Raw genomic sequence first — 113,953 nt, forward strand, 5'->3', positions numbered from 1 at the left:
GGATCAGCTGACGCTCGAATGGGCTGGCGTCAGCGCCCACTACCATGCCGCCATGATGCGCACGGTGGTGATCGGCGAACAGGATTTCCGCCAGAAGGAGCTTTACAGCGCCTGCTTGCAAAACCTCACCGCCATCGAAGAAGTACTCCATCCCGGCAAGACTTTTGGCGATGTCTTCGACGTCCATGCCCGCGTCATGGACGAACGAGGATTGACCCGCCACCGGCTGAACTCCTGCGGTTATTCGCTGGGTGCGCGTTTCTCGCCCTCCTGGATGGAGCATCAGATGTTCCACGCCGGCAATCCGCAGGAAATCACCGCCGACATGACGCTGTTCGTGCATATGATCGTGATGGATTCCGATTCCGGCACGGCCATGACACTTGGCCAGACCTATCTGACCACCGACGGCGCGCCGGAGCCACTCTCGCGACACAACCTCGATCTTCTCACAGCTTAAATCGCCACCGGGTTTGACAGAGCGGGAAAACCGCCCTTACATTGCGCCACCTTGGGCAAGAAGGAGCGGAACATGAGAGGGAAAATCGCATGAGCCGGACGGGGTACACCCCCCTTTGTCTGGCCGTCATTGTTCCAGCGCTTGTCCTGGCCCTGTCAGGCTGCAACACGACGGAAGCGCTGACACCGCAGGTGGATGTCGGCCATAACGCCTCGCAATCGACGCCGGTAACGCAGGGCGATCTCGACCAGATGGCGGCCGCCGCCGACCGCGCCCCCACGGGCGCCCCGGCAACCGCGACATCCGTTCCCGCCTATGCACCGCAAAACTCGCTGCAGGCGCAGGCACAGGCGCTGTCCAATGGCAGCCAGTATGGCGAACCGCTTCGCCAGAACCAGACCGCAGCCCAGCCCGCCGCAACCGCGCAATCCGCCCCCTCGCAGCAGACGGCGTCACTTGCGCCCGCCTCCTCGGCAAACTCGATCCGCTTCCTGCCCATCATCGGCGCACCCGTTCAGGCGGTGACCCCGCTATCGCGTCAGCTCGGGGCCGAAGCGCGGGCGAAGGGGTTGACCATCCGCGCCTCAAACGACAATTCGGCCGAAAATATCCTGAAAGGATATTTCTCCGCCTTTGCCGATGGCGGCAAGGTCAATATCGTTTACGTCTGGGACATTCTCGACGCCAATGGCGTGCGGCTGCATCGCCTGCAGGGACAGGAGGCGGTGGCGGCAAAAGGCAGCGATCCATGGGCCGCCGTGACCGACAGGGTCATGCAGGATATCGCTGCAAAAACACTCAACGATTATTCGTCATGGAAGCAATCTCAACGCGGATGAGGTGAATCGACGGGAGAAGTCACAGAGATTTCACGAAAATCATTGCGAAAGCGCGGAGTCCTCTTGCAATCGGAAGCAACAGCGCTATTAAGGCGCGCATGGCAACAAGGCGTATCCGGCAAAGGCTTTTCAGCCGGATGTTCCTCCCCTTGAACGACGCTTGGTTACGGTGGATTGAGCCCCGTGGCGCAAGGCGATGGCATGGAAACAGGCGGCCGCAATGAAGGTTTTCGCAGGCAATTCGAACCGGCACCTTGCCGAAGCGATCTGCAAGTATCTTAATGTTCCTCTCGGAAATGCCACTGTAAAGCGGTTTGCTGACCAGGAAATATTCGTAGAAATCAGCGAAAATGTGCGTGGTGAGGACGTTTTTATCGTCCAGTCCACCTCTTTCCCGGCAAATGATCACCTGATGGAACTTCTCATCATGATCGATGCCATGCGTCGCTCCTCGGCCAAGCGCATCACGGCGGTGCTGCCCTATTTCGGTTACGCCCGCCAGGACCGCAAGGCCGGCCCCCGCACCCCGATTTCCGCCAAGCTCGTTGCCAATCTGATTACCGAAGCCGGCGCCGACCGCGTTCTCACCCTCGATCTTCATGCCGGCCAGATCCAGGGCTTCTTCGATATCCCCACCGACAATCTCTTCGCAGCACCAATTCTCGCCCGCGACGTGAAGGACCATTACGACACCAACAATGTCATGGTCGTTTCGCCTGATGTCGGCGGCGTGGTCCGCGCCCGCGCACTCGCCAAACGTCTCGACTGTCTTCTGGCCATCGTTGACAAGCGCCGTGACCGTCCGGGCGAATCCGAAGTCATGAACGTCATCGGCGATGTCTCCGGCAAGGATTGCATCCTCATCGACGATATCGTCGATTCCGGCGGCACGCTCTGCAACGCCGCTGAAGCGCTGCTGAAAAAGGGCGCGACGAGCGTCACCGCCTATATCACCCACGGCGTGCTTTCCGGCGGCGCGGTTGCCCGTGTGGCTTCCTCGAAGCTGCGCGAACTCGTCATCACCGATAGCATCCAGCCGACCACCGGTGTCCAGTCCGCGCATAATATCCGCGTGGTCAGCACCGCAGGCCTGCTCGGCGAGGCAATCAACCGCACCGCACAGGAACAGTCGGTTTCCGGCCTGTTCGACTAAAGAACTTCGCCAATCGCCCTTAGCGCTGCCAACTGCTGTCCGGTTTAATTTCCGGGCAGGCTGCCGATCGGGCTAACATTCTCTCGGCGTCATCCTCAGCCCTGTGCCGAGGTTTCAGTCACGTTGAATAAAATCATTAGGTTGCAAATCCTCGGGACAAGCCCGAGGGTGACGCAGGAGCGTCTGGCGTTCTTCGCCATTCATCGCATGGATGCAGCGCCCGACCTTCCGCTTAAGACGAGGCCGCACCCGCATCCGGCGGCCGCTGCAGACGGGAGGCGGCGGCCTTGATTTTCGGCCACCAGCGCCGAACCCGGGTCAGGACGGCATGGCGACCATTGCGCCAGATGCTGACCGTATCGGCCGAGACGGCATTACCCGTGAACAGGTGACGGTGGCGGTTTACCGCCAGCACCCGGTAGAGAAACAGGGTCGTCAGGGCGGAAAACAGGATGGACATCACCACATCGCTGAGGAAATGCCCACCGGCCGCGATGCGCAAGCCGGACATGAGGATGATCATGCCGGCGGCAGTGCTTCCCATCACGAACCGTCCGCGCCATTGCAGCCGGGGCCAGACGAGCACGCAGAGCGGCAGAAAGAAACTGGCGATCAGGGCGGTTTCACCTGAGGAAAACGAGCAGTTTGAATAACATTGCGTGCTGAACTGGAAAGGCGGCGTGAAAAGTTGCTGCCCGCCGAATTCGGTAATGCTGAACGGGCGCGCACGACCGATGGTCGCCTTCAGCACGCCATTGACGAGAAGACCGGCGCAGAGGATCACGGGTCCGCACAGGAAGGCCCAGACGCGCCATCCGGTTCTCTGCAGCGGACCCAGCCGCAGATTGCCGACAAGGATCACGAAGACCAGAAGAGTGGCAAGCTCCGTACCTTCGCGCAGCGTATCTCGCAGCCATTCGGGAAACGGTTCACGGCCGGACCATGGCTGCTCGACGGGAGAGAAAAACAGCGCGGAGAACCTGAGATCGATGGAGGGGAAAGTCGCAAACAGGATGACGAGCGCCAATGTGGCGAGTGTCAGCCAGATCGTGATCCGCATATGCGAAAGATCATTATCCATTGCTGCCCTCCGGCATGCATTGCGGTAGCAGGCGCCAGAGGCCGATTTCCCTGCCCTCGAGGAAACCCGGCCCGGCGGTCCAGCGCGCAACCGGCGCTTCGCCGACAAGGCAGGCCGGCAGACCATCCGCGCTTGCCAGGAACAGGGGATTTTTCGCCTCGCCAGCTTTCAGCGGATAAAGAAGAGCATAGTGACTGGAGGGCACGCCTGTTTCGGGCAATGCCCGCGCCAGCACCTGTTTTTCGTCCCGCAATTGATAAAAAAGCTCGGCCAGTATCGAACGATCATTGGCGACGATGGCATCCGCCCCCGCCTCGCGCGCCCGTGACAGGCCGGTCGACACCAGCTCGGCGCGCCCGAGATACCGCGCCATCGCCAGTTCACCTTTCGGCAGGCGCAATTGCGTTCCGGCAATGGTCATCAGCGGCAGCACGACGGCCACGATGCCACCAAGCACCAGGGTGGACACGGTGAACCAGCGCCGCGACGCCAGCACCGGCACCGCCAGAAGCACGCCGGCCGCATAGGCTCCGACCGCCCAGTTGGCGAGCGCCCGCGACATCAAACCCTGCGCGGTGATCAGCAGAACGATCGGCACCGAAAGCGCGACCAGCGCCCGGGCTTCACCGGTCCTGGCGCGGATTGTCGCGACGATCATGCCAGCGAAAACGAATGGTCCGACCACGCCCGCCTGCGAGAAGAAGAACTCCAGCGCGGAGCCGATCTTCAACTGGACGCCATGCCAGTTCGCATTGTCGGCCGTGTGGCGTGCGGTCATGAAATCATGCGCAGCGTTCCACCACAGATTGGGCGCGATGACGGCAACGCAGACCAGTGCCGCAATCGCCGCGTCACGCAGCCGGATGCGCCATGCCTCGCAAAGCCAACCGGCTGCAATGAAGCAGGGCAGAAAATAGATCATCGCATATTTCGACATCAGCCCGAGGCCGAAGCAGAGACCGAGAGCGATGCTCCAGCCAAACGCCGCCCTGCCCTCGCTACGGGCGAGCGCAAGCTTCCGCACCGAGATCATCGACAGCACGATGAACAGCATCATCGGCGTATCGGTCGAGATCAGCAGGCTGCCGAGCGTCACGGCCGGCAAGGTCAGATAGATCACCGCAGCCAGCGAGCCCAGCCTGACATCGTAGATCATACGGCCCAGCACAAGGATCGCCGCCGCCGCCACGCCATGCACCACGGGTGCGGCCAGCCGCACCTGAAAAGTGCCCTCGCCGCCGCCCAGAATGGTTGCCGCGCGAATGAGCCAGCCGATCAGCGGCGGCTTGGAATAGGCGCCGAGCGCCATCTCGCGGCCCCAGAGCCAATATTGCGCCTCATCGACAAAAAGGTCGGTGCGGTTGAAGGCCAGACCAAGGACGCGCAGGGCGGTTACGAGGACAATCGCTGAAAACGCAAATGTCAGCCATCGGCGCTCATCGCCTGCCTGCGCATAAGGCATCGTCGCCGCCTCATGCATGCTGGCGGCGTTCTGCATGAATCAACCAGAGATTTCGGGCATAGATGAAGAGGCCGGAGGCCTGCCCGATGATAAAGACCGGATCGCGCCGCCAGATGGCGTAGGACAAAAGCACCAGACCGCCGATAACGGAAAAATACCAGAAGGCCACGGGAATGACCGAGCGGTTGGCCCGTTCCGAAGAAATCCATTGAACAAGAAAACGCATGGTAAACAGCATCTGGCCCATGAAGCCGGTGCAGACCCACAGAAATTCCTTCCAGCTGTTCACATGCAGCATGGACCATAAAGCCGGTGCATTCACGGCAATGTCTCCGTTTTGAAAGTTTCAGCCCAGCTTGACCGCTTGCGCCGGCGCAAAAGCCAGGCGACACCGATCAGATCGTGGATGCCGACAAGCGCGCGGCCGATATTGGTGTAATGGGAATTTCCATGCAGCCGCGCCCGGTGCGTGACGTCGACATGGGCAACCTGCCAGCCGTCACGACTGAACAGCGCCGGAAAATAGCGGTGGTGATGATCGAAATAGGGCAAGGCGAGATAGGCGTCGCGGCGGAAGGCCTTGAGACCGCAGCCTGTATCGCGCGTGCCATCCTTCAATATCCGCGCCCGAAGCCCGTTGGCGAAGCGGGAGGAAAGGCGTTTTCCAAGCGTATCACGCCGGCCGACACGCTGGCCGGCGACGAGGCCGAGCCGGCTCGGGGCGCTGGCGGACAGAAGCGGCGCGAGAAGTGCCGGCAGATTGTCCGGCGGGTTTTGCCCGTCTCCATCAAGCATACAGATAACAGGCGCACGCGCCGCCTGCACACCGCTATGGATCGCCGCCGATTGCCCGCCCTGGCGGTCATGCCGCACGAGCCGCAACATCGGATAACGGTCACCGAGCGCAAGCACCGCCTGGACCGTGCCGTCGGCAGATGCGTCGTCCACCACCACGATCTCGAAGTCGCCAACCGGCTGGCAGGCAGCAACGATCTCCGCCACGAGCGTTTCGACGCTCGCTTCCTCATTGTGCATCGGCACGACAACGGCGAAATCCGGCCTCGGTCTCACGCTGGCTCCGTCATATCCGTCTGCATTCAGTCCGCAGACATCATTGATAGTGGCGAGAGAAGGAGCGCGAAAAGCTTGCATGAACATGAACAGCCGTTGAACTTCACCCGATATGCGCCCGTTCTATTGCAGTTTTATTACGGGAAACGCCTCAGTGGCGGCCGGTTATTTTTTCACGGTATGCGGGAAATAATCGTACAATTCGCAGTGCTTTTAACGCGGCCGTAAGCAATTTTTGTCACCGTGCGCTCACGTTTTTTTGGGGGAGGAAACAGGATGCCGGGTGGGAATCCGACTGCTGTAAAAGCTAAATCATTGTCGATAAAAGCCAAATTTGCTGCGCTCGTCACGGGTGCAACGCTGGTTTCATGCCTGTCCGTGGGGTTGTTGTCCTACGAGATGGGCAAGTCGGGCCTGATCGACGCCAGCGAAATCAGGCTCGAGACGGTTGCAAGCAACCAGTCCAAACAGCTTGACGCCTATACTTTGCGCGTCGAACAGAGCATTTCCGAACTGTCGCAAAACGCCGCGGTCGCGCAGGCACTGGAGACGATGACCACAGTTGTGCCGACGGAAAGGGATGCGATCCTCCAGGCTTTCCGCCGCGACGGCGTCTCCGAGGAGGAGCGCGCCTCCTTCAACGGCGAAGGGTTGCGACTGCTTTATGCCATTCGCCATGCCACGATCAATTCCACCATCGCCAGCGTCTGGCGCAACACCCGCGTCAGCGACATCTATGTCATCGATAAGAGCGGCCTCATTATATACACCGTGACCAAGGGGAAAAACTTCCTGACCAGCGTGACGGAACCGCAGAACGCCGCGATCAAGGAGCTGTTCGACCGCATCGAGGCCGGCAAGGACGGTGTCGTCAGCACCACCGGCTTCAGCGGTGGGGAAAATGATTCGGCCATGATCGGCATGCCGCTCGCCGTTTCCAACTGGGGCCAGCTGCAGCGCAAGGGCGCCGTCATCATGCGCATCGCCGCCGATCGCATCGGCGCAGTCGTGACGCCCGAGGAAACCGGCAAGACCATCGATGACGCCGTTCTTCTGAACGCCGACGGCAAACGCCGGGCTGGCGTTCTTTCGGGCGGCGCGGATGCCGCCGTTTCCGAAAGCCTCGCGGCTCTTTCCAACGCAAACGAGGCCGGAACGGTGATGGCGCAGACGCCTGCGGGCAACATCTTCTATGCCTATCGCCCGGTCTCCGTCTTCGGACAGAAACATCTTCTGGCCATTGGTCAGCAGGAGAGCAAGGTTCTCGCCGCCGCCAACGATCTCGCCTTCTGGGCGACGCTTGCGACACTGGCCGTGCTTGCGATCATGACGCTGATCGGCATTTTCGTTTCCGCTGGTCTCACAAAACCGCTGACCGGCCTTGCCGGGCTGATGGAGCGCCTGAACGGCGGCGAGAACAATATCGAGATCAAGGCCGTTTCGCGCGGCGATGAGATAGGCACCATGGCGCGCGCGCTGGAATCCTTCCGGCAGGGCATTCTGGACAAGCAGCGCATGGAAACGGAAGCCCATCGCAAAGGCGAGGAACTGGACGAGGAACGCGCCCAGCGGGAGATGGAAAAGGCAAGAAGCGCCAGGGAACTGGAAGAAGCCGTCGATGCCCTTGCCACCGGTCTTGCCAATCTTGCGGCCGGCAGGCTCGATCTTCGCATCGAGAAATCCTTCGTGCCTTCGCTCGATCACCTGCGCGTCGACTTCAACAACTCCATGGCGGGCCTGGAAGCGACGATCTCCAATATTGGCGAAAGCGCAAACGCCATCCGCTCGGGCTCCGGCGAACTGAAAAGCGCATCGGAAGACCTGTCGCGGCGCACGGAACGCCAGGCCGCAGCCCTTGAGGAAGCGGCCGCTGCTCTCGGAGACATGACGCAGGCTGTCAATCTGTCCTTGTCGCGCTGCAATGTCGCCGTCGAGGCGACGGCGGGCACGATGCAGGACGCCCATAAATCCACGGCGGTCGTCAAAGAGGCGATCGTTGCGATGGAACGCATCGAGACCTCGTCGGCCAAGATCCGCCAGATCATCGACGTCATCGACCAGATCGCCTTCCAGACCAATCTGCTGGCGCTGAATGCCGGCGTGGAAGCCGCGCGCGCCGGAGAAGCCGGAAAGGGCTTTGCCGTTGTGGCGCAGGAAGTGCGCGAACTCGCCCAGAAATCGGCAGCCGCCGCCCGTGACATCACGACGCTCATCGCCACCTCTGCGGGTGATGTGGAAAGTGGCGTGGCGTTGGTGCTGAAGACCGGGGAAAGCCTGGAGCAGATCCAGAAGCGCATCCAGTCGGTCAACGACCAGATCGGTGAAATCGCCACCGCATCGCGCGAACAGTCCGGCCGCCTCAGCGAAATCAATGCCTCCGTCAACGAACTCGACCATGTGACGCAACAGAACGCGGCCATGGTGGAGGAAACGACAGCCGCAGCCTTCTCGCTATCCAGCGAGGCGGACGGTCTGACCGAACAGGTGGGGCAATTCTCCGTCGCCGCCGTAAGGCAGCGGGATCAGCGTTACGCGGCATAAGTCGCAACGAAAAAGGCCGGAGGCAAAACCTCCGGCCTTTTATTTTGCCTGAAAACCCGATCCGGGCTCCCAGGGGCCGGAGCCCCTGGGAACACGCCGGCTTGATCGTGATGATCCGTCGCCGGCTTCCGGGGAGGAACTCAGAAGAAGCCGACCTTGTTCGGGCTATAGGACACGAGCAGGTTCTTGGTCTGCTGATAATGATCGAGCATCATCTTGTGGGTCTCGCGACCGATGCCCGACTGCTTGTAACCGCCGAAGGCGGCACCTGCCGGATAGACGTGATAGCAGTTCGTCCACACACGGCCCGCCTCGATGCCCCGGCCGGCCCGGTAGGCAATGTTCGTATCGCGGCTCCACACGCCCGCGCCCAGACCGTAAACCGTGTCATTGGCGATTTCGAGCGCTTCTTCCACCGTCTTGAAGGTGGTAACGGAGACAACGGGACCGAAGATTTCCTCCTGGAAAATCCGCATCTTGTTGTTGCCTTCAAAGACGGTTGGCTGAATGTAATAGCCATCCTTCAGATCACCCGTGAGCGTCTTGCGGTCACCGCCGGTCAGAACCTTGGCGCCTTCCTTCTTGCCGATCTCCAGATAGCTCATGATCTTGTCGAACTGTTCCTGCGACGCCTGCGCGCCCAGCATGGTCGACGGATTGAGCGGATCGTCCTGGCTGATGGCCTGAACGCGCTTGATCGCCTTTTCCATGAAGCGGTCATAGATCGATTCATGAACCAGCGCGCGTGAGGGGCATGTGCAGACCTCACCCTGGTTAAGCGCGAAGAAAGCGAAACCTTCGAGCGCCTTGTCGAGGAAGGCATCGTCCTCGTTCATCACATCGGCAAAGAAGATGTTCGGCGACTTGCCGCCCAGCTCCAGCGTGATGTTGGTGACGTTATCGGCCGCATAACGCATGATTTCCTTACCGACCGAGGTGGAGCCGGTGAACGCGATCTTGGCGATGCGGTTGCTTTGCGCCAGCGGCTTGCCGGCTTCCAGGCCCGTGCCGTTGACGATGTTGAGGACGCCGGGCGGCAACAGATCTTCGATCAGTTCCATCACGACAAGAATGGAGGCCGGCGTCTGTTCGGCCGGCTTCAGCACCACGCAATTGCCGGCGGCAAGCGCCGGCGCAAGTTTCCACGCGGCCATCAGGATCGGGAAGTTCCACGGAATGATCTGGCCGACGACACCGAGTGGTTCATGGAAGTGATAGGCGACTGTGTCATTGTCGATTTCGCCGATCGTGCCTTCCTGTGCACGGATGCAGCCCGCGAAATAACGGAAATGGTCGATCGTCAGCGGAATATCCGCATTGGTCGTCTCGCGCAGCGGCTTGCCATTATCCCAGGTTTCGGCCCGTGCGATGAGATCGAGATTGTCCTCGATACGCTGGGCGATCCTGAGCAGGATGTTGGAGCGTTCGGTTACGCTGGTCTTGCCCCACTTCTCTCTTGCCTTGTGGGCGGCATCCAGTGCGAACTCGATATCAGCCGCATCCGAGCGGGGAACTTCGCAGATCTTGTGGCCGGTGACCGGCGAAAGATTATCCATGTAGCGGCCGGATTTCGGCTCCACCCATTTGCCGCCGATGTAATTGCCATATTTCAGCTTGAAGGGCGCTTCGCCCGCTTTCTGCTGAACCTGAATATTCATGATTTCATCCTCCCTGATGAAAACGATCCGCGACGGACCGCATGGGAGAAAGGTGAGCCTAGATGGCGCGGTTCGGTAGAGGGGCGGCGCTGTTCCGCAGCGCACATTGTCTCACATCTGCGACAAAGGCGCTCCGATCCGGCATGATTGGCCGGATCGCAACCGCCTGGACCTCAATGCACGTCGAATTTCTTCATCTTGCGATGAAGCGTGGCGCGGCTGATGCCGAGCAGCGAAGCCGCTTGCGTGACGTTGCCGTTGGTGCGAGACAACACACGCCGAAGCGCCGAGCGTTCCGCTTCCGCAAGGTCGGAACCGCTGTCGTGGCGCTGCTCCTGCAGAATATCCGCAGCGGGCAGGCCCTGCGCGATAAGGGTATCATCAAGCTTCAGCGCAAGGCGTGCGGCGCGGGTTGCACCCAGCACAAGATCGTCCTGATCAACCGCAAGCAAAGAAATCGCAGCGCCAAAACCACTCGGCACGACAACGATGCGCGCGCCCGGAAAGGCGCGACGGAAAAGATTGCCCTCGATGCGCTGCGCCGCATCCTTCACCGCCTGGGTGACGAAAGAGAAGGTCATCTCGTTGATGTCATCGCGGCAGGTGGAAATATCGAGTGCGCCCGTCACCCGGCCGGTATGGTCACGAATGGGCGCCGTGGTGCAGCAGAGTTCGGTATTCGACGTGAAGAAATGCTGGTCGCGATAAACCACCACCGAACGCTCATCGACGAGCGCCGTGCCGATGCCGTTGGTGCCCACGCTCGCCTCGCTCCAGACAGCGCCGGACCAGAGACCAAGCGCTCGGAACTCTCGGTCATCGCCGGCCGCACCGCGTCTTTCCAGGGCAACACCCTGCGCATCGGTCAAAAGCAGGCAGCAGCCGGATTTGCCGACACTTTGGAAAATGCGGTCAAGTTCATCCGTGCTTTCGGCAATCAGGCCGGCCGCACTTTCACGGGCGCGGCGGAATTCATACTCGCTGAGAAAGATCGGCTTGCGGTTTTCCTCCGGTGCAAGATGATGTTTGACCATGCAGCGACGCCAGGAGGCGACAATCGGAGAACTTGCGGCGGCGGAACGGTGGCGCGCGGTTTCATACACGCGTTCCGCATGGGCGATGTCTGTCGGCATACGCTCCTCCCAAAGCTTTTCGGCGATGGTGCGCTGGAAGCGTTCACGTTTCAACAAAAAATTTCGCGACCACCATTGCCGGGCGCAACCGCGGGCTGCGCCAGACTATCGGACCGCCTTGAAATAACGCCGGCCGGCGCTCGCTTCCGTTTCATCTTCGGCCGAGAGAAACGTATCGTCCACGAGATTGGCGATGGAGGTCAACGGTCCGGGCTTTCCGAAAAAGAAGCCCTGCACCTGCAGGCAGCCTTCACGCCGCAGGAACTCGATATGGGCCTTGGTCTCGACCCCTTCCGCAAGCACCGGAATGTTGAGGCTGTGCGCCAGAATGAGCGTCGAGCGAACGATCGCCTCCGACTGCACGTTGGTCGACAGGCCATCAATGAAGGCGCGGTCGATCTTGATCTTGTCGAAGGGGAAACTCTGCAGGGTCGAAAGCGAGGAATAACCCGTGCCGTAGTCGTCCATCGCGATCTTGACGCCGAGCGACTTGAGTTTGCGAATGGTAAGGAGCGCGTGGCGATGGTCGGCGATAATGCTGCCTTCGGTGATTTCCAGCTCGAGCCTTTCCGGCGCAAGCCCCGTCTCGGCAATAATTTTCTCAACCTTGTCAGGGAAATCATTATCCGCAAGCTGCTGCGGCGCGACGTTTACGGCGATGGCAAGCGATTTTTTCCACTGAGCGGCCTGCACGCAGGCTTCTCGCAGAACCCATTCGCCCAGTTCGACGATAAAGCCGGTCTGTTCCGCGATCGGAATGAATTCGGTCGGGGAGACCATGCCGCGTTCCGGATGGTTCCAGCGCAAAAGCGCTTCGAAACCAACAATGCTGCCGCTTTTGGTGTCGTTCTGCTGCTGGTAATAAAGCTCGAACTCGTTATTGGCGAGGCCGCTGCGCATGGCGACGGCAAGCACGTTACGCTCACGCGCGGCCTCGTCCATGGATTTGTCGTAAAAGCAGATCGTATCGGAAGTACCGCTTTTTGCCCGGTACATGGCGACGTCAGCCTGGGCCATCAGCGTATCGGCATCGATGGAGCCGGTATTGCGAACCGATATGCCGACACTTGCGCCGACCGAAAATGTCTGCCCGTTCCATTCCACCGGCTTGCTGATCTGCTCGATCAATCGCTGGGCGAACTCCGCACCGTCGGCGCGGGTATAATAGGAATGGGTCATCGCCACGAATTCATCGCCGCCCATGCGGGCCAGGAACTCCCCGGCTTTCAGCACGGAACTCGCACGGTCGGCGATGGCGCGCAGCACCGCGTCGCCCGCCGCATGGCCATGCACGTCATTGATTTCCTTGAAACGGTCGAGATCGATGGACAGAAGCGCGGTATGCGCGCCCAGCGAGACATGGCGCGTGCGACGATTGAGATGCTCGATGAATGCCGCCCGGTTGGGAATGCCCGTCAGCGGATCGTGCAGCGAAAGATGACGATAGCGGGCAACCGCCTGCTGGGTGGACTGGGCGTCGATGACATAGGTGGAAAGCCCGAGCGCCAGAAGCAGCAGCGTCACCGCAATGGCGCCTCCGCCCATGATGGCCGGCGGCAGCAGATTTTCCGGAATGATGATGCGCGGGTCAAACGCGAAGGACATCGAGGCCATGCCGGTATAATGCATCGAGGCAATGGCGAGGATGAGAAACGCCACCGCGCTATATTGGCAGAAACGGTTGAGAGGCCGGGCAATGCGATTGACCGCAATGGCGCCGAACACCGCCCCTAGCACCAGCGAGGCGATGACATAGGCCTGATCCCAGAAAATCATGCCCTGAACATTATAGGCCGCCATGCCGGTGTAATGCATGGCCGCAATGCCGAGGCCGAGGATCATGCCGCCAGCTTCCACCAGCACGCTGCGCCCGCCATAGGCGGAAATGCCGAAGCCGGCAGTCGTTGTGGTAATGGCGATCAGAAGCGATAGCCCGGTCAAATAGGGATCGTATCCCACGTCACCCGCGGCGACATAGCCCAGCATCGCCACGAAATGGGTGGTCCATATCGCCGCCCCGCCATTGACGCCCGCCAGAAACAGCCAGTTGACCTTCTGCACCCCCGTTGCCAAGCGTGCTTTTGAAAAAAGGCGCATCGAAACGAAACTACCCAGCATGCAGACGAAGACCGCTGCGACGGTGTATCGATAGTCGTGATCGATGGTGAGGCACTGGAGAACTTTGAGCATTGTCATCTACGCAATTGGAATTCTGCGCAGCCATATCATTCGCCAAGTTTTCACCCGGTTTATGTGCATGGATAAGCGTATATTAAAAGTTGCAACACACGGATGAATTAGTGAATACTAATAAAATTATAAAGCGGCACCCGTGAAAACGGGGCCACTCTTGTCTTTGGCTTCCGTTTGTATTATAGCGCCCGCACCCGTGTAGACACCCTTGGAGGCAACGCGGGCGGGATGGCCTTTGGCCTCTCCGGTTCAGGTCGCTTCGTTCGGCATGAACTCTCCATATAACCTCGAAAGGAATTGCCATGAGCAAAGAATCGTATGAGCTCAAGGCCGAGGCGCGCGAACGAGTTGGTAAGGGGTCCTCTCGTGAACTTCGCCGCAACGGTTTGATTCCCGCTGTCATCTATGGTGACAAGCAGGCCCCCATTTCCATCGCCCTGTCGACCAACGAAGTCACCAAGCGTATCCACGCTGGCGGTTTCATGACGACGGTTGCGATCATCGACGTCGACGGCAAGAAGATCAAGGTTCTCCCGAAGGATTACCAGCTTGATCCGGTCCGCGACTTCACCATGCACGTCGACTTCCTGCGCGTTTCGGGCAACACGCTCGTCAACGTCGAAGTTCCGGTTCACTTCGTCAACGAAGAAAAGTCGGACATCAAGATCGGCGGCGTTCTGAACATCGTTCGCCACACGGTGGAATTCCACTGCCCGGCCAACGACATTCCGGAATTCATCACCGTTGATCTCGCTGGTCTGAAGATCGGCGACAACGTTCACATTTCGAATGTGAAGCTGCCGAAGAACATCACGCCGGTTATTGCCGACCGTGACTTCACGATCGCAACGATCGTTGCTCCGGCTGGCGGCGTTGCAGAAGAAACGACTGAAGAAGCTTCCGAGGAATAATCGGCGACCGCAAGGCCCGATAGCTTTGAAGAATGAGGCCCGTTCCGTTTTCGGAACGGGCCTTTTAGTTTTTATGAACTTTAAAACCAGAAAGCTTGCCACCCACGCATGATACGGAACCCGTTTCAGCGTCGATTAACACTTCCATGAAACGATACCCTTGCGCTGTCGTGGAACACCGGCCGGGCTGAGGAAATGGGATGGGAAAACAGGCTCTTGCCGAAAACCTTCGCAAAACCTCTCCGGACAGACGAAACGGGCGCAGCAAGTCTGGGGCAAAGGGTAGCTGCAATCGAACATGGCTCATTCCGTCGAAAGTCGCTTTATCGCGATTGTTTCCGGCGCACTTCTTACAGTGGTCGCCCCGCTCTTCACGCTTTTGCTGACGCTTTCCTACCACGAAGCCATTCGCAGCCAGCGTAACCACCTTGAAATTCTGCTGTCGACCAATGCACAGGCGCTTGCCCGCCCCCTGTGGGACCTTGATGACGACACCATAAACCAGATTACCGGCACCCTCGTTTCCGACCCCGTGATCCGCATGGTCGAGGTCAAGGACACATCCGGCCAGCTCGATATCGTCCAGACCGCCGGCAGCGACATCATTCAGGATGCCGCCTCGACGACGCGTGAGGTGACCTACAAGACCACGAAAGGCTCCGTCACGGTCGGGCAACTCACGGTCTATTATGACGATATCAGCCTTCTGACCTCTCTCAGCCGCAACGAACTGGCCTTCATCACGATTTTCATCCTCGCCGTCCTCGCCATCGTTCTTGCCGCCATCGCCGGCAACCGCTTCATGGTCATCCGCCCGCTGATGCGGCTGGCGGCCGCGATAGAGGCAACGCGGCGTCTCGGTTCGCGCCATCACGTCGACTGGCGCTCGAAGGACGAAATCGGCCGGCTGGCGAAAAGCTTCAACGAAATGCAGACACAGCTCGAAAAGGAAGAGCTGGAGATCAAGAACGCGCATGAGCGAAAGACGGAAATCTACAACCGCACGCCCGCCATGCTGTTCTCACTCGACAGGCACGACCGCATCGCCGCCGTCAGTGACTATTGGGTGCAGGCGACGGGCTACGACCGTACCCGGATACTCGGGCTGAATTTTGCCGATCTCATCCACCCCGATGACCGGCTTCTGTTTCAGCAGCGCAAGACAGCGCACCCCTTGCCCGATACCTCGCATAGCGGCATCACCGTGCGTTTCCATTGCATGGATGGCAGCGTCATGGACGCACTCATCCTCGAAAAGGCCCTTGATTCCAGCGATGCGGCGCATCAGAGCACATGCCTCTGCGTCATGACCGACGTGACCGAATTGCGCCAGTCGGAAAAGCGCAATCGCCAGCAGGCCATTTCCGACCATCTGACCGGCCTCTTCAACCGTCAGGGCTTCGAGGCCATTCTCGATCTGCAGATCCGCGATGCGGACCGCAACGGCAGCGAACTCGCCTGCCTCTTCATCGACCTCGACCGGTTCAAGGCGATCAATGACAATCTTGGCCATGCCGCAGGCGACGCTGTTCTCAAACAATTCACGCTGAAGCTCGAGCCGCTGCTGACGCCGCTGGACAGCGCATCGCGTCTTGGCGGCGACGAATTTGCCATTCTTCTGGCCGGCGACAAGGTGGAAGAGCGCGCCCTGCAATTCTGCGAGCGTATCTGCACCATGTTGGATACGCCCTTCGAGATCGAGAACAACAGCATACGTCTCAGCGCCAGCATCGGCATGGCGGTCTATCCCCTGCACGCCTCCAGTGCGTCAGAGCTTTTGCAGAATGCCGACATGGCGATGTATACCCGCAAGCGGACGGGCAAGAACGGCTCGCAGGTCTTCGACAGCTCGATCATGGACCGGGCCCGGGAACATGCAGAACTGGAGCGGGATATCGCACAGGCGCTTTCCGAGGACTGGTTCGAGGCCTATTTCCAGCCGATTCAAGATCTCTCAACCGGCCAGACGGCTGGTTTCGAGGCGCTGCTGCGCCTCAACCACCCGGATAAGGGCCTGCTTTCTCCGGCCGCCATTGTCAGCCTCGCGGAAGAAAACGGCACCATCCAGCGCATCGGCAATGTCATTCTCGATCAGTCGATCGCCAATCTCGCCAGACTGTCGCGCCTGCCGGGCATGGAACAGACCTATGTAGCCGTGAATTTTTCGCCGCTGCAGTTCGAGCCGGGATTGCCGACGCGCATCGCCGGTGTTCTGCACCGCCACGGCATTCTTCCCAGACGGCTGGTGGTCGAGATCACCGAAGCCGTCATCATGAAGGACGATCCGCAAATCCGGGCGATCCTTAATGCCATCCACCAGCTCGGTTGCCGCATCGCGCTGGATGATTTCGGCACGGGTTATTCCTCGCTCAGCTATCTCAGCCGTTTCCCGGTCGATATCGTCAAGATCGACCAGTCCTTCACCCGCTCGATCTGTGATGACACGATGGAAATCAGGCAGCGCAACCGCATGCTGGTCGAAGGCATCGCGGCCATCTCGCACAAGATGAATTGCGTCGTCATTGCAGAGGGCGTCGAGACAGAGGAGCAGAAGGAACTTCTGACCGATATAGGCGCGGATTTCGGGCAGGGTTATTTCTTCGCACGCCCGCAGCCGGTCGAAAGGCTGATCACCTCCCTCGACATCGCGTCCGGGAAAAGCCGCATTGCGGCGCGGCAAGCGTGAACCGGCAGGGGGCCGCAATGGGATTGATCCGCTTTTGCCTGATCTTTCTTGCTCTCGCCGCTCCGGCCAGCGCGGCCAAGCTCTTCCTGACGACCGAGGTCTACCCACCCTATAATCTGCAGGCGAGCGACGGCAGCGTGCGCGGCGTCTATTTCGACCAGCTCAAGATCGTGCTCGAGGATACCGGCACCAGTTACGAGGTCGCCGTCATGCCCTGGGCGCGAGCCATTGCGTTGGCCAGCACACAGGCCATGCATTGCGTCTTTGCCGCTGCGAGAACACCGGAGCGGGAAAAGCAGTTCAAATGGGTCACGCCGATCCATATCGACCGCAATATCCTCGTGGCGCGCCGCAAGGCGAATGTCGAAGCCTCCAGTCTTGATGAGGCCAGGAAATATCGGGTGGGAACCCAGCGTGGCGACTACACTGAAGCGCTGCTGCAAAAGCTCGGTTTCCCGCAGGTGGATGTCGGTGCGGATTTCGAGATCACGCTTCACAAGCTGGAAGCCGGCCGCATCGACCTGATGCCCATGTCTGAAAGCACTTTCAAAAGCCTGCCCGCCGATACGTTCAGGGAGGTGATAACGTTTACGCGGCAACAGCTTGGGCTTGCCTGCAACAAAAGCGTGCCCGACGAGGTCATCGCAAAATTACAGGCCCGGCTGGATCGGCTGATCGCCGATGGAACGCAGCAGCGGATATTCGACCGCTACAATCTCGTCAGCCCCTGACCCATCCAAACTGCATAAAAAGCCCTAAATCCATAAAAAGATTGACAGCCGGCGGATTTCGGGGTGGTGACAACAGCATCATCTGGCAACATGCGGACATGCCCCATGAAGATCATCGCAGGACTCGGCAATCCCGGCGCGCAATATGCGGGAAACCGCCACAATATCGGCTTCATGGCCGTTGATGCGCTGCAGCGCTTGCCCTCCTTTGCGCCCTGGTCGAAGAAATTCAAGGCGGAGATTTCCGAAGGCGAGATCGGCGGCGAAAAGGTCCTGTTGATGAAGCCGCTGACCTACATGAACCTTTCGGGTGAATCCGTCGGCGAAGCCATGCGCTTTTTCAAGCTTGCACCCGCAGACATCATCGCCATTCATGACGAGCTGGATTTGCCGGCCGGCCGCGCCCGCATCAAGACCGGCGGCGGTCATGGCGGCCACAACGGCCTGAAATCGCTCGACGCCCATTGCGGCAAGGAATACCGCCGCCTGCGCCTCGGCGTCGGCCATCCCGGCGACAAGGAGCGGGTGCACGGTCACGTCCTCGGGGACTTCGCCAAGGCCGACCGCGTCTGGCTCGATCCGCTTCTGGACGCCATTACCGACAATGCCGCCATGCTGGTGAAAGCAGAGGATTCACAGCTGATGAACAAGCTGGCGCTGGCCACGGGCAGCAAGCCGGAAGCCGAGAAGCCGGCCAAGGCAGCCAAACCCGCCGCGCAATCCCATATCCATCAGGCACGCAACAGCGCCCAGCCGAAAAAACTGCCGGAAACCGGCCCGATGGCCGAAATGTTGAAGCGTATGTTCGGCAAGAAGGACTAGATCACCAATGTCTTCGGAGACCATCGTCCTGCGCGAAGCCCAAGCCGGCGATCTGGCTGGACTGCTTGAACTTTACCGGGCGCTCAATCCGTCCGATCCGGAAATGACGACAGAAGAAGCAGATACCGCTTTCGCGACCATGCTCGCCCAGCCGGGCCTGACCGTGTTTCTTGCGACCGAAGGCGGAGAAGCGGTCGCCACCGCCACGCTGCAGATTGTTCCGAACCTGACGCGCGCCGCACGTCCCTATGCCCTTATCGAAAACGTGGTGACGCTGGAAACCCGTCGCGGCCTCGGATATGGCCGGGCGGTCGTGCGCCATGCCGTCGAGGTCGCTTTTGCGGCGAATTGCTACAAGGTGATGCTGCTGACCGGCCGGCAGCGCCCGGAGGTCCATGCATTTTACGAAAGCTGCGGCTTCGTGCAGAACAAGACGGGTTTCCAGATAAGGCAGGATTAACGCTCACTCCTCGGGCTCGGTGGTGAACATCAGCGGAAATCCCGCTTCCTTGCCGAGATCGGTCGCTTCCTTGGCCTTGGTCTCGGCAATATCGCGTTCGCAGACGACGACAACCGCGCTGCCGAAGCGATGCGCCGTCATCATCACCCGGTGGCCGGTCTCCTCGCTCATACGGAAGATGGCCTTCAGGACCACGGTTACGAAATCGCGCGGCGTATAGTCGTCATTCAGCAGAATGACCTTGTAGAGCTTCGGCCGCTCCAGCTTTGGTTTGACTTTCGGTTTTGGCTTGAGATCGACAGGACTGTCACTCATCACGGCCGCTCGTGCCTGTCGCTCATCGCGGTTGTTCATGGGAAACCCCGTTGATGACGAAAGATCGATCGCTTGACCCGCTTATATTGCGCCGCAACCACGCCATCGGCAAGCCTGCCCGAAATTCCTCACCATTAAAGGAGCTTTGCCCACCCAAATCGGCCCGCGGGCTTGACCTTGCCCTGCCCTTTCCGCAAAAGGCTCCTCAACGAATTCTTTCAAACGGACAGGTTTCAAGCCATGGGCTTCAAATGCGGTATCGTTGGATTGCCAAATGTCGGCAAGTCCACTCTCTTCAACGCGCTGACGAAAACGGCAGCGGCACAAGCCGCCAACTATCCCTTCTGCACCATCGAGCCGAATACCGGCGAAGTGGCGGTTCCGGATGCGCGCATGAAAATCCTCGCCGACATTGCCGGCTCGAAGGAAATCATCCCTACCCGCATCTCCTTCGTCGACATCGCCGGTCTGGTGCGTGGTGCATCGAAGGGCGAAGGCCTCGGCAACCAGTTCCTCGCCAATATCCGTGAAGTGGACGCCGTGGTTCACGTTCTGCGCTGCTTCGAGGATGATGACATCACCCACGTCGAAGGCCGCATCAACCCCGTGGCCGATGCCGAAACCATCGAGACCGAGCTGATGCTCTCCGATCTCGAAAGCCTTGAGCGCCGCACGGAACAGACCCGCAAGCGCGCCACCGGCAAGGACAAGGAATCGCTGGCGCAGCTGCCGCTGATGGAAGCTTCGCTGAAGCTTCTGAACGAAGGCAAGCCGGTCCGCACCCTGCTCTCCACGCTCGATGCCGAAGAACTGCGCATCCTTCAGGGCCTCAACCTCCTGACTGCGCACCCGGTTCTCTACGTCTGTAACGTCGCGGAAAGCGACGCCGTCGACGGCAACGAACACACCAAGGCCGTTGCCGAAATGGCGAAAGCCCAGGGCGCAGAATCCGTCGTCATCTCCGCGGCGATCGAATCCGAAGTCGCACAGCTTCCCGATGAAGAGTCGAAGGAATTCCTCTCCGCCCTCGGCCTCGAAGAAGCGGGCCTCGACCGCCTGATCCGCGCCGGCTACAAGCTGCTCGACCTCATTACCTATTTCACCGTTGGCCCGAAGGAATGCCGCGCCTGGACCATCGAGCGCGGCACCAAGGCCCCGCAGGCCGCCGGCGTCATCCACTCCGATTTCGAACGCGGCTTCATCCGCGCCAACACCATCGCTTACAACGACTATGTCGCCTTCAAGGGCGAAGTCGGCGCGAAGGAAGCCGGCAAGGCCCGCGATGAAGGCAAGGAATATGTGGTTCAGGATGGCGACGTCATCCACTTCCGCTTTAATACCTGATCTGGGTTGAAATGGGGGACGGTCGGGGCGTAGTCGCCCGGACATCGCGGCTTGTTTCTTCTTCCCGCCGGGGAGAAGGTGGCCCGGAGGGTCCGATGAGGGGGCTAGCTCTCCTGATTATCACGACCCTTGCCCCCTCATCCCGCTGCCGCGACCTTCTCCCCCTCGGGGAGAAGGCGAAAGGCGCACCCGCTCGCCCAAACGCCTCTTCACGAATATGACCGCACCCTAGATTTGACCTTTACGTAAAAGGAAAAATCATCTTAGATGCGCCGACCTTCACTGTGCGAAGGGAGGACGCCATGACGCCGGTCGCGACTTATGCCTATGAGGATTTTCCCGTAGGGCAGGAATTTCCCCTTGGACCGCAATCGATTTCCGCAGAGCAGATCGTTGCTTTCGCCAGTGAATTCGATCCCCAACCCATGCACCTGTCCGAAGAGGCCGGGCGCCAGAGCATTCTCGGCGGGCTCGCCGCTTCCGGCTGGCACACCTGCAGCCTGCTGATGCGGATGATGGCCGACAGCTATATCTCGGACTCGACCTCACAGGGCAGCCCCGGCATCGACTACGTCGACTGGAAGAAACCGGTTCTGGCTGGTGATACGCTTTCGGGAAAATCCATCGTGCTGGAGCAGCGCCCTTCCGCTTCGCGCCCCGGCATCGGCCTCGTGAAATTACGCCACGAGCTTTATAACCAGCGCGGCGTTCTGGTGTCGCACGGGGAAAACACCGTCATGTTCCTGATGCGCGGTAATGGAGGCGTTACGGCATGAAACTGGCAGAACTTTCCCCGATCGGCGAACGCGTCACCCTCGATACGCTGCATTTTTCCGCCGAAGACATTATTCGCTTCGCCCGCGATTTCGATCCGCAGCCTTTTCACCTCGATGCCGAAGCAGCCAAGAACAGCGTTTTCGGTGGGCTTTGTGCTTCCGGCTGGCACACCGGTGCAGGCTGGATGAAATGTTTTCTCTCTCACTGGATGAAAGAGGTAAAAAGGTTGAAGCAACAGGGCCTGGAGCCGCCAAAACTCGGCCCCTCCCCCGGCTTTCGCGAACTCAAATGGAAAAAACCGGTCTTCGCCGGAGACGATGTCACCTACTTCGTCACCCTGCTCGACACCCGCCCATTGGAATCAAGGGCCGGCATCTGGTTGAACACGACCTTCAATGAGGGCGTGAACCAGTCTGGAGACACGGTGCTGACCTTCCGCAGCGGCGTGCTGGAGTTCGAATAGGGGCTGGCCCATATCACCCCGCCGCGATAGCTTCAAAGCAGGCATCACGGCGGGCAGGTCAATATGGATGATATTCTCAAGGGTTATGCCGAGGCGGCAACGCCGGAGCTGATTTCCAGATTCGATAATCTCGACTGCCGGGAGATTTACACGCCCGTCATCGACCTGCTGCCGTCGACACCGTGCCGGATCGCAGATATCGGCAGCGGCACCGGCCGCGACGCCGCATGGTTCGCAGCGCAGGGTCACGATGTTCTGGCAGTCGAGCCGGTCAGCGAGCTTCGCGAACCCGGCATGCAATTACATCCATCGGATAAGATTACGTGGCTGGACGACAGTTTACCCGGCCTCGCGAAAGCCCGTCTGCACGGCGTCTTCGATCTGGTCGTCCTGTGCGGCGTCTGGCACCACGTCGACTACGAGGCAAGGCAAGCCGCGATGGAGAGCCTTGCGGAAATGACGGCGACGGGCGGCTCGCTGATCATGTCGCTGCGCCACGGCCCCGCCCCCGAAGGTCGCCGCGCCTTTGCCATTTCACCGGCGGAAACGACAGGCGAAGCCACCCGTCTCGGTTTCACGCTGATCCGCCAGGCAGAAGTCGCCTCCATTCAGGCAGGAAACCGCGCTCTGGGCGTCCGCTGGACTTGGATTGCCTTACGGAAGACGGGATGAAAAGAGCGGGCTGCCGCAGCAGCCCTGATCAGTCTTTCACCTTAATGGCCGGAAAATTCCACCAGCGTCCGGACCTCGACACCCAGGTCTTCCAGCTTCTTGCGGCCTCCGAGATCAGGCAGATCAATGACGAAGCAGGCGGAAACGATCTCCGCACCCATCTGCCGCAAAAGCTTGACCGCGCCTTCAGCGGTGCCGCCGGTGGCAATCAGGTCGTCAACCAGAATGACCTTTTCGCCCGGCTGTACCGCGTCCACATGCATTTCCATTTCGTCGACGCCGTATTCAAGGCTGTAGGCGACACGGACGGTGGTGTGCGGCAGCTTGCCCTTCTTGCGGATCGGCACGAAACCGGCCGACAGCTGATGCGCCACCGCCCCGCCCAGAATGAAGCCGCGTGCTTCCATGCCGGCAATCTTGTCGATCTTCGTTCCCGCATAGGGCTGCACGAGTTCGTCCACCGCGCGGCGGAAAGCCCGTGGATTGCCGAGCAGTGTCGTGATGTCCCTGAAGATGATGCCCGGCTTCGGATAGTCGGGAATGGAACGGATGGCAGCGGAAAGCTCCGAAGCGATAACGGTCATGGTATTTCCAGTTAAGACAAGGGAAGTGGATCAGAAGGTTCGGATTACCCTATCAACTTGACGGCTGCGGACCAACTAAAAAGGACCGGCGCTCACTCCGCCGGTGACATTCCCTTGATCCGCGCCCAGGCCGGGCAGACATCCTCGAAGGAATGCGACAGGGGCCGCAACGCCTCATCATCTCTGTCATCGAAGCTTCCCGAGACCAGCGCGACGGTCGGTGCGTCATCAATGGCGCCGAGCGTGCTGCCGCAGACCGGGCAGAAAGCCCGGCTGGAATAATCGGAGGATCGGAAAGTCGAGGGCGCGCCGCCCTCTCCCGTCCATGTCACCGCATCCCTCTCGAACTCCACCCAGGCAAGGCTGGGGGCGCCGGAATGCCGCTGGCAGATATCGCAGGAGCAGGTGTGCGGATTGCCGGGCTCGCCCGTGACTTCAAAACGGATGGAGCCACACAGGCAACCGCCGCTGCGAATTTTCGTCATTTCCACCATCTCCCCTGAACACATGAAAAGGCCCCCGCGGAAGACCGCAGGGGCCGATGATTGGCAGGCATCTGAATGCCGATCAATGTTCCTTGTTGGCGTAGACCGATTTCTTGGTGAGATAGATCAGCGCCGTGAAGATGAACAGGAACACCATGACCATGAAACCGGTGCGCTTGCGCTGTTCCAGATGCGGCTCTGCGGCCCACATCAGGAAGGCGGAGACATCCTTGGAATATTGGTCCACGGTCTGCGGCGCGCCATCGTCATAGGTCACCTGATCGGCACTGATCGGTGGCGCCATCTTCAGCGACGCCGCGCTGACGAAATACGGGTTGAAATGCGTGCCTTCCGACACTTCAACACCGGCCGGCGGGTCCTGATATCCGGTCAGCAGCGCGTGGATATAGTCCGGGCCGCCTTCCTGATAACCACCGATGATCGGGATCATGTCGATGACGAATTGCGGGAAGCCGCGCTCCACCCCGCGCGCCTTGGCGAGCAGCGACATGTCGGGCGGCGCAGCGCCACCATTGGCGGCAGCGGCCGCCTCATGGTTCGGGAAAGGCGAAGGGAAATGATCTGATGGCACGGCCTTGCGATTATACATTTCGCCGTCGGCGTTCGGCCCGTCCTGGACTTCATATTCCGCGGCGAAAGCCTTCACCTGCTCGTCCGAATAACCGAGATCCCCCAGCGTGCGGAAGGAAACGAGGCTCATGGAATGGCAGGCGGAGCAGACTTCCTTATAGACCTTCAGGCCGCGCTGCAGCTGGCCCTTGTCATATTTGCCGAAGGGTCCGGCAAAGGACCAGCTCTGCTCTTCGGGCTTGATCACCGGGAAGTGGCCCCCGGCAATCGCATGTTCCGTCTTGGTGGCGAGATCATGGCTCTCCTCCGCCGCCGAGGCGACGGTGACGGAACAGCCGATGGCGGCGAAAAGCGCGATGCTTGTTACAAGCTTCTTCATTGTCGTCATCCTTCCTTCGCGCTCAGACTTCTGTGGCCGCAGGCGCGGCACCCGTCTTGGCGGCGTTCTTTGCAAGAACGGCCTCGGTAATCGAATTCGGAATACGCCGCGGCGTTTCGACCAGACCGAGGATCGGCATGATGACGAGGAAGAAACCGAAGTAATAAAGCGTGCCGATCTGCGACATGATGACGTAGATGCCTTCCGCCGGGCGCGAGCCCAGCCAGCCGAGCATGATGGCATTCACCACGAACAGCCAGAAGAACATCTTGTACCAGGGACGATAGACGGCGGAACGAACCTTCGACGTATCGAGCCAGGGCAGGAAGAACAGCACGATGATCGCGCCGAACATGACGAGAACGCCGCCGAGCTTGGAATCGATGATCCAGATGTTGAAGGTGATGGCGCGCAGCATGGCGTAGAACGGCAGATAATACCATTCCGGCACGATATGCGCCGGCGTCTTCAGCGGGTCCGCCATGATGTAGTTATCAGGGTGGCCGAGGAAGTTCGGCATATAGAAGATGAACCACGCATAAGCGATGAGGAACACCGAAACGCCGAGCGCATCCTTGAGCGTCGCATAGGGCGTGAAGGGAACCGTGTCGGTCTTGCTCTTCACCTCCACACCGGTCGGGTTGGTCTGGCCGGTCACATGCAGCGCCCAGATGTGCAGGACGACGACACCCGCGATCATGAAGGGCAGTAGGTAATGCAGCGCGAAGAAGCGGTTCAGCGTCGGATTATCCACGGCAAAGCCGCCGAGCAGGAACTGCTGGATCCATTCACCCACGAGCGGGAAAGCCGTGAAGAAGCCGGTGATGACGGTCGCGCCCCAGAAGGACATCTGGCCCCAGGGCAGAACGTAGCCCATGAAGCCCGTCGCCATCATCAGGAGATAGATCACACAGCCGAGAATCCAGAGGATTTCGCGCGGCGCCTTGTAGGAGCCGTAATAAAGGCCGCGGGCAATGTGCAGGTAAACTGCGATGAAGAAGAACGACGCGCCATTGGCATGCATGTAGCGCAGCAGCCAGCCGTGGTTGACGTCACGCATGATCTTTTCGACGGAATTGAAGGCAACCGTCGTTTCGGCCGCATAATGCATGGCCAGCACGACACCGGTGAGGATCTGAACGATCAGCATCACGGAAAGCATCGCGCCGAAGGTGTAGGCGTAGTTCAGGTTACGCGGGACAGGATAGGCAACGAAGCTGTCATAGATCAAGCGCGGCAAGGGAAGCCGCGAATCGATCCACCTTTCGATGCCGGTGGACGGCTGATAACTGGAATGACCACTCATGAATAACTGTCCCCTTATCCGATCTTGATCACGGTATCGGATGTGAATGCAAATGTCGGGATGGCGAGGTTTTCCGGCGCCGGACCCTTACGTATGCGGCCCGCCGTATCGTAGTGCGAGCCATGGCAGGGACAGAACCACCCGCCGAAATCGCCGGCCTGGCCGAGCGGAACGCAACCGAGATGGGTGCAGGAACCGATCATGACGATCCAGTTTTCCTTACCCTCGCCGGCGGAACGGTCGATATCCGTCGCCTGCGCATCGGGGGCAACATTGGCATTGCGCGCCACGGGATCCTTCAGATCGCCGAGAGCGACGGCCTTGGCTTCCTCGATTTCCTTTTCCGTGCGGTTGCGGATGAAAATCGGCTTGCCGCGCCACTTGACGGTGAGCGACATGCCCGGCTCGACCGCCGTGACATCCACCTCGATGGAGGCGAGCGCCAGCGTCGATGCATCGGGACGCATCTGGTCAATAAAAGGCCATGCAACTGCGGCGGCACCGACGGCGCCCGCCATTCCCGTCACTAGGTAAAGAAAATCGCGACGGGTCGGTTCACCCGAAGCGTCGTGATTGGTTACGTGCTCGCTCACCGCTACACCATCCTCTGCGCTGTTTTTGCCGTAAATCGCATGAGTCCTCCCGCTATGATTTGATCCAGGACAAACTCCGTCCCATCGTCCTGGACACAACTGCGGCATTAAGAAACCGCGTCACTCTGTTTGATCGCAAAATATTGACCGACTTGGCAAGAGCAAAGCACACAAAGCTGCCGTAATTCTGCCGGAGGGGGCCGATTTGGCTCGCATTTTTTCGCCGCCCTTGGCAGGCGGGCAACATTGTGCGCATCCATGCCCCATGTTAGGAGACTTCAAGGGAGAGCTCGGAAAGCAGGGATTCGGATGACGGCGAAGCTCTCTTGCATGGTCTCCACGGCAGTGGCTGCCGTTCTGTTTATCGCCAGCCTGCGCTACGTCACCGATTTCTGGCTTCTCGCCTTCGTCACCAGCTTCCAGCTTCACATCGCACTCGCCTGTATCCTGCTGTCATGCCTCGTCTTCTGGCTGACGCGCGATGCGGTTTCGGCTCTGCTTGTGGTCTGGTCGCTGGCACTCGCCATCCATGCCGTGGCGATGCTGATGGAATTTTCCACATCCGCCACCGCTGCGCCTGATGCAAAGCCGTTTCGGCTGCTATCCTTCAACGTCTTGATGGACAATGCCGCCAATGCGGATGCGATTGCCAACAAAATTCTCGAATCGGGCGCGGATGCCGTCTATCTCTTCGAGGCGGCGGCATTGCAATCGGTTCTGCCCCGTCTGCAGCAAACCTACCCGCACAGGCTGGGCTGTTACACAGGCACATCCGGATGCGATCTGGTCATCCTGTCAAAAAGACCATTGCAGGAAGGCCGTTTCCACAGTCTCAGCGATCTGCGTCGCGACCGGTTTGCCATCGCCCATATCGACCTCGACGGCACGGAACTGACGCTCGCCGCAGGCCACATCACCAAGCCCTATTTCGACGATTATCATCGCGATGAACTGGATGAAGTCAGCGAAATCCTCTTTCGCGTCACCGGCCCGCTCATTCTCGCCGGAGATTTCAACTCGTCCAGCATAGCGCCCGATATGCGCGCCTTTCTCGCCGCCAACGACCTGAAGAAAGCCACCTTCGAACCCGCCACATGGCCGACGGAGGCGGGTCGCTTCGGGATCGCCATCGACCACATCTTCGCCCGCGAACCGGCAACGCTCATGAAAATCACCCGCCTGCCCGATAGCCTCGGTTCCAATCATTATGGCCTGATGGCGGATTTCATGATCGGGAAATAGTCGAAGGCCTTACTGCGCCGCCTCGTCCGCAGCGAGAAAACCACCCGACTGCCGCGCCCAGAGTTCCGAATAAAGACCGCCCTGCGTGACCAGATCGGAATGGCTGCCCTGTTCCACGATGCGCCCCTGATCCATCACGATCAGTCGGTCGAGAGCAGCAATGGTCGACAGGCGGTGGGCGATGGCCAGAACCGTCTTGCCCTGCATCAGCTCATCCAGATTGCTCTGGATCGCCGCTTCCACCTCCGAATCGAGGGCCGACGTCGCCTCATCGAGCACGAGGATCGGCGCGTCCTTCAGCATCACGCGGGCAATGGCGATGCGCTGGCGCTGGCCGCCGGAAAGTTTCACGCCGCGTTCGCCCACATGCGCGTCGAACCCTTTGCGCCCACGTTGATCCTCGAGCCTTGCGATGAAGTCGTCCGCCTTGGCGCGGCGCGTCGCCTCCTGCAACTGCGCTTCGGTGGCGTCGGTACGGCCGAACATGATGTTGTCTCTGATAGAACGGTGCAGCAGCGACGTATCCTGCGTGACCATGCCGATATGGGCGCGCAGCGATTCCTGTGTCACCCCGGCGATATCCTGACCGTCGATCAGGATACGGCCTTTTTCGACATCGTAGAAACGCAGGATGAGATTGACGAGGGTGGATTTTCCAGCGCCGGAGCGCCCGACGATGCCCACCTTTTCACCCGCCCTGATATCGAGATTAAGATGGTCGATTACGCCATTCGCCCGCCCGTAATGGAAGCTGACATTTTCGAAGCGGATGCTCGGCTTCTTGACCTCCAGCGCCTTCGCGTCAGGCCTATCGACGAGACCAATCGGCTGCGAAATCAGCTCGGCGGCATTCTGCACCGTGCCGAAATTGCGCATGATGCCGTTGAACTGCGTCATCAACCGTCCGAGCAGGAAGTTGAGGCGCAGCACCAGCGCCAGCGTGAAGGCGACCGCACCCGAACTGATCCTGCCGGAAAGCCACAGATCGATACAGAGCGCCGCCATGGAAGTGATCATCACGCCAGACAGCAGCGCCATGGAAGCGCGCACGCCGGTGATGAAGCGCGTGAACGTCATGGTCGCATGCTGGAAAATATCGAAGCCCTGCCGCATGTAGCGGTCATTGGCATCATCACGCCCGAACAGCCGGAGCGTCTGGATATTGCTATAGGCATCCACCATGCGGCCGGAAAGCATGGAGGCGGCTTCCGCCGTTTCTTTGGAATGGTAGCGGATGCGTGGCACGAAATAACGCGCCAGCAGCGAGAAGATCGCCACCCAGACGAGGACGACGACCGCAAGCCGCCAGTCCAGCCCACCAATCAGGAACAGCATGGAGACCGAATAAATGCCGACGAACCAGACGCTTTCCATCAGCGAAGTGACGAGATCGCCCGCCGCCTGCCCGCCCGACCAGACCTTGGTGACGATGCGGCCTGAAAAATCATTCTGGAAGAAGGTCAGCGATTGCCGCGCCACGTGCATATAGGATTGCCAGCGCACCAGATTGTAAAAGCCGGGCGTGATGATCTGCTGGTCCACCAAAGCCGTCACCATGGTGACGATAAAACGCACGATGCCGATCAGTACCAGCATGCCGACCAGTTCGCCGCCATGGGCCGCAAGCAGCCCTGCCCAACCCTCTTCCGGCTTCACGGTGGCGAGAATATCGACGAGACGTCCGACGAACCAGAAAAGCGCCGCCTCGATGGCCGCCGTCAGCCCGCCCAGCACCAGCATGGCGAAAAAGGGCGCCTTGGCCTGCGAGATATAGAACCAGATGAAGGCGAACGTGCTTTCAGGCGGCCGCAAATCGTCCTTGCGGGCGAAGGGCTTTATCCAGTTCTCGAAAAACTCGAAGATGCGGGTAATAACCATGATGCGGATATAGGCGGATTCCCGGAGCGGGAACAGCCGCGGAGGCTGCGGGAAGAGATTATATTTCGGTAACATTGCCCAAATGAAAAAGAGCGGGGAATGTTCCCCGCCCTTTCGCTTTTCCTCACTCAGCGGCCACTTCCGCCTCATGGTCGGCGATGAAGCCGCCGGACTGGCGCCGCCACAGGTCGGCATAAATGCCGCCCATTGCCGCCAGTTCCGCATGGCTGCCCGCTTCCACGATCCGGCCCTTGTCGAGAATGATGAGCCGGTCCATCTCGGTCAGCGTCGAAAGGCGGTGGGCGATCGCAATCACCGTCTTGCCTTCCATCAGCGAGAACAGGTTCTCCTGGATCGCCGCCTCGACTTCGGAGTCGAGCGCCGATGTCGCCTCGTCCAGCACCAGGATCGGGGCATTCTTGAGGAAGACGCGGGCGATCGCGATACGCTGGCGCTGACCGCCGGAGAGCTTGACACCACGTTCACCCACCTGGGCATCGAGGCCCTGACGACCGTGCATGTCGACAAGCGTCTCGATGAAGTCCCAGGCATTTGCCCGCTTCGCCGCCGCAATCACCTGTTCGTCGGTGGCCTCGGGGTGGCCGTAGGCGATGTTGTCGCGGATCGAGCGGTGCAGCAGCGAGGTATCCTGCGTCACCACCCCGATCAGCTCGCGCAGGCTGTCCTGCGACACCTTCGAGATGTCCTGGCCGTCGATGGTGATCCTGCCGCCTTCCAGATCGTAGAAGCGCAGAAGCAGGTTCATCAGCGTCGTCTTGCCCGCACCCGAGCGCCCGACCAGACCGACCTTCTCGCCCGGCTTGATATCGAGCGTCAGCCCGTCGATCACGCCCTTGTTCTTGCCGTAGTGGAAGCGGACGTTGTCGTAACGGATGGCGCCCTGCGGGGCGGCAAGCTCAGACGCCTTGGGAACATCTACGATATCGTGCGGCTTCGTCATCATCGACATGCCGTCATAGACCGTGCCGATATTTTCGAACAGCGAGGTGACTTCCCACATGATCCATTGCGACATGCCGTTGACGCGCATGGCAAGGCTGATGGCGATGGCGACCGAACCGGCCGTGACCGAACCCTGCATCCAGAAATAAAGACCGAGCGTTGCAGTGGAAAACAGCACGACCGCATTGTTGAGGTCGATCAGGATGTTGAAGCCGGAAATCTTGCGCATCTGGCGGTGAACGGTTCCAAGAAACACGTTCATGCCCTCACGCGCATATCTTTCCTCGCGGCCCGCATGGGAAAACAGCTTGATCGTCGAGATGTTGGTGTAGCTGTCGACGATCCGTCCCGTCATCATCGAGCGCGCATCGGCCTGTTCCTGCGCCAGCCGGCCGAGTTTCGGCACGAAATAAGCAAGAATTCCCATATAGATGCCGAGCCAGACCAGCAGCGGAATGACCAGCCGCCAGTCCGCCGCTGCAACCATGAACAGCATCGAAACGACAAAGCTGATCGCGTAGACGAACACGTCGATCACCTTCAGCGCCACTTCGCGGATCGCCAGCGCCGTCTGCATCACCTTGGTCGAAACCCGGCCGGCAAACTCGTTGGCGAAGAAGTTCATGGAGTGGCGCAGCAGGAAACGATGCATCTTCCAGCGCGCGATCATGCCGAAATTGCCGGCAAGCGTCTGGTGCATCGTCATGGTGTGGATCGCGCCCATCAGCGGCAGGAGGAAGAGCACCAGCCCGGCCATGACGATCAGATGCCACCCCTCGTCGGCAAAAAACGTCTCGCGATTGGCCGTGGAAAGCCAGTCGACGATATTGCCGAGGAATTTATAGAGCATGGCTTCGGCAATGGCGATGCCCATGGACATCAGGCCAAGCAGCAGCAGCCATGGCCATGCGGGCTTCACATAGTGCCACAGGAACGGCAAAAGCTTCTTTGGCGCCACGGAGGGCGCCGAAGCGGGAAAGGGATCGAGGCGTTTTTCAAACCAGCCAAACATAGGCCAAGCTCCGGCAATCAATCGCTCCATCGTGACATGGTGAGCGGACACAAATATGGCTCACGACGGAACGGAAAAGTCTTTGAACATGGCCGCAACAGCCACATGGTGAGTCGAAATATGGGAAACGCGGCCGGGCCGCAGAGTAACACCTAGGCCAGCAGCGGAACTACTGGGGCCGGGAGGCGAATACGAATGTCATTTGGCATGAGAACCTCCCTTGGCTGGTGTTGAAGACATGGCCTTGTAGCGCAAAAATTAAGCAATGACCAGCCGGAAAGACACCGAATACGCGAGAAAACACGCAAGGCGTCCAATACGGCGAGCGGGCGGAGATGACCCGCAGGGTCTCCGCCCGTTAAACGATGCCGACGTCGCCTTATTCGGCTGCGTCCTGCGCTTCGCCGCTTTCATAGTCGGCAATCAGCTCGGCCATTCCGGCCTGCGTATGACGCTTCAATTCCCGGCGATCGCTGGGCTGGGGCGCAAAAGTCACGGTGAGGCCCGTATCCCTTATCGTGCCAATGGCGAAAGAGGCGCCGGACAACATGCGCACGCCCTCATGCAGCCACAGCGGGTCAGTGGCGAAATGCTGGCCGATGCCGACCACGACGGGAATGCCCTGCCAGTGCGACATGCGGTCGTAATGGATGTGGCCCGCCAGAATACCGACGACATCATGCTCGAACAGCAGCTCGTCCAGAATCTCGGTATCGTCAAAGGAGAGGGATTTCCACTCCGCATCGGGACGGTCAAAATCAAGCGCCGGCGCATGGTGCATCACCAGCAGCTTCGGCAGTTCGGGGTGGTTTTCGAGTTCATCCTCAAGCCATTCGATCTGCCCGGGCTCGAAAGCCCCGCCGACCTTGCCGGGAACGCTGGTGTCCATGACGATGATGTGGATGCCGGCAATGACTTCCGCATGATCGTAAGGTTCATCCAGATTTTCGTGGCGGCCGAGCATGACCGGATAAAACCCATCACGGCGGTCATGATTGCCGAGCGCGAAGAGCACCGGCACATCCAGTTCGGCTTGCGCCATCAGGCGCTTGAGTTCTTCATAGCTGCCGGCATCGCCTCTATTGGTCAAATCACCGCTGACGACGATGAATTCGGGTGCCGGCACCAGCGCCTTGATCTGCGCGAGCGTCGCGGAAAGCGTGGCCGAGGTCTCGGAATAAAGATCATCATCCTGCACCTGCGGATTGCCAATATGCAGATCGGTCAGATGGACGAAATTCACCCGTTCGGACATGGAATCCTCCTGTTGTCGCGTGCAGAAAATCCGACTCGAAATGGCCTGTCCCGACCATTCATGATCGTCCGGACAGACCTGACAATGTGTTGGTGAATGGGTAGCTGCGCTGTGTGTCACGCGAATGAATATCCGCTCGGGAACAACGCCTGGGAGGGACTTTTCCCAACGCACCTGTCGCTCGCCCCGCGCCCGTGATAATCGGACGGACGCTCCAACCGCAGTGAGAAGTCCATGCCCGACATCAGGATTGCCCTTTACCAGCCCGATATTCCCGGCAATACCGGCACCATCCTGCGGCTGGCCGCGTGTCTAGGCCTCGGCGTGGACATCATCGAGCCGGCCGGTTTCGATATTTCCGACCGCAATCTGAAACGGGCGGGCATGGATTATATTGCAGCGGCGGCGCTCACGCGCCATGTCAGCTGGGACCGTTTCGAGCAATGGCGGGCAACCACCGGCCGCCGGCTCGTTCTCGCCTCCACCAAGGCCGCCCTGCCCTATACTGACATCACTTACCGCACGGATGATATCCTGCTTTTCGGTCGCGAAAGTGCAGGTGTACCGGACCATGTGCATGAAAAGGCCGATGAGCGAATCATCATCCCCATGGTCGAGGGCCAGCGCTCCATCAACGTCGCCATGTCGGCGGCGATGATCACCGGCGAGGCTTTGCGCCAGACGGCATGGGCGTAAGCGCCATTTTTAACGCCAATTTTTCGGGCAAATACAAAATTTGACCGTTTTTCCTTCAAAACTGTCGCAACCCGGCCTGTACCGTGGGCGTTGAGGCTCCTATACTCTTTAGCCGGACAATAAAAATCGCCCTCGCCGGAACCATGCCCCGGCGGGTGTGAGGAGACGTCGCATGCAATCCACCATTGTCATCGTCAACCTTCTCGGCGCAGTCGCACTGCTGCTGTTCGGTCTGTCCCAGGTCAAGGACGGCGTTACCCGCGCTTTCGGCATGAAACTCCGAAGCGTGCTGGCCACCGGCACCCAGAACGGTCCACGTTCCTTCTTTTCCGGATTTTTTGCGACGGTAGCGCTGCAAAGCTCGACGGCAACCGCGCTCACCGTCGCCTCCTTTGCCGAGCGTGACCTCATCAAGCCGCGCATGGCGCAGGTGGTGCTGCTCGGCGCCAATGTCGGCACCGCCGTTACCGCATGGATCGTGGCGGCCGGGGTGGAATGGCTGTCGCCGCTGCTGATCCTTGCCGGCATCGTACTGAAAAAGGGCAGTTCCAACGCCAGACAGGGCGGCGGGACAGCGCTGATCGGCATCGGCCTGATGCTTCTGTCGCTGCATCTTCTGAGCGGCGCGACCGAGCCGATGCGGGCCTCGCCGGCGCTCGGCGTCTTTATCGGGCTCCTTGATGGAGCATGGCCCGTCGCGCTGATCTTCTCGGCCGTGCTCGCCTTCGTCTCCTCTTCCAGCCTCGCGGTCGTGGTGCTCATCCTGTCGCTGGCCGCCACCGGCACGCTTTCCACCGGCCTCATCATCGTTCTCATTCTGGGCGCCAATCTCGGCGGCGCCATTCCGCCTGTTATCGCCACGCTTTCCGGCCCCGCCTCGGCGCGGCGCATCACCATCGGCAATCTTGTTGTGCGCACCATCGGCTGCCTCATTGCCATGCCGCTCGCCTCCTATGGGGCGGAACTCCTGCAGCAATTACCGCTTTCGCCCGCAAAATTGCCTGTCGATGCCCACCTCATCTTCAACGTCATTCTGGCGGCGCTGGCCTGGCCCTTCTCCGGCCTGATATCCGACCTGATGGCGAAACTGGTGCCGGGCGATCCCAAGGCTGAAGACGGCCCGAATTTCCTCGACCAGCAAGCGCTGGATATGCCGGTTGTCGCGCTTGCCAATGCTACCCGTGAGGTCCTGAGCGTCGGCGACAGCATCGAGCGGATGCTGATCCGCGCCGAAAACGCCTTCAAGCACAATGATCTGGCACCGCTTCAGGAAGTCTCCCTGCTCGAAAAGAAGGTCGACCGCCGCCAGCAGGAGGTGAAAGTCTATCTGTCGCAACTGGGGCGCAAGGGGCTTTCCGACGAGGAAGCCCGCCGTTCTATCGCCATCATCGACTACGCGATCAATCTCGAACATATCGGCGATATCATCGAAAAGGGCATCTGCGAGCAGATTCGCAAGAAGGTGCTGAACAGCTTCAAATTTTCCGATGACGGTTATGAGGAGCTGAAAACCCTGTTCGACATGACCATCGAGAACCTGCGCGCCGCCCAGAGCATTCTGGTGACCGGCGATTTCGATCTCGCCCGCCGGCTGATGGAAAGCAAGGTGGATATACGCCGCCTCGAAAAACAGTCCTCCAACCGGCATCTGGAGCGGCTGCGCGACGGACTGACGGAAAGCATGCAGACCAGCTCGCTGCATCTCGACATGCTGCGCGACCTGAAACGGATCAACGCCCATATCGTTTCGGTGGCCCATCCCATTCTGGATGAAAGCGGTGTGCTGATCGAAAGCCGCCTGCGTTACGCCGAACCCCGCGCCTAACTCAATCGGCCGAGGGAAGCCGCCGCATGGTGAATTCGATGCGGTCGCCTTCAAGCTGCCGCCAGCTTTCCACTTCCGTCCAATAGGCCGCTTTGGGAAAGCTGTCGAACCATTCGCGCGCCTTGGCGCGGGCTTCCTCGCGGCCGAGACAGAAGGTCTGGCGCACGAACATGCCGTCACGCTTTTGTTCACCGCCGGCGCTTTCGCGTTCCTTGCGATGATTGGCGATCCTGCGCTTCAGCCCATCAAGGGGCGGCGGTCCGGCAAATTTCGTCATGATATTCACCTCTGGCACCTACATCGATAAAGATAGTGTCGGCGCGCCGCCTTGGCGAGTCGTATTTGTGCGCGGCGCAAACACCTGCTAGAGGCGGCGGGAACAGACTTCACCGCAGGAGAAAGAAGATATGGAACGGCCAATCTTGCCGAAGGGCTTGCCCGAGGACATCGAAGACAAGAAGGCCACAGCCGAAGCCTGGTTCCAGCATCTGCGCGACACCATCGTCGCCTCCTTCGAAACCCTGGAAAACGATCTTACCGGCCCTCTTTCCGATCAGGAGCCCGGCCGTTTCGTGCAGAAAGACTGGCTGCGCGACAATGGCGAAGGCGGCGGCGGCAAGATGTCGATGATGGAAGGCCGCGTCTTCGAGAAGGTCGGCGTGCACACCTCCACCGTCCATGGCGAGTTTTCGCCCGAGTTCCGCAAGCAGATACCGGGTGCGGAAGAAGACCCGCGCTTCTGGGCCTCCGGCCTTTCGCTCATCGCCCATCCGGTCAATCCCAATGTGCCCGCGGTACATATGAATACCCGCATGGTCGTCACCACCAGCCACTGGTTCGGCGGCGGCGCGGACCTGACGCCGGTTCTCGGTCGTCGGCGGACGGAACAGGACCCGGACACCCAGCTTTTCCATCGCGCCTTCGAAATCACCTGCAACCGCCATCCGGTTGCCGATTACCCGCGATACAAAACGTGGTGCGACGAGTATTTCTTCCTGAAGCACCGCAATGAACCACGCGGCACCGGCGGCATCTTTTTCGACTGGCTGCACCCTGATGAGGAAAAAGGCGGCTGGGACGCCAATTTCACCTTCGTGCAGGATGTCGGCCGCGCCTTCAATCTCGTTTATCCGAAAATCGTCCGCGCCAATTTCAACCAGAACTGGACGGAAGAGGACCGCGACGAGCAGCTTATCCGCCGCGGTCGCTATGTGGAATTCAACCTGCTTTATGACCGCGGCACGATCTTCGGCCTGAAGACGGGCGGCAACGTTGAATCGATTCTGTCCTCGCTGCCGCCGGTGGTGCGCTGGCCTTAAAAAACCTCACGCAAATTTGACGCTCATCAGCCATTTTGTCGCAAATAGCGCAAATTAGGACTTATGGAAAAATCAAGGCAGTGGTAGTCTCCTCCCGCAGACGTACTGGAGGAGCTATCGTCATGATTACTTCGAACAGCATGCCTATCTCTGCTTCCGTCGAGGAAGCGCTGCATTCCATCGATACCCCTGATCTGATCGACCGCCTGGCAGCGGAAATGCGCGCCACGGGTGATCGTGAACTGCCCCATTCCTTTTATGTCGAACAGGTGAAACGCTCCCTTGCCGGACAAAAAACGGCACGGCGGGCAGACAATGACGAAATGCCTCGTACAAAAATTCCGGCAGCTGGCACATCCTCTGTGTTCCAGTGCTGGGCAATGCCCGAATAGGGGGCCCGAACAGGGGCCCGAACAGGGTTGAAGGACGCCGCTCTGGAACATAAGCGGCGAACTTTCGTTTCATGACCGAAGGACAGCATGTCACTTCAATGCTGTCCTTCGCTGAAACAGGGAGGCAAGACCATGAGACTTTTTGAATGCGGAACGCTCGTGCCCGGCTGTGCCTGGCATACGCGCGCAGATGACGACGCTGAAGTCGTCCGCCGCACGGTGGAGCACATGCGCTCGGCCCACGGCGAAACCGTCATCCGCGAAAACATGATCGAGAACATCAAATCCCGCATCCGCGACGAAGCGAATGCGGCGTAAGCCGCAACGCCTTCGTTGCTGCGACTTCAATTCTCCAGCATATCCTTCAGCCGGGCGGTCAGCGCTGCCCGGTCAAGGGAGAAATTGACGTCGATCCACTTTTCCTCAAGGCTTTTCAGCACTTCGCCCACCTTCGGGCCAGCCTCGACGCCTGCCGCCATCACATCCACGCCGCTCAGGGGGAATCCGGGCCTGTGGAATTTTTCCGCCCGCGCCAGCAGGGTCGAAAGCCGCGCCACCTTCTGCATGGCCGTGTCGCCAGCCGAAACATCGGCACGGGCGGCGGCAAGCGCAAGCTTCAGCCGTGTCTTCACACCTTCGACACCCTGACGGTAAAGCAGCCGGTCAAGCGCCGTCTCCTTCAGTTCGGGGTCAGCCGCCGGTGCCGAAGCCCAATGGGTAAGATAGGCAGCTTCGGCCTTTGACAGCCGGAGGCGCGCGGCAAGGGCGACCAGCCTGTCCCTATCGGGCGGCAGGATGGCGGAAAGCCGCAGCATCGGGTCCACCGCCCAGCCAAGAGCCTGTTCCGTCGCCACCAGCCCGTGAATGGCGTCGATACCCCATTTCTCGGTCTCGGGAAGAATTTCCGTCAGCACACCCGATTGCCGCATCCATAAAAGAGCGCGGGAGGGATCGCGCGCGGAAAGCAGCTTTTTCAGCTCGCTCCATACCCGCTCAGCCGAAAGGGTGCCCAGCTTGTCCTTGGCCCGCGCGCTGGCCCGCAAGCCATCGGCATCAGGACGGCCGGAGCCGTAGTGGGCGAAAAAGCGGAAAAAGCGCAGAATCCGCAGGTAATCTTCCGAAATCCGCATCGCCGCATCGCCGATGAAGCGCACGGTTCCGGTTTCGATATCGGGTAGCCCATCGATAAGATCGATGATCTCGCCCTTTTCATCGGCATAAAGAGCATTGATGGTGAGATCGCGCCGCTCGGCGTCGGTCTGCCAGTCGGTGCCGAAAGCCACCTGTGCATGACGCCCATTGGTCTCGACATCACGACGCAGCGTCGTTACCTCGAAACCTTCGCCATCGATCACCAGTGTCACCGTGCCGTGCTCGATGCCGGTTGGAACCGCCTTGATGCCCGCAGCCTTCGCCCGCGCCACCACCACATCGGGGGTGAGCGTCGTCGCCAGGTCGACATCGACGACCGGCAGGTCCATCAGCGCATTGCGCACCGCGCCGCCGACGATCCGCACCTCGCCGCCATCGGCATTCAGAAGCGCAAAGATGCGCTTCAGCGCCGGTTTTTCGAACCAGTCCCGCCCGGCAAGGCTGCTCATGAATAAAACCTCTCGTAAATCGTCCTGACGATGCCCGCCGTAATGCCCCAAATGTAGCGTTCGCCATAGGGCATTTCATAGAAAAACCGCTCCTTCCCCTGAAAGATGCGGCTGCCGCGCCCGTGATTGGCCGGGTCCATCAGGAAGGATAGCGGCACCTCGAAAACCTCATCCACTTCCGTTGGATTAAGCGTCAGGTCAAAGCCGGGACGGACGACCGACAGCACCGGCTTGATGCGAAAACCCGTCCCGGAAATATAGTCCGGCAGGCGCCCCACCGTTTCCACGAAAGACCTGGAAAGGCCGATTTCCTCTTCCGTTTCGCGCAGGGCCGCCTCCTCCGGCGTGCGGTCTTCGGCATCGATGCCGCCGCCCGGAAAGGAAATCTGGCCGGAATGTTTGCGCAAAGTGGAGGTGCGCTGGGTGAAGATCACCCGCGCATCGTTGCCGTCATCGATAACGGGCACCAGCACGGCGGCATCCTTCAGCCTGATGCCGTTCCCAGAGAGAACCACGCCCGGATTGAGCACATGGTCGCCATTTTCGCGCTCGGCCACGCCCTCGCCTTCCTGCAACACCCGGCGGCGGAAATCGCTAGCGGTAAAAGCCTTGAGGCCCGTTGTCGTCATAGTCATTGCGAAAGCCGTTCCAATTCATTGGCGGGCATCACCGGAAAGACGACCCCGCCCGAGCGTACGGCGAACATGTCGATACCATCAACGTCGATCACTTCACCGAGCGCAACGAGATCATACATCACCGCCCGCGAGATCAGTGCCTCCAGCCGGCCGCGCACCAGAAGATAGGGTTTCAATTCGCGGTTCTCACCGAAAATTTCAAACCGCAGCGGATACTCCGGCCCCGCCTCCACCACATCACCGACATTGGTGCGGAAGGTGAGCAGCGGCTCGCCATCCTTCTCACCCGCGGTCACCTTCATTTCGACGGCGACGAAAGGCGCATCGACGACCCGGATGCCGACTTTTTCCACAGGAGTTACGAGATAGGTTTTGCCGTCCTCATCCTTGCGCAGAACGGTGGAAAACAGCCGCACCAGCGGCGCCCTACCAATGGGCGTGCCGAGGTAGAACCATGTGCCGTCGGCGCGGATTTCCATGTCGAGATCGCCGCAAAAGGGCGGATTCCAGCGTTCCACCGGGGCCGGCCCGCGTTTGGCATCGCCAGTCTGTTCGGCGGCGCGGGAAATCATCGCCGCCAGCCCCGCCGCATCACCTGCCGAATTTATCGTCTCCGCTGCCATATTCGAGTCTCGCTTTGCCGATAAGGAAATACTAAGTCACGACATAGTCATTCGAATGGCGCTTGTCAGCGGCCAAGAGAGCAATAAGCTATATGCAGCGCAAAATCCGTCCCGGCCAGCGGCCAGCAAAACCGGGATGCGACTGTGACAGCGGCGAAGGTATGAGGAGAGCGACATGGGCGTGATGAATACCGGCGAAACCCTCGATGAAAAGGCCATCGTCGCCTCGGCCGAAAAGGCGCTTTCCGACATTGCGGCCATCCGCACGGAAGTCTCCAAGGTCATTTTCGGCCAGGAAAAAGTGGTGCAGAACACGCTTCTCGCCATCCTCTCGGGCGGCCACGCATTGCTCGTCGGTGTTCCCGGCCTTGCCAAGACCAAGCTCGTCACCACGCTCGGCACCGTGCTCGGCCTCGACGCCAACCGCATCCAGTTCACGCCTGATCTCATGCCGTCGGATATTCTCGGCTCCGAAGTCATGGATCAGGACGAAAACGGCCGCCGTTCCTTCCGTTTCATCAAGGGCCCGGTTTTCGCGCAATTGCTGATGGCCGATGAAATCAACCGCGCCAGCCCGCGCACGCAGTCCGCTCTTCTGCAGGCCATGCAGGAATATCACATCACCATGGCCGGCCAGACCTATGAGCTGCCGAAGCCGTTCCACGTCCTGGCCACCCAGAACCCGCTGGAACAGGAAGGCACCTATCCGCTGCCCGAAGCCCAGCTCGACCGCTTCCTGCTTCAGGTGGATGTCGGTTATCCCGAACTTGCCGCGGAGCGCCAGATCCTGCTCGATACGACAGGCACCGCCTCTGGCGAAGCACGCGGCGTGATCGATGCCGAACGCCTGATGGAAGTTCAGGCCCTCATCCGCCAGATGCCGGTCAGCGACAAGGTCGTGGACGCGATCCTTTCGCTCGTCCGTTCCGCCCGCCCCGGCCATGGCAACAAATTGACCGACAAACACGTTGTCTGGGGCCCGGGCCCGCGCGCAGGACAGTCGCTGATGCTGACCGCCCGCGCCCGTGCGCTCTATGAAGGCAGGCTCGCACCGTCGCTGGACGATGTCTATGCGCTCGCCGAGCCGGTGCTGGAACACCGCATGGCGCTGACGTTTGCGGCCCGCGCCGAAGGCATGTCGGTGCGCGATGTCATCGCAGCACTCGTGGAGCAGGCGAAGAACTGAACGCACGTTCGCGAAAGGACTGCATGTGGCATCCATCGGCCAGATCGTAGACAAGACGCCGGGTAGCGAAGTTCTGGCGCGTGCGCGCCAGCGCGCCGCACTGGTGCCGGACTGCATGGTCGAGGCAAAACGCATCGCCAACACCATCACCGCCGGCTGGCACGGCCGCCGCAAGCGCGGCATCGGTGAGAATTTCTGGCAATTCCGCCCCTATGCCGAAGGCGAGAGCCTGTCGCGCATCGACTGGCGGCGCTCGGCCCGCGACGATCATACCTATGTGCGTGACCGGGAATGGGAAGCCGCCCACACCATCTGGCTCTGGGCCGACATGTCGCCGTCGATGATGTTCAAATCCACCCTCGGCTCCGTTTCCAAGGAAAGCCGGGCGCTGGTGCTGATGCTGGCGCTGGCGGAAATCCTTGCGCGCTCGGGCGAGCGCATCGGCTGCCCCGGCATCATGGAGCCGGTCTCGGCCAGAAACGCCGCCGAACGGCTGGCCGCCGCCATCATGCATGCGCCGCTGACAACAGGCATGCCGGAAACGGGCATGATCCGCGGCGCGAGCGACATCGTCCTCATCGGCGATTTTCTCGATGATGCGAAAAATGTGATGGAGCGGATTTCGCCGCTCGCGCGGCGGGGCTTACGTGGCCATGTGGTGGAAATCGCCGATCCGGCCGAGGAAACCTTCCCTTATTCCGGCCGCACCGAATTCACTGATCCGGAAACCGGCGAAAAACTCGTGTCCGGCCGCGCCGAAACCATTCGCGAGGACTACACCCGCGCCTATCTCGCAAGGCGCGAGGCCTTGTCCTCATCGCTGCGCCGTCTCGGCTGGAACTTCGTGTTCCACCGCACCGATCATCTCGCTTCCGAGGCGCTCGTCGCCGTTCACATGTATCTTTCCGGCGCGCCCGCGCAAGGCGGTGGCCATCGATGAGCGCGTTGCCTTTCGTGTTTACCAGCCCCTACATCCTCTTCGGCCTTCTGGCGCTGCCCGCCATCTGGTGGCTGCTGCGGCTCACACCGCCGCGCCCCAAGGCGGAGGTCTTTCCGCCGCTGAAGATTCTGGCGACGGTGCTGAAACGCGAGGAAACGCCGTCGAAAAGCCCGTGGTGGCTGACCCTTCTGCGCATGGCGCTCGCCGCCGCCGTGATTTTCGCTCTGGCGGACCCGGTGGTAAACCCGCGCAACAGTAGCATCGCCGGCAGCGGCCCCCTGGTGCTCGTGGTCGATAATAGCTGGGCCTCCGCGCCCGACTGGGAGCGGCGCGTGGCAACCGCGCAAGCTCTGATCGGAGATGCCGAACGGGCTGAACGCCCGGTTTCCATCGTTTTCACCGCCGACGCCGAACATGACGCCGTGCCGGGAACGACAGCCGTGGCGCTGGACAAGCTCGCCGCAGCAAAACCGAAGCCGCTGGTTCCCGATCGTATCCGCACGGCAGAGGCCATCACCGAAGCGCTGAACGGTACGCCCCCCGGCACGCTCGCCTATATCACCGATGGCGTGCAGAGTGCGCAGGATGAAAGCGCGATGAGAACGCTTGCCAGCCTCTCGCCCGCCGAATTCCGCATCGTGAAGGGCGATGGCAAGGCGATCACCGCCATATCAGGCGCCACCAACAATGCCGACGCCATGAGCGTCACGCTTTCACGGCTGGATACCGCCGAAGCCGCGCGGCTGACCGTGAATGCGCAGGACAGCCAGGGCCGCATCCTCGCCAATGGCACCGCCAGCTTCGCGCCCGGCGAGGCCGAGACGACGGCGACGGTGGAAGCGCCCTTCGAACTGCGCAACGATTTCGCCCGCCTTTCCCTCGAAGGTGTCTCGACGGCGGGTGCGGTGCATCTTCTCGATGACGGCTTCCGCCGCCGCCGCGTGGCGCTGCTGGCCGGCGAAACCGGCAATGATTTCCAGCCGCTGCTGCAGCCGCTTTATTATATCAGCCGCGCCCTGCAGCCTTTTGCCGATCTCATTCCGCAGCGGCAGGCCGATCTGGCGCAGGCGATCCCGGAAATCCTGCAATCCAACCCCTCCGTCATCGTCATGGCTGATATCGGCCGCCTGCCGCAGGAAACCTATGAGCCGATGCAACGGTGGCTGGCCGGCGGCGGCACGCTGATCCGTTTTGCCGGACCGCGCCTTGCCGCGGCCCCAGCCGACGATCCGCTGGTGCCGGTAACACTCAGGCAGGGCGAGCGTGCGCTCGGCGGCGCACTCTCCTGGGCCGAGCCGCAGCCGCTTGCCGATTTCCCGAGTTTTGGCGCCTTCGCCGGCATGCCGAAGGCCGATGGCATTCTCGTCAAACGCCAGGTTCTGGCCGAACCGACACCGGATCTGGCTGAGCGCACCTGGGCCAGCCTTGCCGATGGCACGCCGCTCGTCACCACCCGTAACGTCGAGGCAGGCCGCATCGTGCTCTTCCATGTCAGCGCCGAAGCAAGCTGGTCCGACCTGCCGATCTCAGGCCATTTCGTCGATATGCTGCGCCGTATCGTGCAATTGTCGAAGGCGGGCGGCGCTTCCGCCAACGCCAATGCCCCGGCGGCCGCCCTGCCGCCCTTCCGGCTGCTCACGGCCGAAGGCGCACTGTCGGCCGAAATCGGCACTGCCCGGCCGCTCGAAATGCGCGCCGGCCAGCCGCCCCGCACCGGTTTCGACAATCCCCCCGGCCTTTACGGCACAGAGGATGGTTTCGTGGCTCTCAATCTCTTAGCCGCTGGTGCGACGCTGCGCCCCCTCGACACGTCGGCCGCCGGTATCAGCACGTCAAGCGAAGCGCTGATCGGCGAAACGGCAAAATCCCTGCGCCCCGCCCTCTTCATCGCCGCCTTCCTCATGCTGATTGCCGATAGCCTGATCGTGCTCTTCATGAACGGCGCATTCGCCCGCCTGCCAAAAGCCCGCAGCGCCACCGCCGCCACCCTGCTTCTGGCGCTTGGCGCCTTTGCCACCATGTCGCCAACGGACGCGCGCGCCGACGATCCGAAACCCGGCGACGAGCAGATATTCGAGCGGCTGGACACTACGCATCTCGCCTATGTCCGCACCGGTGAAGACGATGTCGACCGCATTTCCGAGCAGGGCCTGCAGGGTCTCAGTGAATTCCTGACCTGGCGCACGACGCTGGAGCCCGGCCAGCCGGTCGGTCTCGATATTTCCAAGGATGAATTGTCCTTCTATCCCATCATCTACTGGCCGGTTTCCGCCACGGCACCGATGCCCTCAAGCGCCGCCATCTCGCGTATCGACGCCTACATGCGCGCCGGCGGCACCGTACTGTTCGATACGCGCGACCAGTTCTCTTCGCTCGATACCGGCGCGACCAGCCCTAACGGCGAACGCCTGCAGGCGATCCTCGCCAATATCGATATTCCGCCCTTGGAGCCCGTGCCGGAAGACCATGTTCTGACGCGCTCTTTCTACCTGCTCACCAATTTCCCCGGTCGTTACAACGGCTCGCCGCTCTGGGTGGAATCGCGGCAGGGCGCGGCCAAGACCACGTCGGGCCTTTCCTCCTCCGGTGATGGCGTGACGCCGATCATGATAACAGGCAATGACTTTGCCGGCGCATGGGCCGTCGATGCGCAGGGCGCGCCGGTTCTGCCCACCGTGCCACCAGACGAGATGCAGCGCGAACACGCCTTCCGCTCCGGCGTCAACATCATGATGTATATGCTGACCGGCAACTACAAGGCCGATCAGGTCCACGTTCCCGCACTTCTCGAACGGTTGGGGCAGTGACATGACATTGACCTTCGCCCCCTTCCTGCCGTGGATCGTAATCGCCGTTCTGGCAGTCGCAGCCCTCGCCCTTTCCTTCATCGGCCTGTGGCGCGGCGTGCGCGGTGCATGGCTGCGCGGGCTGGCGCTTGCCGCCCTGCTTGCCGCCATCGCCAATCCGCTTCTGACGCAGGAAGAGCGCGAGCCGCTCTCCACCATCGTGCCCGTCATCGTCGACCGCTCGCAGAGCCAGGACGTGCAGGAGCGGCCGCAGATGACCGATACCGCGCTGGAGACGCTGAAAGACCGGCTCTCGCGCTTCCCGCGCATTGAGCCGCGCATCGTGGAAGTCCGCGACAATGGTGAGAGCGATTCCCCCTCGACACAGCTTTTCTCGGCGCTTTCCTCTGCCGTCTCGGATGTCTCACCATCCCGCGTCGGCGGCGCGATCTTCCTCAGCGACGGCCAGATTCACGATATTCCCAACGCTTTGCCCAATGCCGAACAGGCGCTGGGCTTCCGCGCGCCGGTCCATGGGTTAATCACCGGCAAGGCCGATGAGTTCGACCGCCGTATCGAAATAGTCCGCGCTCCGCGCTTCGGCATCGTCAACGAAGAGCAGCAGCTGACACTGCGCGTCTTCGATGACGGCCGCCCCGCCGGCGGCGGTTCCGCGGAAGTGACCGTGAAGATGAATGGCGAAGAAATCGCCACGCTGCAGGCCACGCCCGGCCAGCCGACGCCGTTCAGCTTCAAGGTTCCGCGCGGCGGCAACAATGTCATGGAGTTTTCCGTCGCCGAGCTTCCGGGCGAAGTAACGGCCGCCAATAATCGCGCCGTTCACCTGATCGAAGGCATCCGCCAAAACCTGCGCGTGCTGCTCGTTTCCGGCGAACCCCATGCCGGTGAACGCGCCTGGCGCAACCTCCTGAAATCCGACGCCTCGGTCGATCTGGTGCATTTCACCATTCTGCGCCCGCCCGAAAAACAGGACGGCACGCCCATCAACGAACTCTCGCTGATCGCCTTCCCGACCCGCGAACTGTTCGTTGAGAAGATCAATGATTTCGACCTCATCATCTTCGACCGCTACCAGCATCGCGGCGTGCTGCCGATCCTTTATTACGATTACATCGCCCAATATGTCGAAAAGGGCGGCGCGCTTTTGATCGCCGCCGGGCCGGAACATGCCGGTCAGGATTCGATCGCCATGACGCCTTTGGCCTCCGTGCTACCGGCGCAGCCGACGGGTCAGGTGCATCAGGCCGCTTTTTACCCCCGTCTTTCGGAAGCGGGCAAGAAACACCCCGTCACCCGCGGGCTGGAAGGCTCCGGCAACGAGCCGCCGCAATGGGGCCGCTGGTTCCGCACCATCAGTGTCGACCCGCCGCAGGGCCAGACCGTGATGCTGGGCGACGGACAGGACCCGCTGCTGGTGCTGAACCGGCAGGGCGAAGGCCGTGTCGCCATGCTGCTGTCGGATCAGGGCTGGCTGTGGGCGCGCGGTTACGAAGGTGGTGGCCCGCATGTGGCGCTTTACCGCCGCATCGCCCACTGGCTGATGAAGGAGCCGGAGCTTGAAGAAGAGGCGCTGACGGCGCGCGCCAACGGCCGCACCCTGCAGATCACCCGCCAGACCATTGGCGACGATCCCGGTCAGGCGAGCGTGCGTTTCCCTTCCGGCAAAACGGAAAACATGGCCTTCACCAGCGCCGAGCCCGGTCTTTACAGGATCGAGCGCCCCATGGATGAAACCGGCCTGTTCGAAATCAAGAACGGCGATTTCACCACCCTCGTCCATGTCGGCGCGGTGGATGCACCGGAATTCAAGGCGATGATTTCGACGACCGAAACGCTGAAACCGCTGGCAGACGCCACCAAGGGCAGCGTGCACCGTGTCGCCGATAATTCCGGCCGTATCGCGCTGCCCGATATATTGCCCGTCCGCGGCGATATCAGGGTTGCCGATGAGGATCGCATGCTGATACGCATGACCGACGAGACGGTGCTGAAAGGCGTCAACACCCTGCCGCTCTTTGCCGGTTTTGCCGGGCTTGCCGCCCTGCTGCTCGCCTTCTCCGCGCTCTGGTGGCGTGAGGGCCGGTAAGGGCGTTTCGGCCCGGCGGCAGCGCCGGGCGTTTCCGTCTCCGATTGGAAATCGAAAGCGGTCGCCACCACGGCGTCTGGAGAGAAACCATGAATTTCATTATGAGCGACGTCGCGGATCCAGAAGCCGAAAAGGCCATCCGCGATCCGCTGGTGGCCTATAATCTCGCCCGTTTCGGCGAAAGCGACAAACGCGAACTCATCATCACCATCCGTGACGACGAAAACATTGTTACCGGCGGTCTGGTTGGCCATACCGCCCGCGGCTGGCTTTACGTGCAACTTCTTTTCATACCGGAAACCATGCGCGGTCGGGGCACGGGCCCCAAGCTACTTGCAATGGCCGAGGAAGAAGCCAGAAAACGCGGCTGCATGGGCGCCTATATAGACACGATGAACCCGGATGCCCTGAGAACCTATGAACGCTACGGCTTCACCAAAATCGGCTCGCTTGGCCCCCTTTCCAGCGGCCAGTCGATCACCTGGCTGGAGAAGCGGTTCTAAATTGCATAAAGCTGCTAAGCCGCGATCCCCGATACCTCACCATCCACCGTCCGGCCCATAGCCTCGCGAATCTGCTGGCGAAGCCACACGGCCCCGGCATCCGCATCGGTCTGCAGGGCCCAGACCATGGCGACGGGTGGGAAGTTCAACGCCACCGGCACCGGGCTTATTTCCAGCCCCAGCAGCGGCGCATAACGCAGCGCGATACGCGAGGACACGGTGGCCAGCACCGCCGAAGATCGCGCCGTTGCCAGTACCGAAAGAAAATCCGGCGCCGCGGCAACGACGTCGATTTCCAATCCGCTCAGCTCCAGCGCATCCTTGATGCAGCCGTGCAGGCTGTCCGTCTGCGATATGACCGCATGTTTGGCCGCCACATAGGCGTCCAGTCCCACGGGATTGGGCAGATCGAGTAAAGCCGGGTTGAAACAGCAGAATACGCTGGAAGAATAGAGCGGTTCGCAATGGTGGCGCTGCTCTTTCGAATAGGTGCATCCGACAGCCATGTCGATCACACCCGTATCCAGCATCGCCGTGATTTCCTGCTCCTGCCCGTTGCGGGCGAGAATACGGATACCGGGCGCAATCTCCCGCAGCCGCGCCGTCAGATCCGGCAAAAGCAACAGTTCCACCTCGCTCGACATGCCCAGCCGGAATGTGCGGCGCTCCGTTGCCGGATCGAACACATCCGCCGTCAGCACCGCCGCCTGCGCCTGCCTGAGCGCCTGTCTCACCGGCCCGGCCAGATTGAGCGCCCGCGCCGTCGGCTTCATCTCCTGCCCCACGCGGATAAAAAGCTCGTCCTGAAACAGGGTCCGCAGGGTGGAGAGATTATGGCTCATGGCCGGCTGCTGGATTTTCAGCCGCCGCGCGGCGCGCGTGACATTCATTTCCTCCATCATCGCATCGAAGGCGATGAGAAGGTTGAGGTCGAAAGAACGGAGATTGAAATGATCGATAGTTTGCATAAGTCACATCGATTTGATTGCTGACCTCTCTACACTTAGCTGGAGTACGGAAAGTTTCAAGACGTTCCCCAACCCAGGAGCCCTCAATGCCGTCACGTCGCTCACTTCTCAAAGGCGCCGCCAGCGCCATCATCGCCGCCCCCTTCGTTGCACCCTCCCTCGCCTTAGCTAAGGCGCCGCTCGCCGCCACACAGGCACCCGGCTTTTACCGGCTGATGGTCGGCAAGGTGGAAGTCACCGCGCTTTCGGACGGCGTCATCGCGCTGCCGCTTGCCAAAATCTACACCAACACCACACCGGAACATGCGACAAAGGTGCTGCAGGATGCCTTCCTGCCGGAAGAAACGCCCACCTCGGTCAACGCGTTTCTCGTCAACACCGGCGACAGGCTGGTGCTGATTGATGCCGGCACCGGCACCTATCTCGGCCCAAGCCTCGGCCGGCTCGTCGCCAATATCGAGGCCTCAGGCTACAAGGCGGGGGAGATAGACGATGTTATCCTCACCCATATCCATACCGACCACTCCGGCGGGCTGTCTGCGGATGGCAAACGCGTCTTTGCCAATGCGACCCTGCACGTCAACAAGCGCGAAGCCGCTTTCTGGCTTGATGAGGCAAAGGCCAAGGCGGCGCCCGAAGCGCTGAAGAAGGGTTATGCCGAAGCGAAGGAAAGCATCCAGCCCTATATCGATGCCGGCAAGTTCGAGACATTCGGTGATAGTGCCGCGCCGGTTCCCGGCCTCGGCTCTATCCTTTATGCCGGCCATACGCCGGGCCACAGCGGCATCGTTCTGGAAAGCGACGGCCAGAAAATCGTCTTCTGGGGCGATATCATCCATGGCGATATCCTCCAGTTCGATGAACCTGATGTCGCGATCGAATTTGACGTCGACCAAGAGGCTGCCGTCGCCGCCCGCGATCTGGCATTCCGGCAGGCGGTGGAAGGCAAATATCTGGTGGCAGGCGCCCATATCGCCTTCCCCGGCATAGGCCATGTGCGCACCGACAGCACCAATTACGATTGGCTTCCGGTCAATTACACGACGCTTTAACTGCAGAGCGGAATGGCCTGATCGTGGATCGGATCAGGCCATCACCCCTGAGCGGCAATCAGGTCAGCGCTACCTGCCGCGTTTCCGCATTGATCATCGTGGCCGCAATGGCGGCCAGCACCAGCAGCCCGGCAAATATGCCGATTGCGACACCAAAACCCTGCGCAATGGCATAACCAAGCAGAGACGGCGCAAGCAGGCCGCCAAGCCGCGCCATGGCGCCCGCGGCCCCCATGCCGGTCGCCCGGGATTCGGTTGGATAAAGCTCCGGCGTATAGGCATAAAGCGCTCCCCAGGTGCCGAGCAGCGCAAAGCTCATAATAAGCAGTGAAGCGGCAATCATTGCGCCGGCCGAAGCGAGCGTGAAGAGCAGGCATCCGAGCGCGGAGAGCAGGCAGAAGCCGATCAGTGTCGGCTTGCGGCCCCATTTTTCAACGCCATAGGCGGCAAGCGCATAACCGGGGATCTGCGCCAGCGCCACCAGCACTAGAAAACCGTAACCGCGCACGAAGCCGAAACCGTCTCCGGCCAGTTTCGCCGGCATCCAGGTGAAGACACCGTAATAGGAGACCGAAACGAGGAACCAGATGGCTAGGATCATGATGCTGCGCTGCCGGAGCGCCGGTGAAAATATCCCCTGCCCCTTGGCCACGTCAGGCTGGAAAAGCCCGGTTCCGGCATCGAGCGGCGCGCGGCCATTCGTCACCAGCATGCGGTTGACGACAGCCTTTGCTTCCTCTGACCGACCGCTGCGCAAGAGGTAAAGCGGCGATTCCGGCACCAGAAAGCGCAGGCCGAGACCGAGGACGGCCGGAAAGGCCGTCACGGCAAAAATATAACGCCATGCATCAGCGACACCGGCAAGGCTGGCGCCCCAAGCGGCCAGCGCCACGATCAGCGTTCCGACAGCCCAGAAGCCTTCCAGAAAGACGAGCCAACGCCCGCGATTTTTGGCGGGCAGGAATTCCGCCATCATCGCATAATCCACCGGCAGCGTGCCGCCCACGGCAGCCCCGGTAAGAAAGCGCAGAACGAGCAGAATGGTGAAATCAGGCGAGAATATCGAAAGCACACCGAACAGTGCATCACAGGCCACGGTGACGATCAGCACCCGGCGACGCCCGTAACGATCCGCCAGCCGCCCGAAACCGGCAGCGCCGAGAAGCATGCCGAAAAAGAACGCCGTTCCGGTCTGCAGCGCCTGCGGCACCGTCAGGCCAAAGGTTGCGGCAATCGAGGCGGCTGTGAAGCCGACGGCCAGAACCTGCATGGCATCCGCCGCCCAGACGAGGCCGAAAATACCCATCAGCCTGCGCTGATAGGCGCCTGCGCCTGCGCGCTCCAGCGCATCATTCATGGTGATTGCCGTCATGCCCCGTCCCTCTGCAGAAATCGACTTTCACTTGCTATCGCATGGGGGGAGGAAACGGAATTGAATTCTGAGGAAGGGTGCGCACGGTTGGTACGAAAGGCTCGGCGCAACGATAGGCGAACCCTTGCGCCTCCACTCTCATCCCTGTGACAAGCACAGGAATGAGGGAAGACAGAAGCGCTGGCGGGAAAAGGCAAAGCTGCCTTGCAGAAAGACCCTTAGCCGTAAACCCGAAGAGGCTCCTCAAAACCCTCATCTTCAGCCGCTGCGGCAGGCATCACCGCCTCGCAGTTGCGCCAGCCGATCTTGCCCTTCAGCCGCTGATGAACGTCATTGCCAAGCGGCGCCACCAGCACCCGGTTCGGATCAACCGGCCCCGGAAAATCGAGCGCCGCATAAGCGACCTTTTCGAAACCGAGCGGCATGTAATAGGGCGGATCGCCGATCAGGATGACGGCTTCGGAGCCCTTCCGCCTTGCGGCCGCAATGGCGATGCGGACGAGTTCCCGGCCAATGCCCTTGTTCTTGTGCGAGGGCCGAACCGCAAGCGGGCCAAGCATATGGCCCTTCACCCCGCCGGCCAGGACGGGCGTCATGCGCACCGAAGCGATCGTCTCACCATCATCAGCGCAGACGAAGGACAGCGACCGGTCATGCGGACCCTGCTCACGGATGCGCGCCGCCGCACGGGTGTGCCGGCCGGGACCAAATGCTTCTTCGTTGATGACTTCGATGATGGCGTCGTGCGACGCGTCCTCGGTGAGGTAGACAAGATCGTGCTTGGACATGAAGAGACCGAAACTTCCAGAATGCGGATGCGACAATAGATGACGGCTGCGCCGGTAAGGGCGTTCAGGAGCGTCAGCGTCGTCGGAGCATCCGTGGTTCGATCATAGCCTGCAATTTCCTCAGATTTGTGAAAATCGCAATTATCAGGAAAATCACCCCCCGTCCAGAACAAATCTCGACGCTCCTCCTTTCAGCCTGTGCGGGACCGGAAACGCATTGTTCAATGCCTTGCGGGTTCGCGGGATTGAGCGAAACGGGTAGTATCGCCGTCAAGGAAACAATCAAGGAGATCATCATGGGCATGCTGGTGGAAGGTGTGTGGAAGGACGTCTGGTACGACACCAAGGAAACCAAGGGGCATTTCAAGCGCAGCGCCTCGCAATTCCGCAACTGGATCACAGTGGATGGCGCACCCGGCCCTTCCGGAGAAGGCGGTTTCGAGGCGGAGAAAGATCGTTACCACCTCTATGTTTCCTTCGCCTGCCCCTGGGCGCATCGCACCCTGATCTTCCGCAAGCTGAAAAAGCTGGACGACCTGATCTCGGTCTCCGTCGTTGATCCGCTGATGCTGGAAAACGGCTGGGAATTCAAGCCGCAGGGCGAACGCACGCCGGGCGCGACCGAGGATCACCTGTTCGGCTCCTCCACGCTCTGGCAGATCTATACCAAAGCGGACCCCAAATATTCCGGGCGCGTCACCGTGCCGGTGCTCTGGGACAAAAAGCGCGGCACCATCGTTTCCAATGAATCGGCGGAAATCATCCGCATGTTCAACTCCGCCTTCAATGATCTCACCGGCTCGCAGGAGGATTATTATCCCGAAGCGTTGCGCGCCGAGATCGATGCGCTGAACGACGTGATCTATGACACCGTCAATAACGGCGTCTACAAGGCCGGCTTCGCCACGACACAGGACGCCTATCAGCAGAATGCCGTGAAGGTCTTCGAAACGCTCGATATGCTGGAAGATCGCCTGAAGGACCGCCGTTTCCTGTTCGGCGCGGAGCAGACGGAAGCGGACTGGCGTCTGTTCACCACTCTGGTGCGGTTCGATCCCGTTTATGTCGGCCATTTCAAGTGCAATATCCGCCGCATCCACGACTATCCGCACCTGACGGGTTACCTGCGCGATCTCTACCAGACGCCGGGCCTGCCTGACACGGTCGACATGCGCCACATCAAGGAACATTATTACCGCAGCCACCGCACCATCAACCCGACCGGCATCGTGCCCGTCGGTCCGGAGCTGGACCTGACCATGGCGCATGGACGCGAGACGCTGGTCTGACGAAATACGCCGCTACCAGTAGTCGGCAATCGCCGCTTCGCCGGCAAGTTCGGCAAGGCGGCGGCGGGTTGCCGCCGTCACCCCTTCGGGCAGATTTGAAAGATCGAAAAAGCCGCTCTCGGCAATCTCATGATCCGGCTTTTTCGGTTTGGTCTGGGTGACATCAAGCCGATAAAGCGCGACATGGTCGCGATTGCTGCCTTCCAGATTAAGGTAAACGTGGAAAAGCTCCGGCTTTGAGGCAGCTTCGAGATTGCCTTCCTCGCGGATTTCCTTGTGCAGCGCCGCGCGCAGGGTTTCGCCGCGCTCCACCCCGCCGCCCGGAAGATACCAGCCCGGAAGATAGGTGTGCCGCACGAGAAAAATCCTGCCCTTTTCATCGTAGCAAGCCGCACGCACACCAAGAGTTGCGCCGCGCGTGAACAGAAAAACGAAATGCAGAAAGCGGATGAAGACACGCATATGGAACGGACGGGCCTGCCGCCCGGTTGTTTCGTCATTCACCCTGGTTTCTCCCCGCCTGCCGGCTTTTATTGGACGCGCGGCATATCATAGGTTATCTCTGCCGCCATGTTCAAACTTGCCCATATTTCAGACGTCCATTTAGGGCCACTGCCAAAACTCACTTTCCGGGAACTTGCATCGAAACGGATTACCGGTTTCGTCAACTGGCACCGCAACCGCCGCAAGCATCTCTTTACCGATACACTGGAAAAACTGCTCGACGATCTCGAGGCAAAATCACCGGATCATCTGGCTATTACCGGCGATCTCGTCAATCTTGCGACGGGCATCGAAATCCGCGCCGCCGCCGACTGGCTTGAGGAAGTGGGCGACCCTGAGAGAACCTCGGTGGTCCCAGGCAATCACGACGCCTATGTTTCCGGCGCGCACGACAAGGCCATGCAGGCCTGGTATCCATACGTGCGTGGCGATGGCGACCCGGCGGAATGGGACGACGACCGCAAGATTTTCCCCTATATGCGCGTGCGCGGCCCCGTGGCGCTGATCGGCTGCTCCACCTCGATTGCGACACCACCCTTTTCGGCCACCGGCTATTTCGGCAACCGGCAGGCGCGCGCCACGGCGGAACTCTTAAAAAAAGCCGGTGAACAGGGGCTGTTCCGCGTGGTGATGATCCATCATCCGCCCATCCGGGGCGCTTCCCCCACCCACAAACGCATGATCGGCATTCGCCGTTTCGCGGCCGCACTCGGCGTCGGCGGTGCGGAACTCGTGCTGCACGGTCATACCCATCTCAACACGGTTTACTGGTTGAATACCCACCACGGAGAGGACCACATCCCGGTCGTCGGCATTTCCTCGGCCAGCCAGGGGCCGGGCGGTGAAAAACCGCGCGCGGCCTATAATCTCTTCCATATTTCCGGTGGGCCCGGCACATGGAATGTCGCCTGCGAACGCCATAGCCTCGATGAGACGGCGACGGGTGTGGCGCTGGAAGATGTGCGGGTGTTTTATGAAAACGGGCGACCGCTGGGGTTTTCTCTACCGAGGGAATAAAACCCGCGGGCGTGGAGCGGAGGAGGGCTTTACCCCCCTCTGCCCTGCCGGGCATCTCCCCCTCAAGGGGGGAGATCGACCTGAGGCTAGGTCTTGCCCATATCAAAGCCCGAGAATGAAGCTGCGGGAAAGCGTCTTGCCGATCTCCCCCCTTGAGGGGGAGATGCCCGGCAGGGCAGAGGGGGGTAAACCCCACCCTCAAACCCCACTTACTTAGCCCGCTCTTCCAGCACCCGGTTGGCCGCCGACACGATCGCTTCCAGCGACGCGCCAACAATATTGGTGTTGACGCCTGCCCCGAACAGCTTGCCGCCCGGATGCTCCATCTCGACATAAGCGATGGCAGATGCGTTGGAGCCATGCTGCAACGAATGCTCGGAATAATCATTCACAGAGAGATCGATGCCGAGATAAACCGACAGCGCATTGATGAACCCGTCGATCGGACCGGTGCCCTTGCCCTCGATACGCTTCACCTCGCCATTATCGGTGATCTCGGCAGCGACAATGCGCACGCCCTTGAAATCGCCGGCCGGATAGGTGTGGTGATCGACGAACTTGATGCGCGCATTCGGCTGCGTCACATAACGCTCGATAAAGCGCTCATAGATGCGCTTGGCCGGCAGCTCGACACCCTCTTCATCGGTGATGCGCTGGATATCCTCGCGGAACTCCACCTGCAGGTTGCGCGGCAGGTTGATGCCGTAATCCTGCTGGAGAATATAGGCGATGCCGCCCTTGCCGGATTGCGAGTTGATGCGGATGATCGCCTCATAGGAGCGGCCGACATCCTTCGGGTCGATCGGCAGATAGGGCACTTCCCAGACCGGATGATTGGCGACCTTGATCGCTTTCATGCCCTTGTTGATCGCATCCTGATGCGAGCCGGAAAACGCCGTGTAGACCAGTTCGCCGACATAAGGGTGACGCTCGGGGATCGTCATCTCGTTGGAATATTCGTACACGGCCTTGATACGCTCGATATCGCGGCAATCCAGCTCGGGGTCGACACCCTGCGTATACATGTTCAGCGCCAGCGTCACGACGTCGACGTTACCCGTGCGCTCGCCATTGCCGAACAGCGTGCCTTCGACGCGGTCCGCACCGGCCATCAGGCCCAACTCGGTCGCCGCAATGCCCGTGCCGCGGTCGTTATGCGGATGCAGCGAGATGATGACGTTTTCGCGATTGTCGATATTGCGGCACATCCATTCGATCTGGTCGGCATAGATGTTCGGCGTCGCCATTTCCACCGTCGAGGGCAGGTTCAGGATCAGCTTGTTGTCCGCCGTCGGCTTCACCACCTCGACCACGGCGTTGCAGATTTCCAGCGCCACTTCCAGCTCGGTGCCGGTAAAGCTCTCAGGCGAATATTCGAAGCGGAAACCGCCGCCGGCCTTGGCGGCCATGTCGGTGATCATCTTGGCGGCATCGACAGCAATCTGCTTGATGCCATGCACATCCTTGCCGAACACCACGCGACGCTGCAATTCCGAGGTGGAATTGTAGAAGTGGATGATCGGCTTGTTGGCGCCCTGCAGCGCTTCGAAGGTGCGGGTGATCAGTTCCGGACGGCACTGCACCAGCACCTGCAGGGAAACGTCCTCAGGCACATTGCCCTGCTCCACGCACCAGCGGGCAAAATCGAAGTCCGTCTGCGAAGCGGAAGGAAAACCGATCTCGATTTCCTTGAAGCCCATTTCGAGCAGCAGCTTGAACATGCGGGCCTTGCGGTCGTGACCCATGGGGTTGACCAGCGACTGGTTGCCGTCACGCAGGTCCACCGAACACCAGATCGGCGCCTTGTCGATGGTCTTGCCCGGCCATGTGCGGTCAGGGATATTGATGGTGGGGTAAGGGCGATACTTCACGCTCGCGTCCGACATACCCTTGGAAATATTAGTGATCTTGCCGTCCATTTCGCTTCCTCCTTGCGCAGTCCGCGGGCGTCTTCAGCCATCGGCGGATGCGCGGCCCTTTAGAGCCTAAATCCAGTATAAAATGAGATTTCGAGATGAGGAGCGTTTGCACCAGCGGGCTTTCGGCCGCCGGGCGCTCCTCACTGGACCCGGCAACCGCGTGTAAGGTCGAGGCTAAGAAGCGAGAGTGCACCGCGCGGAGAGGCGTTCGCAGAAATCTGCGCGCTCATGCCGTAAATGGTTGCGATGCTGTTGCTCATGGCGTCGTGTATAAACAGCGGCTGGCGGTCTGACAAGTGATCTTGTGCTGCGCGCTGGTTATTTTCCCTGCCTGCCGCTCTCAAGCCTTTCTGCCTAACCACGCTTTACCACCCGCTGCAACGCCATCATCAGCCCGCCGCCGATCAGCCCCCAGAAGGCACCGGAAACGCCGCCGAAGGAGAGGCCGGAGGCCGTGATGAGGAAAGTGATGGCCGCCGCCTCGCGGGTTTCCGGCTCCTTGAAGGCCGCCACTGCGGAACCGGAAAAGGCGCCGACCAGTGCCAGCCCCGCCACCGCCTGAATGAGGATGGGCGGCGCCAGCGCCACGAAGGCCGTGACCACGCCGGCCAACAGGCCGAAGATGATATAGCCGATACCGGCGATGATCGCCGCCCAGTAACGCCGCTTTGGATCAGGATGAGCATCCTCGCCCGCGCACATCGCAGCCGTGATTGCGGCAAGATTGACTGCATGGCCGCCAAAGGGCGCGGAAAGCAGCGAGAAAAAGCCGGTCGCCGCGAAAAGTGGTCCGGGCTGTGGGTCGTAGTGATTGACCTTCAGCACCGCGATGCCGGGAATATTCTGCGAGGCCATGGTGACGATGAAGAGCGGCAGCGCGATGGAGACGACGGCGTGCAGGCTGAAGACGGGCGTTACCCACTCAATCGGCGGTGTCAGCGATTGCGCCACGCTATCGAGCGCGGCATCAGGAATATCGACACCGAAGATCATGACAAGCACGAAGGCGGCAAGGGCCGCGGGCACGGCGAACAGCCGCTTGAAGGCTCCAACAACGATCCAGGCGAGAATGATGGGTAATCCAAGCGCCGGGTTGAAGCCGATTGCCTTGATCGGCGCGAAACACAGGCCGATGATGACGCCTGACAGCATGGCATTGGCAAGCGGCGCGGGAATGGAGGCGACCGCCTTTCCAAGTGGCCTGAACAGGCCTGCGATGATGATCAAAATGGCGCAGATGACGAACCCGCCAACGGCTGCCGGAAAGCCACCCTCAATGACGCCGGTGGTGGCAAGCAGCGCGGCGCCCGGCGTCGACCACGCGATGCTGATGGGAAGCCGGGTTGTGACGGAAAGAGCGATGGCGCAAAGCCCCATCGCCACCGAAAGCGCCATCAGCGCCGACGCCGCTTCGAAATCCGTCGCACCGACGGCTTTCAGCCCCTGCAACACAACGGCGAAGGAGCTGGCGAAACCGACAAAGGCGGTAAGGCAGCCCATGAACAGGCTCTGGACGGAAAAATCTTTCAGCATGAAGCACTCTGCGGCCTGCGGCCTGTCGCAAACAACCGCAGCGGGCCGCATTGGCGACAGGCAGAAAAATTGAAGCGTGATGCGCGAATCCGGGGATGGCGACACGCCTTGGATGAAGCGTGGTTATATTCAGGATCAAAAAAGACGCGACTTGGCAAGATGGGCCACCAGACTTCAGGTACGGCGGCAGGGAAAACGTCATCAAAGTTTAGCAGCGAGGCGCTAATCCTGCCCGCATCACAACAGGTCATCCGCCACGAGAGGGACCCTCGCCATGCTCCGCATCGTCACCATTGCCGCCTGCTGTTTTGCGGCTCTTCCCGCCGCTGCCCAGACCCCGCCTGCGCCGGCCTTCCTCGGCCAGATCGTCGTGCCTTCGGGCCTCTCCATCAATGGCGTTACCTTCGGCGGCATTTCCGATCTCGCCTTCGACAGCGAAACGGGCCGTTATTTCGCAATTTCCGATGATCGCGTGGAAAAAGGTCCGGCCCGCTATTACGAGCTGGAGCTGGCCATAACGGAAGGCGCCACCACGCTCAACATCGCCGCCACCCATGAATTGAAAGACGAGACCGGCGCGGCCTTTGCGCCGAAGAGCATCGATGCGGAAGGCATCGCGCTCGACCGCAAGGGCGGCAAGCTCTATTGGTCCTCCGAACGCGACCTGAAGAACCAGCCGGCGCTTTACGTCTCGGACATCGACGGCGGCAATGTGAAGCGGCTGGAACTGCCGGACGCCTATCTCGTCGACGATGCGAAGACCAAGGGCGTACAGAACAACCTCGCTTTCGAAGGCCTGACGCTGATGCCCGGCCAGCTGATCGCCGCCACCGAAAACGCTCTCATCCAGGACGGCCCCAAGGCAACGCCGCAGGCGGGCAGCCCGGCCCGTATCCTCGTCATCGACACGGCGACGCTGAAGCCGGTCGCCGAGCATGTCTATGTCACCGAGGCGATCTCCAAGACCCCAACCGCCGCCGAGCCGAAATATAACGACAACGGCCTTTCCGCCATTGCAGCCCTGCCGGATGGCCGTTTCGTCGCCGTCGAGCGCAATTTCGCCTCCGGCGTCGGCAACCACATCCGCTTCTTCATCGTCGACATGTCCCGCGCCGACAATATTCTCGGGAAGGACAAGATCGATCCGGCTTCCGTGGCTGCCGTATCGAAATCACCCTGGTTTGAAATCAACGAAGGCGATTTCGGCCTCGATATCGACAATATCGAGAGCTTCGCCTTCGGCCCTGTGGTGGATGGCAAGCAGCTTTTTGTCATCGCCTCCGACGACAATTTCAACACGGGCAAGCAGTTCACCCAGTTTGCGGCATTCGCAATTCCCGCCAATCTGGGTCAGTGAAATCCACCGAAACAGAATGCCGGCTCTGGACAATGTCCGGGCCGGCATCGGCAACCGAGACGGATGCCTGCCTTACCAGCGGAGCAGACGTGAACCGGCGAAAGCGCCGATGATACCGGTCAAGAGAATGCCCAGGGAATACCAGATCAACACGAAAGCCATGCCGTTTTCGGTGCAGAACCACGAATAGACCCACGCCCCGGCCGCACCTGCGGCGATGCCAGCGGCAAAACCCGCAAGCGTGGGATCAGCGGGGGCCGACCGCCTGAGAACCGCGAAATTCGCCAGAAACAGCGGCAGCGCGAAAGCAACGATCAAAAACGGGCAATGCGACGCCGACGATCCGAGAATGAGGGTGCTGTAGGTGCTGGGCACGGCAAATCCAAGCTGGACGAGCGCGATCAGCGCCATGGCGGCAAAAATCAGCGCAAGCCACACAAACAGGCAACCCCTCTCGCCTTCCGGCCGCGCAAGACGCATGACGGCAAAAAATGCAATGAGGGCCAGTAGGGCATTATAGGCGGATTTGACCCAGAAACCCGGCTCGGTCATGGCCTCGCTCATGTCGACGCGAAGCCCCAGAATGACGACCATCAGCACGAGCGAAAGGCCGAGCGCGGGCAATGCTGCGAATGCCAGCCTGCGCTCCAGCGCGAAAGCGTGGACAGGTTTCAGATCACCCGCCAGTTGTTCGATGATGTCTTCCGTTTTCCTCACCTGTCCCCCCGCAACTTCGCCGCCAGGACTTTCAGCGTTCTGTGAATGCCGACCCTTGCCGCAAGCTCGGTCTGGCCGGATTTTTCGGCCGCTTCGGCAATTGACTGGCCTTCGAGTTTCACTCTTCGAATGAGATCGCGTTGCCGCTCCGGCAGGTCGTCGAGCAGCCGCTCCACATCCATGCGGGCCATGACCGCATCGACGGAGGGTTCCGCCTCCAGCGTCTCATCGAGTTCGACTTCCGCCAGCATTCGGGCGCCCCTGCCCCGATAATGATCGATGAGCTTGTAGCGCGCTATCGAGAAGAACCACGCCGTGAAAGGTCTTGCACGGTCATAGGTCTCCCGCTTGGCGTGAAGCGACAACAGGGTTTCCTGCACAAGATCTTCGACATCGCCTCTGGAGGCGGCCGCCATGCGCCGGCTGAAATAGGCGATCAGCAGCCGCCTCAGGGCATGAAGCAAATGCCGGTAGGCGCCTTCGTCCCCATCGAGGGAACGCAGCATCAGCATTTTTAATGTCTCTTCCGAAGGGCTGCCTGTCATCGTCACTATCGGGTTATTCGCAGTCGGCAGGATATTGTTACATAGTGGCTTTAAAAAAATCTCGCCCGAACTTGTCGTCACAAGCGCGTGAAGATGTAACGGGCGGCGGGTCGCGCCCGAATGGACAATCGTGAGCCCCGGCACAATGCCGGCGGACATGCAACGACGTCCAGAGGAGACCCTTCATGACCCGCATTCTTACCGCCATTGCCGCCGCTTCCCTGTTCTCCGCTCTTTCCTTCGCAGGCATCGCCCATGCCGACAGCATGAAAACCGATACGATGAAGAAGGACACCATGCATAGCGACGCCATGAAGGCCGAGACCATGAAAAAGGATGGCATGTCCATGGCCAGCAAGAAGGACTGCATGGACAAGGCCGGTATGGAAATGGACAAGATGAAAAAGGCCGACATGATGAAGGCCTGCGACACGATGAAGTAAGGCCGGCCTGAACGAAAAAAGCCCGCACCGGTTTTGACCGATGCGGGCTTTCTCAAATGAAAATCGAAAACTCAGAGTTCCGACTGGCTTTCGACGATCTTGCCGACGAGGCCGTAATCCTTGGCCTCTTCCGCGCCGAGCCAGTAATCGCGATCGATGTCCTTGGCGATCTTTTCTTCGCTCTGGCCGGTGGCCTTGGAGAAGATCTTGATCAGGCGCTGGTTCATCTTGATGATTTCGCGGGCCTGGATTTCGATGTCGGATGCCATACCGCGCGTGCCGCCGGAGGGTTGATGCAGCAGGAAGCGGGTGTTCGGCAGGCAAAGGCGACGTTCCTTCGGCACCGAGACGTAAATCAGCGCACCGGCGGAGGCGACCCAGCCCGTGCCGATGATGTAGACCTTCGGCTTGATGAACTTGATCATGTCGTGGATGGAATCACCCGATTCGACATGACCGCCCGGCGAATTGACGTAAACGCGAATGTCGTCGTCACTGGCGGCGGCAAGAGCCACGAGCTGCGTGCAGACCTTCTGCGCCAGTTCCTGCGTGATGCCGCCATAGATGAAGATCGAACGCGACTTGAAAAGATTCGCTTCCGTTTCCTTGCCGATCGGCAGTTCCTTGCTCTTGTCGTCTTCGTCTTCGTTCATCAACGGCTCTCCAGCGTAATTCATGCATGCCCTTCGGACATAGTGCGACTTGTTACGTAAGGCAATGAGCGAAAAAGGCAAGGTTTGCCCGCCAACAATAAACACCACCCCCGGCAGATGACGCATGGACAGCCTCTTGGCCTTCGCGATATCGTCAGCGCCTCATTGCAGCGCCGCCCGCCGCGGGAAGCCCAAGATCCCGCCGCTGACGGCAACAATTTCAAGAGGGAACCATGCTGAAAAGACTAAGCCTCGCCGCCGCCGCGCTCGGCCTCACCACCCTGCCCGCTTTCGCCCATCTGAACCCGGAAGAACACGGTTCCTTCATGGCCGGCGTCTCCCACCCCTTCTTCGGTGCGGACCATATTCTGGCGATGGTGGCCGTCGGCATCTGGGCCTCGCAGATCGCCTTTGCCCGAAACGACCGCAAGGCGCTGTGGATCGTGCCCGCCGCTTTCGTCGGCACCATGGCCGCAGGCTTCCTGATGGCGGTTTACGGCATTGACCTTCCCTTCGTCGAACCCGCCATTCTCGCCTCCGTCATCGGCCTTGGCCTGCTGGTTGCGATGGCGGCGAGGCTTCCCACGGCAGCGGCAGCGGCCGTTGTCGGCGCTTTCGCGCTTTTCCACGGCCATGCCCATGGCGGTGAACTCGGCAGCGCGGGCGCGCTTCAATTCGGCATCGGCTTCATGATCGCCACCGCCATCCTGCATGCGGCCGGCATCGCGCTCGGCCTCGGCATTGCCCGTTTTGGCTCGGCCGCAAGCCGCACCGTCGGCGCGCTGACGGCGATTGCGGGTCTCTCGCTCGCCTTTGGCGGCTGAAGATCATTACCGAAATTTAAAATTTGGACCGCTTTGAAAAGCCTGAATTCTGGCCTACCTCCTTATCGTGGATTTACGCTTCACGGTAAGGAGGCAGCATATGTCACCGGAAGAAAGCCAGCTTCTCAAGGCCCTGTTCGACAGGACCAAAACCGCATCCGCCACCCCGCGTGACCGCGAGGCGGAAACTTTGATCGCAGACGCCGTGCGCGATCAACCCGCAGCCCCCTATTATCTCGCCCAGGCGGTGATCGTTCAGGAAAAAGGTCTGGAAGCGGCAGCAGCCCATATCAAACAGCTCGAAGACCGCATCCACGCACTGGAAAGCGGTAATAGCGCCCCTCAGGCGGCGGCGCAGGGCGGTTTCCTCAGCTCCATCTTCGGCACCGGCCAGCCGCAACCACCCGCACCGGCACCAGCCCCTGCGGCCGCGCCGAGCTCATGGCGCAACGATACCGCCGGCCAGACGGCCGGCCCTTGGGGAGCGGCAGCCAATCAGCAGCAGCCCGGTGGCCCATGGAGCCAGGCCGCCGCAGGTGGACGTTCAGGCGGTGGTTTTCTGCAGGGCGCGCTCGGCACCGCTGCCGGTGTCGCGGGCGGCATGCTGCTAGCCAATTCGCTGAGCGGCATTTTCGGCAGCCACATGTCGTCGCTCGGCCTTGGTTCGCCCTTCGGCGGCGGCAATGCCGCTGGTAACGCACCTGTCGAGGAAACCGTCATCAACAATTATTATGGCGACAGCGCCAACCCGCAGAATAACGACGATGACGATATCCAGCAGGCCGATTACGACGACAACGCCGATGATGCGGATGCTGATTCAGGCGACGACGGTTCGTTCGCCTGAACCTTGCATCACATAAACAGCCGGATCAGCCGCGGCCGCGATAGGTGGCAACGCCCTGATCCGGGAGCCACACGCCTTCAGGCGCCGGTCCGGTCTGCCAGAACACGTCGATCGGAATGCCGCCGCGCGGATACCAGTAAGCACCAATTCGCAGCCATTTCGGCTGCATCAGTTCTACCAGCCGCTTGGCGATATAGACCGAGCAATCCTCGTGGAATGCGCCGTGGTTGCGGAAGGACTGCAAAAACAGCTTCAGCGACTTCGATTCCACCAGGAAATCACCCGGAATGTAGTCGATGACGATATGGGCGAAATCCGGCTGGCCGGTCATCGGGCAAAGCGAGGTGAATTCGGGCGCAGTGAAGCGCACGACATAATCGGTGCCGGCATTGCCGTTCGGCACTTTTTCGAGAACGGCCTTTTCCGGGCTCTCTGGCGTATCGACCTTCGTGCCCAGCTGCGACAGGCCGGAAACATCCGTCACGGACATGGAAAACTCCTGTTTATTTAAACAATCACTTTGACGCCATGCGCCTTTTCGCCTTCCGGCTCGACGTGAATGGCAAGGCTGGCGCCCGGTATGACGTCCCTTATGGCATCTTCAAGGCGGTCGCAAATATCATGCGCCTCCCGCACCGTCATGACGGCCGGAACAACGACGTGAAAATCGATGAAGGCCGCCGAACCGGCGCGGCGGGTTCTGAGATCATGCACCCCGATGACGCCGCCGGAATTTTCCGCAATCGCCTTCTTGATCGCCTCGTCCTCTTCCGGCTCCACCGCCCGGTCCATCAAGCCGCCAAGCGAATGCAGAATGACTTTCGAGCCCTGGAAGAGGATGTTGACGGCCACGAGAATGGCGAGCAGCGGATCGAGAATGGCGTAACCCGTAAAAAGCGCCAGAACGAGGCCGACGAGAACGCCTGCCGACGTCACGACGTCAGACATGATGTGATGGCCGTCAGCCGCGAGCGCCGGTGAGGCATATTTCTTGCCGACACGGATGAGGATCGTCGCCCAGACAGCATTGATCGCACCCGCCGCCGCATTGATGACCAGACCGAGAACCGGCGCTTCCGGCAGCCTCGGATTGAAAAGAGCACCCCAGGCCTCCTGTACGATCAGGAGCGCTGCAACCACGATCAGCACACCCTCCACGACGGCGGAAATATACTCCGCCTTGTGGTGGCCGAACTGGTGGTCGTCATCCGCGGGCTTCTGCGCATAGCGAATGACGAAATAGGCGATGAAGGCCGCGACCACATTGACGGTCGATTCCAGACCGTCAGATAAAAGCGCGACCGAGCCCGTGACCCACCAGGCCACGAGTTTGAGGCCCAGCACACCGAAAGAAAGCGGAATGCTCCAGAATGCGAGCTTCCTTACCAGCGCATTGCCTTCACTGTTCATTTTTGCCCCCGTGCGGATGCGAACGAATTGCATGACCGACTGCCAAAACGCACGAACCGCGCGCACGGGGTCTCCGTGCGCGCGGTTCGCTATTTGAGCGTTCTATCGTTCAAACGGAGCACAAGGTCAAGGGCATTGCGCTCACGCCAAAAGCATCACTCTTCGCTCTTCTGCTCGCAGAAACGAATGCGGTTGCCGAATGGATCGGTCACTTCCATCACATCGCCCCAGGGCAGTTCTTCAACACCCGGTTTCAGGAAGCGATAATCCTTCGCCGCCAGTTCCTGTTGATAGGTGTGAACGCCGCGCATGGTAGCGAAAATGTTGGAGCCCGGCGTCGCATCACCGTGATGACCGCTGAGATGAAGGCCCATTCCGGCCCGTGAAACCTGCATGTAGAGCGGGAAATTATCGCCGAAGCGGTGTTCCCAATCGACCTCGAAACCGAGAAAATCGACATAGAACTCCCGCGCCTTGGCTTCGTCGAATATCCTGACGATCGGGAATATCCGCTCGAAGCCAATGTCGCCAGCGTTTTGTGTCCCGGCATCACCCATGCTGCCTCAACCTCTTTTCGGACCCATAAAATGAAACCGGCCGCAACAGGTGCGGCCGGTACAGTCAGCTTATTCGGCTGCGACGATCTTGCCGTCCTGCCACTTGAACAGCGAGAAGGCCTGCGACGTCAGGTCGCCGTTCTCGCCATAGGTGACCTTGCCGATTGCCGTCGGGAAAGCGTCGCCGCTCTTCAGGGCCGTGGCGACCGCTTCGGAATCCTTGGCGCTTCCGGCCTTCTCGATGCCGGCCTTCAGGACTTCAACGGCAGCGTAAGCGTTGAGCGTGAAGGCTTCCGCCGGAATGTTGGCGGCCTTCAGCGCTTCGGCAGCAGCCTTGGAGTCGTCGTTCTTCAGCGCGTCGGAAGCGTTGGTGAAGATCGTGCCTTCGCCAGCCTGCGAACCGATGTTCCAGAACTCGCTGTTGGACAGGCCGTCACCGCCGATAACGGCAGCCTTGGAACCAATGTCCTTCAGCTGGCGCACCAGAAGACCTGCTTCCGGGTGGTAACCGCCGAAATAGACGATGTCGGCATTGTCGGACTTCAGACGAGCCGTCAGCGCGCCGAGATCCTTTTCGCCTGGTGTCAGCGCATCATAGAGAACTTCGGTCACGCCACCGGCATTCAGCGTCGCCTTGAAGGAGTCCGCCAGACCTTTGCCGTAAGCGCCCTTGTCGTGAATGATGGCGATCTTCTTGTCCTTGAGGTTGGAAAGAACATATTTCGCCGCAACCTCGGCCTGCTGGTCGTCACGACCGCAGGTGCGGAAGACGTTGGCAAGGCCGCGGTTGGTCAGGCCCGGCGCGGTCGCCGTCGGCGTCACCATCAGCACGCCGTTTTCGGCAAAGACATCCGATGCCGGAATGGCGACGCCCGACGTCACCGGACCGACGACGAAGTGGATGCCTTCGGCAACAAGCTGGTTGGCAGCGGAAACGCCCTGCTTGGGCTCGCCGCCATCATCAGCGAGCTTCAGCACGACCTGTTCGCCGAGGATGCCGCCCTTTTTGTTGATTTCATTGACTGCCGTCTGGGCGCCGTTCTTGACCTGGTCGCCATAGGCGGCGACAGGACCGGTGAGCGGCGCAATCAGGCCGATGACGATTTCGGCATGAGCAAGGGGTGCGAATGCGAAGGACGCTGCGAGCGTCACGCTGGTCAATGTCTTCAGTTTCATCCTGGTGTCTCCTTAAAGGGGGTCGCGGACCCGGTGAGCGCCATGGGCGCCGACCGAATGAAACTATCGGACGCCTCCCGGCGAAAACTCGTTCCATTTTTGAATTCCGAGCCTTCCACTCAACTCATACGGAAGGTTTGATGATTTATGCAAGTCACCTTTGCTGGATTAGGTCTATTAGCGGTAAATCATTCGCCGGATCGGCCGTGATTGCGCCGTATGAACGGACAAATCGACCTTCCGTAAACGCTTGGCGTTTGGCCGCTGCTGGAGGATAATACGCCATGATCGCAGCAGATGAAGAATTTCTGGCGGGCCTGCCCGTCTTTCGGCATTTTGAAGACGTGGCCGACCCGGCGCTTTATCGCGCCCTGCCGCCGGGATGGGGGCTGGCCATCGCCGATATCATTGATTCGACCGCGGCGATCGGCACCGGCCGATACAAGGCCGTCAACATGGCGGGTGCGGCGGTCATTTCAGGCGTTTCGAATAGTCTCGGACGTCACGACCTGCCCTTCGTTTTCGGCGGCGACGGCGCCGCCGTTGCCGTGCCGCCCCAGGGGCTGCCTGTGGCGCGCGCAGCACTTTCGAATGTGCAGCGCTGGGTGAAGGATGACCTCGATCTTGCCATGCGCGTGGCCCTGGTCCCCGTCGAAGATATCCGCAGCAACGGTTTCGATATTCGCGTCGCCCGCTTTCAGGCAAGCGAGGATGTTTCCTACGCCATGTTTTCGGGCGGCGGTAACAGCTGGGCGGAAGCCCGGATGAAGGAGGGACAATATGCCCTGCCCGCAGCCGAAGCAGGCGAGCGCCCGGACCTGACGGGACTTTCCTGTCGCTGGAACCCCATCCCCGCCACCCGCGGCAAGGTGGTGTCGATCATTGCTGTGCCGGGGCCGTCGCGGGACATGCCTGCATTCCGCCAGCTGGTCATCGATCTCGTCGATCTCGCCGAGCAGGATGCAAGACACGGCCACCCCGTGCCGGAGGATGGCCCGAAACTCGGTTTCGTGGGTGAAGGTCTCGGTCTGGAAGCCCGGGCCGGGGCTGCCTATCACGATGTCTGGGGCAAGATGCGCCGCTCGTTTCGCATTCTCGGCGAGTCCCTGCTCGTCAATCTTCTCAGCGTGACGGGGCTGTCGTTCGGACCGTTCAACGCGGTGCGCTATCGGCGCTCGGTCGCAAGCAATACTGATTTCAGAAAGTTCGATGACGGACTGAAGATGACGGTGGATATCGACGCCTCACGGCTCGAAAAAATCCGCACGCGGCTTGAACAGGGTCGCCTATCGGGAAGCTGTTATTACGGCCTGCACGAACAGGATGCCGCCTTGATGACCTGTATCGTGCCGTCCCCGCTTTCCAGGGACCATATGCATTTCGTGGATGGCGCGGACGGCGGATATGCGGCTGCGGCAAGCCGCCTCAAGCAGCAGATACAATCTGCTGCGACGGGCTGAATACCACGCCGATACCAGCCCTCAATCTCTGTGCCTGGATGCACTACAGCGAAAGCCGACGAAAAGAAAAAACCGGCGTCGTGCGCCGGTTTCAATGGAGTGATGCTGCCGGACCTTAACACGGCCGTGGGATCAGGCTGCGGTCTTGCTGCTCTTCTGCGCCTGGCAGTAAATTTCCTCGAGGGAGGCGAGGATTTTTTTCACGGATTCGGAGTTGCTGGAATAGTAGATGGTCTGCGCATCGCGTCGTGTCTTCACTAGTCGCTGAGCACGCAACTTCGAAAGATGCTGCGAGAGAGCGGACTGGCTGAGACCAACCTGTGAAGCGAGAACACCAACCGGCACTTCCGTATCCACCAGCGTGCACAAGATCATCAGGCGCTTTGGATTCGCCATAGCTGAGAGCAAGTCTGCAGCGGCGATGCTATGTTCCGACAGAGATTGGTTATCCATACGCTCAAGTCTCCTGATGACAGTCGAAAAAGACGGTCATGGTGGCTATTATAGGTGTTCCAAAAGGTGTTTTTATAATTCAGTTGATACGTTGTATATACCTAAATCTTGCTTATATCGTGTCCCTTTCAAAGACTATTCTTCATCGGTTATTTACTTAAGATATTGTGATAAAATTATCAGCTTTTTGCTCGTTTTTTCACAGTCTAAGGATAAAAACATGTATTAGCAGCAGTATTTATAAGCAATAAACGATCAAAATTTGAGCGCTTCAATCTTAACACCCGGCGCCGGATTTTGGGGTGACAATCTATTACCACCTTAAATTTAGCAGCGAGCTAAAGAATCTAGATTAACTTTGCGCAATTTTCTCTAAGTTTGCAATATGATTTTTATTAGTAATTATTTTCATGCATAACTTGTGATATCAAAAATATTCTTTGCTACCGTGGGAAGGTATAACTTGCGCTGCAAAGATCTTGTAGAAACAGAAAAAGGGCCCTCCATGAAGGCCCTTTCTTTTTTCAGACGGGCGAATCACTATTTTTTGCGGTGACGCGTCAGCCCTGCCACGACTTCATCTGCGGAAATCGTGCCTATGATCGCGCCATTGTCGACGACGCCGATCGCTCCGGAGTTTTTTGACAGCGCATCGAGAATATCGATCAGCGGCGATGATGGACGGGCGGTGGCGGCGACGTTCATCTGGCCGTTGCGTTCGTCCACGCCCCGCTTCATCACATCGGCAGCAGTCAGCATGGAAATCGGGTTCATGTTCTGCACGAAATCCGCGACATATTGCGTGGCCGGCTGCTTGACGATCTGCTGCGGCGTTCCGCACTGGATGATGCGTCCGCCTTCCATCATGGCGATACGGTTGCCGATACGGAAGGCCTCGTCCAGATCGTGGCTGACGAAGAGGATAGTTTTCTTCAGCCGGCTCTGGAATTCCAGAAGCTCGTCCTGCAGGCGGCTTCTGATGAGGGGGTCAAGCGCCGAGAACGGCTCGTCCATCAACAGGATCGGCGCGCCGGTGGCAAACGCTCTCGCCAGCCCCACACGCTGCTGCATGCCGCCGGAAAGCTCTCCCACCTTGCGGTCGGCCCAGGCGGAGAGATTGACCAGTTCCAGCTGCTCGGCCACCATGCGCTTGCGCTCGGCTTCCGGCACGCCGGAAAGCTCAAGCCCGAAGCCGACATTGTCGGCCACATTGCGCCAGGGCAGAAGACCGAACTGCTGGAAGACCATGGAAACCGTGTGCATGCGCAGATCGCGCAGCGATTTCGCCGGGCAGCGATAGGGATCGACATAGCTGGACTTGGTCTTCACGCCGACATTGCCGCGCACCACGGGCGCAAGCCCGTTGACGGCCCTGAGCAGGGTCGATTTGCCGGAGCCGGAAAGCCCCATCAGCACGAGTATCTCGCCTTCGCTGACCGAGAGCGAGGCATTGGCGACACCGAGAACCAGTCCGGTTTCGGTATTGATCTCGTCCCGCGTGCTGCCCTTGTCGATCAGCGGCAGCGCCGCATCGGGCCGGTCGCCGAAAACGATATCGACATTTCCGAAGATGATGGCGTCACTCATAGATCATCCTCCGCGCCGGGAAGGCGGAAAAGCCGGTCGAGAACGATCGCCAGGATGACGATGCACAGTCCCGCTTCGAAGCCCATGGCGATATTGACGGTGTTCAAGGCGCGCACGACAGGCACCCCGAGACCATTGGCGCCCACCAGCGCGGAAATGACCACCATCGACAGCGACAGCATGATCGTCTGGGTGAGGCCGGCCATGATCTGCGGTGCGGCGAAGGGAAGCTCCACCTTGCGCAATACTTGCGAAGGCGTCGCACCAAAGGCGACGGCCGCCTCGACCAGCGACGGCGGCGTCGAGACGATGCCGAGGCGGGTGAGGCGCACGGGAGCCGGAATGGCGAAGATGACGGTGGCGATGAGGCCCGGAACCATGCCGAGACCGAACAGCACCAGCGCCGGAATGAGATAGACGAAAGTGGGGATGGTCTGCATCAGATCCAGCGCCGGGCGCATGCCGGCATAGATCCACTTGCGTCGGGCCGCCAATATGCCGAGCGGTATACCGATGATCATGCACACGGCGCTGGCGGCGATGACCAGCGCCAGCGTTTCCGTCGTCGCTTTCCAGTAGCCGAGATTGATGATGAGCAGCAGCCCGAGCGCGGTAAAGATGGGCATGCCGACGGAGCGGCGCGTCCAGGCCGAAAGCGCCGTCAAGATCACGACGATGACCAGCGGATGCGGCGCCTGCAGCACATAAAGCAGGGCGTTGATGACGCTTTGGAAAATGAAGGAAAGCCAATCGAAGAAAAAAGCGAGATTGCCGGTCAGCCAGTCAATGGCCTCCTTGGCATATCGGCCGACGGGCAGGCGGTTTTCAGGAGCGCTGAGCCATTCCACGGTAAGAAAAGACCTTTCGTGAATTAAAACAATTCCAGCAAAAATGCGTAGCGGTTTTGCGTCCGGAATTGCGCAGACAACAAAGGAATGGAGCATCGTCATCCCGTTTTACCGGAATTGCTCCAATGCAGAAATGACGGCCGGCAATAAAACTGCCGGACGCGGTGCTGGCGCATGACCTTCAATGTCTGAAAATTCACAGGCAAGGTCATGCATGGGCATCGTTATTTCCCGCTGATCCGGCCTGCCATGCAGGCCGGATGCAGTCATGCATAGTCTTGCGGTTTAAAGGCCGAGAGCCTTCTTTACGGTGGGCAGGGCGTCGGCGCTGCCGTCCTTGGTCTTGACGTTGGCGAGCCAGGGTTCGATCGCCGCCGGGTTGGCCTTCAGCCAGGCGGTTGCAGCCGCCTCGCCCTCAAGGCCGTCATTCAGGATCTTGCCCATGATCTCGTTTTCCATGGGCAGGGAAAATTGCAGGTTCTTGAGGAAAGCGCCGACATTCGGGCATTCCTCGACGTAACCCTTGCGGACATTGGTATGGATCGTCGCGCCGCCGAGGTTGGGGCCGAAGACCTCGTCGCCGCCGGTCAGATAGGTCAGCTTGAAATTCGCATTCATCGGATGCGGTTCCCAGCCGAGAAAGACGATCGGCTCGCCGGATTTTTCCGCGCGGGCCACCTGGGAGAGCATGCCCTGCTCGGACGATTCGACCACCTCGAATGATTTCAGTCCGAAACTGTCCTTGGTCACCATGTCGAGAATCAGGCGGTTGCCGTCATTGCCGGGTTCGATGCCATAGATCTTGCCGCCAAGATCAGCACTGTGGGCGGCGATATCCTTGAAATCCTTGATGCCGAGTTCGGCGCCCTTGGCGTTGGTCGCCAGCGTGTATTTGGCGCCGGTCAGGTTTTCCCGAAGCGTCTCGACAGACTTGTCTTCGCGATAAGGCGCAATATCGCCTTCCATGGTCGGCATCCAGTTGCCGAGGAAGACGTCAATGTCCTTGTTTTTGAGGGATGTGTAGGTAACGGGGACGGAGAGAAGCTTGACGTCCGTTTCATAGCCAAGGCTTTTCAGAAGGACGGTGGCTGTCGCCGTTGTGGCGGTGATGTCGGTCCAGCCCACATCGGAAAAACGCACCGTGCCGCAACTTGCCGGTTCGGCGGCGCTGGCCGCGCTGAACGTCATGGAGGAGATTGCTGCGGCCAAGACCAGACAGCGACTTCTATTTGCAAACATCGCTTGCTCCCTGTTTTTTCGTTCCCTTGCCATTATCAATATCTGCCGGACACAATCAACTCGCGTGCATTTGCGTGCTTTGGCCCACCGTTTGCGACAAAATGGTGAAAATGTCGGTATTCAGCGGTGCAATGTCGAAAAAGGGCAGGCCGTAGAAATCTGTGTTTTTCCCACGGCCATACTTTTCAATCCGCGTCTTCCTCGTCAAAAGACGCAGGATGCAACATCGGCTGGAGAACCGGGACCGGTTTGTGAGGCATGGTGTGCCGATTGAAGAGATTGGGGCATTCATACGCGGGTGCTCCGGGAGTGGATAATGGCAAAACTCTATTTCAATTATTCGACGATGAATGCCGGCAAATCGACCATGCTGCTGCAGGCGTCCTATAATTATCACGAACGCGGCATGCGCACGCTGATCTTCACGGCGGCCTTTGACGACCGGGCGGGTGTCGGCCGCGTTGCCTCGCGCATCGGCCTCTCCTCCGACGCCCTGACCTTCGATGAAAATACCGACCTGTTCGCCGAGGTATCGGCCCACAATGCCGAAGGGCCGGTCGCCTGCGTTTTCGTCGATGAGGCCAATTTCCTCTCCGAACACCATGTCTGGCAGCTTGCCGAGATTGTCGACCAACTGAACATTCCGGTCATGACCTACGGCCTGCGCACGGATTTCCAGGGAAAGCTTTTTCCGGCCTCGAAAGAACTCCTCGCCATTGCCGACGAGCTTCGCGAAATCCGCACCATCTGCCATTGCGGCCGCAAGGCAACGATGGTGGCCCGCTTCGACAATGAAGGAAAGGTCGTGACGGAAGGCGCACAGATCGATGTCGGCGGCAACGAGAAATACGTTTCCTTCTGCCGCCGCCACTGGGTGGAGACGTTCAAGGGCGAGTGAGCATCTGCGTCCGGTTGCCGCATTTGATTTTCCGCAAAGATGGCTGCCCTGCTCCCGGGCTAAGACGACAGCGACACATTCGCGTGGATGTGCTTTCTCTCAGGAGCAAAATTATGCAGAACAGAACTGCCAAATTCGCCGGCCTCGCCATTCTCGCAGGTCTTTTCGCCTTTCCCGCCCTTTCTGCCGAAATCGAAGTGAAGATGCTCAACAAGGGCAGCGACGGCCAGGCGATGGTCTTCGAACCCGCGACCGTCAAGGCCGCCGTCGGCGACGTCATCACCTTCGTCCCGGTCGATAAGGGTCATGATGCGGCAGCCGTGAAGGACATGATCCCTGAGGGTGTCGCCGACTTCAAGGGCAAGATGAACGAGACGGTGAAGGTGACTGTCGAGAAGGAAGGCGCCTACGTCGTCAAATGCACACCGCATCTCGGCATGGGCATGATCGCGCTCGTCGTCGTTGGCGATGCGGCTCCGGCCAATCTGGACGCCGTCAAGAACGGCAAACTGCCGAAAAAGGCGCGCGACCGGCTGAATGACGAGATCGCCAAGCTCGGCCTCTAACCGCATATCCCTTCGGTTCCGCGGCGGCCGTTGTTCCACAATCGGTGTGGAAAGCCATAACGGCCGGCGCGGACCGCAGGTTGAGAAAAGTTTCGCAATCATGTTGTATCCCGGTTGACCGGGACATATCTGGAAGACAGTAAATGACCGCGGTTTATACGAAGCGCCGAAGGGTTCGGCCGGACCGAGGTTCTTTCTTCCGGCGTCCAGCCCCACGGGCAGAGGAGACTATGACGACATGATCGACCGGATCACCGCCTGGATTCAGGCAGCCTTCAGCGCCATCGGCAGGGCCGCCGGTCTTCTCGTCGCCTGGCTTTTGTGGCCCTTCATGGCCGCCCATGGCTGGTATCAAGGCCGCAACTGGATCATCAAGGGCCCAATCGCTCTGGTTCTCATCCTGCTTGCCGGCTTTTACGGATATTTCGTCTGGCAAACGCAGGTCTGGAGCAATTTCGATCCGGATTACATTTCCCGTTACAAGCTTGCCGAACGTACCGTGCCGCCCGGACAGGAATTGCCGGCTGCCAGCCCGACTTCGCCCGCCGGCGCAACGGGTGCCGCCGCCAACACATCCGCGCCTGTTTGCCAGCGTTCGGCCATCGTCGACGCCGCCGCCGATCTTACCGATTTCAACGTCAGCCAGAACGCCTGGATTTCCTCCATGCTGCTCTATCGTCTCGGCCTCTTCGGCATGGACTGGGACAGCACGCCGTTTCTGGACAACAAGGCCTCCTTCCAGCGCGGTGTAAATCAGGCCGTGCGCCGCACCTCGGTTGAACTGGTGGATACGCTCGGCCGCGTACGCGGAACCTCCGGCATCAACAACAATCTCCAGGAAGCGCGCGGCAACATGCAGTTCAGCGAATATTCCTGGTATTTCGGCCTCGATCCCTTCGGCCCGAAGACGCCGACCCCCAGCTATTACCGCGCCGCCATCCGCAGCTTCCAGGCCTTCAACGGCGAACTCACGGCCTGCAAGGCGGTTTTTGACACCCGCGCCGACAACCTGATCCAGTTCATCGATCGTATCGCAGGCGACATCGGTTCGACTTCGGCGATCCTTCGCGAGCGTTCGGAAAACTATAATGGCGGCTGGTTCGACACCCGCGCCGATGACCGTTTCTGGTTCGCTTATGGCCAGCTCTACGGTTATTATGGCGTGCTTTCCGCCGCAGGATCGGACTTCGCGCAGGTCATCCGCGAGCGTAACCTGACAAACCTGTGGAACGACACGCTGTTGCAAACCCGCGCGGCGCTGCGCATCCAGCCGGCGATCATTTCCAATGGTGAGGAAAGCGGCTGGATCATGCCGTCGCACCTCGCCACCATGGGATTTTACGTTTTGCGAGTGCGCTCGAATCTCGTCGAGCTTCGCTCGGTTCTCGACCGGTAAGGCAGAGGCCTCCCCCGGACGACAGGTTCGATCAGTCTATCAGGCCAAGGCGTATAGCCTTGGCCACGAGCTGGGTGCGGTTGACGCAGTCGAGCTTGCGGATGGCGTTGTTCATATAGGCATTGACGGTATGTTCCGAGATGGAGAGAAGCTCGGCGATCTCCACGGAGGTCTTTCCCTGCGCCGTCCAGCGCACGACGTCGAGTTCCCGTTTCGTCAGTGGCGAGGGACCCCTGGAATTGGCGCGACAAAGGCGGTCATAAACCTCCAGCGCATGCAGCACGATCATGCTCAGCTCGTTCAGCGAGGCTTGCGGCAGGACATCGCGATCGCCTGCGAAATTCATCAGATGCCGGTTGCCGTACATGCCGTGCACCGGCACCATGAGACCGGAGGTAATGCCCATGCTGCTTAGCGAGGCCGCCGCATGCAGCAGCGGTCCACCGGCAATATCCGGGTCCTGCAGCGACCAATATTGCGGCATCATCGATGACGCGCCGCGCTTGATGACGGGACAATCCCCAAGTGCGCCATCCTTGGTCATCGCATTCACAACCCAGATCGGCAGGCTGCTTTCAACGACCGTGGGCAGGGCATAGACATTTTGGCCGCCGGGCAAGCGCAGCAGGGTCACATAAGCGTAGCCGAAGGCGCGCATCACCTCCCGCAGCGCCTCCAGCCATTGGGATTTGTCGGCTGCCGCCGACAGATCGTCACAAAGTCTGGCCTGGCGCTCCGTCTTCGCCATTCACGCGCCCTCGCCGCGCCGGGACGCACTGCCCGGAGCGAGAAACATGCAGCATGGCCAGGACGGGATTGCGACCTTCATATCGGCTGGACCATCCTGATCAAAGCACCGGCTTTTCGGATTTGTCCTTCGGCTTTGCCATCAGTTTTTCGAGGAAACCGAGCATGACCGCCGAGACGACAAAAGCCAGATGAATGATGGTGAACCACATCAGCTGGCTGTCCGTATACTGGCTGGCGTTGAGGAATATCTGCAGCAGGTGGATCGATGAAATCGCCACGATCGACGACGCGACCTTGATTTTGAGGCTGCCCGAGTCGAGCTTGCCCAGAAACGAAACCTCGGCATCCGACTCGTCGAAGCGGCTGACGAAGTTCTCGTAACCGGAGATCATCACCATGACGATCAGGCTGGCGACCAGCGCCGCATCGATCAGCCCGAGCATGGCAAGGATCATATCCGCTTCGTCGTAAGTGAAGACGTTTTTTGCAACCTTCAGAAACTTGAGCATGAAGGAAAATGCATAAACCGCGAGCGCCGCGACGAGCCCGAGATAAAAGACCACAAGCAGCCAGCGGCTGGAGAGAATGATCCGCTCGACGAGCAGTTCAAGAGACTTCATTTCCGTATCCGATTAATAATCTGTTTATTGTTTCGCCATGTAAACTGGCTGCGAATATCCTAGCAAGCGGCAATGTCGGGACTTTGACCGTATCGCGGCGTTTTCGCACCCATTCACCAGCCGGACTCCGCTGGGGGATAAGCGTCGTATTTTTGCAACATACCGTTATGCTTTAAAACATGATGTAAAAAGTCATATATAATATGTTGACAGTTATCGTCATGTTTTTTAGTCCTCGATTATCGGCTCGCCCGTAACAATCAAAACAGTTTCAGCCGCGGCGGCAAACGCGGCGTGCTTTGGCACGCCGTGGCCCATTCGCGCGCCTACCTGGGGGTACTTCATGTCCATTTCGCGCACGCAATCCGCGTTGCTTCTGTGCACTGCCATCTCTCTCCTGCCGCTTGCCGGCCCCGCACGGGCACAGGATGCCGCTTCGCAGGCGGACGGCACCACCACGCTTGAAAAGATCGTGGTCAAGGGCAAGCGTGTCAAAAGCGCCAATGCCGTCGCCGACACGCCGCTGGCAAGCCAGACCACAGCGGAAGACATCCGCAAGAAGGACATCGCCAGCATCAAGGACCTCGGCAACAGCACGGAACCGGGCGTCGATTACGTGGATGCCAAGCCCGGCAGGCCCGGCGGATTGTTCATTCGCGGCCTCGGCGGCGCGCGCGTCGTCACTTTGATCGATAATATTCCTGTTCCCTACTTCAACAATTTCGCCCGCCAGGGCCAGGCCACCACCACTCTCAGTGATACGAATTCGAGCTTCGATTTCTCCTCGCTTTCGACTGTTGACGTGGTGCGCGGCGCCGATTCCAGCCGCATCGGCTCCGGTGCTCTCGGCGGCGCGCTCGTGCTGCGCACGCTCGAGCCGGAAGACCTGATCGGCGAAGGCAGGGACTGGGGTGGTGTGGCCAAGACCACCTATGACAGCGAAGACAGAAGTGTCGGCGGATCGATCGCCGTCGCCAAGAAGATCGAGAACACCTCGGTCCTGTTCCAGGGTTCCTACAAGCGCGGCAACGAGACGGACAACAAGGGTACGGCCGACGTCTACGGAACGCGCCGCACCAAGCCCAACCCCGCCGATACCTATGAAAGCAACCTGATGTTCAAGATCCGCCAGGATCTTGAAGGTGGCCACCGCATCGGGCTGACGGCCGAGCGTTATTCGCTGAGAGACCGCAGTGACATGAAGACCCTGCAGGGCGTCAGCGTATCGGGATCGACCTACCGGATCGGCGACTACCGGGGTTACGAGGATACCGAGCGTGACCGCGTATCGCTCGATTATGAATACGAGGCGCCCTCGACCGACGGCGTGATCGACGCCGCCAATCTCTCGCTTTACTGGACGCGCCTTTCCAAGGAGTCCGGCGCGGGCGACCGCCTGACCAACAATTCGCTCTATATTCGCGAAGACAGCATGCGCAATAGCGCATTCGGCATCGTCGGCGGCCTCGAATCCGGTTTCGAGCTTGGCGGCGTGCAGCACACAGTCCGCTTCGGCGGCAACGCCATGACGACCGATTTCAGCCAGGAACTGTTCGCCAACACGGCCGGATCGACCTCGTCTTCGCAATCGGACATGCCTGACGTGAGCGGCAAGAGCCTCGGCCTTTATCTCGATGACGAAATCGCCTTCGGCAACGGCTTCCGTCTTACCCCTGGCCTGCGCTTCGATTCCTACGACTACGACCCTGACGGTTCGGTTTCCAGCAATGGCGGCTACAGAACCTTCGGCCTGCCGAGCGGCAACAGCGGCTCACGCTTTTCGCCGAAGCTTCTTGCAACTTACGACGTCACCCCGGAACTGCAGCTCTTCGCACAATGGTCGATGGCCTATCGTGCCCCGACGATCAACGAACTGTACCTGAACTTCTCCAACATAAGCTCCGGCTACGCTGTTGTCGGCAATTCCGCCCTCAACCCCGAGACCAGCAATGGTTTCGAAATCGGCGCGAACTATGCCTCCGGCGACCTGACGGGAAGCCTGACGCTGTTCCACAACAAGTACAAGAACTTCATCGAGCAATACACGACCTCGACCACCCTGTTCCCCGGCTTCGGCGGCAGGGGCAACGGATCGCTCTTCACCTATCGCAACCGCAACAATGTCGAAATCTCCGGTGTCGAAGCCAAGGTCCGCAAGGATCTCGCAAACGGCTTCTTCGCCCATGCCTCGCTTGCCTACGCCTATGGCAAGGACACCGATACCAACGAGTTCATTCGCACGGTCGCGCCGTTCAAGTCCGTCCTCGGCGTCGGTTATGCGCAGGATGTCTGGGGTACGGAACTGACCGGCGTCTTCTCGTCCGGCATGCGTGACGACAGGGTGGCCAACACCTTCGATGCCCCCGGCTACGGCGTCTTCAACCTGACCGGCTGGTGGGAGCCGGAACAGACCAAGGGCCTGCGCATCCAGGCCGGTATCTACAATCTGTTTGACAGGAAATACTGGAATGGGGTCGGCGTCCGCGACGTGAACCCGAATTCCGTCAGCACCGTCAACCAGCCGGTCGATTTCTATACGGAAGCAGGCCGCACCTTCAAAATCTCCCTGACCCAGAAATTCTAAATCCGGGCGGAAATATCATCTCCAGTCGGGGCGGCCTTCGGGTCGCCCCTTTTTTGTCAGCGGCAATAGAGATAGCTGCCCTTGCGTTCCAGCACGTCGAGATGCAGGTGATCCTGATGGGTGGCGTCGCTGCCGGGCGAAAGAACCGTGCGGAAGAACAGGCAGGCGGCGGCGGTGATGGTGCGCTGGAAAGCGCCTTCCGGCGTCCCGTCCTCGACCCGCGGCTTCATCACCAGCGGCTCACCCTTGTCGAAGGAAATGGTGGAAATATCCACGGCATTGCCCTTGGCATGTTCGGAAATCTTGCCGTTTTCCGCGCTGTTGCGGTTGCGGCAGATATAGGTCGAGGCATTGGCAATGGCCGTCACCTTTTTCTCCGGCAAAGCGAGAGCCGCCGCCGGCAACATCATCTCCTTTGTCCAGCGGGAAAGCGCAAGCGCGGTTTCGCAACGCATGGTGCCCGATGGTTCCAGCTTGATACCGGGCAGAACCACGGAAAGCTCGACAGGCGCTTCGATGCCGCACCCCTGCTCGGCATCGCGGATCGGCTCAAGCTGCTTGAACTCAGCGCCGATCTCCTTCAACGCGCCAAGGCATGTCTGAAGTGCGGCCGGATCTTCCGGTTTCACCGGCTCCGGTGGTTTCTCGTCGGGTTTGGCCGCCTCGTCACCGGGCTTCTTACGCTCCCCGTCGTCCTTGCCCTCGCCTTCCTTTCTGGCGTCATCGGAACCTTTATCAGCGGGTGTCTTTTCATCATCCGATTTCTGCTCCTCCGAAGCCTGCGGCTTCGCGTCCGGTTTCTGCTCTTCCGGGCGCTGCGGTTTAGGGGCCGGTTTCGGCGCTTCCGCCGGGCTTTGCGGCATCTCGTCCGATGGTTTTTCAGAGGGGGTGGAGGATTGCCCCTCGCCCGGTTTTGGCTGCGGCACCGGTACCTGCGCCGGCGGTTCAGAGGCGGAAATCAATGCGAGGGTGGCTACCAGAAGACACAGACGATGAAGCATTTTTCGGGGCACTCCTGACCGTTTCGGCAGGAGAGCAACGCAGCGGCGGCCGGTAAGGTTCACTCCCTTGCCGAAATCCGCTTGCCAAGGCGGATCGTGCACGCTAACAATTTTCCCATGAATATCGTGTCTAAGAACATTGCTAACTGGTGGTGGGGCAGCTTTTCGCGGCCTTGACCAGTCATGTCTTCAGACAAAGTCCAAGCCGCCCGAATTTTCAGGCGGCTTTTTTGTTATTTTGCCGCCTGTCATCGGGCCTGAACAACAGGAAGTACGAAAGAAATGGTAACGATCATTCAGGATGACGGAGCGGAAACCTACGAGACGAAAGGCGGCATCAAGGTCAGCCGAAAACGCCGGCCCGCCGACTATGCCAACGCCATCGATAATTATATCGAAAAGCTCGATTCCCATCGCGGCGCGGTCTTCTCGTCCAACTATGAATATCCCGGCCGTTACACCCGCTGGGATACGGCCATCATCGATCCGCCGCTCGGTATCTCCTGTTTTGGCCGCAAGATGTGGATCGAGGCCTATAATGGCCGTGGCGAAGTGCTGCTTGGCTTCATCACCGAAAAGCTGAAGGCGACGCCCGATCTCACGCTTGGCGCTTCCACCACACGCCGCCTCGATCTCACCGTCAACGAACCGGACCGCGTCTTCACTGAGGAAGAACGTTCGAAAATCCCGACCGTCTTCACTGCGCTGCGCGCCATCGTCGACCTTTTCTATTCGAATGCGGATTCGGCAATCGGCCTGTTCGGCGCTTTCGGTTACGATCTCGCTTTCCAGTTCGACGCCATCAAGCTGTCGCTGGCGCGGCCGGAAGACCAGCGCGACATGGTGCTGTTCCTGCCCGATGAAATCCTCGTCGTTGACCATTATTCCGCCAAGGCCTGGATCGACCGTTACGATTTCGAAAAGGCCGGCGCGACGACGGACGGCAAGTCCTCCGAAATCACACCCGAGCCGTTCAAGACCACCGACACGATCCCGCCCAAGGGCGATCACCGTCCCGGCGAATATTCCGAACTTGTCGTGAAGGCCAAGGAAAGCTTCCGCCGCGGCGATCTGTTCGAGGTCGTTCCCGGCCAGAAGTTCATGGAACGCTGCGAAAGCAATCCATCAGCGATTTCGCGCCGCCTGAAGGCGATCAATCCCTCGCCCTATTCCTTCTTCATCAATCTCGGCCATCAGGAATATCTGGTCGGCGCTTCGCCGGAAATGTTCGTGCGCGTCTCCGGCCGCCGCATCGAGACCTGCCCGATCTCAGGCACCATCAAGCGCGGTGACGACCCGATTGCTGATAGCGAGCAGATCCTGAAACTGCTCAACTCGAAAAAGGACGAATCCGAGCTGACCATGTGCTCGGATGTGGACCGCAACGACAAGAGCCGCGTCTGCGAGCCGGGTTCGGTGAAGGTCATCGGCCGCCGCCAGATCGAGATGTATTCGCGCCTCATCCACACGGTCGACCACATCGAGGGCCGTCTGCGCGACGATATGGACGCCTTTGACGGCTTCCTCAGCCACGCATGGGCCGTCACCGTCACCGGTGCACCCAAGCTGTGGGCCATGCGCTTCATCGAAGGCCATGAAAAGAGCCCGCGCGCCTGGTATGGCGGCGCGATCGGCATGGTCGGCTTCAACGGCGACATGAATACCGGCCTGACGCTGCGCACCATCCGCATCAAGGACGGCATCGCAGAAGTGCGCGCCGGTGCGACGCTGCTCAACGATTCCAATCCGCAGGAAGAAGAAGCAGAAACCGAACTCAAGGCCTCCGCCATGATATCAGCCATTCGCGATGCCAAGGGCACCAACTCCGCTGCCACCAAGCGCGATGCCGCCAAGGTTGGCAACGGCGTCAAGATCCTGCTCGTCGATCACGAGGACAGTTTCGTGCACACGCTGGCGAATTATTTCCGCCAGACGGGTGCCACGGTTTCCACCGTCAGAACGCCTGTCGCCGCAGACGTGTTCGATCGCTTCCAGCCAGATCTGGTCGTACTTTCGCCCGGACCGGGCAGCCCGACGGATTTCGACTGCAAGGCGACGATCAAGGCCGCCCGCGCCCGTGACCTGCCGATCTTCGGTGTCTGCCTCGGCCTTCAGGCGTTGGCGGAAGCCTATGGCGGCGAGCTTCGCCAGCTTGCGGTGCCGATGCACGGCAAACCCTCGCGCATCCGCGTGCTGGAACCTGGCCTCGTCTTCTCCGGTCTCGGCAAGGAAGTAACCGTCGGCCGTTACCACTCGATCTTCGCCGACCCCGCCACCCTGCCGCGTGATTTCATCATCACCGCGGAAAGCGAGGACGGCACGATCATGGGCATCGAACACGCCAAGGAACCGGTGGCCGCCGTTCAGTTCCACCCGGAATCGATCATGACGCTCGGCCAGGACGCCGGCATGCGGATGATCGAGAATGTCGTGGTGCATCTGACCCGCAAGGCGAAGACGAAGGCGGCATGATGGTGGCTACCGACGCCATCAGCATCGAACCCATCCGGGCGGAGCACGTTGAAAGCTTTCACCGTGCTCTCGATACGGTATCGCGCGAGCGGAAATATCTGAGCTTCCTGGAGGCGCCGCCGCTCGATTCGGTTCGCGCCTTCGTTCTCGACATGATCGAAAACGACCATCCGCAATTCGTGGCGATTGCGGATGGCGAGGTGGCCGGCTGGTGCGATATTCGCCGCCAGAGCAGAGCAACCCGCGCCCATTGCGGCACGCTCGGCATGGGCATCCTGCCCGCCTATCGTGACAAGGGACTTGGCGCGCGGCTGATGCGGCGGTCACTCGATGCCGCCCGTCAATGCGGGCTGCATCGTGTCGAGCTAAGCGTACATGCGGACAATGCGAGAGCAATTGCGCTTTATGAAAAGATCGGTTTTGTGCATGAAGGCCGAGCGCGCGACGCCGTCCTGATCGACGGGCGTCACATCGACAGCCTCAACATGGCGATCATCTTCGGCAGCTAACCCCTCGGCAGCGACGCCGAAATACACAGGGCAAACTTTTTCAGAAGCTGCATGTCGAAATGCCCCTCCCGGCGCAGCATCCATGTCAGCGCTTCATTCGCCGTCCACGGCTTCTTGTAGGGCCTGACCGAGGTCACGGCGTCATAGACATCGCAGACCGCCGCGATACGGGCGTAAAGGCTGATCTCGCCGCCCGCACGGCCACTCGGATAACCGCCGCCATCCATCCGCTCATGATGATTGAAGCAGACATCAAGCACCATTGATGGCATCTGCGCGTTGCGTGACAATATATCCCGGCCGAATGCCGGGTGAAGATTGATGATCTCCCGCTCGCTGGCGCTCAATCCTTCCGCCTTGTTGAGGATCGATGAGGGGATTTCCACCTTGCCGATATCATGCAGCAACCCGCTGATGCCGAGCAGATTGACCGTTCCCCTGTCGAGCCCGAGATAATTACCGAAAAGAATCATCAGGCCACTGACGGAGACCGAGTGCACAAACGTTGTTTCGTCTTTCGATTTCAGGCGGGTGACGCCGATGAAAATCGCCGGGTTCGACTGCACGGCATCGGAAATCTTGCCCGCCGCCGCAGCCATGCCCTTCAGCGAGACACTGCCGCCGGCTTCAGCGGAGGCAAAGGTTTCGGCAATGGTATCGGCGGCCGAGCGTACGGCATGGGTAACGGCAGCCACGGTTTCCGGGCAATTGCACAATGGCGGTGAAACGGCTGCCGAACGCTTGCTGCCTTCGGTGTCGTGCCCCTTGGCCGTGTTGATGACGATGCTTTCGGCGCCGCTCAATTTCAATTGACGCATTAATTCCTCATGCCGCAAAAGAAAGCGGTGCCGCTTTAAAAATCCCTGGTTCGAAAGCGTTCCTTCGACCGCTTCGATAAACATGCCAAGCGTCAGTTGCTGGGTGGAAATTCGTTTGAGCATCAGATGCTTTTATTTTCCTTCCCGGGAATGATAACCTGAAACCGCAATTCAAAAAAAATGTCGGCGCGCAACCGGCTAAACTATAAAGGTGAAGTCAAGCCTTCCCAACTTGCCTAAACCTGGGCCTTGAAAGATTAGATAACACAAATATGAAAATTTTTTACTCCGGATATATTTAAAACTCAAAGAATCAATCCAAATAGACCAAGAAACAACCTTAGAATGTAAATAGTGAAAACTATCGCATACGACGCAAATCAGGAGCCGAAGAAACCCGCATGAATTCCAGACTTGAAACGCGTATCGACCAGGGTACGGGCCGTGAACCGGCGGACATGGTTCTCAAGGGCGGACGCTTCTTCGACCTCGTTACCGGAGAACTCGTCGCGTCGGATATCGCCATATGTGGCGACACCATCGTCGGCACCTGCGAGAACTACAAGGGCCGACAGGAAATCGACATTTCCGGAAAAATCGTCGTTCCGGGTTTCATCGATACGCATCTCCACATCGAATCGTCACTGGTGACACCGCACGAATTCGACCGCTGCGTTCTGCCCTATGGCGTTACCACCGCCATCTGCGACCCGCACGAGATCGCCAATGTTCTCGGTGTTGAGGGGCTTCAGTTCTTCCTCGACAGCGCCATGGAAACCATCATGGACATTCGCGTGCAGCTCTCCTCCTGCGTGCCCGCGACCCATCTGGAAACATCAGGCGCCGATCTGCCGATCGAAAAGCTGCTGCCATTCCGCGATCATCCGAAGGTCATCGGCCTTGCCGAATTCATGAATTTTCCCGGCGTCATCCACAAGGACCCGGTGTGCATGGCAAAGCTCGAGGCCTTCCAGGGCCAGCATATCGACGGGCACGCGCCACTTCTGTCCGGAACGGCGCTGAACGGTTATCTCGCCGCCGGCATCCGCACCGAACATGAATGCACCAGCGCGCCGGAGGCGCTGGAGAAAATCCGCAAGGGCATGCATATTCTGGTGCGCGAAGGCTCGGTCTCGAAGGACCTGCACGCCCTGATGCCAATCATAACCGAGCGACTGTCGCCCTATCTGGCGCTCTGCACCGATGACCGCAACCCGCTCGATATCGCCGAACAGGGCCATCTCGACTATATGATCCGCACGGCGATCGCCAGCGGCGTCGAGCCGCTCGCCATCTACCGCGCCGCCTCGATTTCCGCCGCCAAGGCCTTCGGCCTGCGCGATCGTGGTCTCGTTGCACCGGGCTGGCGCGCCGATCTCGTGGTCGTCGACAGCCTGCAGAACTGCAAGGCCAGCATGGTGCTTTCCGGTGGCCGGATCGTCGATGACGCCCTGTTTGCCACCCGCAAACCGGTTGCACCCGTGGGTCTCGACAGCGTCAAGGCAAGGCCGGTGCTGGCGGCCCATTTCGGCGTGCCGGTCACGGAAGGCGAAAGCCCGGTCATGGGCGTGCTTCCCGGCAAGATCATTACCGAGCACCGCCGCTACAGGCTGCCGACAGACGGCAACCAGACCACCGTCGATCTTGAGAACGACATCATCAAGGTTGCCGTCATCGAACGCCATGGCAGGAACGGCAACCACGCCAATGGTTTCGTTCAGGGCTTCGGCCTGAAGAAGGGCGCGATCGCCTCAACCGTCGGCCATGACAGCCACAATATCTGCGTCGTCGGCGTCAACGAGGACGACATGGCGCTGGCCGCCAACCGGCTCGGCGAAATCAAGGGCGGTTTCGTGGTGGTGGAAGACGGCAGGGTCACCGGCGAGATCGCTTTGCCCGTGGCCGGGCTGATGAGCCTCGAACCCTATGAGACCGTTCGCGATACGCTGCACACACTCAGAAAAGCAGCCTATGCGCTCGGCACGACGCTGGAAGAACCCTTCCTGCAAGTGGCCTTCCTGCCGCTGCCCGTCATTCCGCATTTGAAGATTTCGGATATGGGCATGGTGGATGTGGATCGGTTTATGCTGATCTGATTGGCGGAAAATGCCTCGGCGGAAGACGGGAAACGCGCATGAAACGCCGACCTCCTCATTCCTGTGCTTGTCGCAGGAATCCAGTCGACGCGCGTCTGCGCGGCGAGAGAGTCTTTTCCGCCCAAAGACTTGGGCTGGCTAGATTCCTGTGACAAGCACAGGAATGAGGGAAGCATCTGCTGTGCCTCTGCCCCTCAATCCGAAGGCAGAAGCTTGCGGAAATAAACCACCCGCTCCGTTTCCTCAAATCCCAGCGCCGCATGCATGCGATGGGAATCGACATTTGCAATATCGGCATCGGATGCGAGTTCGGTGACGCCCTGGCTGATGGCCCAGCGGGTCACTTCGGCCACGAGCGCTGCGGCAACGCCCTGTCTGCGAAACGCCTCCTCGACATAAATTCCCTCGAGAAACGCCACGGGCGACGTGCCGCAGCCGTTGACGTAATCCCGCCGCAGACTGACCTCGGCAAAACCAATGGCCACCCCGGCCGGATCGTGGACAATAAATCCAGCCCCGGCGTCGGAGACGTCCTGTAACTCCGCCCTATGTTCGTCAGGCGTGGTATCCGGCCACAGGCGGTGTCGCAAAAGACACCAGTCATCCCGATAGTCGGCAGCGTTTCCGATGACGAATGGACCGCTCATACAACTGTCCCGCAAAACACATCCAGCCCATCGAGCTTGACAATCCCCGCATCGAACAGCGGCGCGAAACCCGGCATCGGCAGGATATCCGTGACCCGCATGCCTTTCGGTATCGGAAATTCCAGGGCCTCGCGCGTCAGGTTGAAAACGAACAGCAGTTTTTCGTCGCCCTTCTGGCGCGTGAAGGCCAGCACATCGAGATTGGTCTTGATGAAGTGCATGTCCCCATCGCGCAGCGCGCCGTGACCTTTGCGGAAAGACAAAACCGCACGATAGTGGTTCAGAACCGAATCCGGCTTGCGCTCCTGCGAATCCACGGCCTGCATGGCATGGACATAGGGCACCGGCAACCAGGGCTTTTCAGCGCTTGAAAAGCCGGCATTCGGCTTGCCGGTCTCCCACACCATCGGCGTGCGGCACCCGTCACGGCCCTTAAAGGCGGGCCAGAAGCGGATGCCGTAGGGATCGCGCAAATCCTCGAAGGCAAGTTCGGCCTCGGTCAAACCCAGCTCCTCGCCCTGATAAAGGCAGATGGAGCCGCGCAGGCTGGCGAGGACACAGATGGCGAGCTTCGCAACCCGTGTCTGCTCTTCAGCGCCTTCGGAAAACCGGCTGAGGTGTCGCACCACGTCATGGTTGGAAAAGGCCCAGCAAACCCAGCCATCCGTTACCACCTTGCCGAAGGTCTCGACCGAACCGCGTAAATGTTTGGCGCTGAAATCCGGCCCCAGCAGATCGAAGGTGTAGCACATGTTGAGCTTGTCGTTGCCGGACGTATAGGCCGCCACGGTTTTCAGCGACCGAGCCCCGTCACCCACCTCACCCACCGTTGCACGGCCCTCATATTCATCGAGCAGCGCGCGGAAGCGCTTCAGGAAAGCCACGTTTTCCGGCCGGGTCTTGTCGTAAAGATGATCCTGCATGCCATAGGGATTGACGTCGGACGCATCGAGACCAAAACTTTCCTCGTCGAAAAGCGGCGGGTTGTCGCGCAAAAGCTTGTCGTGGAAATAGTGGTTGACGGTATCGAGCCGGAAACCGTCCACGCCGCGATCCAGCCAGAAGCGCACGGTTTCGAGAAGAGCATCCTGAACCTCGGGATTGTGAAAATTCAGGTCCGGCTGCGAGGCGAGGAAGCTGTGCATGTAATATTGCTTGCGCACGCCGTCCCATTCCCAGGCCGGTCCGCCGAACACGGAAAGCCAGTTTGTCGGCGCCGTGCCATCCGGCTTGGGATTGGCCCAGACATACCAGTCGGCCTTGCTGTTGGTGCGGCTGGCACGGCTGTCCACGAACCAGGGATGCTGATCTGACGTGTGCGAAATAACCTGATCGATGATGACCTTCAAGCCCAGCCGGTGCGCCTCGGCCATCAGGGCGTCGAAATCGGCAAGCGTGCCGAACATCGGATCGACATTGCAATAATCGGAAACGTCATAACCCATATCGGCCATGGGCGAGGTGAAGAAAGGCGAGAGCCAGATGGCATCGACACCGAGCGAGGCGATATAGGGCAGACGTTTCGTCACCCCGGCAAGATCGCCATATCCGTCACCGGTCGTATCCTGAAACGAGCGCGGATAAACCTGATAGATCACCGCTCCCTTCCACCAGTCCGATTGCGCTTGGGGTTTGTGGACCGGGGCATGGGTTAGCGGCATGGGCGATCTCCTGATGGTTTGAGCGGAGAATATAAAGCCGACGCGGCCGCGTAAACCGGAACTTCGCACATGCACAAACGGCCAAAACCGCCCTTGTCAGCGGCGCGCACTCGTCGTAAGCCGCATGGCTGGAAAAAACGGGAGGATGACAGCGTGGGCGGACGGTTTCTGTCGATTGGCGAATGCATGGTGGAACTGTCGCAGGCCGGCGACGGGCTGCTGCGCAAGGGTTTTGCGGGCGATACGTTCAATACCGCCTGGTATGCCCGCGCCTGCCTGCCGGAAGACTGGTCGGTCGATTATTTCACCGCACTCGGCGACGATCCGCTTTCGGAAGACATGCTGGCCTTCATTGCCGATGCCGGCATCGGCACCGAAAAAATCCGCCGTATCAAGGGCGGCACACCCGGCCTTTACCTCATCAACCTGAAGGATGGCGAGCGCACCTTCAGCTACTGGCGCAACGCCGCCGCGGCAAGACAGCTGGCCGCGGACGCGGATCATCTGCGCAAAACGGTCGAAAGCGCCGATGTTGTCTATTTCTCCGGCATCACGCTCGCCATTCTCGCCTCCGCGCATGATGTCGATACGTTTCTGGCGGAACTGCGCCGCGCCAAGGCGGCGGGCAAGCTCGTGGTGTTCGACCCCAACATCCGCCCGCGCCTGTGGGCGGACAAGGACAACATGCTCGAGACCATTTCCAACGGTGCGCGCGCCGCCAAGCTTGTCATGCCGAGCTTCGATGACGAGGCGAGCCATTTCGGCGATGCTTCCGTTGAAGCGACCATCGACCGCTATCGTTCACTCGGCGTCGAAAACATCGTGGTCAAGGACGGCGCCAAGGGTGCGACGCTCGATTTCGGCGGCAGCCGCAGCCACGCCCCGGCGGAAAAGGCCGTGGACGTGGTGGATACGACAAGCGCCGGTGACAGCTTCAACGGCGCGTTCCTCGCCCGTTATGTGACCGGCAGTTCCCCGGAGGAAGCGGCCACCTTCGCCGCAAGGGCGGCGGCAACCGTCATCGGTCACCACGGCGCGCTGATCAGCCCCGAGCTGCTTCCGCTGGTGGGATAGCCCCCTATCTGCCCCTCATTCCTGTGCTTGTCACCGGAAACCGGCCGACGTGCGTCTACGCGGCGGAGAGCCTCCTCTCAGCCGCTTCCCCGCTGTCAAAAGCCCTGACATGATCCTGTAACACGCACGCCGCATATACGGACAGAAGCCGGGCAATGGGGATTCGCCCGCGCGCAGATGAGCAGGATCAGTGTTTCATGACGAGAATCACGATTGTCACAGATGCCTGGCACCCGCAGGTCAACGGCGTGGTTCGCTCGATAGAAAATACCAACACCGAACTGGCGCGGCTGGGTGTGGATGTGCGCATGGTCACGCCGCAGAGTTTTTACAGCATCCCCTGCCCCACCTATCCGGAAATTCGCCTCTCCGTCGCCGGCTATCGCCGTGTGGCGGCGGAGATCGAAAAAAGCCAGCCCTCCTTCGTGCATATCGCGACGGAAGGGCCGCTGGGCTTCATGGCGCGGCGCTGGTGCGTGAAGAACCGCATGCGTTTTTCCACCAGCTATCACACACGCTTTCCCGAATATGTGGCGGCGCGTTTCCCCGTCCCGGAAAGCTGGCTTTATGCCTTCGTGCGCTGGTTCCACAATGGCGGCAACACCTGCATGGTGGCCACCCCGAGCCTTGAGACCGAGCTGGAAGCGCGCGGCGTGCGCAACCTGAAGCGCTGGAGCCGCGGCATCGACGCCGAGCTTTTCCATCCCCGCCCGAAGGCAAAGCTGCCTTTCGACCTGCCGAGGCCGATCTTCATGACGGTGGGACGTGTGGCGGTGGAGAAGAACCTGCCGGAATTTCTCGACCTCGACCTGCCGGGCTCGAAGATCGTCATCGGTGACGGCCCGGCCCGCCATGAATTGCAGGAAAAATATCCTGATGTGCTGTTCACTGGCGTCAAGACCGGTGAGGACCTCGCCGATGCCTATGCGCAGGCCGATGTCTTCGTTTTCCCCTCGAAGACCGACACATTCGGCAATACCATTCTGGAAGCGCTGGCAAGCGGCGTGCCCGTGGCCGCCTTCCCCGTTACCGGACCGATCGACATTCTCGGCGGCAACCCCGCTGCCGGCGCGCTGGACGACAATCTTCGCGATGCCTGCCTGGCGGCGCTTCATTGTTCGCCACAGGCGGCGCTGGCGCTCTCCAAAAGCTACAGCTGGGAAAAGGCTTCAAGGCAATTTCTCGACAATGTCATCCACGCCGCCGGGAAATCGCTGCCGCTGTTATCCCGTTCCCAACTTGCATGAAGGCAATCCCCGAGATTTTCTTTGGGAACAGTGGACGAAACCGAGCGGGAATGTCACAAGGCGATCAGGACGCGACTGCCGTTATCTTTAGAACGGGGTCGGGCTGCTGATTGACGTCAGGCGGCTGCCGCGAGAACACGCTGGCCGTCCTTTTTGCGGATGATACCCCGCCACATCCCTCGAGATGCCGCTTCAGGATAAGGGCAGAAGCTCTTTTTGCTGGGCAGCGCACCAGTGATTGATCTTCTCGACAACATCCTTTGGCGCGATCGGCAAGGCACTGCTGGGTATCACGACCACCGTCCCATGGAAAACCAGCACCAGACTATCCGGTGGCGTGATTGCGAGATGATAGCGCGCCCAGCTCAGCTGCACGGTGTCCAGCCGTGTGACCTGCTTGTAGCCCTGAGGCCCGATCTCGACTTGGGTGTGAGGCGAATACATTCGCTCGTGGGCGATATTCCAGTGAGCGAGAACCTCATAATAGGATTTCGCCTCCCGTCTCGCGCCCTGCCAGATAATAAACCAGATGGCGAGAGCCACGATCGGTGCGGGGGCGAACACCCAATAACCGACCACCGGCCAGACGCCTGGAAACCACGGCAGGCTTATGGAATAGATGAAAGCCGCAGCCAGCCCCGCAAATATCGACAGCTTGACTCGTGCCCAGGAAAAATGGCGAGCCCAGGACTTGTCGAAAATCATGCTGTAATTTTCATAAGCCTGATTTTGATAGCCGTAGACATAGGAAGGGACATGTTTCGGGTCGGGCGTGAAGCTTATTGAAATGGTGTCATCGGCCATAGGAGCACGTCGATCCCGTTCCTGTTGCAGCTCAGTCTGCGTAGCACCGGCGCCCTTATAAATCAAAAGGCCTTTCCCTACCAAACCTTCGGGATCGACGCCGCACCGCGTAACCTGCCTTCACCATGCTCCGGCAAGCATTTGGCCGGAAAGCGGCACGGTCCGCGCCTTGCCATCCCGATCCGTTACCGAAAGCGAGGCCGCCATCTGCTTCGGCGATTTGCGGAACCAGCTGGCGGCAACGCTCGCCATATCGCCGATCATCGCCTGTTTGTGCCAGTCGGCGAAGCGCTTGGCCGTGGCTTCCGGCTCGGAGCGGTAAAAGAAATCGCCGGATTGCCCGAGATCGTTGATGGAGGCCGCCATGGCCGCGAGCGGCCGCTGGAACATCTTTGCCGGTACCGCAAGCGTATCGGCCCCTTGCGAAAAAGCGGGCGCCATGAAATCGATCGCCCATCCATCCGCCTCCACCCAGCAGTGGAAATTCTCGCCCGCGCCCGTCACATAACCGTCTTCGCGATGATCGGCGAACAGCAAAACCGTTCCGCCGAGATTATAGGCCGCGAGCCCGCCTTTCGGCACCGCCTTCACCTTGTAATGCTGCTGCAAAATGAACGCGCCGAAGGTGCTGAAATACATGGAAGCCGAAGCGGGATCGGCATTCTGGCTGAGGAGCAGGCTGTTGATGACCCGGTAAATCCTGAAATAGTCGGTCTGCTTGATCAGCATGGTTTTTACTCTTCAAAACCGGACAGTGAAATTGGAGCGAGCTGGTGCCCCTTGTTTCTTCTCCCCGTCGGGGAGAAGTCCGCGGCAGCGGGATGAGGGGCGACGGTCGGAATATTCGGAGAGCTTGCCCCCTCATCCGACCCTTCGGGCCACCTTCTCCCCCACGGGGAGAAGAAATGCGCCGCGACGCCGCGCGGAAGATTACCGCCTCTTCTTCGCCTTGCTCTCAAACGGATTGTCCGACCCACGATAATGCACCCGGATCGGCACGCCCGGCATGTCGAAATCCTTGCGCAGACCGTTGACGAGGTAACGCGTATAGCTCTCGGGAATAGCTTCCGGCCTCGTGCAGGAAATCATGAAGGCCGGCGGGCGGGCCTTTACCTGCGTCATATATTTCAGCTTCAGGCGACGGCCGGAAACGGCCGGCGGCGGATGCTGCGTCGTCTGCGAATCCAGCCAGCGGTTGAGCTTGGCGGTCGAGATGCGGCGGTTCCAGATCTTGTCGGTATCGATGATATTCTGCATCAGCCGGTCGAGGCCATAGCCCGTCTGGCCGGAAATCGGCACGGCGCGGATGCCGCGCGCCTGCGGCAGAAGCCGCTCGGTCTTTTCGCGCAGATCGGCCAGATAGGCCTGCGGGTCTTCGACCAGATCCCATTTGTTGAAGGCAAGCACAGCGGCGCGGCCTTCGCGGATGACGAGGTCGACCAGCTGCAGATCCTGCTTTTCGAACGGGATGGTGCTGTCGAACACGATGACGACGGTTTCCGCAAAGCGGATGGAGCGCAGCGAATCCGCGACCGAGAGCTTTTCCAGCTTCTCCGTCACCTTGGCCTTGCGGCGCATGCCGGCCGTATCGAACATCTTGATGGTGCGGCCGCGCCAGTCCCATTCGACCGAGATGCTGTCGCGGGTGATGCCGGCTTCCGGACCGGTCAACAGGCGGTCTTCACCGAGGAAGCGGTTGATGAGCGTCGACTTGCCCGCATTCGGGCGGCCAATGATGGCGACGCGCAGCGGCTTGGTCTCGTCATAAACCGGCTCTTCGTCTTCTTCGTCTTCGCTGCCCGGCTCGCTGCGCGGCAGAACGATATCCGTCTCCGCCTCATCCACCTCAGGCGGGAAAGCGGCGTCTTCGCCGATTGCCTCGACAATGGCGTCACGCAGGTCGATCATGCCCTGGCCATGTTCGGCGGAGATCGGGCAAGGGTCACCAAGGCCGAGGGTAAAGGCGTCGTAGAAACCGGCATCGGAACCGCGCGCTTCAGACTTGTTGGCCACCAGCACCACCGGCTTGCCGCGACGGCGCAGCATTTCGGCCAGCGTCTCGTCGGCCGGCGTCAGGCCCGCCTTGGCGTCCACGACAAACAGCGTCACATCGGCTTCGTCAATCGCCGCTTCCGTCTGCGCCCACATGCGGCCCTGAAGCGTTTCCGGCCCGGATTGCTCCAGACCGGCGGTATCGATGATGGTGAAACGCAGATCGACCAGCTTCGCCTCGCCGGGGCGGCGGTCGCGGGTGACACCCGGCGTGTCGTCCACCAGCGCCAGTTTCTTTCCGACCAGACGGTTGAAAAGCGTGGACTTGCCGACATTGGGGCGCCCGACTATGGCGACGGTGAAGCTCATTGATCTTGGTTCCCTAGAGCAAGTCTGCCCAAAACGTTACCTGTTTTGGGCAAAAGACATGCGTAAAATAAAGAGTTAGATCGCTTTGGCAATGCGAAGAAATGCCGGAGCGATCTTGCGTGGCGAAGCGGCGTTAAGCAGCCTTGCCCGAAGCAGTGATGTTGTCGAGCATGATCTGCGCGCGGTTCGTCACGTTGCGCGGCGCCTGCGTGTCGCTGATGATCTGCTCGAACCATTGTTTGGCCTTGGCGAAATCGCCAGCCTTATAGGCGGCGAGACCGAGCGCCTCGCGGGCAGACGCCCGCATGGTCTGGCCGTCGGTGCTCAAGGGCTCCGCAAGGGCGACGACCTGATCATAGGTGCCGTTGTCCACCAGCAGCCATGCCGCACGCACCTTGGCGGTATCGCGGAAGACCTGCGGTGCGGAGGTGTCGTTGCCGATGGCGGTGAAGGCGGCGATGGCGCCGGCCGCGTCGCCCTTCTGCGAAAGCAGCGTGGCCGAGCGGAACTTCGCCAGAACAGGGTAATTGCCGTGACCGGAAGTTTCGAGATCGGCGAAGGCCTTCAGCGCCTCATCCGTCTTGTTTTCCGAGGCAAGTTTCAGCGCCACGAGGAACTGGTCGCCGGAGTTGGAAGCGCGGCTGGTGTTCCAGTATTCGTAGATACCGGCGCCGGCGGCGCCCACAACCACGAGAATGGCGGCGCCGACGACGACGATACCGTAACGGCCCCAGAAGCGCGACAGCTGCTCGGAACGGATCTGCTCGTTCACTTCGCGGATAAAGGTATCATTTTCGTTTGCCATCAAATTCTCCGTTACCCGCGCGGAGATCGTCGCCGATCCATCCGTTCGCGGACATACCAAGCCGCTTACCCGGGTCAGCGAAAGTCATGCCAACCGGGTCATGGTCGGCCTTCTAGCCTATTTTGCCTGATATGTAAGGGGGAAACGTTGATTTCCTACATGGCGATGGGCTGAACGCCGATCAACCATTCGTGCAGTTTCAGGATGAAAGCACCCCACAGAACGACGCCGCCGACAACGGCCACCAGATCATAGCGGCTTGAAACGAAGTCGCGGACCACTTTTTCACCCGCGCGTTCTCGGCGCTTCAGCGAAATCCGCATCACCACGCCCCAGGCGAGAAACGATGCGAAGAGGAGGATCGAAGACGTCTCGCCATTGGCCAGAAGATGGGCGAGCGCCCAGATCTTGACGGAAAGGACCATCGGATGCTTGGTCTTCGTCGCAATGTGGCCAGCCGGTATGAGGCTGGCGATAAGACAGATCATCGCGGGCAGCATCAGGGTGACGGCGATGTGGCTCATCCAGACCGGCGGATACCACAACATGCCCGTCTCCTGCCTTGCTTCGCCGAAGGCATAGATGACAAGGCCGAGCGTGACGAGGCTGACAACGGAATAGACGCCCTTGAAAGGGCCTTCGCCCATCGTCGCGATCATGCGGGCGCGAAATTGCGGTGCGACCACCTTCAAAAGATGCGTCAGCAGGAACAAGGCAAGACAGAGTGCGAGAAAAAGCATGGAACACGGTCCCCCGGTGGAACGAAGCGGCCCTATCACCGCAAGTGAGAACAGGAATTAGGCCGAAAGTCATGAAAACGCCAGACTATTCAAAGCTTCGCCTTATTCCACCCGCAAAAGGCCACGGTGTTTCATATGACGGATAACTGATGTTTCGCCCATTTACCGCTTTTTCCCTGTCGTTTCTCGCCGCCCTTCCCGCATTTGCCGAAGAGGCGCAGAAGCCGAAGCAACTCGTCATCGTGTCCTTCGACGGTGCGGGCGACAATACGCTGTGGGAAAGAAGCCGGGCGACGGCGAAGGAGGTCGGCGCGCATTTCACCTATTTCCTCGCCTGCACGCTGGTGATGGACAGGAAGACCAGCGCCAAGACCTATCAGGGTCCCGGCCAGAAGGCCGGCCGTTCCAATGTCGGTTTCGGCCAGTCGCCGGAAGAGGTGGAGACAAGGCTTAGAAACATCTGGGCCGCCTATCGCGAAGGTCACGAGATCGGCAACCACACCTGCGGCCATTTCGATGGCGGCCAGTGGACCGCGGAACAATGGGATGGCGAATTCACCACCTTCACAAGCACGCTGGAAAACGCCTGGCAGATGATCGGCAAGAAGGGCGAAGAGCCCGAAGGCTGGCGCGAGATGGTCAAGAACATCAACGGTTTCCGTGCGCCCTATCTCTCACAGGGCCCGGCGCTGACCGCCGCGCAGAAAAAACACGGCTTCGTTTATGACGCCACCAGCATCACCAAGGGACCGGAATGGCCGGTGGAGCGCGAAGGCATCGAACATTTCGGCCTGCCCCTCGTTCCCGAAGGACCGGGCAACCGCCCGATCATCGCCATGGACTACAATCTCTTCATCCGCCACTCCATCGGCATCGAGACGCCGGATCGTTCGAAAGAATTCGAGGAACGCGCCTATGCCGCCTTCCGCACCGCTTTTGACAGGCAGTATAATGGCGAGCGCATTCCCCTGCAGATGGGCTTTCACTTCGTGAAGATGAATGGCGGCGCCTATTGGAATGCCTATGAGCGGCTGCTGCGCGAGGTCTGCCACAAGACCGATGTCGCCTGTGTGAGCTATGCCGAAGCCATGCCGATGATCGAGGCGCGCAAGAAGCAGAAGACCGAAGGTTAAACCCGACCGCGGATCATCCTCGGGCTTCTTCCTTGGACCGAAGCAACAGGTGCAAAAGGCGGCCGAGGGGCCGCCTTTTCTTACTCAGGGCTTGTTGGCCGCCAGTTCACCGGCTTCCGCTTCCCGCTTCAGATAACGCTCATCGATATCCGGCAGGGGCTTGTCGTCAATCGCAGCCTCAAAGGCCACAAGACGCTTGTGGATTGAAAGCAGCTCGATGATCGTCGTCCAGGAATTGACGAGATACTGGAACGAATTGCTGACCTGACCGAAGGCCGTGGCGATCTGCTGGTAGATACCATAGGTGATCTTGCCCGCCACGATGGTCGGAACGAGCATCAGAAGCAGGAACACCGCATCGGCCTGAATGTAGAAATATCGTGCGACGTTGAAATAGAGATAGTGCCAGTACATGCGGAAATAGTTTTTCCGCACATTGGAGTAGAGTTCCTTGACTGTCGGCGGCTGGGCGCGGTCGGCGTGGTCCTCGCCATAGACGAGTTCCTTGCGATAGGCGGCTTCCACACGCTGATTGCGGAAGTTCAGGCCGGGCAGCTTGATGCCGACTGTCGCCAGAAGCACCGTACCAAATACCGACCAGACAATCGCCAGCCAGAACAGCGCATGCGGCACTTCACCGAGGATCGGCAGTTCCGAGACATAGGACGACAGCGCAAACAGGATCGGCAAGAAGACGACGAGCGTCATCACCGAGTTGATGAGCGTGATGCCCAACCCTTCGAGCGTCGAGGAGAACCGCATCGTATCTTCCTGAACGCGCTGGGACGCACCTTCGATGTGACGCAGCTTTTCCCATTTCGACATGTAGAAGTCGTTCATCGCGGTTCGCCAGCGGAAGATATAATGGCTGGTGAAGAAATCCGTCAGGATCGAAACGGCCATGCTGAGAAAAGCGATCTTGGCGAAGACGATTTGAAGACTGTAGAAATCCCAGACCTCGATACCCGGCTGTTTCGAAAGGGCATTTTGCAGAAGATCGCCGAAAGGCCGCCGGAAATTGTTGATCACGACGGAAATCTGAACGCCGAAATAGGTCACCGCGATAATCAGCAACGATCCCCAGATGGACCAGTATTTCCAGGGATGATCCTTGGCGATAACGGTCCACACGCCGCCGAACGCCGCCAGGCACAATGCGAGATAGCCGTAAAAGAACAGGTTAGCCGGGACCAGGAAGTAGCTGAGATCGTAGGGTTCCTGTTCAGGCATTACATAGCCCCAAGACCGACCTAACCCTTCAACGATGAAGTACCATCCAAGAATGGCGAAAAAAGCCCAGATAATGGCCGACGTGAAGAAGATTTTCGGTTTGGGAAAGAAAGAATGAAACACGTTTCGAACTCACGCGCGTTTGAAATCAGCCATTATTGGCGAAGCACTAGATGGCCCGAACCTAGGGCAGAAATTTGTGCACAGCAATGAAGAAGCGCTGACCTTAACAAGATGTAAGGCGTGCGCGGCGGACAATCCCCAAGGGAAACACCAGATTAAAGGCAGGAAAAGACGGCCCGCGGCCTAGCTCCGCCGCTCCGTGGCGAGCACCGGCAGCATCAGGAGAATGCTGACGACGAGCACGGCCGAAGCGAGAATGCTGGGCGCGGTAAAACTTCCCGTCACCTCAGCAATCCAGCCGGCGGCAAGCGGCCCGACAATCTGGCCCGTGCCGAAAGCGGCCGTCATCAGCGCAAAGGCGCGGCGCGGGCTCGGCCCGGCAAATTCCCGGCCGAGCTGCAGGCCATAAGCGGTGATGACCATGAAGGTCAGTCCGAGAAGCAGGCCGCCGGCGAGAACACCCGGCACGGGCGGCAGCATCACCGAAGCGAAGACACCGACGGCTTCCAGCGCGAGCACGATCACGAAAGCGCGTTTCAGCCCCTGCGATTTCAGCACCGGTTTCCAGAGGAAAAGAGAAATCGCGGCGGCGCAGCCGGTGATGAACCAGGCGAGAAACTCAACGAAAGCACCGGCGGCGGCCATGCGCGCTATCGCCACGATGAAGGTGGCGGTGATGACGTAACCGAAGCCGAAAAGCCCGTAGGCGAGCGTCGTCAGAACCAGCGGCCGTGTCCAGCGAAGCGGCGGCTCCGCCACCGCGGATGCATGCCGCGGCGGGCCAGCGGGAAGCACGCGAAAGACGAGAAGAAATGTGACGAAGGAAAAGACCGCGCCCGCAATCCATTCCTCTCTCCACGAGGAACCACCGCCGTCAAAAACGACGCCGATCAGATAGACCGCAAGCGAAGAAATCGCGATACCCGCGCCGACGCCGCCATAATGCAGCGCCTGGATCGTGTCCCTGCCCGCCTTCATGGCGTGGCCGATAACGATTTGCGAGGTGAAGATCATGGTCATTGCACTGGCGACACCGGCAAGAAACCGGATGACGGTGAAAGCCGCGACGGAACTGAAAGCGGCCATGGCAAGAAGCAGCACAGCGGTGGAAAACAGGCCGCAAAGGGCCACCAGCCGCTCCCGCCCCGACCCCCATGAATAGGCGGCCAGAACCGCACCCGTCAGATAACCGGCGAAGTTGCCAGCAGCCACGATCCCCGCATCCCCCGCCGAAAGCGGAACATCCGCCATCATGCCGGGCAGGATGGGCGTGAAGGAAAAACGGCCGAAACCCATGGCGGAGGCCATCATCAGCGCCCCGGAAAATCCGAGTGCGGTCAGATGTTTGGTGGAAAGTGGCTTGTCAATGCTCATGCATGGCTTATCGCAACGGGGCAGATAAGGGACAAGCGAGTTATTTTGATCGGCGTCATAAGCGGTCGTTATCGGTGCGAGATCTCAGGTGAAGGATACGGCACCGCGCCCTCCAACCCTCATTCCTGCGCTTGTCACAGGAATCCAGCCGACGCGCGTCCGCGCGACGAGAGGGCTCTTTTCAGCCCAAGGACTTGGGCTGGCTGGATCCCTGTGACAAGCACAGGGATGAGGAGATGGAAACCCGACAGCCCCACCCTCACTCGGCCAGCGTCAGCACCAGCGGCCCGTTCTTCGTCGCCACAACCGTGTGCTCATACTGCACCGTCGGCGCACTCGGATCGCTATAGAGCGTCCATGGATCGTCATCGCCATCCTCGGCCCAATAGGCCCCCGTCGACAGGAAGGGCTCGACGGTAAACACCATGCCTTCCTGCATGATACGGCGCTCGTCCTTGTCCGGCCAGGTCGCCAGCTCCTTCGGCTCCTCATGCAGCGAGCGGCCGATGCCGTGGCTCGCCAGATTGGTGATCAGCGTATAGCGGTTCTTTTTCGCGAAAGCGCCGATGGCATTGCCGATATCGGCAAACGGCCTGCCGGTCTTCACCTGCTGAAGACCCGTCCACATGGCGCGTTTGCCATCGCGGCAGAGGCGCTCGATTTCCTTCTTCACCGGCGGCACGGCAAAAGACGAACCGGTATCGCCGAAGAAACCGTTCTTCACGGCCGAGACATCGATATTGACGAGGTCACCCGCCTTGATGATACGCGGTCCCGGAATGCCGTGGGCCACTTCCTCGTTAACGCTGATGCAGGTTGCCCCGGGGAACTTGTAGCAGAACTCCGGCGCCGATTGCGCGCCATTATCCTCCAGCACCTTGCGGCCGATAGCATCCAGCTCGGCCGTGGTGATGCCGGGTTCCAGCGCGTCCGCCATGGTCTGCATGGCAACGGCGCAAAGGCGACCGATATCCTTGAGCAGAACCAGTTCTTCTTCGGTGGAAATGACCATGTCTCTGTCCGTCGTTCTGTCTGGCGGGTCTGAAAGCGCCCGCCTTGTAATAATCAGGCCGTGGCTTTCACCGGATCGGCGCTCCCCGTCAATTCTTTTCTGACGATCGGGGCGACTTTCGTACCATAAAGCTCGATGCCGCGCATGATCTGGTCGTGCGGCATCAGGCCGATGGCCATCTGTAGCAGGAAGCGATCATTCCTGAACACGCCATGCGCCTTGATGATCTTTTCCGCCACCAGCTCCGGTTCGCCGAGGAAGAGATTGCCCTCCGGTCCGCGCGCCGCATCGAAATGGGCACGGTTCGTCGGCCCCCAGCCGCGTTCGCGACCGATGCGGTTCATCACCTCCGCCTGCGGGCCGTAAAACTGGTCGGCCGCCTTGTCGGTGGTGTCGGCAATGAAACCATGCACGTTGATGCTGGTGCGCAGCTTGGTCTTTTCCTGACCCGCCCTGCGCGCAGCCTCATGGTAAAGATCAAACAGCGGCGCAAAGCGACGATATTCACCGCCGATGATGGCAAGCGCCACCGGCAGGCCCATCGCGCCAGCCCGCGCCACCGATTGCGGCGTGCCGCCGACGGCGATCCACACCGGCAGACGCTCCTGCAACGGACGCGGATAAACCCCACGCCCATTGATGGCCGGGTGCTTGGTGCCGGACCAGGTGATGATTTCCTGTTCGCGCAGCGCCAAGAGCAGATCGAGCTTTTCAGCGAAGAGCACGTCGTAATCTTCGAGATCGTAACCGAACAGCGGATAGGATTCGATGAAGGAACCACGCCCGGCCATAATCTCGGCCCGGCCGTTCGACAGGAGATCGACGGTTGAGAATTGTTGGAACACCCGCACCGGATCATCCGAACTCAGCACCGAAACGGCGCTCGTCAGGCGAATGTTCTTCGTCTTCACGGCGGCTGCCGCCAGCACAGTTGAGGGCGAGGACACGACATAATCCGGACGGTGATGTTCCCCGAGGCCAAAAACATCGAGCCCGACCTGATCGGCAAGCTCGATTTCCTCCAGCAGATGTTTGAGACGGCGCGCGCCTTCCGGCCCGCGACCATCGGCGGGGTTGGGATTGACATCCGCGAATGTGTAAAGACCGAGTTCCATAAACAATACCTCTGTTTGCTTGCCTCAGAGATAGGGGCCGACGCCCCCGCAGGCAAATGCAAAATCTGGCGCAAAATCTGGATGCTTAGCTTCGAAAAAATGGATGGGCGTGGCCGGATTCACCCCTCTGTCACCCTCACCCGAAATCGCGATTGCCAGCCCGCCCCCTTTGGGCATACGCTGCTTAAACATGTGCGAAGTAATGCAAAAAGGGGAAAGCATGCATCGGACAGTTATCGTGACAGGCTCTACAAGCGGTATCGGTCTTGCCATCGCGCAGAGATTTGCGCGGGAGGGCGCCAATATCGTACTGAACGGCTTCGGCGACGAAGACGAGATCGAAAAACTGCGGCTGTTGCTGGAAGCCGAAAGCGGCGGGCGTGTGCTTTACCACCCCGCGGATATGACGAAACCGGACGAGATCGCCGACCTCATCCAGTCCTCGCACGAAAAACTCGGCTCGGTGGATGTGCTCGTCAACAATGCCGGCATCCAGCATATCGCGCCCATCGAGGAGTTTCCGACGGAAAAATGGGACTGGATCATCGCCATCAATCTGACCAGTTCCTTCCATACCATGCGCGCCGCGATACCGCTGATGAAGAAGGCCGGCAAGGGCCGCATCATCAACATTTCCTCGGCCCACGGTCTCGTCGCCTCACCGTTCAAATCGGCCTATGTGGCGGCCAAACACGGTATCATGGGCCTGACGAAGACGGCAGCGCTTGAGCTTGCCCAGACCGGGGTTACCGTCAACGCCATCTGTCCCGGTTATGTACTCACGCCGCTCGTCGAAAAGCAGATACCTGAGATGGCCAAGGTGCGCGGCATCAGCGAAGAAGCGGTGAAGAACGACGTGATGCTGGAGCTGCAGGCGACCAAGCAGTTCGTCACCGTCGATGACGTCGCCGCCGCCGCCATATTTCTGGCCAGCGACGCCGCAAGCAATATCACCGGCACCCACATTTCCGTGGATGGCGGCTGGACGGCGCAATAATTGCCAGATTTTCTTTCCGTTATGGAAACAATGAATTGCCAAAACGGAAATCGATATGCGCGCAAGAGCGTGCATAGATACGTCAAGATAATCACAAGAAACCGGCTCGGCAGCCGGTCAAAACAGCAGGGCATTGCATGAAGGACGCGATCAGCTTCATCCTCAACAACGAAACGGTTTCGTTGAAGGATTTCGGACCGACGGACACGCTTCTCGATTACCTCCGCCTCAGCAAGCGGTTGACCGGGACCAAGGAAGGCTGCGCGGAAGGCGACTGCGGCGCCTGCACGGTGCTGGTCGGGCGGCTGCTTGATGGTTCTCTGCGTTATGAAAGCGTCAACGCCTGCATCCGCTTTCTGGGCTCGCTGCACGGCACCCATATCGTGACCGTTGAGCATCTGGCCGCCCGCGACGGCACGCTGCACCCCGTGCAGCAGGCCATGGTGGATTTTCACGGCTCGCAATGCGGTTTCTGCACGCCGGGTTTCATCATGTCGCTTTATGGCCTGTGGCTTACCAGCGAAAACCCCGGCCGCGCCGATATCGAAAAGGCGCTGCAAGGCAATCTCTGTCGATGCACGGGCTATGAGCCGATCGTGAAGGCCGCTGAAAAGATCGCCACTGCGCGCCCAAGCGCGCTGTTCGACCCGCTGCAGCGCGACCGCACCGACATCATGGCAAGGCTCTGGGCGATCCGCGAAAACGAGACGATCACCGTCGTCAGAGGCGAGGATCGCACCATCATTCCGGCAACGCTTTCCGATCTGACCGAGATTTACGCTGCCGAGCCGAAGGCGACCATCGTTGCCGGCTGCACCGATGTCGGCCTATGGGTGACGAAGCAGATGCGGGCGCTGAACCCTGTCATCTTCATCAACAATCTCGGGGATCTGCAGACCATCGCTGTGGATGAGAACGGTATCACGCTCGGTGCCGGTGTCACCTACAGCCAGGCCTTCAAGACCATTGCAGAACATTTTCCGCCGCTTGCCCGGCTGTTTGACCGGCTCGGCGGCGAGCAGGTGCGCAATATGGGCACCATCGGCGGCAATATCGCCAACGGTTCGCCCATTGGCGACACGCCCCCCGCCTTGATCGCACTCGGCACGACGCTCACCCTGCGCTCGTCTTCCGGCAACCGCAGCCTGCCGCTGGAAAGCTATTTCATCGACTACGGCAAACAGGACCGGCTGAGCGGCGAGTTCGTCGAAAAACTCTTCATTCCGTTCCGGAAGCCGGAAAGCCGTTACGCCGTCTACAAGATTTCCAAGCGGCGCGACGAGGATATTTCCGCGCTGTGCGCCGCCTTCAACCTGACGCTCGATACCGACGGCACGGTTAAAGACATCCGCATCGCCTTCGGCGGCATGGCCGGCACGCCGAAACGGGCCGCACATCTGGAGGCAGCGCTTCTCGGCAAAGAGTGGTCGCAGGAAACGATCGATGCGGCGCGCGATGCGCTGGATGAGGATTTCACGCCACTGACGGACTGGCGCGCCACGGCCGAATACCGGCAACTGACGGCCAAGAACCTGCTGACGCGGTTTTTCCTTGAGACTTCAGGGGAGAAGCAGGAACTAACACGCTTCACTTTGGAGGAGGCTTGAACCATGGACACCACAAGCTTCGACAAGACGAAGACCGAAATCGACGGCCCGATGCATGCCTCGCTCCGGCACGATTCCGCGCATAAGCATGTGACCGGCAGCGCCGAATATATCGATGATATTCCCGAACCCGCCGGCCTCGTTCACGGCGCGCTCGGCCTTTCCGACCGCGCGCATGCTGAAATCGTCTCCATGGACCTGTCAGAGGTAGAAGCCACACCGGGTGTGCTCTGGGTGATGGTTGGCAAGGATGTGCCCGGCGAAAACGATATATCTTCCGGCGGCCGTCACGACGAACCGCTGCTGGCCGAAACAAAGGTGGAGTTCCACGGCCAGCCGATTTTCGCAGTCTTCGCCGAGACCCGCGATATCGCCAGAAAGGCCGCCCGCAAGGCGAAGATCACCTATAAGGACCTGCCGCATTTCACCGATATCGACACGGCGATTGAAAATGGCGGCGCGCTCGTCATCGATCCGATGACGCTGACGCGCGGCGATGCCAAGCTGGAAATGGATGTGGCGCCCCGCCGCCTCACCGGCACGATGCGGATCGGCGGGCAGGAGCATTTTTATCTCGAAAGCCACATTGCCATGGCCGTGCCCGGTGAGGATGACGAGGTAACGCTGTGGAGCTCCACCCAGCATCCCAGCGAAATCCAGCACATCGTCAGCCACATCCTTCAGGTGCCGTCCAACGCCGTCACGGTGCAGGTGCGCCGCATGGGCGGCGGCTTCGGCGGCAAGGAAACGCAGGGCAACCAGTTTGCCGCCCTCTGCGCCATTGCCGCCAAGAGGCTGAACCGAGCCGTTAAAATTCGCCCCGATCGCGACGAGGACATGACGGCGACCGGCAAGCGCCATGATTTCCGCGTCGATTACGAACTGGGCTTCGATGAGGAAGGCCGCATCCACGCCGTCGACGCCACCTATGCCGCACGCTGCGGTTTTTCCTCCGATCTGTCAGGCCCGGTAACCGACCGCGCGCTCTTCCATGCCGACTCCAGCTATTTCTATCCGCATGTGCATCTGACGTCCCGGCCGCTGAAAACCCATACGGTTTCCAACACCGCCTTTCGTGGTTTCGGCGGCCCGCAGGGCATGCTGGGGGCGGAACGTTTCATCGAGGAAATCGCCTATGCCGTCGGCAAGGACCCGCTCGATATCCGCAAGCTGAATTTCTACGGAGAGACCGGCTCCGAGCGCACCACGACGCCCTATCATCAGGAGGTCGAAGACAACATCATCGCCCGCATCGTCGAGGAACTGGAAGCTTCCAGCGAATACCGTGCGCGCCGGCAGGCAATCGTCGAGTTCAACAGGACGAGCCCGATCATCCGCAAGGGTATCGCGCTGACCCCTGTCAAATTCGGCATCTCCTTCACCATGACCGCCTTCAATCAGGCCGGTGCGCTGGTGCATATTTACAATGACGGCTCCATCCATCTGAACCATGGCGGCACGGAAATGGGCCAGGGCCTTTATACCAAGGTGGCGCAGGTGGTGGCCGATGCCTTCCAGGTGGATATCGGCCGGGTAAAGATAACAGCGACGACAACAGGCAAGGTGCCGAATACCTCCGCCACCGCCGCCTCCTCCGGCTCCGATCTCAACGGCATGGCCGCCTATGACGCCGCCCGCCAGATCCGCGAGCGGCTGATCAAATTCGCTGCCGAGAACTGGAACGTCCCGGAAGAAGAGGTCGTCTTCCTGCCGAACCGGGTGCGGATCGGGCTTGAGGAAATCGCCTTCAACGACTTCATCAAGAAGGCCTATTTCGCCCGGGTGCAGCTTTCCGCCGCCGGTTTTTACAAGACCCCGAAAATCCACTGGGATCGCGCCGCCGGTCGCGGTACGCCGTTTTATTATTTCGCCTATGGCGCAGCGTGTTCCGAAGTGTCGATCGATACGCTGACCGGCGAATATATGATGGAACGCGCCGATATTCTCCACGATGTCGGCAAGTCGCTGAACCCGGCCATTGATATCGGCCAGATAGAAGGCGCCTTCGTGCAGGGCATGGGCTGGCTGACGACCGAGGAATTATGGTGGGACGGCAAGGGGCGGCTGCGCACCCACGCTCCCTCGACCTACAAGATCCCGCTCGCCTCCGACCGGCCGAAGAGCTTTAACGTCAAGCTGGCGGAATGGTCGGAAAATGCCGAACCCACCATCGGCCGCTCCAAGGCCGTGGGCGAACCGCCCTTTATGCTGGCGATCTCGGTTCTCGAAGCGCTCTCCATGGCCGTCGCCTCCGTCGCCGATTACAAGGTCTGCCCGCGGCTTGACGCGCCGGCAACGCCCGAACGGGTGCTGATGGCGGTGGAACGGCTGAAAAAGGTGTGAGGGGAGACATAATGACGTCCCTCTCCCGCTTCCTCGGCAGCTCCGGACCTGCAATCCTCGTGGAAATCGAGGCCGTGAAAGGGTCATCGCCGCGCGAGGCGGGAACCTTCATGCTGGTAAGCCGGAAGGCGCTGTGGGAGACCATCGGCGGCGGGCAGTTCGAATATATGGCGATAGACCATGCCCGTGCCATGTTGAAGAACGGTACGACCGAAGACGGCATGGATATTCCGCTCGGCCCCGAAATCGGCCAATGCTGCGGCGGCCGCACCCTGCTCCGCTTCCGGCTAGTAACGCCGGACATCACGGCAGCACTCGAGGCAAGGCTTAAGGCTGAAACCGAGCAGCAGCCGGCCGTCTTCATTTTCGGGGCGGGCCATGTCGGCAAGGCGCTGACAGATGCTCTGTCGCCTCTGCCTTTGACACTGACCGTGGTGGAAACCCGTGAAAACGAGTTGCGCGATCTTTCAGCCGGTGTCGTATCCGTGCTGACCCCCATGCCGGAAGCGCTGATCGCGAAAATTCCCGCAAACGGCGCTGCGATCATCGTCACCCACGATCACGCACTCGATTTCCTGATTGCAAAGGAAGCGCTTGCCCGCGACGATCTCGCTTATGTTGGCATGATCGGCTCGAAAACCAAACGCGCCACCTTAGCCCATTGGCTGGAGCGGGAGGGAGAACCCCCTTCCCGCCTTGAAAAACTCGTCCTGCCCATCGGTGGCAATGGCGTCAGGGACAAGCGGCCTGCAATCATAGCGGCCCTTGTGGCAGCCGAGTTACTGCAAGCATTTTCCGCTGCCGAAACCCGTCGCAACGAAAATCAACGCGGCCATCCTCAAGACCAAGATCACGCCTGAGCCCATCCGGCAGACTTTCATCCGCCAGATTGTCTGGCGCAAGGCTTTCAAGGGTAAACCGTTCCGCTGTCCGCAGACCCGCACGCAGGCGGGACCACGCGCGCAAAAGTGCTGTGCGCATGTTCGTCTCCATTCAAAAATGTCAGAAGCTCAGTTGATGAATTGAGCTAAAAATGCTCTGTTTTCCGAATAAAAACCAATGAAACCTTTGGCAGATGGCATAAAGAGAACTTGTCCATGAAAATGTCCCGCCAGTTCCCCCTGAATGCCCTGCGCGTGTTCGAAGCCGCAGCAAGGCATCTGAGCTTCACCAAGGCCGGTGAGGAACTGGGCATGACGCAGACGGCGGTCAGCTATCAGGTGAAACTGCTGGAGGAGAATGTTGGCGAGCCGCTCTTCATCAGAAAAGCGCGGCAGGTTGTGCTGACCGAGGCCGGGCAGAAACTGGCGCCGAAGGTTGCGGAAGCCTTCAACACTTTGCGGGAGGCCGTCGATAATGTTCGCGACACCTCCGACACGACCCTGACAATCCATTCCACCGCGACTTTTGCGTCGCGCTGGCTTTCGCGGCATCTGGGTGCTTTCCAGCTGGAACACCCATCAATCGCCGTGCGGCTCGACACATCAAGCACATTGATCGATTTTTCCCAGTCAGACTGCGATGTCGCCATTCGCTGGAGCAAAGATAACGGCAAAGGGCTGATCTACCATCAACTGCTGCGCGGTGTTTATACGCCGATGCTGCATCCGAGCCTTGCCGAAAGCATCGGCGGATTGCAAAAACCGGAAGACCTGCTGCGCCTGCGCATTATCGATCCCGGCGATGTCTGGTGGAGCCAGTGGTTTCAGGAAGTGGGCGTCGAAAATCCCGGCCTCGACCGTTATCCCCGCAGCCGCCTCAATGTGCAGGCCTTCGAAGCCGCCGCGGCAATCGCCAGCCAGGGCGTGGCCATGCTCACCCCTGAACTCTACGCCGATGAGATTGCCCTCGGTCGACTTTATCAACCCTTCGAGCACCTCAGCAGCGAAGGAAAGAACTATTGGCTGGTCTACCCTGAAAACCGTAGGAACATTCGCAAGATAAGGCTGTTTCGCGACTGGATACTGAAGCGGACCGAAGAATGCCGCCCGCAGAAACCACATCAAAATCCCATATCCGGCGCATAAAAACAGCGCGGCGTATCCTCATCCGGAAACAGGCAGAGGTGATATTCGCCATCTTCTGATCGTCTTGCCTCGCGCTGCGACCAGCTGAAAACGTGGCGTCGGGTGACCATGCGGTGATCGCCGGGTGCGAGCGAGACCTCGTAACCGTCAGGCGTCACACGAACACTTCGCGTGGGAATCATCTGGCAGTCGCCGGTTTCGGCGTCACCATTGCAGCAGTAGCTTTCATATTTGAACCCCTTGTGGGATTCATGCGCAAGCGCGGTGGCGCTGAATGCCAAAAGCAGGAACAGGACCGTCAGAACAAGGCGCATCGGCATGGTCTCCGTTGAAACAACGGCGGCCGCCGGAAGATCATTGCGTCCCTTTATTCAAATTTCACATCAACACCCACCCGGACACAACGGCACCGGGAACTGCGATACCTGCCCCCTGATCTGCCCCGCCCAGGGTTCGCAGCGCCCGCTTTCGGAAGAACCGCCAGCGAAACATGTCATTGAAGCCCTGCGCATCGGCGTAAAACCGGAATGGATTTCCGACGAAGCGCGCCCGAGGGCTCCGCAGCCTTATATTTTAGCACATCGGCAGACTGCACAAAGGATAATAGCTGAGTCGCGTTAGCCAGCTAAGCACAAACTGCGACAGGAATGAGCGGCTGCAACTTTACCGGGTCACCCCGCGTGCATGGGCGAACCGAAACAAGATTGCGGACACAAAGGCATCGGATTGTGAACAATCATGTTCCAACCTTTGCTTTTCACTTTCCTAACGGTCAAATTTCTCGCAAGGTGCGCTGCACAAGGATCAGGGGAACCGAATGTACGAATACGCCATTGCGTGGGAATGGATGGCCTTTGCCGTCCGCTGGCTCCACGTCATCACCGCCATCGCCTGGATCGGCTCATCCTTTTATTTCATCGCGCTCGATCTCGGGCTGGTCAAACGGCCGCATCTGCCGCCGGGGGCCTATGGCGAGGAATGGCAGGTACATGGCGGCGGTTTCTATCACATCCAGAAATATCTGGTCGCCCCCGCCCAGATGCCCGAGCACCTGACATGGTTCAAATGGGAAAGCTACGTCACCTGGCTTTCCGGCTTCGCCATGCTCTGCATCGTTTATTACGGTGGCGCCGATCTTTTCCTCATCGACCATTCCGTGCTGGCGCTCACCCAGTTCCAGGCCATCTGTCTTTCGCTCGCTTCGCTTGCCATCGGCTGGCTGTTTTACGATTTCCTCTGCAAATCGCCGCTCGGCAACAATACCTGGGGCCTGATGATCGTGCTCTATGTCGCGCTGGTGGCGATGGCCTGGGGTTATACGCAGGTCTTCACCGGCCGCGCCGCCTTCCTGCATCTCGGCGCATTTACCGCCACCATCATGTCGGCGAACGTGTTTTTCATCATCATTCCGAACCAGAAGATCGTGGTTGCCGACCTGATCGCCGGGCGCACGCCGGACCCGAAATATGGCCGCATCGCCAAGCAGCGCTCGCTGCACAACAACTATCTGACGCTGCCCGTCATCTTCTTCATGCTGTCGAACCATTATCCGCTGGCTTTTGCCACGCAGTTCAACTGGATCATCGCCGCACTCGTCTTCCTGATGGGCGTCACCATCCGCCACTGGTTCAACACCACCCACGCCCGCAAGGGCAAACCGACCTGGACCTGGCTGCTGACTGCGCTGATCTTCATCGTCATCATGTGGCTTTCCACCGTGCCGAAAGTGCTGACCGGCGAGGAGGAACAGAAGGCCGCCACGCTTTCGCCGATGCAGCAGCAATTCGTCAGCGACGCCCATTTCGCCAAGGCGCGTGATGTGGTTCAGGGCCGCTGTTCCATGTGTCATGCGGCCGAGCCGGTGTGGGAAGGCGTGCCCTTCACACCCAAATCCGTGAAGCTCGAAACCGACGAACAGATCGCCGCCCACGCGCGTGAAATCTATTTGCAAGCCGGGCGCAGCCATGCCATGCCTCCCGGCAACATCACAGCCATCACCCCGGATGAGCGCAAGGTGCTGACCGCCTGGTATGAAAGCGCGGTGTCCGGGACAGGAAAAGCCGAAGGAAAGACTGAATGAGCATGGTTCTGCTGCGTGGCCGCCTGCTGAGCTTCCGCCGCGCGCCGCTCTCGATCGACGATACGCAAAGCTATCTCTATATCGAAGATGGCGGCCTGCTTCTCGAAAACGGCAAGATTGCCGCCATCGGCGATTATGCCGATATTCGCAGCCAAGCGCCTGATGACATCGAGGAAAAGGATCACCGGCCGCATCTCATCGTGCCCGGCCTTATCGACATGCACCTGCATTTTCCGCAAATGCAGGTCATCGGCTCATACGCTGCCAATCTGCTGGAATGGCTGAACACCTATACCTTCCCGGAAGAATGCCGTTTCGTTGAAACCGCGCATGCCCAGCGCATCGCCACGCATTTTTACGACGAACTCCTGCGCCACGGCACCACCACTGCCGCCGCCTATTGCTCCGTGCACAAAACCTCCGCCGACGCCTTTTTTGCCGAAGCCATGAAGCGCGACATGCTGATGGTTGGCGGCAAGGTGATGATGGACCGCAACGCCCCGCAGGGCCTGCTGGACACGCCCGAGACCTCCTACGACGAGACCCGGCAAGTGATCGCCGACTGGCACGGCAAGGGCCGCAACCACGTCGCCATCACCCCTCGCTTCGCCATCACCTCCACGCCGAAGCAGATGGAAGCCGCCCAGGCGCTGGCGCAGGAATTTCCCGATCTCTTCATCCAGACGCATCTCTCCGAAAATCTGGACGAGATCAAATATACCTGCGAACTCTACCCCGAAGCGACCGACTATACCGATATCTATGTGCGTTACGGCCTGATGGGCAAAAAGACCCTGCTCGGCCACGCCATCCACCTCTCAGAGCGCGAAGCGGATGTGCTGTCGGAAACCGGCGCGGTGGCCGTGCATTGCCCCACCTCGAACCTCTTCATCGGCTCCGGCCTGTTCCCGATGAAGGAGCTGCAGCGTCGCGAAAAGCCGGTGCGGATCGCCGTTGCGACCGATATCGGCGGCGGATCGAGCTATTCCATGCTACGCACCATGGATGAGGCCTACAAGATCCAGCAATTGCTGGGCGAGCGCCTGAACCCGCTGGAAAGCTGGTATCTGATGACCCGCGGCAATGCCGAGGCGCTTTCCATGGTCGACCGCATCGGCACCCTGGAAGCCGGCACGGACGCCGACATCACGGTGCTCAACGCCTCTTCCACCCCCGCCATGGCGCTGAAGATGGAAGTAGTGAAAAGCCTGACGGAAGAACTGTTCCTGATGCTCACCATGGGCGACGACCGCACCGTCGTCGAAACCTACGTGGCCGGCAAGGCGATGAAAAGCACGCTTGCATAGTTCGGCTTGGGCCGAAGCACTTAGCCACAAACTCATTTACACAGTCACATATTGAATCGAGCGGGTGCCGCGTCTTTCTTCTCCCCGCCGGGGAGAAGTCCGCGGCAGCGGGATGAGGGGGCAAGGGTGGTGAGATACGGCAACGTCGCCCCCTCATCCGACCCTTCGGGCCACCTTCTCCCCGGCGGGGAGAAGAAACCGTGCCGCACCCGCTCGCTTTCTATGTCTGGCTGGCACCCCCGGCCAAAATGCGAATGACCTCTGGAGTGCGCCCGTGCCGGATTTAGACACAACCACCATGCTGATGGTTTTTGCCACCTTCACCGTCGCAGGCATCGTCAAGGGCGTCACCGGCATGGGGCTGCCCACCGTCGCCATGGGCGTGCTCGGCCTCTTCATGCCGCCGGTTGTTGCCGCAGGGCTGCTCATCCTCCCTTCCTTCATCACCAATATCTGGCAATTGCTGGCCGGCCCGGATTTCAGGGCTATCGTGGCGCGGCTCTGGCCGATGATGATCGCCATCGCCGCCGGCACGCTTCTCAGCGTCCGGCTGATGACGGCAGGCGCCGGCATCTGGACCACGTCGGCGCTCGGCCTGTGCCTTGCGGCTTATGCGGCCTACAGCCTTTTCGCAAAGCCCTTCGCCATTCCTGCGAGGCTGGAGCCGAAGCTCTCCCCCACCATTGGACTGGCGACCGGCCTGCTGACCGGCGGCACCGGCATTTTTGTTGTTCCCGCCGTGCCCTATATCCAGTCGCTCGGCTTCAGCCGCGATGATCTGGTGCAGGCGCTCGGCCTTTCCTTCACCGTTTCCACCATCGCACTCGCCACAGGCCTCGCCTCGCAGGGCGCCTTCCATGTCGAGCATCTGTCGCTGTCCGCGCTCGCCATCCTGCCGGCACTTCTCGGCATGTGGCTTGGCCAGAAGATCCGTAACATCGTCAGCCCTGCGACATTCCGGCGCTGGTTCCTCATCTGCCTGCTTTTATTGGGAGCCGAACTGTTTTTACGGGCTTTCTGGTGATCAACCCCGTCGATTTTGATGTTGCAGCCATCCCATTCATGTTATGTGAAGCCATCATTCAAATGTGAAGGCTTTATCCATGGGCAAAATCCTGACCATAGCGGACCTGAAGCAACAGGCTCAGCGCCGTGTGCCAAAAATGTTTTTCGATTACGCCGATAGCGGCGCTTGGACGGAAGGCACCTACCGCGCCAATGAGGAGGATTTTTCTAAGATAAAGCTGCGCCAGCGCGTGCTGGTGGATATGACCGACCGGTCGCTGGCGACCGAAATGGTCGGCCAGAAGGTGTCCATGCCGGTAGCACTCTCCCCCACCGGCCTCACGGGCATGCAGCATGCCGATGGCGAAATGCTGGCCGCACAAGCGGCGGAGGAATTCGGCGTGCCCTTCACGCTCTCCACCATGAGCATCTGCTCCATAGAGGATGTCGCCTCGGTCACCTCGAAACCCTTCTGGTTTCAGCTTTACGTGATGAAGGATCGTGACTTCGTCAACAATCTGATCGACCGCGCCAAGGCCGCCGGATGCTCTGCGCTGGTGCTGACCCTCGACCTGCAAGTGCTTGGCCAGCGCCATAAGGATCTGCGCAACGGCCTGTCCGCCCCGCCGAAATTCACCCCGAAACACATCTGGCAGATGGCGACGCGGCCGAAATGGTGCATGGACATGCTGCGCACCAAGCGCCGCAGCTTCGGCAACATCGTCGGCCACGCCAAGAATGTCTCCGACCTGTCATCGCTCTCCTCCTGGACGGCGGAACAGTTCGATCCGCGCCTGTCCTGGAAGGATGTCGAATTGATCAAGCAGCGCTGGGGCGGCAAGCTGATCCTCAAGGGCATTCTTGACGAGGAAGATGCGCGCGCCTCACTCGATACCGGCGCCGACGCCATCATCGTCTCCAACCATGGCGGCCGCCAGCTCGACGGCGCACACTCCTCCATCGCCATGCTGCCGAAGATCGTCGACGCCGTCGGCGATAAGGTCGAGGTGCATATTGATGGCGGCATCCGCTCGGGTCAGGATGTGCTGAAAGCGGTCGCGCTCGGCGCCAGGGGCACTTATATCGGCCGGCCTTTCCTTTATGGCCTCGGTGCCGATGGCAAACAGGGCGTGACGACAGCGCTCGAGATCATCCGCAAGGAGATGGATGTCAGCATGGCGCTTTGCGGCAAGCGGCTGATTACGGATGTGGATCGCAGTATTCTGGCGTGATGGCGACAGAGGGCGGTAGTCTCTCTTCCGTCATGCCGGACTTGATCCGGCATCCAGCCACGGCGCGTCTGCGCCGTGAGAAATC

The 113,953-nt window shown here is 60.0% G+C and carries 105 protein-coding genes (1 of these 105 only partly in view); 52 read left to right on the forward strand and 53 right to left on the reverse strand.

The genetic code is table 11. From position 1 onward, the window contains the following. The 3 genes from QRN60_RS10910 to QRN60_RS10920 all read left to right on the forward strand — a co-directional run. Nucleotides 1–460 carry the 3' portion of a M24 family metallopeptidase gene (locus tag QRN60_RS10910; RefSeq protein ID WP_111792213.1) on the forward strand. Its footprint begins 692 nt before the window's first position, so the window shows 460 of its 1,152 coding nt (coding positions 693–1,152); its start codon lies off the left edge, out of view; the stop codon is at nt 458–460. Between the two features lie 89 nt (nt 461–549). Then, nucleotides 550–1,299, forward strand: coding sequence for a hypothetical protein (locus QRN60_RS10915; protein WP_129564916.1), 750 nt, complete (start codon nt 550–552; stop codon nt 1,297–1,299). A gap of 220 nt (nt 1,300–1,519) precedes the next feature. After that, entirely contained in the window at nt 1,520–2,452 is a 933-nt protein-coding gene (locus QRN60_RS10920; protein WP_003522877.1) for a ribose-phosphate pyrophosphokinase, read from the forward strand. A 232-nt stretch (nt 2,453–2,684) separates the two neighbouring features. On the opposite strand, the gene QRN60_RS10925 is transcribed toward QRN60_RS10920, so the two are convergent. Genes QRN60_RS10925 through QRN60_RS10940 form a run of 4 tightly spaced genes read right to left on the reverse strand, consistent with a single transcriptional unit; the run spans nt 2,685 to nt 6,153 of the window. After that, a complete protein-coding gene (locus QRN60_RS10925) occupies nt 2,685–3,533 on the reverse strand; it encodes a phosphatase PAP2 family protein (RefSeq protein WP_004430315.1) in 849 nt (282 codons plus the stop codon). After that, complete coding sequence (locus tag QRN60_RS10930) at nt 3,526–5,031, reverse strand: ArnT family glycosyltransferase (RefSeq protein WP_165000637.1); 1,506 nt, start codon at nt 5,029–5,031, stop codon at nt 3,526–3,528. Before QRN60_RS10930 ends, QRN60_RS10925 begins: the two co-directional genes overlap by 8 nt. Next, the gene (locus QRN60_RS10935; RefSeq protein ID WP_020011353.1) at nt 5,006–5,293 is read right to left on the reverse strand and encodes a lipid-A-disaccharide synthase N-terminal domain-containing protein; all 288 of its coding nucleotides are present in this window, start codon (nt 5,291–5,293) and stop codon (nt 5,006–5,008) included. Before QRN60_RS10935 ends, QRN60_RS10930 begins: the two co-directional genes overlap by 26 nt. A gap of 20 nt (nt 5,294–5,313) precedes the next feature. Beyond that, nucleotides 5,314–6,153 carry a glycosyltransferase family 2 protein gene (locus QRN60_RS10940; protein ID WP_112293529.1) on the reverse strand — a complete coding sequence of 280 codons (840 nt, stop codon included), beginning with the start codon at nt 6,151–6,153 and terminating at the stop codon, nt 5,314–5,316. 189 nt (nt 6,154–6,342) lie between these two features. On the opposite strand from QRN60_RS10940, the gene QRN60_RS10945 reads away from it, so the two are divergent. After that, nucleotides 6,343–8,607, forward strand: coding sequence for a methyl-accepting chemotaxis protein (locus QRN60_RS10945; RefSeq protein WP_129564917.1), 2,265 nt, complete (start codon nt 6,343–6,345; stop codon nt 8,605–8,607). Nucleotides 8,608–8,747: 140 nt separating this feature from the next. Here the strand turns inward: QRN60_RS10945 and adh are convergent, their stop codons facing one another. From adh to QRN60_RS10960, 3 genes are all read right to left on the reverse strand, one after another. Next, entirely contained in the window at nt 8,748–10,265 is a 1,518-nt protein-coding gene (gene adh, locus QRN60_RS10950; RefSeq protein WP_004430297.1) for an aldehyde dehydrogenase, read from the reverse strand. 173 nt (nt 10,266–10,438) lie between these two features. Beyond that, nucleotides 10,439–11,398, reverse strand: a complete 960-nt coding sequence (locus tag QRN60_RS10955; protein WP_004430294.1) for a helix-turn-helix domain-containing protein — start codon at nt 11,396–11,398, stop codon at nt 10,439–10,441. Nucleotides 11,399–11,503: 105 nt separating this feature from the next. Next, nucleotides 11,504–13,588: a putative bifunctional diguanylate cyclase/phosphodiesterase gene (locus QRN60_RS10960; protein ID WP_107675828.1), complete on the reverse strand. Its 2,085-nt coding sequence runs from the start codon at nt 13,586–13,588 to the stop codon at nt 11,504–11,506. A 305-nt stretch (nt 13,589–13,893) separates the two neighbouring features. Here QRN60_RS10960 and QRN60_RS10965 point away from each other — a divergent pair, with 305 nt between their 5' ends. The 5 genes from QRN60_RS10965 (at nt 13,894) to QRN60_RS10985 (ending at nt 19,201) form a co-directional block, all read left to right on the forward strand. Continuing rightward, nucleotides 13,894–14,502 (forward strand): 50S ribosomal protein L25/general stress protein Ctc, encoded by a 609-nt coding sequence (locus QRN60_RS10965; RefSeq protein WP_004430287.1) that lies wholly within the window; start codon nt 13,894–13,896, stop codon nt 14,500–14,502. Between the two features lie 298 nt (nt 14,503–14,800). After that, on the forward strand, nt 14,801–17,188 hold the full coding sequence (locus tag QRN60_RS10970; RefSeq protein ID WP_111792209.1) for an EAL domain-containing protein: 2,388 nt from the start codon (nt 14,801–14,803) through the stop codon (nt 17,186–17,188). A 17-nt stretch (nt 17,189–17,205) separates the two neighbouring features. Continuing rightward, on the forward strand, nt 17,206–17,919 hold the full coding sequence (locus QRN60_RS10975; RefSeq protein WP_004430279.1) for a substrate-binding periplasmic protein: 714 nt from the start codon (nt 17,206–17,208) through the stop codon (nt 17,917–17,919). Nucleotides 17,920–18,024: 105 nt separating this feature from the next. Then, entirely contained in the window at nt 18,025–18,741 is a 717-nt protein-coding gene (pth, locus tag QRN60_RS10980) for an aminoacyl-tRNA hydrolase (RefSeq protein ID WP_111792208.1), read from the forward strand. Nucleotides 18,742–18,748: 7 nt separating this feature from the next. Next, on the forward strand, nt 18,749–19,201 hold the full coding sequence (locus tag QRN60_RS10985) for a GNAT family N-acetyltransferase (protein WP_111792207.1): 453 nt from the start codon (nt 18,749–18,751) through the stop codon (nt 19,199–19,201). A 3-nt stretch (nt 19,202–19,204) separates the two neighbouring features. Here the strand turns inward: QRN60_RS10985 and clpS are convergent, their stop codons facing one another. Beyond that, the gene (gene clpS / locus QRN60_RS10990) at nt 19,205–19,516 is read right to left on the reverse strand and encodes an ATP-dependent Clp protease adapter ClpS (RefSeq protein WP_026363868.1); all 312 of its coding nucleotides are present in this window, start codon (nt 19,514–19,516) and stop codon (nt 19,205–19,207) included. Between the two features lie 240 nt (nt 19,517–19,756). Here clpS and ychF point away from each other — a divergent pair, with 240 nt between their 5' ends. From ychF to QRN60_RS11010, 4 genes are all read left to right on the forward strand, one after another. Continuing rightward, entirely contained in the window at nt 19,757–20,860 is a 1,104-nt protein-coding gene (gene ychF / locus QRN60_RS10995) for a redox-regulated ATPase YchF (protein WP_004430264.1), read from the forward strand. A gap of 302 nt (nt 20,861–21,162) precedes the next feature. After that, nucleotides 21,163–21,636 (forward strand): MaoC family dehydratase, encoded by a 474-nt coding sequence (locus QRN60_RS11000; RefSeq protein ID WP_004430261.1) that lies wholly within the window; start codon nt 21,163–21,165, stop codon nt 21,634–21,636. Next, entirely contained in the window at nt 21,633–22,100 is a 468-nt protein-coding gene (locus tag QRN60_RS11005; RefSeq protein WP_004430258.1) for a MaoC family dehydratase, read from the forward strand. Before QRN60_RS11000 ends, QRN60_RS11005 begins: the two co-directional genes overlap by 4 nt. A gap of 63 nt (nt 22,101–22,163) precedes the next feature. Beyond that, nucleotides 22,164–22,772 (forward strand): class I SAM-dependent methyltransferase, encoded by a 609-nt coding sequence (locus tag QRN60_RS11010; protein ID WP_129564918.1) that lies wholly within the window; start codon nt 22,164–22,166, stop codon nt 22,770–22,772. Between the two features lie 41 nt (nt 22,773–22,813). On the opposite strand, the gene QRN60_RS11015 is transcribed toward QRN60_RS11010, so the two are convergent. From QRN60_RS11015 to petA, 5 genes are all read right to left on the reverse strand, one after another. Continuing rightward, nucleotides 22,814–23,356 (reverse strand): adenine phosphoribosyltransferase, encoded by a 543-nt coding sequence (locus QRN60_RS11015; protein ID WP_003494623.1) that lies wholly within the window; start codon nt 23,354–23,356, stop codon nt 22,814–22,816. Between the two features lie 92 nt (nt 23,357–23,448). Beyond that, nucleotides 23,449–23,841 carry a GFA family protein gene (locus tag QRN60_RS11020; protein WP_020809884.1) on the reverse strand — a complete coding sequence of 131 codons (393 nt, stop codon included), beginning with the start codon at nt 23,839–23,841 and terminating at the stop codon, nt 23,449–23,451. An 82-nt stretch (nt 23,842–23,923) separates the two neighbouring features. Further along, nucleotides 23,924–24,811, reverse strand: coding sequence for a cytochrome c1 (locus tag QRN60_RS11025; protein WP_004430247.1), 888 nt, complete (start codon nt 24,809–24,811; stop codon nt 23,924–23,926). Between the two features lie 22 nt (nt 24,812–24,833). Next, the gene (locus QRN60_RS11030; RefSeq protein WP_004430245.1) at nt 24,834–26,117 is read right to left on the reverse strand and encodes a cytochrome b; all 1,284 of its coding nucleotides are present in this window, start codon (nt 26,115–26,117) and stop codon (nt 24,834–24,836) included. Between the two features lie 14 nt (nt 26,118–26,131). Beyond that, nucleotides 26,132–26,710, reverse strand: coding sequence for a ubiquinol-cytochrome c reductase iron-sulfur subunit (petA, locus tag QRN60_RS11035; protein WP_035212667.1), 579 nt, complete (start codon nt 26,708–26,710; stop codon nt 26,132–26,134). Nucleotides 26,711–27,019: 309 nt separating this feature from the next. Here petA and QRN60_RS11040 point away from each other — a divergent pair, with 309 nt between their 5' ends. Continuing rightward, nucleotides 27,020–27,952, forward strand: a complete 933-nt coding sequence (locus QRN60_RS11040; protein ID WP_111792204.1) for an endonuclease/exonuclease/phosphatase family protein — start codon at nt 27,020–27,022, stop codon at nt 27,950–27,952. Between the two features lie 9 nt (nt 27,953–27,961). Here the strand turns inward: QRN60_RS11040 and QRN60_RS11045 are convergent, their stop codons facing one another. From QRN60_RS11045 to QRN60_RS11055, 3 genes are all read right to left on the reverse strand, one after another. Beyond that, nucleotides 27,962–29,980 (reverse strand): ABC transporter ATP-binding protein, encoded by a 2,019-nt coding sequence (locus tag QRN60_RS11045; RefSeq protein ID WP_373427966.1) that lies wholly within the window; start codon nt 29,978–29,980, stop codon nt 27,962–27,964. Then, nucleotides 29,955–31,805, reverse strand: a complete 1,851-nt coding sequence (locus QRN60_RS11050) for an ABC transporter ATP-binding protein (protein ID WP_129564921.1) — start codon at nt 31,803–31,805, stop codon at nt 29,955–29,957. Before QRN60_RS11050 ends, QRN60_RS11045 begins: the two co-directional genes overlap by 26 nt. A 379-nt stretch (nt 31,806–32,184) precedes the next feature. Then, entirely contained in the window at nt 32,185–33,060 is an 876-nt protein-coding gene (locus QRN60_RS11055) for a phosphodiesterase (protein WP_128286785.1), read from the reverse strand. Nucleotides 33,061–33,294: 234 nt separating this feature from the next. Here QRN60_RS11055 and QRN60_RS11060 point away from each other — a divergent pair, with 234 nt between their 5' ends. Next, a complete protein-coding gene (locus QRN60_RS11060; protein WP_020808686.1) occupies nt 33,295–33,756 on the forward strand; it encodes a tRNA (cytidine(34)-2'-O)-methyltransferase in 462 nt (153 codons plus the stop codon). 172 nt (nt 33,757–33,928) lie between these two features. Further along, entirely contained in the window at nt 33,929–35,581 is a 1,653-nt protein-coding gene (locus QRN60_RS11065; RefSeq protein WP_111792203.1) for a Na/Pi cotransporter family protein, read from the forward strand. Between the two features lies 1 nt (nt 35,582). Here the strand turns inward: QRN60_RS11065 and QRN60_RS11070 are convergent, their stop codons facing one another. Then, a complete protein-coding gene (locus tag QRN60_RS11070; protein ID WP_004430221.1) occupies nt 35,583–35,858 on the reverse strand; it encodes a hypothetical protein in 276 nt (91 codons plus the stop codon). 130 nt (nt 35,859–35,988) lie between these two features. Between QRN60_RS11070 and hemF the strand changes: the two genes are divergently transcribed. From hemF to QRN60_RS11085, 3 genes are all read left to right on the forward strand, one after another. Beyond that, nucleotides 35,989–36,900, forward strand: a complete 912-nt coding sequence (hemF, locus tag QRN60_RS11075) for an oxygen-dependent coproporphyrinogen oxidase (protein WP_004430216.1) — start codon at nt 35,989–35,991, stop codon at nt 36,898–36,900. A 122-nt stretch (nt 36,901–37,022) separates the two neighbouring features. After that, nucleotides 37,023–37,292 carry a hypothetical protein gene (locus tag QRN60_RS11080; RefSeq protein WP_020808688.1) on the forward strand — a complete coding sequence of 90 codons (270 nt, stop codon included), beginning with the start codon at nt 37,023–37,025 and terminating at the stop codon, nt 37,290–37,292. Between the two features lie 132 nt (nt 37,293–37,424). Then, nucleotides 37,425–37,610, forward strand: a complete 186-nt coding sequence (locus QRN60_RS11085) for a DUF1059 domain-containing protein (protein ID WP_003523091.1) — start codon at nt 37,425–37,427, stop codon at nt 37,608–37,610. A gap of 26 nt (nt 37,611–37,636) precedes the next feature. On the opposite strand, the gene QRN60_RS11090 is transcribed toward QRN60_RS11085, so the two are convergent. The 3 genes from QRN60_RS11090 to QRN60_RS11100 are packed head-to-tail and all read right to left on the reverse strand — an operon-like array spanning nt 37,637 to nt 40,154. Further along, entirely contained in the window at nt 37,637–38,893 is a 1,257-nt protein-coding gene (locus QRN60_RS11090; protein WP_107675834.1) for a CCA tRNA nucleotidyltransferase, read from the reverse strand. Next, nucleotides 38,890–39,528, reverse strand: a complete 639-nt coding sequence (locus QRN60_RS11095) for an NUDIX hydrolase (RefSeq protein WP_004430201.1) — start codon at nt 39,526–39,528, stop codon at nt 38,890–38,892. The genes QRN60_RS11090 and QRN60_RS11095 overlap by 4 nt, the downstream gene beginning before the upstream one ends. Then, complete coding sequence (locus tag QRN60_RS11100; protein WP_060725159.1) at nt 39,525–40,154, reverse strand: DUF1285 domain-containing protein; 630 nt, start codon at nt 40,152–40,154, stop codon at nt 39,525–39,527. The genes QRN60_RS11095 and QRN60_RS11100 overlap by 4 nt, the downstream gene beginning before the upstream one ends. Before the next feature lie 175 nt (nt 40,155–40,329). Between QRN60_RS11100 and QRN60_RS11105 the strand changes: the two genes are divergently transcribed. From QRN60_RS11105 to QRN60_RS11125, 5 genes are all read left to right on the forward strand, one after another. Then, the gene (locus tag QRN60_RS11105; protein ID WP_004430195.1) at nt 40,330–41,340 is read left to right on the forward strand and encodes an AAA family ATPase; all 1,011 of its coding nucleotides are present in this window, start codon (nt 40,330–40,332) and stop codon (nt 41,338–41,340) included. A 25-nt stretch (nt 41,341–41,365) separates the two neighbouring features. After that, a complete protein-coding gene (locus tag QRN60_RS11110; RefSeq protein ID WP_284765505.1) occupies nt 41,366–42,280 on the forward strand; it encodes a DUF58 domain-containing protein in 915 nt (304 codons plus the stop codon). Then, entirely contained in the window at nt 42,277–45,087 is a 2,811-nt protein-coding gene (locus QRN60_RS11115) for a DUF4159 domain-containing protein (protein WP_112978181.1), read from the forward strand. The genes QRN60_RS11110 and QRN60_RS11115 overlap by 4 nt, the downstream gene beginning before the upstream one ends. A gap of 1 nt (nt 45,088) precedes the next feature. Beyond that, nucleotides 45,089–47,173, forward strand: coding sequence for a hypothetical protein (locus QRN60_RS11120; RefSeq protein ID WP_129564922.1), 2,085 nt, complete (start codon nt 45,089–45,091; stop codon nt 47,171–47,173). An 89-nt stretch (nt 47,174–47,262) separates the two neighbouring features. Next, on the forward strand, nt 47,263–47,676 hold the full coding sequence (locus QRN60_RS11125; RefSeq protein WP_129564923.1) for a GNAT family N-acetyltransferase: 414 nt from the start codon (nt 47,263–47,265) through the stop codon (nt 47,674–47,676). A gap of 14 nt (nt 47,677–47,690) precedes the next feature. Here the strand turns inward: QRN60_RS11125 and QRN60_RS11130 are convergent, their stop codons facing one another. After that, nucleotides 47,691–48,644: a LysR family transcriptional regulator gene (locus tag QRN60_RS11130; protein ID WP_020808569.1), complete on the reverse strand. Its 954-nt coding sequence runs from the start codon at nt 48,642–48,644 to the stop codon at nt 47,691–47,693. A gap of 86 nt (nt 48,645–48,730) precedes the next feature. Here QRN60_RS11130 and QRN60_RS11135 point away from each other — a divergent pair, with 86 nt between their 5' ends. Further along, nucleotides 48,731–49,696: an MBL fold metallo-hydrolase gene (locus tag QRN60_RS11135; protein ID WP_129564924.1), complete on the forward strand. Its 966-nt coding sequence runs from the start codon at nt 48,731–48,733 to the stop codon at nt 49,694–49,696. Nucleotides 49,697–49,754: 58 nt separating this feature from the next. On the opposite strand, the gene QRN60_RS11140 is transcribed toward QRN60_RS11135, so the two are convergent. Continuing rightward, nucleotides 49,755–51,068, reverse strand: coding sequence for an MFS transporter (locus tag QRN60_RS11140; RefSeq protein WP_107675838.1), 1,314 nt, complete (start codon nt 51,066–51,068; stop codon nt 49,755–49,757). A gap of 218 nt (nt 51,069–51,286) precedes the next feature. Next, the gene (locus QRN60_RS11145) at nt 51,287–51,856 is read right to left on the reverse strand and encodes a GNAT family N-acetyltransferase (protein WP_004430175.1); all 570 of its coding nucleotides are present in this window, start codon (nt 51,854–51,856) and stop codon (nt 51,287–51,289) included. A 296-nt stretch (nt 51,857–52,152) separates the two neighbouring features. Between QRN60_RS11145 and QRN60_RS11150 the strand changes: the two genes are divergently transcribed. Further along, entirely contained in the window at nt 52,153–53,145 is a 993-nt protein-coding gene (locus tag QRN60_RS11150; protein WP_129564948.1) for a glutathione S-transferase family protein, read from the forward strand. Between the two features lie 12 nt (nt 53,146–53,157). On the opposite strand, the gene QRN60_RS11155 is transcribed toward QRN60_RS11150, so the two are convergent. Continuing rightward, on the reverse strand, nt 53,158–53,649 hold the full coding sequence (locus tag QRN60_RS11155; protein WP_129564925.1) for an NUDIX domain-containing protein: 492 nt from the start codon (nt 53,647–53,649) through the stop codon (nt 53,158–53,160). Between the two features lie 66 nt (nt 53,650–53,715). Between QRN60_RS11155 and QRN60_RS11160 the strand changes: the two genes are divergently transcribed. Then, nucleotides 53,716–54,666, forward strand: a complete 951-nt coding sequence (locus QRN60_RS11160) for a metallophosphoesterase family protein (RefSeq protein ID WP_004430171.1) — start codon at nt 53,716–53,718, stop codon at nt 54,664–54,666. A gap of 209 nt (nt 54,667–54,875) precedes the next feature. Here the strand turns inward: QRN60_RS11160 and leuA are convergent, their stop codons facing one another. Further along, entirely contained in the window at nt 54,876–56,585 is a 1,710-nt protein-coding gene (gene leuA / locus QRN60_RS11165) for a 2-isopropylmalate synthase (protein WP_129564926.1), read from the reverse strand. A 354-nt stretch (nt 56,586–56,939) separates the two neighbouring features. Beyond that, nucleotides 56,940–58,118 (reverse strand): benzoate/H(+) symporter BenE family transporter, encoded by a 1,179-nt coding sequence (locus tag QRN60_RS11170; RefSeq protein WP_111793511.1) that lies wholly within the window; start codon nt 58,116–58,118, stop codon nt 56,940–56,942. A 274-nt stretch (nt 58,119–58,392) separates the two neighbouring features. On the opposite strand from QRN60_RS11170, the gene QRN60_RS11175 reads away from it, so the two are divergent. Then, nucleotides 58,393–59,475 carry an esterase-like activity of phytase family protein gene (locus tag QRN60_RS11175; protein WP_129564927.1) on the forward strand — a complete coding sequence of 361 codons (1,083 nt, stop codon included), beginning with the start codon at nt 58,393–58,395 and terminating at the stop codon, nt 59,473–59,475. Between the two features lie 72 nt (nt 59,476–59,547). On the opposite strand, the gene QRN60_RS11180 is transcribed toward QRN60_RS11175, so the two are convergent. Together QRN60_RS11180 and QRN60_RS11185 are read right to left on the reverse strand one after the other, a co-directional pair. Further along, nucleotides 59,548–60,192, reverse strand: coding sequence for an NrsF family protein (locus tag QRN60_RS11180; RefSeq protein WP_129564928.1), 645 nt, complete (start codon nt 60,190–60,192; stop codon nt 59,548–59,550). Then, nucleotides 60,189–60,704, reverse strand: a complete 516-nt coding sequence (locus QRN60_RS11185) for a sigma-70 family RNA polymerase sigma factor (RefSeq protein WP_031233355.1) — start codon at nt 60,702–60,704, stop codon at nt 60,189–60,191. Before QRN60_RS11185 ends, QRN60_RS11180 begins: the two co-directional genes overlap by 4 nt. A gap of 218 nt (nt 60,705–60,922) precedes the next feature. Here QRN60_RS11185 and QRN60_RS11190 point away from each other — a divergent pair, with 218 nt between their 5' ends. Next, complete coding sequence (locus QRN60_RS11190; RefSeq protein ID WP_004430156.1) at nt 60,923–61,180, forward strand: pentapeptide MXKDX repeat protein; 258 nt, start codon at nt 60,923–60,925, stop codon at nt 61,178–61,180. Between the two features lie 71 nt (nt 61,181–61,251). Here the strand turns inward: QRN60_RS11190 and QRN60_RS11195 are convergent, their stop codons facing one another. Further along, nucleotides 61,252–61,833: an ATP-dependent Clp protease proteolytic subunit gene (locus QRN60_RS11195; protein WP_003523060.1), complete on the reverse strand. Its 582-nt coding sequence runs from the start codon at nt 61,831–61,833 to the stop codon at nt 61,252–61,254. A 233-nt stretch (nt 61,834–62,066) separates the two neighbouring features. Here QRN60_RS11195 and QRN60_RS11200 point away from each other — a divergent pair, with 233 nt between their 5' ends. Both QRN60_RS11200 and QRN60_RS11205 read left to right on the forward strand, forming a co-directional pair. Then, entirely contained in the window at nt 62,067–62,657 is a 591-nt protein-coding gene (locus QRN60_RS11200) for a HupE/UreJ family protein (RefSeq protein ID WP_080864177.1), read from the forward strand. A 100-nt stretch (nt 62,658–62,757) separates the two neighbouring features. Beyond that, the gene (locus QRN60_RS11205) at nt 62,758–63,504 is read left to right on the forward strand and encodes a DUF2076 domain-containing protein (protein WP_111793471.1); all 747 of its coding nucleotides are present in this window, start codon (nt 62,758–62,760) and stop codon (nt 63,502–63,504) included. A gap of 25 nt (nt 63,505–63,529) precedes the next feature. On the opposite strand, the gene queF is transcribed toward QRN60_RS11205, so the two are convergent. The 4 genes from queF to QRN60_RS11225 all read right to left on the reverse strand — a co-directional run bounded on the left by queF (nt 63,530) and on the right by QRN60_RS11225 (nt 66,647). Continuing rightward, on the reverse strand, nt 63,530–63,994 hold the full coding sequence (gene queF, locus QRN60_RS11210; RefSeq protein ID WP_111793472.1) for a preQ(1) synthase: 465 nt from the start codon (nt 63,992–63,994) through the stop codon (nt 63,530–63,532). Nucleotides 63,995–64,011: 17 nt separating this feature from the next. After that, nucleotides 64,012–64,914: a cation diffusion facilitator family transporter gene (locus QRN60_RS11215; RefSeq protein ID WP_035212697.1), complete on the reverse strand. Its 903-nt coding sequence runs from the start codon at nt 64,912–64,914 to the stop codon at nt 64,012–64,014. A gap of 155 nt (nt 64,915–65,069) precedes the next feature. Further along, nucleotides 65,070–65,471 carry a glyoxalase superfamily protein gene (locus QRN60_RS11220; protein WP_087744754.1) on the reverse strand — a complete coding sequence of 134 codons (402 nt, stop codon included), beginning with the start codon at nt 65,469–65,471 and terminating at the stop codon, nt 65,070–65,072. A gap of 69 nt (nt 65,472–65,540) precedes the next feature. Continuing rightward, on the reverse strand, nt 65,541–66,647 hold the full coding sequence (locus QRN60_RS11225) for a branched-chain amino acid ABC transporter substrate-binding protein (protein WP_060725172.1): 1,107 nt from the start codon (nt 66,645–66,647) through the stop codon (nt 65,541–65,543). A 284-nt stretch (nt 66,648–66,931) separates the two neighbouring features. Between QRN60_RS11225 and QRN60_RS11230 the strand changes: the two genes are divergently transcribed. Beyond that, nucleotides 66,932–68,107, forward strand: coding sequence for a DUF3095 domain-containing protein (locus QRN60_RS11230; protein ID WP_060727443.1), 1,176 nt, complete (start codon nt 66,932–66,934; stop codon nt 68,105–68,107). A gap of 132 nt (nt 68,108–68,239) precedes the next feature. On the opposite strand, the gene QRN60_RS11235 is transcribed toward QRN60_RS11230, so the two are convergent. The 4 genes from QRN60_RS11235 to QRN60_RS11250 form a co-directional block, all read right to left on the reverse strand. Then, nucleotides 68,240–68,560, reverse strand: a complete 321-nt coding sequence (locus QRN60_RS11235; protein ID WP_003524068.1) for an ArsR/SmtB family transcription factor — start codon at nt 68,558–68,560, stop codon at nt 68,240–68,242. 540 nt (nt 68,561–69,100) lie between these two features. Continuing rightward, nucleotides 69,101–70,147, reverse strand: coding sequence for a choline ABC transporter ATP-binding protein (choV, locus tag QRN60_RS11240; protein WP_129564929.1), 1,047 nt, complete (start codon nt 70,145–70,147; stop codon nt 69,101–69,103). Then, the gene (gene choW, locus QRN60_RS11245) at nt 70,144–70,995 is read right to left on the reverse strand and encodes a choline ABC transporter permease subunit (protein ID WP_035212696.1); all 852 of its coding nucleotides are present in this window, start codon (nt 70,993–70,995) and stop codon (nt 70,144–70,146) included. The genes choV and choW overlap by 4 nt, the downstream gene beginning before the upstream one ends. Before the next feature lie 285 nt (nt 70,996–71,280). Continuing rightward, a complete protein-coding gene (locus QRN60_RS11250; RefSeq protein ID WP_060725174.1) occupies nt 71,281–72,234 on the reverse strand; it encodes a choline ABC transporter substrate-binding protein in 954 nt (317 codons plus the stop codon). Here QRN60_RS11250 and QRN60_RS11255 point away from each other — a divergent pair. The 4 genes from QRN60_RS11255 to QRN60_RS11270 all read left to right on the forward strand — a co-directional run bounded on the left by QRN60_RS11255 (nt 72,137) and on the right by QRN60_RS11270 (nt 75,094). Further along, nucleotides 72,137–72,508, forward strand: a complete 372-nt coding sequence (locus QRN60_RS11255; protein WP_162266720.1) for a hypothetical protein — start codon at nt 72,137–72,139, stop codon at nt 72,506–72,508. The two genes, QRN60_RS11250 and QRN60_RS11255, sit on opposite strands and share 98 nt — an antisense overlap. 42 nt (nt 72,509–72,550) lie before the next feature. Beyond that, nucleotides 72,551–73,132 carry a thymidine kinase gene (locus QRN60_RS11260; protein WP_004430120.1) on the forward strand — a complete coding sequence of 194 codons (582 nt, stop codon included), beginning with the start codon at nt 72,551–72,553 and terminating at the stop codon, nt 73,130–73,132. A gap of 113 nt (nt 73,133–73,245) precedes the next feature. After that, nucleotides 73,246–73,698 (forward strand): pseudoazurin, encoded by a 453-nt coding sequence (locus tag QRN60_RS11265; RefSeq protein ID WP_004430118.1) that lies wholly within the window; start codon nt 73,246–73,248, stop codon nt 73,696–73,698. 238 nt (nt 73,699–73,936) lie between these two features. Beyond that, nucleotides 73,937–75,094, forward strand: coding sequence for a DUF2333 family protein (locus tag QRN60_RS11270; protein WP_129564930.1), 1,158 nt, complete (start codon nt 73,937–73,939; stop codon nt 75,092–75,094). Nucleotides 75,095–75,125: 31 nt separating this feature from the next. Here QRN60_RS11270 and QRN60_RS11275 read toward each other — a convergent pair whose 3' ends face one another. Then, nucleotides 75,126–75,842: a helix-turn-helix transcriptional regulator gene (locus QRN60_RS11275; RefSeq protein WP_004430116.1), complete on the reverse strand. Its 717-nt coding sequence runs from the start codon at nt 75,840–75,842 to the stop codon at nt 75,126–75,128. 100 nt (nt 75,843–75,942) lie between these two features. Then, nucleotides 75,943–76,464: a TIGR00645 family protein gene (locus QRN60_RS11280; RefSeq protein ID WP_004430114.1), complete on the reverse strand. Its 522-nt coding sequence runs from the start codon at nt 76,462–76,464 to the stop codon at nt 75,943–75,945. A 343-nt stretch (nt 76,465–76,807) separates the two neighbouring features. Here QRN60_RS11280 and QRN60_RS11285 point away from each other — a divergent pair, with 343 nt between their 5' ends. Then, nucleotides 76,808–79,048 (forward strand): TonB-dependent hemoglobin/transferrin/lactoferrin family receptor, encoded by a 2,241-nt coding sequence (locus QRN60_RS11285; RefSeq protein ID WP_107675850.1) that lies wholly within the window; start codon nt 76,808–76,810, stop codon nt 79,046–79,048. A 56-nt stretch (nt 79,049–79,104) separates the two neighbouring features. Here the strand turns inward: QRN60_RS11285 and QRN60_RS11290 are convergent, their stop codons facing one another. Next, nucleotides 79,105–80,049 (reverse strand): extensin-like domain-containing protein, encoded by a 945-nt coding sequence (locus tag QRN60_RS11290; protein WP_112293548.1) that lies wholly within the window; start codon nt 80,047–80,049, stop codon nt 79,105–79,107. A gap of 282 nt (nt 80,050–80,331) precedes the next feature. Here QRN60_RS11290 and QRN60_RS11295 point away from each other — a divergent pair, with 282 nt between their 5' ends. Further along, nucleotides 80,332–82,521: an anthranilate synthase gene (locus tag QRN60_RS11295; protein ID WP_129565613.1), complete on the forward strand. Its 2,190-nt coding sequence runs from the start codon at nt 80,332–80,334 to the stop codon at nt 82,519–82,521. After that, nucleotides 82,518–83,030, forward strand: a complete 513-nt coding sequence (locus tag QRN60_RS11300) for a GNAT family N-acetyltransferase (protein WP_165000638.1) — start codon at nt 82,518–82,520, stop codon at nt 83,028–83,030. Before QRN60_RS11295 ends, QRN60_RS11300 begins: the two co-directional genes overlap by 4 nt. On the opposite strand, the gene QRN60_RS11305 is transcribed toward QRN60_RS11300, so the two are convergent. Further along, complete coding sequence (locus QRN60_RS11305) at nt 83,027–83,971, reverse strand: HD-GYP domain-containing protein (protein ID WP_080866346.1); 945 nt, start codon at nt 83,969–83,971, stop codon at nt 83,027–83,029. The two genes, QRN60_RS11300 and QRN60_RS11305, sit on opposite strands and share 4 nt — an antisense overlap. Before the next feature lie 278 nt (nt 83,972–84,249). Here QRN60_RS11305 and ade point away from each other — a divergent pair, with 278 nt between their 5' ends. Then, nucleotides 84,250–85,944, forward strand: a complete 1,695-nt coding sequence (ade, locus tag QRN60_RS11310; protein ID WP_129564932.1) for an adenine deaminase — start codon at nt 84,250–84,252, stop codon at nt 85,942–85,944. 194 nt (nt 85,945–86,138) lie between these two features. Here the strand turns inward: ade and aac(6') are convergent, their stop codons facing one another. Both aac(6') and bglA read right to left on the reverse strand, forming a co-directional pair. After that, nucleotides 86,139–86,591 (reverse strand): aminoglycoside 6'-N-acetyltransferase, encoded by a 453-nt coding sequence (gene aac(6'), locus QRN60_RS11315; protein WP_129564933.1) that lies wholly within the window; start codon nt 86,589–86,591, stop codon nt 86,139–86,141. After that, nucleotides 86,588–88,252 carry a beta-galactosidase BglA gene (gene bglA / locus QRN60_RS11320; RefSeq protein WP_129564934.1) on the reverse strand — a complete coding sequence of 555 codons (1,665 nt, stop codon included), beginning with the start codon at nt 88,250–88,252 and terminating at the stop codon, nt 86,588–86,590. Before bglA ends, aac(6') begins: the two co-directional genes overlap by 4 nt. A gap of 153 nt (nt 88,253–88,405) precedes the next feature. Between bglA and QRN60_RS11325 the strand changes: the two genes are divergently transcribed. Both QRN60_RS11325 and QRN60_RS11330 read left to right on the forward strand, forming a co-directional pair. After that, on the forward strand, nt 88,406–89,326 hold the full coding sequence (locus QRN60_RS11325; RefSeq protein WP_004430082.1) for a sugar kinase: 921 nt from the start codon (nt 88,406–88,408) through the stop codon (nt 89,324–89,326). Between the two features lie 197 nt (nt 89,327–89,523). Further along, nucleotides 89,524–90,573 carry a bifunctional monoglucosyl/glucuronosyl diacylglycerol synthase gene (locus tag QRN60_RS11330; RefSeq protein WP_004430079.1) on the forward strand — a complete coding sequence of 350 codons (1,050 nt, stop codon included), beginning with the start codon at nt 89,524–89,526 and terminating at the stop codon, nt 90,571–90,573. A 192-nt stretch (nt 90,574–90,765) separates the two neighbouring features. Here the strand turns inward: QRN60_RS11330 and QRN60_RS11335 are convergent, their stop codons facing one another. The 5 genes from QRN60_RS11335 to QRN60_RS11355 form a co-directional block, all read right to left on the reverse strand. Then, nucleotides 90,766–91,377 carry a hypothetical protein gene (locus tag QRN60_RS11335; protein ID WP_162690296.1) on the reverse strand — a complete coding sequence of 204 codons (612 nt, stop codon included), beginning with the start codon at nt 91,375–91,377 and terminating at the stop codon, nt 90,766–90,768. A gap of 120 nt (nt 91,378–91,497) precedes the next feature. Further along, nucleotides 91,498–92,106 (reverse strand): DUF2026 family protein, encoded by a 609-nt coding sequence (locus tag QRN60_RS11340; RefSeq protein WP_004430073.1) that lies wholly within the window; start codon nt 92,104–92,106, stop codon nt 91,498–91,500. Between the two features lie 201 nt (nt 92,107–92,307). Continuing rightward, nucleotides 92,308–93,738 carry a ribosome biogenesis GTPase Der gene (gene der / locus QRN60_RS11345; protein ID WP_003510370.1) on the reverse strand — a complete coding sequence of 477 codons (1,431 nt, stop codon included), beginning with the start codon at nt 93,736–93,738 and terminating at the stop codon, nt 92,308–92,310. 133 nt (nt 93,739–93,871) lie between these two features. Continuing rightward, nucleotides 93,872–94,543: a tetratricopeptide repeat protein gene (locus QRN60_RS11350; protein ID WP_003510369.1), complete on the reverse strand. Its 672-nt coding sequence runs from the start codon at nt 94,541–94,543 to the stop codon at nt 93,872–93,874. Nucleotides 94,544–94,698: 155 nt separating this feature from the next. Beyond that, nucleotides 94,699–95,283 (reverse strand): NnrU family protein, encoded by a 585-nt coding sequence (locus tag QRN60_RS11355; RefSeq protein ID WP_060727455.1) that lies wholly within the window; start codon nt 95,281–95,283, stop codon nt 94,699–94,701. A 149-nt stretch (nt 95,284–95,432) separates the two neighbouring features. Between QRN60_RS11355 and QRN60_RS11360 the strand changes: the two genes are divergently transcribed. Next, complete coding sequence (locus QRN60_RS11360) at nt 95,433–96,416, forward strand: polysaccharide deacetylase family protein (RefSeq protein WP_112278356.1); 984 nt, start codon at nt 95,433–95,435, stop codon at nt 96,414–96,416. Nucleotides 96,417–96,500: 84 nt separating this feature from the next. Here the strand turns inward: QRN60_RS11360 and sbmA are convergent, their stop codons facing one another. The 4 genes from sbmA to QRN60_RS11380 form a co-directional block, all read right to left on the reverse strand. Beyond that, nucleotides 96,501–97,769: a peptide antibiotic transporter SbmA gene (gene sbmA, locus QRN60_RS11365; protein WP_060727457.1), complete on the reverse strand. Its 1,269-nt coding sequence runs from the start codon at nt 97,767–97,769 to the stop codon at nt 96,501–96,503. Nucleotides 97,770–97,952: 183 nt separating this feature from the next. Further along, the gene (locus QRN60_RS11370) at nt 97,953–99,143 is read right to left on the reverse strand and encodes an MFS transporter (RefSeq protein ID WP_003510362.1); all 1,191 of its coding nucleotides are present in this window, start codon (nt 99,141–99,143) and stop codon (nt 97,953–97,955) included. 259 nt (nt 99,144–99,402) lie between these two features. Continuing rightward, nucleotides 99,403–100,155: a type I methionyl aminopeptidase gene (gene map, locus QRN60_RS11375; protein WP_003510360.1), complete on the reverse strand. Its 753-nt coding sequence runs from the start codon at nt 100,153–100,155 to the stop codon at nt 99,403–99,405. 53 nt (nt 100,156–100,208) lie between these two features. Next, nucleotides 100,209–101,270 carry an LLM class flavin-dependent oxidoreductase gene (locus QRN60_RS11380; RefSeq protein ID WP_003510358.1) on the reverse strand — a complete coding sequence of 354 codons (1,062 nt, stop codon included), beginning with the start codon at nt 101,268–101,270 and terminating at the stop codon, nt 100,209–100,211. A 220-nt stretch (nt 101,271–101,490) separates the two neighbouring features. Between QRN60_RS11380 and QRN60_RS11385 the strand changes: the two genes are divergently transcribed. From QRN60_RS11385 to QRN60_RS11405, 5 genes are all read left to right on the forward strand, one after another. After that, nucleotides 101,491–102,267 carry a 3-hydroxybutyrate dehydrogenase gene (locus QRN60_RS11385; RefSeq protein WP_003510356.1) on the forward strand — a complete coding sequence of 259 codons (777 nt, stop codon included), beginning with the start codon at nt 101,491–101,493 and terminating at the stop codon, nt 102,265–102,267. Between the two features lie 137 nt (nt 102,268–102,404). After that, a complete protein-coding gene (gene xdhA, locus QRN60_RS11390) occupies nt 102,405–103,874 on the forward strand; it encodes a xanthine dehydrogenase small subunit (protein ID WP_080866355.1) in 1,470 nt (489 codons plus the stop codon). A 3-nt stretch (nt 103,875–103,877) separates the two neighbouring features. Further along, nucleotides 103,878–106,217, forward strand: a complete 2,340-nt coding sequence (gene xdhB, locus QRN60_RS11395) for a xanthine dehydrogenase molybdopterin binding subunit (RefSeq protein WP_165001875.1) — start codon at nt 103,878–103,880, stop codon at nt 106,215–106,217. Between the two features lie 11 nt (nt 106,218–106,228). After that, entirely contained in the window at nt 106,229–107,077 is an 849-nt protein-coding gene (xdhC, locus tag QRN60_RS11400; RefSeq protein ID WP_129564935.1) for a xanthine dehydrogenase accessory protein XdhC, read from the forward strand. 237 nt (nt 107,078–107,314) lie between these two features. Further along, a complete protein-coding gene (locus QRN60_RS11405; RefSeq protein ID WP_080866357.1) occupies nt 107,315–108,244 on the forward strand; it encodes a LysR substrate-binding domain-containing protein in 930 nt (309 codons plus the stop codon). On the opposite strand, the gene QRN60_RS11410 is transcribed toward QRN60_RS11405, so the two are convergent. Continuing rightward, nucleotides 108,220–108,558 (reverse strand): hypothetical protein, encoded by a 339-nt coding sequence (locus tag QRN60_RS11410; protein WP_003510346.1) that lies wholly within the window; start codon nt 108,556–108,558, stop codon nt 108,220–108,222. The genes QRN60_RS11405 and QRN60_RS11410 overlap by 25 nt on opposite strands. A gap of 503 nt (nt 108,559–109,061) precedes the next feature. On the opposite strand from QRN60_RS11410, the gene puuD reads away from it, so the two are divergent. From puuD to QRN60_RS11430, 4 genes are all read left to right on the forward strand, one after another. Beyond that, on the forward strand, nt 109,062–110,324 hold the full coding sequence (puuD, locus tag QRN60_RS11415) for a urate hydroxylase PuuD (protein WP_003510343.1): 1,263 nt from the start codon (nt 109,062–109,064) through the stop codon (nt 110,322–110,324). Next, nucleotides 110,321–111,631, forward strand: coding sequence for a guanine deaminase (guaD, locus tag QRN60_RS11420; RefSeq protein WP_112355877.1), 1,311 nt, complete (start codon nt 110,321–110,323; stop codon nt 111,629–111,631). Before puuD ends, guaD begins: the two co-directional genes overlap by 4 nt. A 304-nt stretch (nt 111,632–111,935) precedes the next feature. After that, nucleotides 111,936–112,655, forward strand: a complete 720-nt coding sequence (locus QRN60_RS11425) for a sulfite exporter TauE/SafE family protein (RefSeq protein ID WP_129564951.1) — start codon at nt 111,936–111,938, stop codon at nt 112,653–112,655. Between the two features lie 79 nt (nt 112,656–112,734). After that, entirely contained in the window at nt 112,735–113,868 is a 1,134-nt protein-coding gene (locus tag QRN60_RS11430) for an alpha-hydroxy acid oxidase (protein ID WP_165000641.1), read from the forward strand. Nucleotides 113,869–113,953: the final 85 nt, after the last annotated feature.

The organism is Agrobacterium sp. CFBP2214 (assembly GCF_030209895.1).
GTDB classification, from domain to species: domain Bacteria; phylum Pseudomonadota; class Alphaproteobacteria; order Rhizobiales; family Rhizobiaceae; genus Agrobacterium; species Agrobacterium radiobacter.

Excerpts from the sequence above, each read along its gene's own strand:
- QRN60_RS10915 (WP_129564916.1), top strand. The coding sequence starts at position 550 with ATGAGCCGGACGGGGTACACCCCCCTTTGTCTGGCCGTCATTGTTCCA.
- QRN60_RS10920 (WP_003522877.1), top strand. The coding sequence starts at position 1,520 with ATGAAGGTTTTCGCAGGCAATTCGAACCGGCACCTTGCCGAAGCGATC.
- QRN60_RS10925 (WP_004430315.1), bottom strand. The coding sequence starts at position 3,533 with ATGGATAATGATCTTTCGCATATGCGGATCACGATCTGGCTGACACTC.
- QRN60_RS10930 (WP_165000637.1), bottom strand. The coding sequence starts at position 5,031 with ATGCAGAACGCCGCCAGCATGCATGAGGCGGCGACGATGCCTTATGCG.
- QRN60_RS10935 (WP_020011353.1), bottom strand. The coding sequence starts at position 5,293 with ATGCTGCATGTGAACAGCTGGAAGGAATTTCTGTGGGTCTGCACCGGC.
- QRN60_RS10940 (WP_112293529.1), bottom strand. The coding sequence starts at position 6,153 with ATGTTCATGCAAGCTTTTCGCGCTCCTTCTCTCGCCACTATCAATGAT.
- QRN60_RS10945 (WP_129564917.1), top strand. The coding sequence starts at position 6,343 with ATGCCGGGTGGGAATCCGACTGCTGTAAAAGCTAAATCATTGTCGATA.
- adh (WP_004430297.1), bottom strand. The coding sequence starts at position 10,265 with ATGAATATTCAGGTTCAGCAGAAAGCGGGCGAAGCGCCCTTCAAGCTG.
- QRN60_RS10955 (WP_004430294.1), bottom strand. The coding sequence starts at position 11,398 with ATGCCGACAGACATCGCCCATGCGGAACGCGTGTATGAAACCGCGCGC.
- QRN60_RS10960 (WP_107675828.1), bottom strand. The coding sequence starts at position 13,588 with ATGCTCAAAGTTCTCCAGTGCCTCACCATCGATCACGACTATCGATAC.
- QRN60_RS10965 (WP_004430287.1), top strand. The coding sequence starts at position 13,894 with ATGAGCAAAGAATCGTATGAGCTCAAGGCCGAGGCGCGCGAACGAGTT.
- QRN60_RS10970 (WP_111792209.1), top strand. The coding sequence starts at position 14,801 with ATGGCTCATTCCGTCGAAAGTCGCTTTATCGCGATTGTTTCCGGCGCA.
- QRN60_RS10975 (WP_004430279.1), top strand. The coding sequence starts at position 17,206 with ATGGGATTGATCCGCTTTTGCCTGATCTTTCTTGCTCTCGCCGCTCCG.
- pth (WP_111792208.1), top strand. The coding sequence starts at position 18,025 with ATGAAGATCATCGCAGGACTCGGCAATCCCGGCGCGCAATATGCGGGA.
- QRN60_RS10985 (WP_111792207.1), top strand. The coding sequence starts at position 18,749 with ATGTCTTCGGAGACCATCGTCCTGCGCGAAGCCCAAGCCGGCGATCTG.
- clpS (WP_026363868.1), bottom strand. The coding sequence starts at position 19,516 with ATGAGTGACAGTCCTGTCGATCTCAAGCCAAAACCGAAAGTCAAACCA.
- ychF (WP_004430264.1), top strand. The coding sequence starts at position 19,757 with ATGGGCTTCAAATGCGGTATCGTTGGATTGCCAAATGTCGGCAAGTCC.
- QRN60_RS11000 (WP_004430261.1), top strand. The coding sequence starts at position 21,163 with ATGACGCCGGTCGCGACTTATGCCTATGAGGATTTTCCCGTAGGGCAG.
- QRN60_RS11005 (WP_004430258.1), top strand. The coding sequence starts at position 21,633 with ATGAAACTGGCAGAACTTTCCCCGATCGGCGAACGCGTCACCCTCGAT.
- QRN60_RS11010 (WP_129564918.1), top strand. The coding sequence starts at position 22,164 with ATGGATGATATTCTCAAGGGTTATGCCGAGGCGGCAACGCCGGAGCTG.
- QRN60_RS11015 (WP_003494623.1), bottom strand. The coding sequence starts at position 23,356 with ATGACCGTTATCGCTTCGGAGCTTTCCGCTGCCATCCGTTCCATTCCC.
- QRN60_RS11020 (WP_020809884.1), bottom strand. The coding sequence starts at position 23,841 with ATGACGAAAATTCGCAGCGGCGGTTGCCTGTGTGGCTCCATCCGTTTT.
- QRN60_RS11025 (WP_004430247.1), bottom strand. The coding sequence starts at position 24,811 with ATGAAGAAGCTTGTAACAAGCATCGCGCTTTTCGCCGCCATCGGCTGT.
- QRN60_RS11030 (WP_004430245.1), bottom strand. The coding sequence starts at position 26,117 with ATGAGTGGTCATTCCAGTTATCAGCCGTCCACCGGCATCGAAAGGTGG.
- QRN60_RS11040 (WP_111792204.1), top strand. The coding sequence starts at position 27,020 with ATGACGGCGAAGCTCTCTTGCATGGTCTCCACGGCAGTGGCTGCCGTT.
- QRN60_RS11045 (WP_373427966.1), bottom strand. The coding sequence starts at position 29,980 with ATGAGGCGGAAGTGGCCGCTGAGTGAGGAAAAGCGAAAGGGCGGGGAA.
- QRN60_RS11050 (WP_129564921.1), bottom strand. The coding sequence starts at position 31,805 with ATGTTTGGCTGGTTTGAAAAACGCCTCGATCCCTTTCCCGCTTCGGCG.
- QRN60_RS11055 (WP_128286785.1), bottom strand. The coding sequence starts at position 33,060 with ATGTCCGAACGGGTGAATTTCGTCCATCTGACCGATCTGCATATTGGC.
- QRN60_RS11060 (WP_020808686.1), top strand. The coding sequence starts at position 33,295 with ATGCCCGACATCAGGATTGCCCTTTACCAGCCCGATATTCCCGGCAAT.
- QRN60_RS11065 (WP_111792203.1), top strand. The coding sequence starts at position 33,929 with ATGCAATCCACCATTGTCATCGTCAACCTTCTCGGCGCAGTCGCACTG.
- QRN60_RS11070 (WP_004430221.1), bottom strand. The coding sequence starts at position 35,858 with ATGACGAAATTTGCCGGACCGCCGCCCCTTGATGGGCTGAAGCGCAGG.
- hemF (WP_004430216.1), top strand. The coding sequence starts at position 35,989 with ATGGAACGGCCAATCTTGCCGAAGGGCTTGCCCGAGGACATCGAAGAC.
- QRN60_RS11080 (WP_020808688.1), top strand. The coding sequence starts at position 37,023 with ATGATTACTTCGAACAGCATGCCTATCTCTGCTTCCGTCGAGGAAGCG.
- QRN60_RS11085 (WP_003523091.1), top strand. The coding sequence starts at position 37,425 with ATGAGACTTTTTGAATGCGGAACGCTCGTGCCCGGCTGTGCCTGGCAT.
- QRN60_RS11090 (WP_107675834.1), bottom strand. The coding sequence starts at position 38,893 with ATGAGCAGCCTTGCCGGGCGGGACTGGTTCGAAAAACCGGCGCTGAAG.
- QRN60_RS11095 (WP_004430201.1), bottom strand. The coding sequence starts at position 39,528 with ATGACTATGACGACAACGGGCCTCAAGGCTTTTACCGCTAGCGATTTC.
- QRN60_RS11100 (WP_060725159.1), bottom strand. The coding sequence starts at position 40,154 with ATGGCAGCGGAGACGATAAATTCGGCAGGTGATGCGGCGGGGCTGGCG.
- QRN60_RS11105 (WP_004430195.1), top strand. The coding sequence starts at position 40,330 with ATGGGCGTGATGAATACCGGCGAAACCCTCGATGAAAAGGCCATCGTC.
- QRN60_RS11115 (WP_112978181.1), top strand. The coding sequence starts at position 42,277 with ATGAGCGCGTTGCCTTTCGTGTTTACCAGCCCCTACATCCTCTTCGGC.
- QRN60_RS11120 (WP_129564922.1), top strand. The coding sequence starts at position 45,089 with ATGACATTGACCTTCGCCCCCTTCCTGCCGTGGATCGTAATCGCCGTT.
- QRN60_RS11125 (WP_129564923.1), top strand. The coding sequence starts at position 47,263 with ATGAATTTCATTATGAGCGACGTCGCGGATCCAGAAGCCGAAAAGGCC.
- QRN60_RS11130 (WP_020808569.1), bottom strand. The coding sequence starts at position 48,644 with ATGCAAACTATCGATCATTTCAATCTCCGTTCTTTCGACCTCAACCTT.
- QRN60_RS11135 (WP_129564924.1), top strand. The coding sequence starts at position 48,731 with ATGCCGTCACGTCGCTCACTTCTCAAAGGCGCCGCCAGCGCCATCATC.
- QRN60_RS11140 (WP_107675838.1), bottom strand. The coding sequence starts at position 51,068 with ATGACGGCAATCACCATGAATGATGCGCTGGAGCGCGCAGGCGCAGGC.
- QRN60_RS11145 (WP_004430175.1), bottom strand. The coding sequence starts at position 51,856 with ATGTCCAAGCACGATCTTGTCTACCTCACCGAGGACGCGTCGCACGAC.
- QRN60_RS11150 (WP_129564948.1), top strand. The coding sequence starts at position 52,153 with ATGGGCATGCTGGTGGAAGGTGTGTGGAAGGACGTCTGGTACGACACC.
- QRN60_RS11160 (WP_004430171.1), top strand. The coding sequence starts at position 53,716 with ATGTTCAAACTTGCCCATATTTCAGACGTCCATTTAGGGCCACTGCCA.
- leuA (WP_129564926.1), bottom strand. The coding sequence starts at position 56,585 with ATGGACGGCAAGATCACTAATATTTCCAAGGGTATGTCGGACGCGAGC.
- QRN60_RS11170 (WP_111793511.1), bottom strand. The coding sequence starts at position 58,118 with ATGCTGAAAGATTTTTCCGTCCAGAGCCTGTTCATGGGCTGCCTTACC.
- QRN60_RS11175 (WP_129564927.1), top strand. The coding sequence starts at position 58,393 with ATGCTCCGCATCGTCACCATTGCCGCCTGCTGTTTTGCGGCTCTTCCC.
- QRN60_RS11185 (WP_031233355.1), bottom strand. The coding sequence starts at position 60,704 with ATGCTGATGCTGCGTTCCCTCGATGGGGACGAAGGCGCCTACCGGCAT.
- QRN60_RS11190 (WP_004430156.1), top strand. The coding sequence starts at position 60,923 with ATGACCCGCATTCTTACCGCCATTGCCGCCGCTTCCCTGTTCTCCGCT.
- QRN60_RS11195 (WP_003523060.1), bottom strand. The coding sequence starts at position 61,833 with ATGAACGAAGACGAAGACGACAAGAGCAAGGAACTGCCGATCGGCAAG.
- QRN60_RS11200 (WP_080864177.1), top strand. The coding sequence starts at position 62,067 with ATGCTGAAAAGACTAAGCCTCGCCGCCGCCGCGCTCGGCCTCACCACC.
- QRN60_RS11205 (WP_111793471.1), top strand. The coding sequence starts at position 62,758 with ATGTCACCGGAAGAAAGCCAGCTTCTCAAGGCCCTGTTCGACAGGACC.
- queF (WP_111793472.1), bottom strand. The coding sequence starts at position 63,994 with ATGTCCGTGACGGATGTTTCCGGCCTGTCGCAGCTGGGCACGAAGGTC.
- QRN60_RS11215 (WP_035212697.1), bottom strand. The coding sequence starts at position 64,914 with ATGAACAGTGAAGGCAATGCGCTGGTAAGGAAGCTCGCATTCTGGAGC.
- QRN60_RS11220 (WP_087744754.1), bottom strand. The coding sequence starts at position 65,471 with ATGGGTGATGCCGGGACACAAAACGCTGGCGACATTGGCTTCGAGCGG.
- QRN60_RS11225 (WP_060725172.1), bottom strand. The coding sequence starts at position 66,647 with ATGAAACTGAAGACATTGACCAGCGTGACGCTCGCAGCGTCCTTCGCA.
- QRN60_RS11230 (WP_060727443.1), top strand. The coding sequence starts at position 66,932 with ATGATCGCAGCAGATGAAGAATTTCTGGCGGGCCTGCCCGTCTTTCGG.
- QRN60_RS11235 (WP_003524068.1), bottom strand. The coding sequence starts at position 68,560 with ATGGATAACCAATCTCTGTCGGAACATAGCATCGCCGCTGCAGACTTG.
- choV (WP_129564929.1), bottom strand. The coding sequence starts at position 70,147 with ATGAGTGACGCCATCATCTTCGGAAATGTCGATATCGTTTTCGGCGAC.
- QRN60_RS11250 (WP_060725174.1), bottom strand. The coding sequence starts at position 72,234 with ATGTTTGCAAATAGAAGTCGCTGTCTGGTCTTGGCCGCAGCAATCTCC.
- QRN60_RS11260 (WP_004430120.1), top strand. The coding sequence starts at position 72,551 with ATGGCAAAACTCTATTTCAATTATTCGACGATGAATGCCGGCAAATCG.
- QRN60_RS11265 (WP_004430118.1), top strand. The coding sequence starts at position 73,246 with ATGCAGAACAGAACTGCCAAATTCGCCGGCCTCGCCATTCTCGCAGGT.
- QRN60_RS11270 (WP_129564930.1), top strand. The coding sequence starts at position 73,937 with ATGATCGACCGGATCACCGCCTGGATTCAGGCAGCCTTCAGCGCCATC.
- QRN60_RS11275 (WP_004430116.1), bottom strand. The coding sequence starts at position 75,842 with ATGGCGAAGACGGAGCGCCAGGCCAGACTTTGTGACGATCTGTCGGCG.
- QRN60_RS11280 (WP_004430114.1), bottom strand. The coding sequence starts at position 76,464 with ATGAAGTCTCTTGAACTGCTCGTCGAGCGGATCATTCTCTCCAGCCGC.
- QRN60_RS11285 (WP_107675850.1), top strand. The coding sequence starts at position 76,808 with ATGTCCATTTCGCGCACGCAATCCGCGTTGCTTCTGTGCACTGCCATC.
- QRN60_RS11290 (WP_112293548.1), bottom strand. The coding sequence starts at position 80,049 with ATGCTTCATCGTCTGTGTCTTCTGGTAGCCACCCTCGCATTGATTTCC.
- QRN60_RS11295 (WP_129565613.1), top strand. The coding sequence starts at position 80,332 with ATGGTAACGATCATTCAGGATGACGGAGCGGAAACCTACGAGACGAAA.
- QRN60_RS11300 (WP_165000638.1), top strand. The coding sequence starts at position 82,518 with ATGATGGTGGCTACCGACGCCATCAGCATCGAACCCATCCGGGCGGAG.
- QRN60_RS11305 (WP_080866346.1), bottom strand. The coding sequence starts at position 83,971 with ATGCTCAAACGAATTTCCACCCAGCAACTGACGCTTGGCATGTTTATC.
- ade (WP_129564932.1), top strand. The coding sequence starts at position 84,250 with ATGAATTCCAGACTTGAAACGCGTATCGACCAGGGTACGGGCCGTGAA.
- bglA (WP_129564934.1), bottom strand. The coding sequence starts at position 88,252 with ATGCCGCTAACCCATGCCCCGGTCCACAAACCCCAAGCGCAATCGGAC.
- QRN60_RS11330 (WP_004430079.1), top strand. The coding sequence starts at position 89,524 with ATGACGAGAATCACGATTGTCACAGATGCCTGGCACCCGCAGGTCAAC.
- QRN60_RS11335 (WP_162690296.1), bottom strand. The coding sequence starts at position 91,377 with ATGGCCGATGACACCATTTCAATAAGCTTCACGCCCGACCCGAAACAT.
- QRN60_RS11340 (WP_004430073.1), bottom strand. The coding sequence starts at position 92,106 with ATGCTGATCAAGCAGACCGACTATTTCAGGATTTACCGGGTCATCAAC.
- der (WP_003510370.1), bottom strand. The coding sequence starts at position 93,738 with ATGAGCTTCACCGTCGCCATAGTCGGGCGCCCCAATGTCGGCAAGTCC.
- QRN60_RS11350 (WP_003510369.1), bottom strand. The coding sequence starts at position 94,543 with ATGGCAAACGAAAATGATACCTTTATCCGCGAAGTGAACGAGCAGATC.
- QRN60_RS11355 (WP_060727455.1), bottom strand. The coding sequence starts at position 95,283 with ATGCTTTTTCTCGCACTCTGTCTTGCCTTGTTCCTGCTGACGCATCTT.
- QRN60_RS11360 (WP_112278356.1), top strand. The coding sequence starts at position 95,433 with ATGTTTCGCCCATTTACCGCTTTTTCCCTGTCGTTTCTCGCCGCCCTT.
- QRN60_RS11370 (WP_003510362.1), bottom strand. The coding sequence starts at position 99,143 with ATGAGCATTGACAAGCCACTTTCCACCAAACATCTGACCGCACTCGGA.
- map (WP_003510360.1), bottom strand. The coding sequence starts at position 100,155 with ATGGTCATTTCCACCGAAGAAGAACTGGTTCTGCTCAAGGATATCGGT.
- QRN60_RS11380 (WP_003510358.1), bottom strand. The coding sequence starts at position 101,270 with ATGGAACTCGGTCTTTACACATTCGCGGATGTCAATCCCAACCCCGCC.
- QRN60_RS11385 (WP_003510356.1), top strand. The coding sequence starts at position 101,491 with ATGCATCGGACAGTTATCGTGACAGGCTCTACAAGCGGTATCGGTCTT.
- xdhA (WP_080866355.1), top strand. The coding sequence starts at position 102,405 with ATGAAGGACGCGATCAGCTTCATCCTCAACAACGAAACGGTTTCGTTG.
- xdhB (WP_165001875.1), top strand. The coding sequence starts at position 103,878 with ATGGACACCACAAGCTTCGACAAGACGAAGACCGAAATCGACGGCCCG.
- xdhC (WP_129564935.1), top strand. The coding sequence starts at position 106,229 with ATGACGTCCCTCTCCCGCTTCCTCGGCAGCTCCGGACCTGCAATCCTC.
- QRN60_RS11405 (WP_080866357.1), top strand. The coding sequence starts at position 107,315 with ATGAAAATGTCCCGCCAGTTCCCCCTGAATGCCCTGCGCGTGTTCGAA.
- QRN60_RS11410 (WP_003510346.1), bottom strand. The coding sequence starts at position 108,558 with ATGCGCCTTGTTCTGACGGTCCTGTTCCTGCTTTTGGCATTCAGCGCC.
- puuD (WP_003510343.1), top strand. The coding sequence starts at position 109,062 with ATGTACGAATACGCCATTGCGTGGGAATGGATGGCCTTTGCCGTCCGC.
- guaD (WP_112355877.1), top strand. The coding sequence starts at position 110,321 with ATGAGCATGGTTCTGCTGCGTGGCCGCCTGCTGAGCTTCCGCCGCGCG.
- QRN60_RS11425 (WP_129564951.1), top strand. The coding sequence starts at position 111,936 with ATGGTTTTTGCCACCTTCACCGTCGCAGGCATCGTCAAGGGCGTCACC.
- QRN60_RS11430 (WP_165000641.1), top strand. The coding sequence starts at position 112,735 with ATGGGCAAAATCCTGACCATAGCGGACCTGAAGCAACAGGCTCAGCGC.